This window comes from Vibrio panuliri (assembly GCF_009938205.1).
Classification (GTDB): domain Bacteria; phylum Pseudomonadota; class Gammaproteobacteria; order Enterobacterales; family Vibrionaceae; genus Vibrio; species Vibrio panuliri.
In genome coordinates, this window is sequence record NZ_AP019654.1 from 519,042 (window position 1) to 634,384 (window position 115,343).

The following is a 115,343-nucleotide window of genomic DNA, read 5'->3' on the forward strand; positions in this document are numbered from 1 at the left end:
CAATTGCGGAGCGTTGGCGTAACTCATCTTGAAGCTGTTGATTTTCCAGTCGTCGTTTTTCAGCTTGGCTTGCTGAGAGATGGACACGCATCCTAGCCGCAAGCTCTTGCTTATTAAAAGGTTTCGATAGGTAATCATTGGCACCAGAGTTAAACCCACGGATGCGGTCATCGGTTTGATTGAGCGCGGTTAACATGATGACAGGCAGCGAGATGCTATCGAACTGTTCACGGATCGCTTCACACACTTGATAGCCGCTAAGGCCCGGCATCATGACATCGAGTAATACCAGCTCCGGTTTTTCTTCTTCAATGGATTGCAGGGCCTCATAACCATCTTTAGCGGTACGAACTCGATAACCAGAGAGTTTTAAGAAACTATCCAGCACTCTCAGGTTTACCGGTTCATCATCCACCACGAGTAGCAACTCACCATCAGGGTTTTCAGGTAGGTTGGCCGCTTCACTTTCCTCTACTTCAAAGCTCTCAGGAGCCTTGAAATGCATGCTGTCATTATGACTGGCTAGTGCGATCTGCTCTTCTGTTGCCAGCGGTAAGGTAAAGCTAAATGTTGTGCCGACCATCGGTTGACTGCTGACATATAAGGAGCCTCCCATCAACTCGACAAGCTGGCGACTGATAGAGAGCCCAAGTCCAGCCCCTTGACGATAGCGGCTACTGTCATTACCTGCTTGAATCAGTGGTTCGAAAATATGTTCGAGTTGGTCTGCAGGGATTCCTTGGCCCGTATCGACCACTTGTACTCGCATTTTTGCGTCGACAATATTGGCGGAAATGACAATTTTTCCTTCACGGGTGTACTTAATCGCATTACCAACCAAATTATAGAGAACCTGCTCCACTCGTTGCGGATCAGCAGCAACCCATACAGGTTCAAGTGGAACTTGGTTGATGATACGTATTTGCTTACCGCCGAGTAGATGAGATGAGAGTTCGAGAACAAGGCGGGTTGCGCTCGATAAATCGACTGCGCTGGTATCAATATCCAGGTTGCCATAGCGCATTTTGTGATAGTCGAGTAAATCATCGACCAGTGTCGCTAAGCGTTGGCCGCTGCTGATAATAATATCTAATTGGTACTTATGCTCTGAACGGATTGGTCCATTGGCACCAGAAACTAAGGCTTCGGCAATACCTACCATACCATGCAGTGGTGTACGTAGTTCGTGAGAGGTAGTGGCAAGAAATTCATCTTTGAGTTTGTTCGCCAGTTGCAGTTCTTCGTTTTTGGTTTGAATCAGTTTGATGTTGCTTTCAAGCTCTTCATTCTGCTCTTTAATTAACTGCATTTTTTCTCTAATTGAACGCTGCATACGCTCAAAAGAAATCGCAAGACGACCAATTTCATCTTTACGCTCGGTATTGATTTCCGCATTTAGGTCACCGGCAGAGGCTTTCTCGGCTGACCAAGTCAATTTAAGTAATGGCGCGGTAATGAAGTTAGAAAGATAGTGGGAAGCGATCACCACCAACACTATCGCGAACAGCATGGCAAAGATAAATAGTGTTTCTAGTTGTTGAACGCGGGCAAAGGCTTCTTTCTCGGGAACTTCAACCACCAGTGCCCAATCCAAGCCTTTAGATTGGATATGACTATAGGCGGCAATGGTTTCTTCGCCCAAGGCATTGGTAAAGGTGCCAACCGCCGAAGTTTGCTTAAAGGCAGTATCGATTATGGATTGGTTGTTATCGACGTCTTGCTGCTGGTAAGAAAGAGTTCTGAGCTTGTTGTCAGTGCCGACTAACAGCGTTTTCATCGACCATAGGCCGTTATTGTCGGCAATTAAACGGGTAAGACTGTTGTTTGGCAATCGAAACATGGCGTAGCTGTGCAGATAGCCTTGCTGAATAATAGGAGCACCAATCCAAGCATAGCTTTTGCCGTTTTCAGACATAAAGTCAGAAAAAACCACAGGTGTATAGTCTGGGTTGTTTTTCTGATTGCGCGACACTTCGTCACGTAGTTTTTTAAACGCTAAACCAAGATTGCTATCTCGATATTTTCCATCAACTAAGTTTGTCCCAAAGTAGTCATGTTTAAAGATGGAATAAGTGACATTGCCATGAATGTCGACTAGCAAAATATCATCAAAATCAGAGCGTTTGAGTAGTTCCAAAAATGAACGATGGTAGCGGGTATGCAGCAATCGATAGCGCTCCGTACCATTAAAGATCGGTGATTCCGGCAATATTGATGTTTTGATTCTATCGCCAGAGCCTTGAATATAGCGCTTTTGTGCATATTCTCGAGCTTGATCGATGTCGAGCCCCAAACTCTGAAAGGCGTTAACTAATCCGTAGAAACGCCCACCGCTTGCATAGGCGAGTTCAGAGCGAACAAAGCCCATAACTTCTGACTCACGCGCATTGAGGTAGTCAGTGATTTGCTGGTGTTTACTATCTCGCACCGAAACGAGGTGTGAGGTACTTTGTTCCTGCAGGTCTTGACTATGAGAGTGCAAAAAGAAGAGTGCGATGACAGTCAATGGGGTGATACTAAGCGCTAAAAAAGCCGCCATTAAAGTATTTTGTAGACGCTTAAAGCGTTGTTTCCGATACAACTTAAACATAATAAGAGTACGACTTTCCATTAGTCTGGGCTTGATGCCGCTCAACGTTAAACTTGTATACCACTTATTGGAAGGCACTGAGTGAAAAGTGGGGTCACGTCAGTTTCAATTACTTGGGTATGGTTTTCCTAAAATGACAAAATTAACGAGTTTTTTTACTTTGACAAGTAAGTGCGACCTAAAGCGTGGTAGGCGACGCAGAATTTCGTTGTAGCAGGGAAGTATGCCCAGAAAAAAGGACTTTTCTGGGCAGGGTGATCAGTTTTTGGCGTAGTAAATAGCAAACTTGTTGGTCTTATTTAGCGTGTCGCATTTTCCAAAAGCTTGCTCAATAATTGGTGGGTACTGTAAAAAACTATTGGCAACAATCAGCAGTTCGCCATTTGGGGTTAGCTGTTTCGGCGCATCTCTTAGCAAGGTTTCTGTTGCACTATAGCTGGTGTCTAGTCCCGAATGGAAAGGGGGATTACTAATGATAAATTGGTAGTCATTGCTGCATGCTGAATAGACATCAGATGCAAACACTTTCCCTTGAAGATTATTGGCTGCCAGAGTCGCTTTTGATGATTCGATAGCGAGTGCACTAATGTCACACATTTCCAGTTCAATGGCTGGGTTAAGTGTTGCCATTACGCTGCCAATCACGCCAGCACCACAACCAAAATCCAAAACCTTATTGTTGAGTTGCGGCAATGTATCAAGCAGAAGTTTACTGCCAATATCAAATTCACCGTGGCTAAATACGCCTGGTAAGCTCTTGATAGTTAGAGTGTGTTCTTGGTAGTTGACTTGATAAGTTTTGAACCAATCTTGCAGGCTAAAAGGTTTCACTTCTTGGTGGCACTGCCCCCAATAGAAAGAGCAGCGACGGGCTGAATCGAATTTCTTGATCAAGCCATAAGGCTTAAACATTTTTTCAATACTTTTTACGCCTGAACGATTTTCTCCGACCACAACGATCTCGGTTCCTTGCCCTAGCTTTGCCATTAACATCGCCAGTAGATATTCCGCTTCCGCTTTCGCTTTTGGCCAATATAACAGCACCATATCGGCGTTAGTCTCTTGGCTAAATTCAGCCCCAAAACAAGATGAAATGCCGTTGCAACTTTGCAGTTGACGATGATAGCCATAGTTTGTCGTAAAGACTGTCACAGACTCGCAGTGTTTCGACAGCTCAACAGGAAACAGATCTTCGGCTTCGCCAGCAACTAGCACGTGTTTACCTTCGAAATAGGCAAGTTGACGTTCAGCAATTTGGCTAGGGGCAGTATAAGCAGACATGGGTTCGCTCAGTTAAAGAAAAAAGAGAGGCGATTTTCGCATAAAGCAACGCTGGGTGCTAACTTATCTATCCTTTCTTTGGCAAGGATGCGTCAGCGCTATGTCCTTTCGGTATTGGGGAAATAGCGTATCAGCAGCCTTGGCTTTTAATACCAAGGCTGCGGGGAGGTAGAAGCGTGTTAGCTATTATCTTGTTTGGAAAGGAAATCAGAAAACTCTTCTTCGTAGATGTTAAAGAGCACCATGGTCACAGCAAAAATGATTGGGCCATAAATTAGGCCAATCAGGCCAAATAGATGCAGACCCCCAAGTAGTGAGAAGAAAATCATCAAGGTATTCATTCCGGCACTGCCTTGCATTAACAGTGGACGCAGCAGATTATCGATGGAACCGACAATGGCAACGCTCCAAACTAGCAAGAAGATCGCCCAAGTCGTGTCACCGGTAATAAATAGATAGATAGTGGCTGGAATCCAAATTAGCGCCGTGCCAACGACAGGAATAAAGGACGCAAAGCCCATCATGGTGCCCCAAAATAGCCCAGGGAAACCAGCCAACCACATACCAAAGCCGCCTGCGAGACCTTGTGCAATCGCGGTCAAGAAAGAGCCCATTACCGCTGATTTCGCAACTTTTTCTACTTCATTGAGCAGCTTATCTTCTTGGCTGCGAGAAAGGGGCAAAATGTGGCGCATCGCCGAGATGATTTTGTCGTGATCGCGTAGCAAAAAGAACAACACAAACAACATTAAGAAGAAAGACATCAAAAAGTTGGTGGCATCGCCGAGAATTTTGGCACTAAAACCAACAATATTACTGCCAAATGCGGTCGCAAACTGTGCCACTCGCTGAGCGATTTCTTGCGGCTGAATTTCTTCAAATGGGAGATAGGTATTGACTACCGATAATCCTTTCACCACCCAAGGGTGAGCGAAGACTTCTTGAATTCCACCATGGGTCACCCAGTAATAGACATTTTGGGAAAACACCGTGCCTTGCTGAACAATAGCGGCAAACACGAACAATAGAGGAATCACGATAATAAAAGTGAGTACCACACAAGAGAGAAATGAAACGAGGTTTTTGTGTTGAGGGAGCTTGCTTTCAATCCACTCATGAATCGGAAACATAAGCAGTGACAGAATAAATGCCATCACAATAGAGTTAACATAGGGCTCGATCAACAAAAAGCAAGCAAAGGCAGACGCTAACAGAGCGGCGACCAAAACCCAGTGTCCTGACGTAATTTTAACTTTTTCTGTCACAGTAGTGTCCAATTTATAGTTCAGATATACAGTATAACAAGGTGCTTGGTTCAAATGATCTGAATCCTGCATCTTGAAGTCACTTGAGTATATAATGGCTTGATACCTAAGCGACTTCAAGATGCTGATTTGAGAGTTTGAGACTCTTTCTAAGTCATCTTAATACGATAGGTGAGCCCGCATTGAAAAGGATAGGGCATTTTTTGCCAGTTAGTGTCAATCTACTGTGCAGGTTAGGTCTTGGTTTGAATGGCGAGAGAGGCAAGTGATGGGATGTTGTAATAACGATAAATGCAGTGGTGAAAATGCAAAAGCGAGTAAAAAGCGCATTCCTTGGTTTGCGTTGCTGATCTCAGCTTTGGTGCTGCTCGTTGCTGTTTACTGGCAATAAAAAGGCTGCCTAAGCAGCCTTATCTTGAAGATGTGATTATTTAGCTTCTTGAGCAAGAATAGCAAAGCAACGATCTGCTGCGCTGAGCGTCGCTTCAATTTCTTTGCTGCCATGAGCCAGAGAAGTAAAGCTAGCCTCAAATGCTGATGGCGCAAGATAAACACCGTAATCAAGCATCAAGTGGAAGAAACGCTTGAAGCGCTCAACATCACACTTAGTCACATCTTCGTAGCAAGTTACCGTTTCTTGGTCAGTAAAGAAGAAACCAAACATACCGCCAACTTGGTTTACCACTAGTGGAACACCATGTTTATCTGCCAACTGTTTAAAGCCTTCCGCTAACTGTTTAGTGATGTAAGCTAAACGCTCTTCGTTGCCTTCCGCGCGCAGTACATTTAGACAAGCAAAGCCTGCCGCCATGGCCACAGGGTTACCTGAAAGCGTACCCGCTTGGTAAACTGGACCTGTTGGTGCAATGTATTGCATCACGTCACGACGACCACCAAATGCCCCTACAGGCATTCCACCACCAATCACTTTACCAAGTGTGGTTAGATCCGGTTTGATGTTGTAATGAGCTTGAGCGCCACCAAGTGCTACGCGGAAACCAGTCATTACCTCGTCGAAGATCAATAGTGCGCCTTCTTGGTCACAGATTTCGCGTAGGCCTTGGTGGAAACCGTCAACTGGAGGAATGCAGTTCATGTTGCCGGCTACAGGCTCAACGATAATACAAGCGATCTCGTCTTTGTTAGCCGCAAATAGTTCACGTACAGAGTCAAGGTCATTAAAGGTTGCCGTTAGTGTGTACTTCGCAAAATCAGCCGGTACGCCTGGAGAGCTTGGTTGACCGAGCGTTAACGCACCAGAACCTGCTTTTACCAATAGGCTATCAGCGTGACCATGGTAGCAACCTTCAAATTTGATGATTTTGTCACGGCCAGTAAAACCTCGAGCTAAGCGAATTGCGCTCATGGTTGCTTCTGTACCTGAGCTCACCATGCGAACTTGTTCCATCGACGGAACCAACTCGCTTACCAACTCTGCCATGTTGATTTCAAGTTCTGTTGGTGCTCCGAAGCTCAAACCACGTTGCGCTGCGGCAATAACAGCTTCGCGAATAGCGACATGGTTATGGCCAAGAATCATTGGTCCCCAAGAGCCGACGTAGTCAATGTAAGCTTTACCGTCTGCATCAAAAATTAGAGGGCCATCAGCACGTTCAACAAATACTGGTGCGCCACCAACGCCGTTAAAAGCTCGAACAGGGGAGTTTACGCCGCCTGGAATGGTTTTTTGCGCTTTTTCATATAGGTCTGCTGATTTGGTCATTGAAATATCCTCTTTTGATTGCTCGGACCAAGTAGGTGGGCATTGTACCCCTCCTCACGAGGATGAAAAACGTTTTCCAACAAAATCTGGGTAAATTAAGATCTAACTTACGGAATGCTAATTTATAGAATCATTACTTTACGCATTCAATTACTCAATCGGCGGTGAATACTTGAACGCTGCACTCAGGTATTAGATAATCACGCTATCAATAAAACAAAACTGCTGCACAAACTATGACCCGACTCAGGCGATTCATAAGCAGTAGAGACAAGTGAGAGAGGTCGGTGTGAGCGAAGCCAATATTCCCCTAACATTTTCTGATGCAGCCGCGAAGCGCGTAAACACTTTGATTGCTGAAGAAGAAAACCCAAATTTAAAGCTACGCGTTTACATCACTGGTGGTGGCTGTAGTGGTTTTCAGTATGGTTTTACCTTCGATGAAAATGTGAATGATGGTGATACCACGATTGTAAACAGCGGTGTGACGCTGGTGGTTGACCCTATGAGTCTACAGTACCTGATTGGTGGCGAAGTTGATTATACCGAAGGTCTGGAAGGATCGCGTTTCTTCGTCAACAACCCTAATGCCACGACGACTTGCGGTTGTGGTGCGTCATTTAGCGTTTAACGCCCAGCAAGACGTTAGAGTGAAAAGCTGCCAATGGCAGCTTTTATTTTACCTATTGCATAAATTGAACAAATAATGATCAGTGTCATATTTGTTGTCGTTATAGAAAAGAGAATATTTTGTAAACTTGTCATCTCAATCAAGCTTGTTATGCTAGCCAAGAAGAAAAGATTAATGTGGTCCTTTTTGAACAAAAAACTATAAAAAACAGTAAAAAGGAATCTTAAGCACGCTGGATGTCGCTTATGTAGTTTTAAGGATAGTTATGGCTAAGTTGTCTATATTTCGTTTTTTATCAGTCCGACCTGTTTTTATCTCGCTAATTTTAGTTGTTCTGCTAGGTATATGGTTGGCAATGGGCGTCAACTCACACTCTCAAGAAGTGACGCCATCCACTGCAGAGCAAGAGAGAGAAGTTCCTCTTGCCCGAGTCTCCTTCAATACGTTTAACGCCCAATCGACGCATAAAACGATTGACCTTTACGGGCGAACCGCACCCGATCGCGAAGCGAAATTAGGGGCGGAAATTGCAGGCAAAATCGTCAATCTTGTCGTCAATAAAGGTGACCGAGTCAAACGCAACCAAGTGATTGCGGTGATTGATAAAGGTGATCTGGCGATTCAACTCAAACGGGCTGAAGCGATGCTTACGGTTCGTGAGAAAGAGTTTAAAGCAGCGCAATCACTGAAAAGCAAAGGCTTGCAAGGTGAAGTTGCGTTTGCGAATGCACAAGCACTATTGGTCGAAGCCAAAGCAGTTGTGAGTAATGCCAAGTTGGCTCTACGTAATACTCAGGTCAAAGCACCGTTTGATGGCGTGGTTGATCACCTCTTTATCGAGCAAGGAGACTTTGTTGGCATCGGTGATCCGGTCGCGACCTTAATTGATCTGGATAAGATCGTGATTGAAGCTGATGTGAGTGAGCGGCATATCCAAGAGATCAAAATTAACCAACCTGCGACCGTTCGCTTTATTAATGGGCAAACCACTCAAGGTGTGGTGCGTTATATTGCGCGAGTCTCATCCTCTTCGACAAATACATTCCCAATTGAAGTGGAAGTCGAAAATCCACAACAACTTATTCCTGCAGGTGTGAGTACTGAGGTTGAGTTGAACCTTCAAGACCAATTGGCGGTCAAGATCACGCCAGCCATGTTAGCGCTAGATGAGGCGGGCAATCTTGGCGTAAAAACCTTGATTGAGCAAAATACGGTGAAGTTTATACCGATCCAGTTGGTCAAAGCAGAGCAAGATGGCGTGTGGCTGACAGGATTGGGTGAGCAAGTCGATATTATTACGACAGGACAAGGTTTTGTTCGCGATGGTGACCAAGTGATTGCGGTGCCAAGCACTGAGTCAAAAGCTCAATAGGGGGTCGCATGTTTAGTCTAATTGATGCGGCGCTTTCTCGTACGCGAACCATGATGGTGCTGTTGGTGTTTATTTTGATTGCTGGTGTGATCACTTATGTCACCATCCCCAAAGAGTCGAGTCCTGATATCACCATTCCCATTATTTATGTATCAGTAGGACACCAAGGTATTTCACCGGTTGATGCTGAACGTCTGTTGGTGCGCCCGATTGAGCAAGAATTGCGCTCAATTGAAGGGGTGAAAGAGATGACGGCAACGGCCTCTGAGGGACATGCCTCAGTTATGTTGGAGTTCTCCGTCGGCGTGGATCTCAACAAAGCCATGGCAGATGTGCGTGAAGCGGTTGACCTCGCTAAGCCCAAACTACCTGAAGATAGTGATGAGCCTACGGTTAATGAAGTGACTCTGGCGGCAGAAGAGCCCGTCTTGTCTTTGGTGCTCTATGGAACTGTGCCAGAGCGCACAATTGTCCAAATCGCCCGTCGATTGCAAGATAAGCTAGAAAGCTATCGCCAAGTGCTTGAAGTGGATATCGCGGGTGACCGTGAAGATATTGTCGAAATTATCGTTGATCCGCTTTTGATGGAAAGTTATGGCTTGGATCAAGCGGATATTTACAACCTGATTGCCCTCAATAACCGCGTGGTGGCAGCCGGATTTGTTGATACCGGATATGGACGCTTCTCGGTCAAAGTCCCTTCGGTATTTGATTCGATCAAAGATGTCCTAGAACTGCCAATTAAAGTCGATGGCAAGCAAGTGATTACTTTTGCTGATGTTGCGACCGTTCGACGCGCGTTTCGTGATCCGGAAAGCTATGCCCGTTTAGATGGTGAGTCAGCCGTTGTTCTTGACGTAAGTAAACGAGCTGGTGAAAACATTATTGAGACTGTGGCTCTGGTTAAAGCGGTATTAAGTGAGGCGCAAAAGAGCACTCAGTGGCCCGATAATTTATTGGTTAAATACACCTGGGATCAGTCAGACGATGTCAAAATGATGTTGAATGACCTGCAAAACAATATTTTGTCAGCGATCATCTTAGTGGTGATTGTGATCATCGCGATTCTAGGTATGCGAACCGCATTGTTGGTGGGTATATCTATACCGGGGTCTTTTCTTGCTGGCTTACTCGCGCTGTCAGTGTTTGGTGTCACCATTAATATTATCGTGTTGTTCTCCTTTATTATGGCGGTTGGCATGCTGGTTGATGGTGCGATTGTGGTCACGGAGTTTGCTGACAGGCGTATGCAAGAAGGGACACCGAGAAAACAAGCCTATCGTGATGCAGCAAAGCGGATGGCTTGGCCTATTACCGCCTCAACGGCCACAACGTTAGCGGCGTTTGCTCCACTGCTATTTTGGCCTGATATCACTGGCGAGTTTATGAAATTTCTCCCACTGACTTTGATTGCGACGCTGTTTGCCTCCTTGGTGATGGCCATGCTGTTCGTTCCGGTGCTTGGGGGGATGTTTGGCAAACCACAACATGTCACTCAGGTGAGCAGAGAGCGTATGGTTGCTCTGCATGACGGAGATTTTTCTCAGGCTACAGGGATTACTAAGCTTTATTATCAAACGCTTAATGTTGCTTTGAGCCATCCTGTCAAAATTCTATTGTTGGCGGTTGCATTAGCATTTGGGGTTGGTGCAGCTTATAACAAGGCCGGGCTTGGCGCCGAGTTTTTCCCTGAAGTTGACCCGCCATTTTTTACCGTAAAAGTGCGTTCATACGGTGATCTATCGATCAACGAAAAAGATAACATCATGCGCGATATTGAACAGATGATGTTGGGGCATGATGAGTTTGAAAGTGTCTACACTCGCACTGGCGGGGATGATGAAATCGGTCAGATCCAAATCACTCCCGTTGATTGGCAGTATCGTCGCAAAGTCAAAACCATCATTGAAGAACTTAAGCAACAAACTGACCAATATGCAGGTGTTGAGATTGAGTACAAATTCCCAGATGCGGGTCCACCTGTGGAAAGTGATTTGGTGATTGAAATGTCCGCTCTCAACTTAAATGATCTCGATAGCGCGGCAAAGCAAGTTCGTGAGTGGGCGAATAACTACGCTGCACTGACCAATATTAGTGACAACTCAAGCAAAGATGGGATTGATTGGCAGATTGATATTCGCCGTGATGATGCTTCTCGCTTTGCCGCCGATGCCACCCTAGTGGGTAATACGGTGCAGTTTGTTACCAATGGTTTGAAAATAGGCGATTACCTGCCAGACGATTCGAATGAAGAAGTCGATATCATTGTTCGTTATCCAGAAGATAAGCGTGATATCGGCAAGTTTGATGAGCTGCGAGTTAAGACGGCGATGGGGATGGTACCTCTGACTAACTTTGCGAGTATCGTACCAGACCATAAGCAAGATACGATTCATCGCGTCGATGGGCATCGCATCATAAGCATCAAGGCAGACATAAAAGAGGGCTACAACCTTGCCCTTGAGTTGCCCAAGATTGATGAGGCGCTGAGCCAAATTGATTTTGTTGATGGTGTGGAGTTTAAGTTGCGTGGGCAAAACGAAGAGCAAGAGAATTCATCCGCGTTTTTGCAGTCAGCCTTCTTAGTTGCATTAGTCGTGATGGCGCTGATCCTAATTACTCAGTTCAATAGTTTTTATCAAGCGTTCTTGATCTTAAGCGCAGTGTTATTCTCAACTGTTGGGGTTTTTGCAGGATTACTGATCTTCCAACGTCCTTTTGGGGTCGTGATGTCAGGGATCGGCGTGATTGCCCTTGCGGGGATCGTGGTCAACAACAATATTGTATTGATTGATACCTACAATCAGTTGCGTCGGCGCGGCCTAGAGAAGCGAGAAGCAATATTACGCACAGGTGTTCAACGTTTAAGACCCGTCTTGCTCACTACGGTGACCACGATTTTAGGGTTACTACCCATGGTGTTGGAGATGAACATCGATCTGATCAATCAGAAAGTGGAGTTTGGTGCGCCAAGTACTCAATGGTGGTCACAACTAGCGACAGCAGTGTCTGGTGGGTTGGCGTTTGCTACCTTGCTCACTCTGGTGCTGACGCCTTGTTTGTTGATGTTAGGGCGAAATCAATTACCACAAGAGGATGACTCGCCGGTCGCTGCTGAGCAACCGTAAAATACTCAAGTGACTCTCGTAGAACTAAAAATAAAAAGCGCTGAATGATCAGCGCTTTTTTTCTAATTGTATGCCAACAGTTCGCGGTAGCGTTCCAGTTTCTTTAAACGTAGGTCGGCGTTTGCCATAAAGGTTTGCTTCGCTTTCCCGGTGAGAGATTTTGATTGTGGCAATTTTACGGTGCGAGCATTTTTATGTACGCCATTAACCAAAAACTCGTAATGGAGATGAGGACCGGTTACACGCCCAGTGCCACCTAAGGTACCAATAGTTTGTCCTTGTTTTACCCGCTGACCAGTTTTGACCATCCGGCGTTGTAGGTGTAGGTATTTGGTGATGTAGGTATTGCTGTGTTTTATAAACACATAGTTACCGTTGAACTGGTTGTAACTTGATTTTTGCACAATACCATCGCCAGCAGCCCAGATTGGTGTACCTACAGGTGCGGCGTAATCCGTCCCTCGGTGCGCTCGGACTTTCCCTGTGACTGGATGGCGTCGAGTTGGATTAAAGTTAGAAGTCACACGACGAAAATCGAGCGGAGAGCGGAGAAACGCTTTCTTCATTGCTCGACCATTCTCATCAAAATAGTTACCGGTTTTATCATCCAAAATGGCTTTAAATGTATCGCCTTGGTTGGTAAAAATTGCGGCGATAATTTGACCGCGCTCTACCACTTCACCTTCAACAATCTTTTCTTGGTAAAGAATCTTAAAGCTATCTCCTGAGCGAATATCGAGCGCGAAGTCAATATCCCAACCGAAGATACCGGCTAGCTCCATGATCTGATTTGCGGTTAATCCTGCGGACTTTGCAGCATTCCAGAAGTTAGAAGTGATCGAGGCTTCTGCGTAGTTGTATTGATAGTTGACCTCTTTGCTCTCGATGCCGCCTTGGTAGCCATCCGCTGTTTGGGTGATGACATAAGCTTCATAAGTATTAATTGGGCGTCGGATCTGCACTAAGTCATTATTGGCATCAAAACCAAACTGTAATACGTCACCGGGACGTAGCTTGGTTAACTGCGCTTTAATTTCTTTTCCCGAATTCGTTAGGTTATACAGCAGTCGTGATGAGAGTCCGGCGCGTTGGAAGACAACTGCAGCACTTTCACCAGAACCGACAGTAAACTTTTTCCACTCAAGTTGAGCCAATGGAGAAGTTTGCGTCGCGAGCGTTAAATTGGCGCCTTCAATTTCCAATGGATAAATTTTACCCACGTCGTAAAAGCCTTTTTCTTGGCGCAAAGACTGAGGTTCGGGTAATGCGAGCGCAACACCGATCAAGGCAATAAATAGGATAATCAGCGCTCGATGAATCCTTGGTAATCGAGCAAAAAGAGACAACATCGTATGTCCGTACTAAAAATTCGACAAAAAAAGCTAACTGCCTAGTCTAACTGGTTTCAAAAAGCATCGCTATTCAAGTAAGATGTAAAATTATCGAATTTTTGCCAAATCTGTGGGAGTGAACAAGAATGGCGAGTATTGAAGCAGCACTGGCCGAGATTAAGCGCGGTGTAGAAGAACTGATCCCTGAAGATGAACTGATTGCGAAGCTGAAAGAGGGACGTCCTCTTCGCATTAAGCTAGGTGCCGATCCAACAGCACCAGATATCCATCTTGGTCATACGGTTATTTTTAACAAACTGCGCACGTTCCAAGAGCTTGGACACGAAGTTACCTTCCTAATTGGTGACTTTACTGCGATGGTTGGTGACCCATCAGGTAAAAATACTACCCGTCCACCGCTAAGCCGTGAACAGGTTCTACAAAATGCAGAAACGTATAAAGAGCAGGTGTTCAAGATTCTTGACCCAGCTAAAACGACGATTTCATTTAACTCTGAGTGGCTATCTGAACTAGGCGCTGAGGGTATGATCCGCCTTGCTTCGCACCAAACTGTGGCGCGTATGCTAGAACGTGATGATTTTAAAAAGCGTTATGCTGGTGGTCAGCCAATTGCTATTCATGAGTTTATGTATCCGCTGCTTCAAGGTTATGACTCAGTTGCAATGGAAACTGACGTAGAGCTAGGTGGTACTGACCAGAAGTTCAACCTGCTAATGGGTCGTGAACTGCAAAAAGCTAATGGTCAAAAACCGCAAGCAGTACTGATGATGCCTCTTCTTGTTGGCCTAGATGGCGAGAAGAAGATGTCTAAGTCAGCAAACAACTACATCGGTATCAGCGAAGCACCAAGCGAGATGTTTGGTAAGATCATGTCAATCTCTGACGATCTAATGTGGAGCTACTACGAGCTACTATCATTCCGCCCGCTGGGTGAGATTGTACAGTTCAAAGCGGATGTAGCTGAAGGCAAAAACCCACGCGACATCAAAATCTTGCTTGCGAAAGAGATCATCGCTCGCTTCCACACTGAAGCAGATGCAGACGCTGCAGAGCAAGAGTTCATCAACCGTTTTGCTAAAAACCAAATTCCTGAAGATATGCCAGAGTTTGAGTTTGCAGCAGAAACGCCAGTGGCTAACTTGCTAAAAGAAGCGGGTCTATGTGCTTCAACTTCTGATGCAATGCGCATGGTTAAGCAAGGCGCGGCGAAGATGGATGGTGAAAAAGTTGCTGATGCAAAACTAACACCAGCAGCGGGCACTTATGTATTCCAAGTGGGTAAACGTAAGTTTGCTCGTATTACGATTAAGTAATCATTTATCTATGATTAATAAAGCGCCGTTATCGGCGCTTTTTTTATGCTATTTATCGCGATTTTTGTCTGTAATTTCAGCACAGTTTTGCTATCATGCTCGCGCTGCGAGAAGTGCAGCGATTTTGGAGACTTTTATGAACAATACCGACCATCCCCCTAGTATGAGGGGAGAAAAATAACCCGCTTCGGTATTGGCGTTTCCTCGTCTCTACCCAACGGGTAGAGCATCTTTTTGATCCCTCTTTTATTTTTCTCCTCTCTTTTCTAGATTCCAATATAGCCTTAATCAGAGTTCACTGTGTTGAGTTGTCGCTCATCAGGGAGCTGGGTGTTTTTCTGTTTTTGTCGGCAGACATCAGTGGGTGGCTATATTTGATGGTCGTTACCTTAAGCTAATCGGGAGATTCGCCCATGACGGTAATGAATAACATCTACGTGGAAAACTCACCAAACTTTTCAGTTGAGGAAATTGGTGCTGCAAGGAATGCATTTTTAAAATATGACCAAGCGCAGCAAGTTGATCTTCTCAAGGTTATGCCATTAGAAGAAGCGGTCGCGATCTTGCAGCATTGCTCAGTGGGCTATGTACAGCGGCTGATCTCTGATTTGGCGTTGCAGGGTAAAGATAAGTTGGCACGCCACTACGCAAACCGATTGGGATTGATTTACTCAGAAGGTATGCCAAGTCAAAGTTACTTGACCACCTCAGTTGGACAGCACGTTAAACAACGCATCGGTTGGATCATTGGTCTAGCACTTATGGGGATCTTATCTGGGCTTATTATCGCTCAATATGAAGATACCTTAAGTCAACTGGTGCTATTGGCGGTTTACATGCCTGTTATCGCTGCGGCGGGGGGCAATACCGGTACTCAAGCTGCAACGATAGTAATTCGTGGTCTGGCAACAGGAGAGATACGTAAACGGCAGTGGTTGTCCGTGTTGTGGAAAGAGAGCCGTGTGGCGATTTGCTTAGCCGTTGCTGTCGCGCTAGTGATTGTTGGACGAGTATTGATCTTCAGTGATATCAACAGTGCCGGTGGTTTTGATATTTATAGGGTTGCTTTGGCGATTGCCGTTGCGCTGTTTGTTCAAGTCACACTATCGACTTCATTGGGTGGTTTACTGCCGATTCTAGCGCGAGTGTGTAAACTGGACCCAGCGGTGCTTGTGAGTCCAGTATTAGCGTCAGTTGTCGATATTTCAGGTATGTGGATTTACTTTAGCGTAGTCAATTACTTCTTAGGACTAAACTGACTGTATTTGAGCACATCCTGATAGAACATTTGTTCAAACTGAGTGATTGGGGCGATGGTAGGTTTATCATCGCCCTTTTTGTCTGGTAAGTAGTCGGCGACAAACTGTACAAACAGCGTTGTTGGTTGGCCTGATTTATCTAAGCCATAACCTGCCATATTATAGCTACCATAAACCGAACCACTTTTGGCGACTAATTGACCCTTGATTGGCGCATTCCGCATACTGCTGCGGTACTTCAGTGTTCCGTTCTCACCAGCGGTGGGCATCAAGTCGACCAATCCTAATGTTTTGTCATGTTGCCAGATATAGCGCAGCACTGCCGCCATATCTTCACTGGTAAAACGGTTATTTCGCGAGAGTCCCGAGCCATCGGTGATCTTATTACGTTCTAGGTTAATCCCCGTCTGCTCGAGAATGACTTGTTTGATGGTTTGTGTCCCATTGTTATAGCTACCCGCTTGAGAAAAGTATTTGGCACCTAATGCTTTGGTTAGGTTGTCAGCGATGAGGTTGTCTGATTTTCTCAGCATGGTACGCAGTAAATCAGGCAACTTAGCGGAGTTATGGGTGGCTAACGGCTGATAATGGTTTGATGGGGGGGAGCCAATACGAATATTGCCATCAAGTTTTATATCAAGCTCACTTAGTAAGCTATGCACAGTGCGTTGTGTATATAGTGCCGGGTCTTGGACCGCAAACTTAAGAGGCAGGGGCTTACTGCGTTCAACAAGGCACCCTTGCAGTTGATAATGATTATCTGGCGAGACTTGCAGCTCCAAATCACAGCGAGTTTGCTCCTGTTGTTGTTTTGAGACAGTGATTGCTGTTGAGCTGACATAGATCGGAAAATGCTCTGGGGTATAGACGCGCGTTGAACCATTTTTGTTGGTGTAAATGGAGGCATTAACACAGTTTTCATCTAAAGAGACTGCGGAAGAAGGGGCGCTGTAGCAAACACCGATAATGTCCCAAGGCCACCCAATGGCTCTTTCGTACCCACTAAAGGCGCTATTATCTAACCAGATATCACCACGAATACGGCTAATACCTTGTTGTTTGCCTAAAGCCAGTAACTGTTTAAGATCTTCGCGTTGTAGGGTTGGGTCGCCACTGAAACGAATCACCACATCTCTTTGATCGCTCGCCAGTTCAGTTTTGAACTGGAAATCATCGCCCAATGCCAATTTAGTGGCTAATGCCGTGACCACTTTAAGGGTACTGGCTGGCGGAAAGAACTGGCTACGATTGGATGTAGTGAGATAAGGAGTTTCACCGTTAAGCGGCTCTATTGCGATGGAAACTCGACTTCCTTGGGGTAAGTAGTCGAGTGGTGCATAAGCTATGCTGTTGGTGGCGAACAAGGCAATGCTGCTAGCAAGAAGCAGGTGACGAGAAAAAGACATAATCTGAGTTAGTAGCCCGTTTGACGAGTGATGGTTTGAGTATATAAAAAAAACGCCTGCTAGCGAGCAGGCGTTTGATGTTTGTGACTCAAAGTCAGCAATTAGAAGTCGTAACGTAGACCTAGTGCTAGTTCGTCTTCAGAATCTGCTTTACCGATTTTGTGACCGTCAACGTTCTTATCATCTGCTGATAGAAGGTTGAAGTTGTACGATACATAACCGCGGAAGTTTGGCTTGAAGTAGTAAGTTGCATCAATTGCGATGTTATCTACAGCATCCGCTTTTTGACCAGAAGTTTTGTCTTTCGCTTCTAGGTAGTTGTATGTAGTGGTAAACACTGCTTGGTTGTAAGTGTATGCCGCTGCAAATTCGTAACCAGTGTTATCAATTTTCTCGCCGTTTGCTTTGTCTTTATCTTGACCATCAACAAACGTACCTGCGAAGTAGAAATCGTTGATAGTGTAAGATGCCGCTAGCATATATTGGCTACGATCCAATAGCACATCGTAATTGCCGCTGTCTTTTACGCTTTCAAATGCTTGGTTGCCATCTGCGTAACCTGCACCTAGTTTTACGCCGCTCTCGCCTAGCGCGTAGATTGCTGATAGTGAGTAGCCATCTGCATCGTTGTCAGATAGGTCACCATTAGCTGCTTCAAGACGGTCAGCAAAGCGGTAGCTTGCTTTTACACCTAGGTCAGCAAATTGACCTTTGTATGAAATCATGTTGTCTGAACGGTCTGCTACAGCGATTTTGTATGCTGCAGAGTTACCGTGGTAAGCCATGATATCCGTAAAGTCAGTGATAACGCCTAGTGCACCGTCGTTTTTACCGTAAGTGATTTCACCAAATGCACCACCTAGACCAGCGTATGCGTAACGGTTAGTTAGGTCGTTTGCGTCAGTATCAGTCGCGCGGCCATCATCGTTAGTGTTGAATTCACCTTCGTAGAAACCTACACCGTATAGACCGTCAGTGATTTGCGCTTTACCTAGGAAGTTTAGACGTACACGAGTCTTGTCTTCAGCTTTGCCATCTTTAAGTGATAGACGCGCTTCAGCGCGACCACCCATAGCGATCGAGTTGCCGTCTTGGTTGTAGATTTCAGAAGCGTTAGCGCCAGTTGCCAATGCTGCTGCTGATACTGCTAGGGCAATCAGAGTTTTGTTCATCTTAGTAATCCTAATTTATTGTCCATAAATATTGTTATGTCGAAATGAAGCAGAATTGTCCGGTACGCTTCGATTTCTTGCTTGAGTGCCACGCATACGTTTGACGTTTGATAAATCAATGAGTTGATGCTGAGGCATTTCGTGAATCAAGTTGTACCGCCAAAGTTCCCTATCTCGTTAGTAAAACGATATAAATTTGGATTTTGAACGCTGTTTTATTTGCCTGTTGTTTGTCTATGTGTATGTTATATAAAGTTTATTTTTGAATTTTTTCTTGCTGTTAAATTAGGCGTTATTTTGTTTTTTTTAGTCTTTTTGATTTAGAGTGAGGCGTGAGTTTGCATGTTTAGAAGTCAGAAATGTGACCGAATGTAAGATCAACACAGAGACAAATGGATTTAAGATGATTTAGCCGACAAGTTTGTTTACACTAGACTAAATGAATATGTGTATCGACTACCTAGTTCCTTGGAGCTGGGTAGTTTTATTTTGTCCAAAGCGTGCTTTGGCATAGAGGTATATGATGGAAAAGGTTCCAATGACAGTTGCTGGCGAGCAAAAGCTGCGCCAAGAACTTGATAGATTATTAAAGCTTCGTCCAAAGATTTCTGAAGCAATTGCAGAAGCGCGTGAATTGGGCGACTTGAAAGAAAACGCTGAGTATCATGCTGCTCGTGAAGAGCAGGGTATCTGTGAAGCTCAAATTCGTGACATTGAATATAAGCTATCTGTCGCGCAAGTTATCGACGTAACTAAGATGGAAAACACTGGTAAGATTATCTTTGGTGCGACCGTTACGCTGATTGATTGCGATACAGAAGACGAAAAAACTTACCAAATCGTCGGTGACGATGAAGCGGACATTAAGAGTGGCCGTATTTCAGTAAGTTCACCAATTGCACGAGGCCTTATCGGTAAAATGGAAGGCGATGAAGTTGTTATCTCTACGCCTGGCGGTGAGCGCGACTTCGAAATTGATCGCGTTGAATACATTTAAATGTATTGATTGGTTCAAATGCAAAAAGGTCGCCTAGGCGACCTTTTTGTTGCGTTGTCATCGAGCAATTACTTACGTGGAAGCTCGATTTTGCGCTCTTCAGTTTGGCGGAAAAGAATCAGTGTCTTACCGATCACTTGTACTTTTTCTGCACCCGTTTCACGAACGATAGCATCAATAATCAAAACTTTTGTTTCGCGATCTTCAGATGCGATCTTCACTTTGATCAGTTCGTGGTGATTCAGTGCAATTTCAATTTCCGCTAGAACAGCTTCCGTTAGTCCGTTTGCGCCTAGAAGCACGACAGGTTTTAAGCTGTGCGCTAGGCCTTTTAGGTGCTGCTTTTGTTTGGTGCTTAGGTTCATTACGCGGCCAATTTTCTATAGAATAAGGGTTGAAAAAAGCTATTTTAACGCCATCTAATGGCAAAGACTATAATTTATTGAGCAATAGGCGTCGCCTATTACAACAATAGCTCCATATTTGTCCCTTGTTGAGATTAAAATGAGTAAACAGAAACACTCGGCCAGTTCCGGCCGTTGGTTGAAGGAACACTTCGACGACAAGTATGCCAACGAAGCTCGTAAAAAGGGCTACCGTTCTCGCGCTTACTTCAAGATTGAAGAGATCCAAGCAAAAGATAAATTGTTGAAATCTGGGATGACTGTCGTCGATTTGGGCGCTGCTCCAGGTGGTTGGTCTCAATATGCTGCTAAAATAGTAGGAGAGGAAGGTCAGATTATTGCATGTGACCTACTTCCAATGGACCCAATTGCTGGTGTGAGCTTCCTGCAAGGTGACTTTAGAGACGATGCTGTACTTGAAGCTCTGCTCGAAAGAATCCAACCAGCGATGGTGGACGTAGTAATGTCAGACATGGCACCCAATATTGCGGGTAATAACTCGGTAGACCAGCCACGCGCTATGTATTTAGTTGAACTTGCGTTGGATATGTGTCGACAAGTTCTAGCCACAAATGGTAGCTTTGTCGTAAAAGTCTTTCAGGGAGAAGGATTTGATCAATACGTGAAAGAAGTTCGTGAAATGTTTACAACGGTAAAAGTTCGTAAACCTGACTCTTCGAGAGCGCGCTCCCGAGAAGTCTTTATCGTAGCCACTGGTTACAAAGGTTAACTATTTGCTTATCTAAGCGGTCGTTAACACTATAGCTACAGTCTAAGAACTGTAGTACCCTACCTTTAATTACAATTAGTTATCGCGAGGCTGACACCTTGAGTGACATGGCAAAAAATTTAATTCTGTGGCTAGTAATCGCCGTAGTGTTGATGTCGGTTTTCCAGAGCTTCGGGCCAAGTGAAAATAGCGGCAGAGCGGTTGATTACACTACATTCGTACAGGAAGTTGGCCAAGGCCAGATTCAAGAAGCAACTTTTAAAGATGGCGAGATCTCTTTCGTTCGTCGTGGCGGCGGTGCTAAATACGTTACCTACATGCCGGTGTACGATCAGAAACTTCTTGATGACCTAATCAACCAAAATGTGAAAGTACAAGGCACTCCACCAGAAGAGCAAAGCCTTCTAGGTACTATCTTCATCTCATGGTTCCCAATGATCTTACTGATTGGTGTATGGATTTTCTTCATGCGTCAAATGCAAGGCGGCGGCGGTAAAGGCGCAATGTCCTTCGGTAAGAGTAAAGCTCGCATGATGAGTGAAGAGCAAATCAAAACAACATTTGCTGACGTTGCAGGTTGTGATGAAGCAAAAGAAGATGTGAAAGAGCTGGTCGATTACCTACGCGATCCAAGTCGCTTCCAAAAGTTGGGTGGTAAGATCCCAACAGGTGTGTTGATGGTCGGTCCTCCAGGTACGGGTAAAACACTATTGGCAAAAGCGATTGCTGGTGAAGCTAAGGTACCATTCTTTACTATCTCAGGTTCTGACTTCGTTGAAATGTTCGTCGGTGTAGGTGCATCTCGTGTACGTGACATGTTTGAACAAGCGAAGAAAGCCGCACCTTGTATCATCTTTATCGATGAGATCGATGCGGTAGGTCGTCAACGTGGCGCGGGTGTTGGTGGTGGTCATGATGAACGTGAACAAACACTAAACCAAATGCTAGTAGAGATGGATGGTTTCGAAGGTAACGAAGGTATTATCGTTATCGCGGCAACTAACCGTCCTGACGTACTTGACCCTGCACTACTTCGTCCTGGTCGTTTTGACCGTCAAGTTGTTGTAGGTCTACCAGACGTTCGTGGTCGTGAGCAGATCCTGAAAGTTCACATGCGTAAAGTACCGCTAGCGGGTGATGTAGAACCATCGCTAATCGCACGTGGTACTCCAGGCTTCTCGGGCGCAGACCTAGCTAACCTAGTTAACGAAGCGGCTCTATTTGCTGCGCGTGGTAACAAACGCAACGTTTCTATGGTTGAGTTTGAACTGGCGAAAGACAAGATCATGATGGGTGCAGAGCGTCGTTCAATGGTGCTTTCAGAAGAAACCAAAGAATCGACTGCCTACCACGAAGCGGGTCACGCTATCGTTGGTCGTCTAGTTCCTGAGCACGATCCTGTGTACAAAGTGTCTATCATTCCACGTGGTCGTGCGTTGGGTGTGACTATGTACCTACCAGAGCAAGATCGCGTAAGTATGTCTCGTCAGCATCTAGAATCGATGATCTCGAGCCTATACGGTGGTCGTCTAGCTGAAGAGCTGATTTACGGTGCCGATAAAGTTTCAACAGGTGCTTCGAACGATATCGAACGTGCCACTGATATCGCTCGTAAGATGGTGACTCAATGGGGCTTCTCTGAAAAACTGGGTCCGCTACTTTATGCAGAAGACGAAGGTGAAGTGTTCCTAGGTCGCAGCGTGACGCAAACTAAGCATGTATCAGACGATACGGCGAAGTTAATCGACGATGAAGTTCGTAAGATTATCGACCGCAACTATGACCGTGCGAAGAAGATCCTAGAAGAAAACATGGATATCATGCACGCGATGAAAGATGCGCTAGTGAAATACGAAACCATCGACGCGGGTCAAATTGATGACTTGATGGAACGTAAAACCGACATTCGTGAGCCTGCTGGTTGGGCAGACAGTCTGAGCAACAAATCTGATGATAAGCCTCAAGCAAAACCTGAGGTGAAAGAAGAAGCTCAAGAGAAACCACAGCAGCCTGAAGAAACGGCAGAGCAACCAACTTCTCAAGAAAGCACTTCAACTGAAGCGACTGAGAAAAAAGACTCTGAGTAACCCGTTACTTAGTATTAAACCCCGAGGAAACTCGGGGTTTTTGTATTTATACCCAAGTCTACGATGAAAATTACAGCCAATAACAAAACACTCGACCTTTCCACACCGCAAGTGATGGCAATACTCAATGTTACGCCAGATTCATTTTCCGACGGTGGCAAATTTAACACCATTGAGAACGCCCTACAGCAAGCCGAAAAAATGATTGCGGCTGGCGTGTCGATTATCGATATCGGTGGTGAGTCAACTCGTCCCGGAGCACCGGATGTCAGTTTAGAAGAAGAGCTGGCACGTGTGATTCCTGTAATTAAAGCGATTAGAGAAAAACATGATGTGTGGATCTCAATCGATACCAGTAAAGCGGAAGTTATGCGCCAAGCAATACTGGCAGGTGCTGACTTGATCAATGATGTTCGCGCACTCCAAGAGCCAGGTGCTATCGAAGTGGCAGCGCAATCCGGTTTACCGATTTGCCTAATGCATATGCAAGGACAACCTCGTACTATGCAAGCGAATCCTCACTACGATGATTTAATGGCTGATGTCTGCGATTTTTTGCACGCCAGAATTGCTGAGTGTGAAAAGGCGGGTATCAAACGTGATAATTTGATCCTTGATCCGGGTTTTGGCTTTGGCAAAACACTAGAACACAATTACCATATGCTGGCTAACTTAGAAGCGTTCCATCAGTTTGGCTTGCCTGTGTTAGCGGGTATGTCGCGTAAGTCTATGTTATTTAGGCTTTTGGATAAGGCTCCAGCAGAGTGTATGGCAGCGAGTGTTAGTTGCGCGACTATCGCTGCGATGAAGGGCGCTCAAATTATACGCGTACACGATTTTGAACAAACGCTTGATGCGATTAAAGTGGTGTGTGCCACTTTAGACAATCAATAATTAAAAACAAAGGAATCCCCATGTCTGACAAAAGACGTTATTTTGGTACCGACGGAGTTCGTGGCAAAGTTGGACAGTACCCTATCACTCCTGATTTTGTTCTAAAACTTGGCTGGGCTGCTGGTCGCGTGCTGGCAAAGCAAGGCACCAAACAAGTCATCATTGGCAAAGATACCCGAATCTCAGGTTATATGCTTGAATCAGCACTTGAAGCTGGTTTAGCGGCGGCGGGTTTAAAAGCAACATTCACTGGCCCAATGCCAACCCCAGCGGTTGCTTATCTTACCCAAACTTTCCGCGCAGAAGCGGGGATTGTTATTTCGGCTTCTCACAACCCTTATTACGATAACGGCATTAAATTCTTCTCTTCAGAAGGCACCAAATTACCGGATGAAGTTGAACTGGCAATTGAAGCTGAACTGGACAAAGACATCGAGTGCGTTGAATCTGCGATGTTAGGTAAAGCGAGCCGTTTAACTGATGCGGCGGGTCGTTATATCGAGTTCTGTAAAGGCACATTCCCATCTGAGCTACATTTAACCGGTTTAAAAATCGTGGTCGATTGTGCTCATGGTGCCACTTATCACATCGCACCAAATGTGTTTAAAGAGCTTGGCGCTGAAGTGATTGCGATGGGTGTTGAGCCAAATGGTACTAACATCAACGATGAAGTCGGTGCTACGGATGTGCGAGCACTGCAAGCGCGTGTTGTGGCTGAAGGTGCCGATCTTGGTTTGGCCTTTGATGGTGATGGTGACCGTATCATCATGGTCGATCATCTTGGTAATAAAGTTGATGGTGACCAAATTGCCTACATCATTGCCCGTGATGCGATGCGTCGTGGCGAACTCAAGGGCGGGGTAGTGGGTACCCTAATGACTAACCTTGGGATGGAAAATGGCCTTAAGCAACTGGGTATTCCGTTTATCCGTGCAGCCGTGGGTGACCGCTATGTGATGGAGAAATTGCTTGAGAAAGGCTGGAAGATTGGCGCTGAAAACTCAGGCCACGTGATCCTATTGGATAAAGTGACCACCGGTGATGCAATTGTTGCTGCACTGCAAGTACTGGCATCGGTTGTCGGTAGCAACCTGTCACTGCATGAGCTATCTCAAGGTATGACGCTTTACCCTCAAGTTCTCGAAAATGTACGCTTTAGTGGAGACTCAAACCCACTTGAAGCGCAGGCTGTGAAAGATTCAGTTGCGCAAGTTGAAGCGACACTTGGTGAAAAGGGACGCGTGCTACTGCGCAAGTCGGGCACTGAACCTTTGATCCGCGTGATGGTAGAAGGTGAAGATGCGCAGCTTGTACAGAGTTCAGCACTGAAAATTGCCGACGCTGTAAAAGCGAGCTTCTAACCCACAAAGCAGAAATAGAGAGAGAAGCAGAGCCTTCTCTCTTTGTTTTTTAGGGGAATAGTGTGAGATTGCCCCTTTTTTGACCGTTTGAATCTCAAGTTGTGCTTTTTTGTCAATTTTCTCTTGTCAGTACTCATAGGTTTCGCTAGTATTGCTCCGCCTTCATTAAGGAGGTCGCTAGCCTTGTTTTGGAAGATTGACCAAAGCGGCGCTGGCCTAACAATTTGGAACATAGGTGGACAACATGTTTTCAGTTCTACTTGTGATTTACCTGTTGGCAGCGGTTGGTGTAATCGGCCTCGTGTTGATTCAACAAGGTAAAGGCGCAGATATGGGAGCCTCGTTCGGTGCAGGCGCATCAAACACAGTGTTTGGCGCAAGCGGCTCAGGTAACTTCCTAACCCGAATGACTGCAATTTTTGCAACAGTATTTTTTGTCATCAGCCTAGTGCTTGGTAACATGTCAACTCATAAAACTGAATCTCAGTGGGTTGACCCGACACAAGGTCAAGTTATCGAACAAACAGCTGATGATGTAGCGAGTGATGTTCCAGCTCCAGTGAGCGAAGAAATCCCGCAATAAGCGATTACGCTGCCGAGATGGTGAAATTGGTAGACACGCTAGCATGAGGTGCTAGTGCCTTAGGTGTGAGGGTTCGAGTCCCTCTCTCGGCACCATTGATTACAAACTTGTAAAACCTTGAGTTGAGCGTATAATGCTCACCAAGTCGGACGCGGGGTGGAGCAGCTTGGTAGCTCGTCGGGCTCATAACCCGAAGGTCGTCGGTTCAAATCCGGCCCCCGCAACCAATCCTCTGGATTAGGCAAGTTTGCGCAGAACGCTTTGCTTTCGTTTTGCGAGTTAAACAGCTAATGTTTAACACATCAGGGTCCAGCAATAAAAAACCCCGACTTAATCGGGGTTTTTTATTATCTAAATTTTTGTAATAGAAAATTTAGGTCTTGCTTGGAATTTAAATTGGGCTCTATGCCCTTTTTTTGTTTCTGGAGTGGTTCAAATGACTGGTTTAGAAAGACAACTAACTGAAATGCTTGAAGCGCCTGTAGAGGCGATTGGCTACGAGTTGGTTGGATTAGAATTTATTCGTGCAGGTGAGCACTCAACACTGCGTATCTACATTGATCACGAAAATGGTATTAATGTTGACGCTTGTGCAGAAGTGAGCCATCAAGTAAGCGCTGTTCTCGATGTAGAAGATCCTATTTCAGTGGCTTATAACCTTGAGGTCTCCTCACCGGGTCTAGAAAGACCACTATTTAAAGCTGCCCACTATGAGCAATTTATTGGTCATGAAGTGAGCATCGTTTTGAAGATGGCTGTTGGTAACCGTCGTAAGTGGAAAGGTATTATTCACTCGATTGATGGTGAAACCATCTCTGTTACTGTTGAAGGTAACGAAGAGCAGTTTGCGTTAAGCAACATTTCCAAAGCTAACCTGATCCCTAAATTTTAGGTCCCTAAAAATTAAAGCTTAGAGGCTAAATAAATGAGTAAAGAAATTTTAGCGGTAGCAGAGGCAGTATCGAACGAGAAAGGTGTACCTCGTGAACGTATTTTCGAAGCACTAGAAATCGCTCTAGCTACTTCTACTAAGAAAAAACGTGAAATCGAGATCGACGTTCGCGTTGCTATTGACCGTAAAACAGGCGAATTTGAAACTTTCCGCCGTTGGTTAGTGGTTGAAGAAGTTGAGTTCCCAACAAAAGAGATCTCTCTAGAAGCGGCTCGTTTTGATGATGAAACTGTTGAACTGGGCGACTACGTTGAAGACGAAATCGAATCAGTAACATTCGACCGCATCACGACACAAACTGCTAAGCAAGTTATCGTACAAAAAGTACGTGAAGCTGAGCGTGCACAAATCGTTGAACAGTTCATCGACAATGAAGGTGAGCTAGTGACAGGCGTTGTTAAGAAAGTTAACCGCGAAACAATCGTGCTTGACCTAGGTAACAACGCTGAAGCGGTCATTCTACGTGATGACCAACTTCCACGTGAAAACTTCCGCCCAGGCGACCGTGTACGTGGTCTACTTTACAAAGTTGCCCCAGAAGCGCGCGGCTTCCAGCTATTCGTAACACGTTCTAAGCCTGAGATGCTACAAGAACTATTCCGTGTAGAAGTGCCTGAAATTGCTGAAGAGATCATTGAGCTGAAAGGCGCTGCTCGCGATCCAGGTTCTCGTGCTAAAATCGCAGTGAAAACCAACGACAAACGTATCGACCCAGTGGGTGCATGTGTTGGTATGCGTGGTGCACGTGTACAAGCAGTATCTGGCGAGCTTGGCGGTGAGCGTATCGATATCGTGCTTTGGGATGATAACCCAGCACAGTTCGTTATCAACGCAATGGCACCAGCAGATGTTGCTTCTATCATCGTTGATGAAGATGCACACGCAATGGACATCGCTGTTGAAGCTGATAACCTAGCACAAGCGATTGGTCGTAACGGTCAAAACGTACGTCTAGCGTCTCAACTAACTGGTTGGGAACTGAATGTGATGACAGTAGCGGATCTTCAGAAGAAACACGCTGAAGAGTCTCAAGCGTCTATCGAAAACTTCATGAAGTACCTAGATATCGAAGAAGACTTTGCTCAACTATTGGTTGAAGAAGGTTTCTCAACTCTAGAAGAGATTGCTTACGTACCAGTAAACGAGCTTCTAGAAATCGACGGTCTTAACGAAGAATTAATCGAAGAGCTGCGTAGCCGTGCAAAAGAAGCACTAACTACACTTGCTCTTGCTCAAGAAGAGTCTTTCGAAGGTCTGGAGCCGGCTGAAGATCTACTTGGCCTTGAAGGTCTAGAACGTGAAATGGCATTCAAACTGGCTGCTAAAGGTGTTGCAACACTTGAAGACCTAGCTGACCAGGGTATCGATGATCTAGAAGGAATCGAAGGACTAACAGAAGAGCGTGCTGGTGAACTAATTATGGCTGCACGTAACATTTGTTGGTTCGGAGACGAAGAATAATATTCAGCAAGGAGGAAGCGGAATGACACAACTTACAGTAAAAACTCTGAGTGAAGAGATTGGCACGCCAGTTGACCGCTTAATAGAACAACTTGCTGACGCTGGTATTAACAAATCTAGCGGTGATGCGATTTCAGAAGGCGAGAAGCAACAGCTTCTCAGCCATCTTAAAAAAGAACACGGCGATACGTCGGGTGATTCAGCGCCTACACGCCTTACATTACAACGTAAGACTCGTAGCACTCTGAGTGTCAACGCTGGTGGCGGCAAGAGTAAAGATGTTCAAGTTGAAGTGCGTAAGAAACGTACTTACGTGAAACGCAGTTCAATTGAAGATCAAGCTAAACGCGAAGCTGAAGAAGCAGCTATGCGTGAGGCAGAAGAAGCGGCTAAACGTGAAGCTGAAGAAGCAGCTAAACGTGAAGCTGAAGCAAAAGCACAACGCGAAGCTGAAGAAAAAGCTAAGCGTGAAGCGGAAGCACAACGTAAAGCAGAAGCAGAGAAAGCGAATGCTGAACGCAGTGCTGAAGAAAAAATTAAGCAAGAAGCAGCGCGAAAAGAGGCCGACGAGCTTAAGCGTCGTCAGGAAGAAGAAGCCAAGCGTAAGGCTGAAGAGGATAGTCAGCGCAAGCTTGAAGAAGCTCGCGAGATGGCTGAAAAGAACCAAGAGCGTTGGTCTGCTGCAGAAGAGAAAAAGGGTGATATGGAAAATACAGATTACCATGTAACGACTTCACGTTACGCACGTGAAGCCGAAGATGAAGCAGATCGTAAAGTAGAAGGCGCTAGCCGTCGTCGTAAGCAGAAGAAAATGTCTGCTAAGACTGATGAGCAAGAGCGTGGCGGTCGTAACCCTCGTGGTGGTAAAGGCGGTCGTCAAAAAGGTAAGTTGGCGAAACCAAGTTCAATGCAACAGGCTTTCGATAAGACTGCCGCAGTAGCGAAAGCTGACGTTGTGATCGGTGAAACGATCGTTCTGTCTGAACTTGCGAACAAGATGTCTGTTAAAGCAACAGAAGTTATCAAAGTGATGATGAAGATGGGCGCAATGGCGACCATCAACCAAGTGATCGACCAAGAAACTGCACAACTTGTTGCAGAAGAGATGGGTCACAAGGTAGTTCTTCGCAAAGAAAACGAACTTGAAGAAGCTGTACTAAGCGATCGTGATAACAACGCTGAAGCTGTGCCACGTGCACCTGTTGTTACTATCATGGGTCACGTTGACCACGGTAAAACGTCAACACTTGACTACATCCGTCGTACCCACGTTGCTTCTGGCGAAGCTGGTGGTATCACACAGCACATCGGTGCATACCACGTTGAAACTGAAAACGGTATGATCACTTTCCTTGATACTCCTGGACACGCGGCGTTTACTGCAATGCGTGCTCGTGGTGCTCAAGCGACAGATATCGTTGTACTAGTTGTGGCTGCGGACGATGGCGTAATGCCACAAACAGTGGAAGCGATCCAGCACGCGAAAGCGGCAGGCGTTCCTCTGATTGTTGCTGTAAACAAGATCGATAAAGAAGACGCGAACCCAGATAACGTTAAGAACGAGCTAGCTCAATACGACGTTATTCCTGAGGAGTGGGGCGGTGAGAACATGTTTGTTCACATCTCTGCGAAACAGGGTACAAACATCGAAGGTCTTCTAGAAGCAATCCTTCTACAATCAGAAGTTCTAGAACTTACAGCTGTTGCTGAAGGTATGGCATCTGGTGTGGTTGTTGAATCTCGTCTAGACAAAGGTCGTGGTCCTGTTGCTACTGTACTTGTTCAATCAGGTACTCTGCATAAAGGCGACATCGTACTATGTGGTCAAGAATACGGCCGTGTACGTGCAATGCGCGATGAGCTAGGTAAAGAGATCACTGAAGCTGGTCCTTCAATCCCTGTAGAGATTCTAGGTCTTTCAGGTGTACCTTCATCAGGTGACGAAGCGACAGTGGTTCGTGATGAGCGTAAAGCGCGTGAAGTTGCAAACTACCGTGCTGGTAAGTTCCGTGAAGTGAAACTTGCTCGTCAGCAGAAATCTAAACTAGAGAACATGTTCGCGAACATGGCTGCTGGTGAAGTTGCTGAACTGAACGTAGTACTAAAAGCTGACGTACAAGGTTCTGTAGAAGCAATCGCTGACTCACTACTGAAACTATCAACTGACGAAGTTAAAGTTAACATCGTAGGTTCTGGTGTAGGTGGTATCACTGAAACTGACGCAGTTCTAGCAGAAGCTTCAAACGCAATCATCCTTGGCTTTAACGTACGTGCTGACGCTTCTGCTCGCCGTGCTATTGAAGCAGCAAGTGTTGATCTACGTTACTACTCAATCATCTACCAGCTAATCGACGAAGTTAAACAAGCGATGGGTGGTATGCTTGCTCCAGAATTCAAGCAAGAGATCATTGGTCTTGCTGAAGTTCGTGACGTATTTAAGTCACCAAAACTGGGCGCAATCGCAGGTTGTATGGTAACCGAAGGTTTGATCAAGCGTAACGCGCCAATCCGTGTACTACGTGATAACGTAGTAATCTACGAAGGTGAGCTTGAGTCACTACGTCGCTTTAAAGACGACGTTGCTGAAGTTAAGAATGGCTACGAGTGTGGTATCGGCGTTAAGAACTACAATGACGTTCGCGCAGGTGACCAAATCGAAGTATTCGAAACAGTGGAAATCAAACGTACACTGGATTAATTGACTAAAATTGCTTTAATGCAATGACTGGTTGTTGAATACGCCATGGGGGGCTGGGTTAACCATCCCCCCATTCTTTCTATATAAGAGAAGAATTATGTCAAAAGAATTTAGCCGCACGCAGCGCGTAGCACAGCAGCTGCAAAAAGAACTTGCGATGATCCTGCAGCGCGAAGTTCGTGATTCACGTTTGGGTATGGTTACCATCTCAGACGTAGAAGTCTCTCGTGACCTTGCTTACGCGAAAGTATTTGTGACTTTCCTATGCGTGGGTGAGCAAACACCGGAATCATGCCTTGCTGCTCTGCGCGAGCATGAAGTTCACATCCGCATGATGCTAGGTAAGCGTATTCGTTTACGTCTAACACCTGAAATTCGTTTCCACTACGACAACACTTTAGTGGAAGGTATGCGTATGTCGAATCTTGTGACTGAAGTTGTCACTAACGACAAGCAGAAGCAAAAAGATGCGGGTCGTGAGGACGAAGAGTAATGGCTCGTCGTCGCAAAGGTCGTCCTATTGATGGCGTGATCCTATTGGATAAGCCAACCGGTATTTCATCAAACGATGCGCTACAAAAAGTAAAGCGTATCTACTTTGCAGAAAAAGCGGGTCATACTGGCGCTCTGGATCCTCTAGCAACGGGCATGCTGCCAATTTGCTTAGGTGAAGCGACCAAGTTTTCTCAGTTCCTATTGGACTCAGATAAACGCTACCGCGTTATTGCCAAGTTGGGTGAGCGCACGGATACCTCTGATTCTGATGGTGAAGTGGTTGAAACTCGCCCAGTCGACGTGGATCTGGCTAAGCTAGAAGCGTGCATCGATAAATTCCGTGGTGAATCTGATCAAGTACCATCTATGTTCTCTGCGCTTAAGTACCAAGGTAAACCTTTGTACGAATACGCACGTAAAGGCATTGAGGTACCACGTGAATCGCGCAAGATCACCGTATACGAAATAGTACTGCATCGTTTTGAAGGCGATGAAGTGGAGATGGAAGTGCACTGCTCGAAAGGTACTTACATCCGCACTATCGTTGACGATTTAGGTGAAATGCTGGGCTGCGGTGCTCACGTAACTATGCTGCGTCGCACTGGCGTTGCGAAGTATCCTTATGAACGTATGGTAACGCTAGAGCAGTTGAATGAATTGCTTGAGCAAGCACATCGTGAAGAGATTGCACCGCGCGAGTTACTTGATCCTCTGTTGTTGCCGATGGATACCGCTGTCGAAGACCTACCAGAAGTGAACATGAATGCCGAGTTAACGGATTTAGTTCAACATGGTATGCCTGTACAAGTTGCTGGTGCGCCAGCAGAAGGTACGGTGCGCATGACAAGTGGCAAAGAAAAGCTCTTTATCGGTGTCGCGCAAATAGATGACAATGGTCGCGTCGCTCCGAAACGCTTAGTGGTATTCCGCGAGCAAGAGTAATCATTGCTTCAAACGCAAGACGAAAAAAAACCTGCTCATCGAGCAGGTTTTTTTATGCTTTAAACTACTACTTTGCTGGCTTTAGACCGGCATTGATATCGAGAATATCTTGCTCATTCAAAGAGCCGACTGCTTGGCGCAGTTGCAGTACGCTTATGATGTAATCATAGCGAGCGTTAGATAGGTTTTTGTTCGCATCGTACAGGCGACGTGTTGAGTCTAATACGTCAACAATCGTACGTGTACCCACATCAAAACCAGCTTCTGTTGCTTCAAGTGCCGATTGTGCAGAGACCACGGTTTGCTCATACGCACGTAGTGCACCAATCGAAGCGCTGATGTTGTTGTTAAACGCACGCACATCTTTTACTACGCTACGGTAGGTTGCTTCAAGTTGCTGACTTGCGGCGACATAACCAAACTCGGCTTCTTTGGTTGCAGAGTTAACTTTACCACCTAGGTAAAGTGGCAACGATAGATTCAAACCAACATTGAAGTTGTCTGCGTCGTAATCATCGCTAGAGTTTGAAACATCGCTGATACCATACTTACCATCTAGGCTAAGTGTTGGTAGGTGACCAGAGCTTGCTAGTGAAATTTGCTCTTTGGCAATATCTTGCGCAATACGGCTAGACAGCAAGTTTAGGTTCTTTTGCTGCGCATCTTTTAACATCTGGTCAATACTCTCTGCGGTCTTACTTGCAGAGAAGCGGTTGGTATCCAGCACATCTAAGTTTGCGTGTTCTTGCCCCGTGATTTCGCGCAAGCCTTCATAGCTGTTAGTTAGGCTATTTTGGGCTAGAACTTCATCGGCCAATACTGCATCGTACTGCGCTTGTGCATCATGTACGTCAGTGATCGCTGATAGACCTACCTCAAAACGCTGTTTTGTTTGCTCTAATTGGCGGCCAACCGCGGCTTTTTCTGCTTGAACAAAAACTAAAGTGTCTTGAGCGCGTAAAACATCAAAGTAGGCTTGCGATACACGCAAGATTAGCGCTTGTTGAGACGCGGCATACGCGGAATCAAGCTGACGTGCAGACATTTCTGCGATATCGAGTGTTACCCAGCTTGAGCGATCGTAGATCTCTTGAGAAAATCCAATGCCGGCAGCAAATGTATTTTTATCGCCGTCTAACGTTCCACGGCTTGTTGTATCTTGCTCACCACGATCAAGATCATAGCTCGCGCTTAAGCTAATCTGCGGTAACAGATCTGCACGGCTTTGATTGATTGCTTCAAATGCAGCATCACGTTCTGCAGCTGCCTTGAGCAATGTTGGATCGTTTTCTTTTGCTTGGTTATAGATATCTGCCAGAGTATCAGCCCAAGCGGAAGTACTAAGGCTACCTAGTGCTGCACTGATAAAAAGTGGAAGCAGTTTTTTCATGGGTTAGATTCCTGCTAAATATAAAATTGGGTTCTGCTGTTCATGAGTGTAACTCAAATTGGCGCTAATTCATTCTAAACTTTGCAATCTTTTACAATTAATTGACCATCTGTGCAATAAAAAAGATGCAAACTTAAATATTTTTAGAAAAATTATACAAAAAGTTGAGCTGAGTCGATGGAACAACTTTAAGACTCTCAGTAAACTATATGATTCATTGACAGGGGTGTTAAATGCAACAGTTGAATAATGATTCACCAATATTTTCCACACAAGATGTCGAAATAATATCAAAAGAGACGCTTTTCCAAGGCTTCTTTAAGATGGTCAAGTACCGTTTTAAGCATCGATTGTTTGAAGGTGGTTGGAGTGAAGTCATTGAGCGTGAAATGTTTGAACGTGGACATGCTGCGGCGCTGCTTCCTTATGATCCCACGACAGATAGTGTCGTGTTGGTTGAGCAAATTCGCGTTGGAGCCTTAGAGCATGAGAACCCTTGGCAGTTGGAAATTGTTGCTGGCATTATCGATAAAGCAGAGAGTGCAGAAAACGTAGCACGTCGAGAGGCAACGGAAGAAGCAGGCATAGAAGTTGGCCGGTTAAGTAAGGTGACATCTTATTATCCTTCTTCTGGTGGTTGCTCTGAACGTTTAGATGTTTTCGTTGGTGAAGTTGATGCATCGACCGCGTATGGCGTTCATGGGTTAGACTATGAAGGTGAAGATATTCGTGTCCATGTTGTGACTCGCGAGCAGGCATATCAATGGGTAGAAAGCGGTCGGTTTGAAAACGGCGCCTCTATTATTGCGCTACAATGGTTGCAACTTAACTACCAACGTTTACAGGCAGAATGGCAAGAGTAATAAATAGAAAACCGTATCATGTTGATTTGGCTGAATTGATGCGGGTTTATGAGACCAATTACGCCAAGTTAAACGCTTTGTTGCCCACTCAACCGAGCGTCGGCGATGTACGCTGCTATCAAGCGGCCAGCATGTCGTACCAAATACAAGTGGGTGAAGTCACAAAGTACACAACTTTGGTCGATATTTGTCAAAGTGATGACGTTCCTATATTTCCATTGCCGAAAATGTCTGTCAGGCTTTACCACGATGCTCGAGTAGCAGAAGTGTGTAGCAGTGAATACTTAAGTCGAGTGAAAGCTCGATACGATTATCCGAATGATAAAATGGTTCAAAAAGACGAAAAAGCACAGTTGAACCGTTTTCTAGGCGATTGGCTGTCGTTTTGTTTACGGCATGGAATTAGCCGCACGCCTCTGAATATTTAGGTTTTAAATTTGAAAGTGACGTCGAACACCAAAGTGAAAGACACAATTAAATTACTGCAAATCACCGATACTCATCTGTTTGAAGCGGAAGACGGAAGTCTGCTTAGCGTTTGTACAAACGAGAGTTTTAAAGCGGTCGTGGAAGCCGTGACTGATGAGAGTTTCCAGTTTGACGCCATTTTGGCGACGGGGGATATTTCTCAAGATCACAGCGATGCTTCTTACCGCCGATTTGCCGAAGGTATCAAGCCATTAAAACAAGATTGCTTCTGGTTACCGGGCAACCATGACTATAAGCCAAGTATGAACTCGGTGATGCCATCGCAGCAGATTATGCAAGTTGAACATGCACTGCTTGGCGAGCACTGGCAAATGGTTCTGCTCGACTCTCAAGTTGAGGGTGTTCCTCACGGGCGTCTAAGTCAAAGCCAATTGGCGCTACTAGAGAGCAAACTTGCTCAATATCCTGAGCGTCATACGCTTGTGCTATTGCATCACCACCCACTGTTGGTTGGTAGCGCGTGGTTGGATCAACATACTTTAAAAGATGCTGAGCAGTTCTGGCAGGTTGTAGAACGCCATAGTAATGTGCGCGCTATTTTGTGTGGGCACGTACACCAAGACATGCAGAAGGTGCACAGTGGCGCGACTGTGATCGCAACGCCTTCAACTTGCGTCCAGTTTAAGCCGAATAGTGACGACTTTGCATTGGACTCGTGTTCGCCAGGTTGGCGTGAGTTAGAGCTTCACGCTGATGGTAGTTTTGATACGCGAGTGAAGCGTCTCGAAGATGGGCTATTTGCACCCAATTTTGACTCTAACGGGTATTAACCCGTTAGGGACCCCTCTGCTAAATGAGAATCAGCGATTTAGAGAGAACTAATCGCGAGAGAGTCGAAACCATGAAACCCTCCTTGTTACTGTATATCCATGGGTTTAACAGTTCACCGTTATCCCATAAAGCCAATGTGATGAAAGGGTATTGCGATACGTATCGCCCAGACATCAAAGTTGTGATTCCTCAATTGCCGTGCTTCCCTGAGCAAGCCGCACAAACCTTGCTAGAACTTATTGAGCAATACCATTCTGACTACCAAATAGGTTTAGTGGGCAGTTCGCTCGGTGGGTATATGTCGACGTGGCTAAACAGCCGTTTTGGTTTTAAAGCGGTGTTAGTCAATCCTGCAGTAAAGCCTTATGAGCTGTTGCTGGATTATCTTGGTGAACAAGAGAATCCTTATACCCATGAGCGCTACACTTTAGAACATCGTCATATTGATGAGCTTAAAGCCCTTGATGTAGAAACACTCAACAACCCAAGCGATTTTTGGTTGTTGCAACAAACGGAAGATGAAGTGCTTGATTATCGTCAAGCGGTGGCGAAGTTTGCCTTATCAAAGCAGACGGTTGAGCAAGGTGGCGATCATAGTTTCATCGACTTTGAAAGATACCCGCAACCGATCATCGAGTTTTTAGGCTTATAACTCGAGTGATGAATTTTCTCTCAATGATAGTTGCTCAAATTTTTGCCATTCATTGAGGGAAGAGTCATAAATTTACTCGTTACTTACGTATCCCACTTGACATAAACTAGTCTCTTCCAGACTATGTTCACCCTATACTATTGCAAGTGTAAGACGCTTAGATATTCAGCAGTTGTGTCATTTTTAAAGCAAAATCACCTTCTCATTTCCAGCGCTCTGCAAAGTAACCAATTCAATTTCCATAACGAATTTCCGTATTATGACTGAACAATATAATGCTGGAGCCATTGAGGTTCTTAATGGCTTGGAGCCAGTACGTCGCCGACCAGGGATGTATACGGATACAGCGCGCCCAAACCATTTGGGCCAAGAAGTCATCGACAACAGTGTCGATGAAGCGCTTGCCGGACATGCCTCCAAGGTACAAGTGATTCTGCATGCAGACCAATCATTGGAAGTCATTGATGATGGCCGTGGTATGCCGGTTGATATTCACCCTGAAGAGAAAGTTTCTGGGGTTGAGCTTATCCTTTGTAAACTCCACGCGGGTGGTAAGTTTTCTAATAAAAACTACCAGTTCTCAGGTGGTTTGCACGGGGTAGGTATTTCGGTAGTAAACGCGCTATCTAAACGTGTAGAGGTCACTGTAAGACGTGACGGTCAAGTGTATGAAATCGCTTTTGAACATGGTGATAAAGTTTCTGACCTAACGGTGACGGGCACTTGTGGTCGTCGTAACCGAGGGACCAGTGTGCACTTTTGGCCTGAAGCGAAGTACTTTGATTCAGCCAACTTCTCTGTGACACGCTTGGTTAATAACCTGCGTGCGAAAGCGGTGCTTTGTCCTGGTCTTGAAATTACCTTTAGCGATAAAGTGAATGGTAAAGACTACCAGTGGTTGTACGAAGACGGTCTGAAAGATTACCTCGCTGAAGGTGTCAAAGGCTACCCAGTGTTACCAGAAGAGCCATTTACTGGTGAGTTTTCTGGTGAAACGGAAGCGGCAAACTGGGCTGTGATCTGGCAACCGGAAGGCGGTGAGATGATCACCGAAAGCTATGTTAACTTGATCCCTACCGCACAGGGTGGTACCCATGTGAATGGTTTACGCCAAGGCTTGTTGGATGCGATGCGTGAATTCTGTGAATTCCGCAATCTACTGCCACGTGGTGTGAAGCTAACGGGTGATGACGTGTTTGATCGCTGTTCATACGTGTTATCGGTCAAGATGCAAGATCCGCAGTTCGCAGGCCAAACCAAAGAGCGTCTTTCTTCGCGTCAAACGGCAGCGTTTGTTTCTGGTGTGGTGAAAGATGTCTTCAGCTTGTGGCTCAATGAAAAGCCACAACTCGCCGAGCTACTGGCGGAAGTCTGTATTGCTAACGCACATCGCCGTATGCGCGCGAGCAAAAAAGTGGTGCGTAAGAAAGTGGCATCAGGCCCGGCGCTACCGGGTAAACTCACCGACTGTTCTGTACAAGATTTAAATCGTACTGAAATCTTCTTTGTGGAAGGGGACTCGGCGGGCGGCTCGGCGAAACAAGCTCGTGACCGTGAGTTCCAAGCGGTGATGCCATTACGTGGTAAAATCCTCAATACTTGGGAAGTCTCGGCAGATCAAGTGTTGGCTTCGCAAGAAGTACACGATATTTCGGTTGCGCTGGGTATCGACCCCGATAGCGACAATCTAGAGAGCTTGCGTTACGGTAAAATCTGTATCCTTGCCGATGCGGACTCAGACGGTCTGCACATTGCCACGCTGTTGTGCGCACTGTTTACCCGTCATTTCCGGGCGCTGGTAGAAGCGGGGCATATTTATGTTGCCATGCCACCGCTGTATCGAATCGACTGCGGTAAAGAAGTGTTCTACGCCCTTGATGATGATGAAAAAGAAGGCATCTTAGAGCGTCTGTCGAAGAAGAAAGCCAAAATCAACGTACAGCGATTTAAAGGTCTGGGTGAAATGAACCCACTTCAACTGCGTGAAACTACGATGGATCCAAACACTCGCCGCTTGGTACAGCTCACTATTGATGATAGCGATGCGACCATGGAGATGATGGACATGCTGCTGGGTAAAAAGCGCGCGGATGATCGCCGCTCATGGCTACAGAACAACGGCGATATGGCAGAGGTTTAACGGATGTCTACAGAAATTACTTATGATGGCGTTGAACAGTTGCCAATGCGCAAGTTCACCGAAGACGCTTATCTAAACTACTCAATGTACGTCATTATGGACCGTGCGTTGCCATATATTGGTGACGGTTTAAAACCGGTTCAACGTCGTATTATTTACGCGATGTCAGAGCTTGGTCTTTCGGCGTCGGCGAAATACAAAAAATCTGCTCGTACTGTTGGTGACGTGTTGGGTAAATACCACCCGCACGGTGACTCAGCGTGTTACGAAGCGATGGTACTGATGGCTCAGCCTTTCTCTTACCGCTACCCATTGGTTGATGGTCAAGGTAACTGGGGTGCGCCAGATGATCCGAAATCATTCGCGGCGATGCGTTATACCGAAGCCAAATTGTCTAAGTTTGCAGAGGTTCTGCTGGGTGAATTAGGTCAAGGTACCGTTGAATGGCAACCAAACTTTGATGGCACGATGAAAGAGCCACAAATGTTGCCAGCGCGTTTGCCCCATATCCTACTGAATGGGGTAACCGGTATTGCGGTAGGTATGGCTACCGACATTCCCCCACACAACGTGCGTGAAGTGGCGGAAGCGACGATTCATATGATCGACAACCCGAAAGCGGAGTTGGCGGATGTGATGCAGTTCGTTAAAGGCCCTGACTACCCAACAGAAGCCGAGATTACGTCGCCACAGGCAGAAATCGAGAAGATCTATCGTACTGGTCGTGGCAGCATCAAGATGCGTGCTGTATGGCATAAAGAGGGCTCTGATATTGTTATCACAGCTCTGCCACACCAAACCTCTGGCGCGAAACTGCTTGAGCAGATAGCTAACCAAATGCGCGCGAAGAAACTGCCAATGGTGGAAGACTTGCGTGATGAGTCGGATCACGAGAACCCAACGCGTATCGTAGTTGTGCCGCGCTCAAACCGTGTTGATTGCGATCAGTTGATGAACCACCTGTTTGCTTCGACCGATTTGGAAAAGAGCTTCCGTGTTAACTTGAATATGATTGGTCTAAACAATCGTCCGCAAGTTAAAGGCTTAGTACAAATTCTCTCTGAGTGGATTGAGTTCCGCCGCGGCACCGTGACTCGTCGTTTGCAATACCGCCTAGATAAAGTATTAGCACGCCTACATATCTTAGAAGGTTTGTTGGTTGCGTATTTAAACCTAGATGAAGTGATTGAAATCATCCGTACTGAAGATGATCCAAAAGCGGTGCTTATGGCGCGCTTTGGTATTACGGATATTCAAGCGGACGCAATTCTCGATACCAAACTTCGTCATCTTGCTAAATTGGAAGAGATGAAGATCCGTGGTGAGCAAGACGAGTTAGAAAAAGAACGCGAAAAACTAGAACAGCTATTGGGTTCTGAGCGCCGTCTAAACACCTTGCTGAAGAAAGAAATTAAGGCTGATGCTGAGAAGTATGGCGATGACCGCCGTTCTCCGCTGGTGGAACGTGCTGAAGCAAAAGCTCTCACTGAGCGCGATCTAGTACCAAGTGAGCCGATTACTGTGGTTCTTTCTGACAAAGGTTGGATCCGCCATGCGAAAGGTCATGATGTGGATGCTCAAGGTCTTAGCTACAAATCTGGCGATAGTTACCTCGCACATGCACGAGGTAAGAGTAACCAACAAGCGGTATTCTTGGGGAGTGACGGACGTAGTTATTCGCTTGAGTCTCACTCGTTACCTTCTGCCCGCAGTCAAGGTGAGCCAATTACGGGCCGCTTGAATATTGCGCCGGGGACCTCTGTACGCCAAGTGATCATGGGTGAAGAATCTCAATTATGGTTAATTGGTTCTGATGCTGGTTATGGGTTTGTTTGTAAAGGCAGCGATCTGTTGTCGAAGAATCGCAGTGGTAAGGCATTAGTCTCTCTACCGCAAAACTCGGAAGTGATGACACCACAGACAATACGCGATTTAGACAGTGATGAAATCTTAGCGATCACCAACCAAGGGCGTATGTTGCTATTCCCGATTAAGGAACTGCCGCAACTTGGTAAAGGTAAGGGTAACAAGATCATCAACATCCCTGCAGCCAAGGCAAAAGAGCGAGAAGAGATCGTTTCGCATCTTATCTCGATACCTAAAGAAAGCTCGATTACTCTCTATGCAGGTAAGCGTAAGTTAGGTTTGAAACCTTCTGATTTGGAAAACTTCCGCGGTGAGCGCGGTCGACGTGGTGCACTACTGCCTCGCGGCTTGCAGCGAGTCACACGTATTGAAATTGATACCGGTGACGACTCCAGTGAAGAGAGCGCTGACGAGTAATCCTCGGCAAAATAAAAACCAGCCTATTGGCTGGTTTTTTTATGCTTGTTGAGCGGGCTAGAGAAGGCTCTGCGACTATTCTCTTTTATCCTCAGCAACCGTGACAGGAACGGTCATCTCCTCACCTTTACGTAGTAGGACAATATCCACGGTTGTACCAGGGCGTAGCTCTGTGACAATCTCCATCACACTCTGACGACCGTTAATCTTTTGCCCATCAATCTTTAGGATAATATCTTGTGATTGAAAGCCTGCTTCTGCTGCCGGACCGTTAGGATCAACGCCTAAAACAATAATGCCACCAAGGTGTTCGTTACCGAGTAAACGAGCCGTAACAGAGGTGATATCTTGACCATCAACACCAATGTAGCCACGGATGACTCGCCCATCGGCAATGATCTTTCTCATGATAAGGTCGGCGAGTGAATAAGGAATGGCAAACGAAATACCGTAGGTTTCAAGATCCGTTGCTTGTTGAAACGAAGCGGTGTTAATGCCAACTAACTCACCACGAGTATTCACCAATGCACCACCGGAGTTTCCTTCATTAATCGCCGCATCGGTTTGAATAAAGGCTTGACGGCCTCCCGCACTGATTGACGAGCGACCAGTCGCGGAGATGATACCAAATGTAGTGGTTTGACCTAGGTTGTAAGGGTTACCAATCGCCAAAACAATATCACCCACTTTGGCTTTATAATCTGGGTTGAGTGGGATAACGGGTAGATTGGTTCCCTCAATACGCAGGATGGCGATGTCAGTGCGGCGGTCTTTACCCACTAACTGAGCGGCGGCAACACGACCATCTTGCAGTGCCACAATGATTTGATCGGCTTGAGCAACCACATGGTAGTTGGTAATGATATAGCCCTTGTCGCTGACGATAACACCAGAGCCTAAGCCTTGAGTCAGCAGTTTAGAGCGATCTTCTTCGGTATATTTTCGGCTATAGATGTTGACGACCGCTGGGGCTGCTTTACGCACCGCATCATTAAAGGAAACCTTTAAGGTCGCCATATCATTGATAGGGTGGGTAATGGTATCTGGCAGGACGTTGGTACGCAGTGATGGCACTGCTAAAAGCAGCAGTGCAGCAGTCGCGAGACCAATCCCCACTGAACGCAAAAGAAAACCGAGCATACCTTCCCCAAACAAATCACAGATAGAATAAAATCAGAAGGATAGCATTATATAAAAAAGACAGCGAATTTCTCCGCTGTCCTTGTTAGTTTAAAGCGTGTTTTGTCAAATTTAGCGCACGACGAGATAGATCGAACGGTCACCTCGATGAATATTCAGCGCTAATACACCTTTGTGTTTTTCCACAATCGCGCGAAACTCTGCAAGATTTTTCACTCTTTGGCGGTTCACGCCGATAATGATGTCATCTTTTTGCAATTGATAACCTTCAGCCGGTGAACCTTCGGCTACCGCTGTTACTTTAACCCCTTGCACTTTGTCACTGGCATTGGTGTTGGTTAACTCTGCACCCGCTAAACCATCATGAAGTTTGTCTGCGGTGGTTTTCACGTTAGTCTGCTCACCAAGTACCACGTCAAAGTTTTTCTCTTTGCCATCACGTAACACGCCGAGTTCAATCTCTTTGCCCGCACCAAGCGTACCAATTTTCGCACGCAGTTCGTGGAAGGTACTGATCGCTTTACCATTCACTGAAACGATAATATCGCCCGCTTTCAGTCCCGCTTTTTCTGCGGCACTATCCGGCATGATCTGGCTGACAAAGGCACCTTTACTTGACTCATACCCCAGAGCCTCTGCAAGTTCAGAGGTGACTTCGCCACCTTGAACCCCAAGCATGCCGCGTTTCACTTCACCAAACTCGAGAATTTGTTCTGCAAGATTTCGCATCATATTGGACGGAATGGCGAAGCCAATCCCAACGTTGCCGCCATTTGGCCCTAGGATTGCGGTGTTGATACCAATCAACTCACCGTTGAGATTGACCAGCGCGCCACCGGAGTTCCCGCTGTTAATGGCCGCGTCGGTTTGAATAAAGTTTTCAAAGTTCTCAATATTTAAACCACTGCGACCAAGTGCGGAGACAATCCCGGATGTTACGGTTTGACCAAGACCAAAAGGGTTACCGATAGCTACGGTAAAATCCCCAACTCGAAGTTGGTCTGAATCTGCGAGTTCTATTTGGGTAAGATTTTTCGCTTCTTCCAGTTTTAGCAATGCGATGTCAGCCATTTCGTCACCACCGATGAGTTCAGCATCGTATTCGCGACCATCATGTAGCTTGACCTGAATGGTTTCAGCGCCTTTGATTACGTGGAAGTTTGTAACGATATAGCCTTTCTTAGCATCAACAATCACGCCTGAGCCAAGCCCTCTAAATGGGCGCTCTTGTAACTGTTCGGCAGGGAAATCAGGACCAAAGAAAAAGCGGAACTGTTCAGGGATGCGTTGTCGAGAGACCTGTGTGCCTTCCACATCAATGCTGACCACTGCTGGGGTGACTTTCTCTAACATTGGGGCTAATGAGGGCAATTGCTCCCCGCCAACGGAAAGAGGTAATGCGGCTGAAGCAGGTAACGGTGTGATGATCGAACTTAAGCTTAGAGATAGCGCAGTTAAGACAAGCAAAGGCTTTTTCATCGAATAACTCCTATAAAGTGAGGACCTATTATGAGCCAACGAATGGAGGGCATCCGTTGGCTCTGTCGTGTTCGACTATTTACGTAATAAATAGCAGGACAATAGTTACTTATGGGAGATATGACTCGAAAAAAACAACTTAGTTCACAAGTTAAGCAATTTATTCTGTGACTAAGAAGCTTTTTTTCCGCTTTCACCATCTGGTGAATCTAAATACTCTTTCTTTTCTTCTCGTAGCAAACCAGTTGCGCCGTTAGCGTAATCTTTCGGTGCGTCTTCTAGTGACTGATCGGCACTATTTGAAGCGTTTTGCTGAGCGACTTTCTGCGCGAATGGGTTATCTTGCGCAGGAATGTTTGGTAAAAGCTCTGATGACGTCTTTGACATGTGTTGGTAGAGCTTGGTGTACTCTTTGCCGAGCGAATCGAGCATTTCAGCAGTTTGTGCAAAGTGGTCAGTCAGTTCTTGTTTTTGCTGTTCTAACTCAAACTTCGCGGTTTCTAAATCTTTGTAGAGGTTTTTCTGTTTCTTGTAATTAGGTGCTGTAAGACGAGAAATAGCAAATCCAATTACTGCGCCAACTAACAGGCCAGCAAGGGCATAGATCCAAGGCATAATTGCTCCTTATTATTTGTTTTACATGTTGTTTACCTAGTGGTTACACATGCTCATGTCACATGGTACTATGAGAAATTAAACCAATAAAGAAAAATGCGTGTGACCCTATCCAGCGAAACTGCGCAAAATTTATTATAGAGCAGCAAGAGTGGATAGCTAGGTATTGCACTGAAACGAAGGTCTAGCCCATGACACCCTTAGCAAAATATCAAGCTGATATTACGCTGCATAATTTTCAGCAAGACAGTGCTCAACTGCGAGCTGTCGAAGCGCTTGATGCGCTCTATCATCAATTTATTGATTATCAACAAACCCCTACGATTGCCATACCCAAATGGAAAAGTTGGCTAGGCAAAAAAGCACCAGCCCCGCAAGCGCCGAAAGGGCTCTATTTTTGGGGAGGCGTTGGACGAGGGAAAACCTATTTAATGGATACGTTTTTTGACGCCTTGCCCAGCGACAAGAAAATGCGTGTCCACTTCCACCGTTTTATGTTGCGGGTACATGACGAGCTGAATGCTCTTGCGGCAGAAACTGACCCACTTGAGAGTGTGGCGGATAAGTTTAAAGCTGAAGCAGACATCATCTGCTTTGATGAATTTTTTGTCTCGGATATTACCGATGCGATGATTCTTGGTACTCTGTTTCAAGCACTATTTGCCCGAGGGGTGATTCTAGTCGCGACCTCAAATATTCCACCACCAGAGTTGTATCGCAATGGTTTACAACGAGCGCGTTTTTTACCTGCGATAGCACTGATAGAGCAAAATTGTGACGTGATTAATGTCGACAGTGGGATTGATTACCGTCTGCGGACTTTGCAACAGGCTGAGATCTATCATTATCCACTGGACCAAACGGCGGCTGCCAACATGCAGCGTTATTATCAGCAACTTGCTGGGGAAGGAAAGCAAAGTCAAAAGCAGATTGAAATAAATCATCGCTTGATTGATGTTGAGCACGCAGCAGATGGTGTTTTGCATGCGACCTTTGCTCAGCTTTGTCAAACGGCCCGCAGCCAGAACGACTATATTGAGCTCTCTCGTATTTACCATAGCGTACTGCTGGCTAATGTAGTGCAAATGGATCGCACGCTTGATGATGCTGCTCGCCGTTTTATTGCATTAGTTGATGAGTTCTATGAGCGTAATGTGAAGTTAATCATTTCAGCTGAAGTGGATATGGCAGAGCTTTATACTCATGGTCAGCTTGAGTTTGAATTTAAGCGTTGTCTTTCGCGTTTAACTGAGATGCAAAGTCATGATTACCTCGCGCTAGAACATTTGGCGTAAGTAAACTGAAAATTAGCCTTTGCAGTAAAAAGTGAGATCTTTCTTAAAAAAAAGAGATGATTTTTTCAGCTCACTTCTCTATAATCCTGCGACCCACCGTTACTGCAGACCTGATATCGAAGTTATTTCGGAATGAGGTCGAGAGTGCCAACCGCTCGAAGGGGTGATGACTGGGCTCTTAGACAGTGTGGGAGTACATGGGTACTCCTGTAAAAGTTTAAATTTAAATTAACGGGTTATTATTAGCATGAAAACTTTCGTTGCTAAACCAGAAACTGTAAAACGCGACTGGTACGTTGTAGACGCTGAAGGTAAAACTCTTGGCCGTCTAGCAAGTGAAATTGCATCTCGCCTACGTGGCAAACACAAAGCTGAATACACTCCACACTGTGACGCTGGTGACTACATCATCGTTATCAATGCGGAGAAAGTTGCTGTAACTGGTAACAAAGCTAAGAACAAAGTTTACTACCGTCACTCAGAGTTCCCTGGTGGTCTTAAATCAATCACTTTTGAAAAGCTGATCGATCGTAAGCCAGAAATGGTTCTTGAACTAGCGGTTAAAGGTATGCTACCACGTGGTCCTCTAGGCCGTGCTATGTACCGTAAGCTGAAAGTTTACGCTGGCGCTGAGCACAACCATGCTGCTCAACAACCACAAGTACTAGACATCTAATCGGGGATTTCGAAAATGGCAGAGAATCAATACTACGGCACTGGCCGTCGCAAAAGCTCAGCTGCACGTGTTTTCATTAAACCAGGCAGCGGCAACATCGTAATCAACAAGCGTAGCCTTGATGAGTACTTCGGTCGTCCAACTTCTCGCATGGTTGTTAAGCAACCTCTTGAGCTAGTTGAACTAACTGAGAAACTAGACCTATACGTTACTGTTAAAGGTGGCGGTATTTCAGGTCAAGCTGGTGCGATCCGTCACGGTATCACACGTGCTCTAATGGAATACGATGAATCTTTCCGTCCTGCTCTACGTGCAGCTGGTTACGTTACTCGTGACGCTCGTTGCGTTGAACGTAAGAAAGTTGGTCTACGTAAAGCACGTCGTCGTCCACAGTTCTCTAAGCGTTAATCTTTTTACAAAGATTCGCTTTCCAGTTTTACTGGGATGTGGCTTCAAAGCCTGGCTTATGCCAGGCTTTTTGTTTTTTAGCGTAAAGAAAATCCTTTCCCCAATCTCACCTCTGGCATAGTTCTTTTCTTAATGTTCTGCTTTTGTGACGACTTTAGCGTTTGTATCCATAAATGTTGCAAAAAAGTAGCTTTACCTTGTCAAAAAGTAGGGTTTTAATTATCATTTGCCCTCAAATAAATACAACAAAACTCAATTTGTTAGCCATGCTCTTGGTAAGGAATAACAATAATCCATAAGGAGCAAATGGGAGAATGTTTGGATGAGCAATGCGCCTTTAAATAACGGTCGCAGACGCTTCTTAACTGCTACAACTGCGGTTGTTGGTGGTTTGGGAGCTGCAGCGGTTGCCGTGCCTTTTATTAAATCTTGGAACCCAAGTGAAAAAGCGAAAGCAGCAGGTGCCCCAGTTGAAGTTGATATCAGCAAGCTGGAAGAGGGGCAAATGGTGCGTGTGGAGTGGCGAGGAAAACCAGTATGGGTAGTTCGCCGTGCACAATCAGTCGTCGATACGTTAAAAGATCTTGATGGTCAGCTTCGTGACCCTGCATCCGGTGAAGAGCAGCAACCTGCTTATGCACAGAATGCGTTCCGTTCAATTAAACCAGAATACTTCGTTGCCGTTGGTATCTGTACTCACCTTGGGTGCTCTCCTACCTATTTGCCTGACAGTTTTAGTGAGCAAGTTCAAGGTGTGAAATCAGGCTTCTTCTGTCCTTGTCACGGTTCTAAGTTTGATATGGCTGGTCGCGTATTCCAAGGTGTACCAGCGCCATTAAACTTGGTTGTACCTAAGCATATGTACTTAAGCGATGCCAAGATCATGATCGGTGTTGACGAAGAAGGGGAGGCATAATGCAAGCTCTACTTGATTGGGTAGAAAAACGCTTACCCGCAATGAATGCGTATAAAAAGCACCTTTCTGAATATCCGATGCCAAAGAACTTTAACTTCTGGTATCTATTTGGATCGCTAGCCATGCTGGTGCTGGTTAACCAAATTCTCACTGGTATTTGGTTGACGATGAACTACGTGCCTTCTGGTGATGGCGCGTTTGCTTCGATTGAATACATCATGCGAGATGTTGAGTATGGTTGGTTGTTGCGTTATATGCACTCAACCGGCGCATCGGCATTTTTTGTGGTGGTTTACCTCCATATGTTCCGTGGTTTGATCTACGGTTCTTACCAAAAGCCTCGTGAGTTACTTTGGGTGTTCGGTATGCTTATCTTCCTTGTGTTGATGGCCGAAGCCTTTATGGGTTACTTATTGCCTTGGGGACAGATGTCTTACTGGGGGGCTCAGGTAATCATCTCGCTGTTTGGCGCTATTCCAGTGATTGGTGATGACTTAACCCTTTGGATTCGAGGTGACTACGTTATCTCTGGTGCGACACTTAACCGCTTCTTTGCTCTTCACGTAATCGCACTGCCGATTGTTCTGTTGCTCCTTATTGTGTTGCACGTGTTGGCGTTGCATGAGGTTGGCTCAAACAACCCTGACGGTATTGAGACCAAGTTACCGAAGGGAAGCATGGGTGAGGACTATCAGACACAATTTAAGTTCCATGATTACTACTCTAAGAAGTACGACATAATCGACTCAATTCCTTTCCACCCTTACGGTACGGTGAAAGATTTAGTTGGTGTGGCTGGCTTCCTATTCTTGTTCTGTTACGTGCTGTTCTTTAACCCTGAGATGGGCGGTTACTTCCTTGAGCCACCGAACTTTGAAGCGGCTAACCCACTCAAGACACCAGAACACATTGCCCCGGTTTGGTACTTCACTCCGTTCTACGCAATCTTACGTGCGGTTCCAGATAAACTGCTTGGGGTTATCGCCATGGGTGCGTCAATCGCGGTGTTGTTTATTTTGCCATGGCTAGATCGCTGTAAAGTGCGTTCTTACCGTTACCGTAGCAAGTTCCACTTGTTCAATATTATTCAGTTCACCATCTGCTTTGTTGCGTTGGGTGTCTTAGGTGCGCTGCCTGCAACGCCTCTATACACGCTACTGGCGCAAATCTTTAGCTTAGGTTATTTCATGTTCTTTGTGCTGCTGTATTTCTACAGTAAAAACGAAGCAACGAAACCATTACCAGAGAGGGTGACATTCAAATGAGAAAGTGGATTTTAGTGCTATTTGCAATGTTGCCGTCTTTGGCGATGGCAGCGGGTGCCAATGTACCGTTAGATAAAGCGAACAATGACTTGTCAGATCAAGCGTCATTGCAAAATGGTGCCAAGCTATTTATGAACTACTGCTTTGGTTGCCACTCTGCGCAATACCAACGTTATGAGCGTGTGGCTCGCGATATCGGTATTCCTGTTGAGTTGATGAAGGAGAACTTGATGTTTGATCCTTCAGCTAAAGTCGGTGACTTAATGGAAAATGCCATGCCTGAAGCACAAGCTGCGAAATGGTTTGGTGGTCCGGCACCTGATCTGACCTTAGTTGCTCGCGTTCGCGGCACCGATTGGCTTTACACTTACTTGCGCTCTTTTTATGAAGACCCAGCGCGCCCATTTGGTGTGAACAACGTTGTGTTCCCAAGTGTGGGTATGCCACATGTGCTAGAGGAACTGCAAGGTATTCCTACCCCTATTATGGGTACCAAAATGGTTGATGGTGCCGAGGTTGAAGTGGTGGTTGGCATTGAAACCGATGGTTCCGGTGAGCTCAATACAGAAGAGTACGATCAAGCGGTACGTGATTTGGTCAATTTCTTAGAGTACTCTGGTGACCCAGTTAAGCTTGAACGTCATACATTAGGCTGGTGGGTGATGGGCTTCCTTGTGATCTTTACCATTGTCGTGGTGTTGCTGAAGAAAGAGTATTGGCGTGATGTGCATTAATTGTGCTATCATACCGTGCTAATTACCATATTTGACTGTTTACAATGGAGGCTTAGCCTCCATTGTTTTTTATTTCTGTAAGTGTGCTGGAGGGCTCCATGGCTGTAGCTGCCAATAAACGTTCTGTGATGACTCTATTCTCAAGTGCATCTGATATGTATAGCCATCAGGTGCGCATTGTTCTCGCTGAAAAGGGCGTAAGCGTTGAGGTTGAGCTAGTTGATGAAGCAAACTTGCCTGCGGAATTGATTGAGTTAAACCCATACAAAACTGTTCCAACTCTAGTTGATCGCGAATTGGCGCTTTATGATTCAAAAATTATCATGGAGTACCTAGATGAGCGATTCCCTCATCCACCACTAATGCCTGTTTACCCTGTTGCTCGTGGTAACAGCCGTCTAATGATTTACCGTATCGAAAAGAACTGGTACTCACTAGCAGAGAAAGTGGTAAACGGTACTGCTGAAGAATCAGATGCTGCACGTAACAAACTGCGCAATGACCTACTGACTTTAGGTCCTGTTTTTGCTGAATTTGAGTACTTCATGAGTGAAGAGTTCAGCTTGATCGATTGCTACCTAGCACCGTTACTATGGCGTTTACCACAATTAGGTATCGAGCTAGTAGGCCCAGGTTCTAAAGAGCTTAAAATTTACATGAACCGCGTATTTGAGCGTGATTCATTCCTAGCTTCTCTGACTGAAGCTGAACGTGAAATGCGCCTAGTTCGTTAATTTCGCGCTAATGGATATTTCAAGCATGACCCCACGCCGCCCATATTTGCTTCGTGCATTTTATGAGTGGCTGGTGGACAACGATCTTACTCCTCATCTTGTTGTAGCTGCTACGTTACCTGGTGTTCGCGTTCCACAAGAATTTGTTCAAGATGGACAGATTATTCTTAACGTTGCGCCACGTGCGGTAGGTAATTTACAACTGGGCGATGACGAAATTACTTTCAACGCTCGCTTTAGTGGTCGTCCACATCTTGTGATTGTGCCTCTTTATGCGGTTCAAGCTATCTATGCTCGTGAAAATGGAGCAGGGACTATGTTTGACCCAGAAGAAGCCTACATGGAGCTGGAAGAAGCTGACGATGGTTACATCGAAGAGGTTGATGAAGGGTTATCTTTGGCTGAAGAAACTCAACCTGAGTCGTCAGACTCTGATGAGGAACCGCCAAGACCTAAAGGTCGTCCGAGTTTACGTGTCGTTAAGTAAACTGACTAAGTCGTATAAAAAAAGCAGCGTTGATACGCTGCTTTTTTTTGATCAATGTTTTTTTGGTTAATCACCGTATTGGAACGCTTTGACGACCTGCTTCACACCAGAGATATTGCGGGCGACTTCCGCCGCTTTGTCAGCGTGAGCGCGAGAAACATAACCAAGTAGGAACACTTCTCGATCTTCGGTGATCACGGTGATTTTGGTACCGCTTAGTTCATCATCAGTGACAAGCGATGATTTAACCTTGGTTGTGATCCAACTATCGTGACTAATTTCACCAAGCGATAATGGCTGTTTGATGCGAACTTGATTGTGTATCTGTGTCACACCAGACACTTTGCGTGCTTGCTGTTCAAACTCGTTCAGTAATTGCTCATTACTCGCTTGTCCCATCAGTACCACGATGCCTTTATAAGAGCTCGCAGTAACACGCACCGCGCCTTTGTATGGAGCTTTGTTGGTCAGTCCGGCAACTTCAAATTCGATGTTGCTGTCGTTCCAGATTTCTTTGGTGGTTCGCGTATCCGTAACGATATTCACGGTTGTGGCTGCGCCAGCTACAAACAAACCTGCACATCCGGTGCTTGAGAGTAGAACTAGGCAAACAAAAAGGGCTTTTACAAATTTCATCTCTTTACTCTTCATGAGCTGGGAATAGAACTTGATCTATCAAATCACATAAGCAGTGTAAGGTCACCATGTGAACCTCATGAATTCTTGCCGTTCTGTGAGAAGGTATGCGAATTTCAACATCGTGCTCACCAAGTAAGCCAGCCATTTCGCCGCCATCTTTACCAGTGAAGGCAATAATGGTCATATCGCGCGTTACTGCCGCTTCCATCGCTTTGATGACGTTCTTACTGTTACCACTGGTCGAAATAGCGAGCAGAATATCGCCCGGTTGACCAAAGGCACGAACCTGCTTAGAGAAAATTTGCTCGTAGTGATAGTCGTTCGCGACTGCTGTTAAAGTGGTGTTGTCTGAGGTTAGTGCCATCGCCGGTAGGCTAGGGCGCTCAGTTTCAAAACGGTTGAGTAAGCATGAGACGAACTGTTGTGCATTGGAAGAAGAACCGCCGTTACCACAGCAAAGAATCTTATTGCCATTGAGCAGGCTTGATACCATGGCTTGTGCTGCATGGGTAATGGCATCAGGCAGAGCTTCCGCTGCTGCGATTTGAATTTGAATGCTTTCGGTAAAGCTCTCTTTAATGCTGTCGAGCATCAGTTATCCTTGAATTGCATTTTTTATCCATTCTACTTGTTCGCCATTTTGATGAATAGCGACTAAGTCAAAACGAATAGCCGTTGAGTGAATAGACATGCCTTGCTTAAGTAGCCAAAGGTTGGCGGCTTTAATCAATCTTTGCTGTTTCACATAAGTAACAGTTTCAGCAGCATGCCCATATTGTTGATTGTTGCGGTAACGAACTTCTACAAAGACAGTGCATTGACCATCGCGCATAATGATGTCTATTTCGCCACCCTTTGCGCGAAAATTTCGTTCGATCAACTCAAGCCCACAAGCGGATAAATATTTTTCCGCTTGGGACTCAAAAAACAGACCTCTACTCAGCTTGCTCAGCAGTGCCATGTTCAGCCCAGCTTATTTCACGCTGTACTACACAGTTTTGGTCGATACTAAGCACACCGGTGTTACCTTGAACGGTTGCACCATGAATGATCTTCATTTGTGGCAGTTGCTCCATCAGTAGATAAGCATCCATACCCAAGGCTTGCAGGCGTTTCTCTGCATTAGAGCCTTTTGGCCACATTTGGTTCATTTGCGCTTCAATTGCTGAGTTTGGTTGAATCAACAGCGGAATATCACTGTACATCACCCCTGTAAGGTCTTCATATTGCTGACGACCGCTATTGCTGCGAGAGTTTGAAAACAGCTTAGGTGGATTGGTATCTGGGTTAATTGCCACCTCAATAAAAGGTTTGATAAGTGTCAACTCACTGCTACCAGCGACGATATAGACCGCGTCGATGTCTCGGCGGCTGCGAGGTTGACTCTCAAGGGAAATACCCAGCAATGATTCCATCTGCGCAATGTGCTGTTGGCTATCTTGTAGACCAAAAGCAGTGTTGATATTGCGTTGCAGTTGGCGTTTGTCGCTAAACAGGTTTACGGCCACTTTATTGTCGCTGTATTTCTTCCACTCTTGATCGAATGCTTCCACAACGCGCTGACCTAGCTTACCTTGTGGTGCAAGAATCAGTGGGTAGCGATAGCCTTGTTCAAACAGGTGCTTAGCCGCTTGGGCAACCTCTTGCTCTGGCGATAGCGCAAGATAACAGACGTTCGTCCCCGTCTGAATTTGGTCTGGAATATTTAGTGCCAGCATTGGAAGCGGCGCTCCAGTTGCCGTTTGCGCTTGCTGCAGTGCTTCGATGTTACCTTTAACCAACGGGCCAACAACAAAGTCGATGTTCTTTTCAATAAACATCTGTTGCAGTCGTGCTGGGTCAGAGTTATTGGTATCAATGACCGTTAGTGTGGCATTTGGGTCACGCTGCGAGTCGTTCATCATCTGCAAGATAAACCCATCGCGAATTAATTGGGCTTGTTTGGCGAATTTACCAGACAGTGGCAGTAACAGCGCGGTGTTGACTGGCTTGGTTACTTCCAAGGTCAAAATATCCTCAATCGATTGAGGTGTGTACAGCGCTGCTGGGTGGCTTGGGTTTTCAGCCAGCCATTGCTCTAAGGTGTTTTTGAGCTGCGGGATATTGTTCGCCAATGTGGCTTGGTAAATCGCCAGTTGCAACCAACCATCAAAAACTTCTTGATCAGGAGCGGCTGAAAATTGCGTGATTTGCGCTTCAGAGTAGTAGGACAAGTTTTCCCAAATGCTTTGCGCCAAATACGCTTGTTGAGATTTTGCTTCATACTCCGCTAACTGAGTTAACTCTTGAGCGGCAGCAAAATAGTTTTTCTGTTTGGCGAATGTGTCGGCACGCAGTTGGTGGTAATCCTTCCACTGTTCGTTGGCTAGGCGCCAAGTTGGGCGAAAGTTCAACAGCTCACTGACTTGGTCAAATTCTTGATTGTTGTACAGCAGTTGAGCTCGAGCTAGTTGCCACTCGGCCTGTTGCATGTCCGTCAATGGCTGACGAGATAAGCGATTGATCAGCAGTTGAGCCTGATTTCTATTGTTGGCTTCAACTGAGGCTTTTAATGCCATGATCAACCAGTCGCTCTGTACACTTCCTTCGCTGCTGTCAGCTCGCATCAGGTAATTGGTTACCGATTGAGTCGGATCACTGGTGATGTCGACAGACCGAGATGTCGATGAAGTAGACGAACACGCCGCTAAAACGACCGCGAGGGCTACAGGAGTCAGTAAGCGTGGTACACTTAATCGCTTTTGGTTATTTATGGCCATGAGTTCTTCGTAAATTCCGTATAAGATTGTGTCTATATTAATCGTTGAAGTGATGCTAAACAAATGACAGATAACAAAACCTTACCTGCACAGATCCCAACTCTCTTTATTGTACCGACTCCAATTGGCAATTTAGGTGATATTACCCAACGTGCGATTGAAGTTCTGAACAACGTGGATCTTATCGCAGCAGAGGATACACGTCATACAGGAAAGCTACTTGCTCACTTTAATATTTCGACCAAAACCTTTCCATTACATGATCATAACGAACAGCAAAAAGCACAAGTTTTGGTCGAAAAATTACTCGCAGGTCAATCTATTGCCTTGGTATCAGATGCGGGTACACCCCTTATTAGTGACCCAGGTTACCATCTTGTTTCGCAATGTCGTCAAGCGGGCGTAAAAGTTGTGCCATTACCTGGTGCTTGTGCGGTGATTACCGCCTTGAGTGCGTCAGGTTTACCATCGGACCGTTTTAGCTTCGAGGGCTTTTTACCACCAAAAAGCAAAGCAAGAAAAGATAAGTTGCTCGAAATTGCAAAAGTAGAGCGCACTTGCATCTTTTATGAGTCTCCTCACCGTATTTTAGACTCTTTAGATGACATGTTGGATATTCTTGGTCCTGAGCGTGAAGTGGTACTTGCGCGAGAGCTAACGAAAACCTTCGAAACTTTCCAAGGTTTACCGTTGGGAGAGTTGGTCGAGTGGGTGAAAGCCGACGACAACCAACAGCGTGGGGAGATGGTGTTACTTGTTCACGGACATCGTGAAGTTGCCGATGACACCTTGCCAGATGAAGCAACTCGCACACTGGCAATCTTAACCAAAGAGCTGCCATTGAAAAAAGCCGCTGCACTGGCTGCAGAAATCTATAACCTGAAAAAGAACGCTCTGTATAAGTGGGGGTTGGAGAATCTGGATTAAGGGAACCGGAACGCTGCGCTTCGGGACGTGGGAGCGGGTTTCGTCCTACGGAACACGGTGCTTCGTGACGCAGTAATGGGCGTTGCATTAGTTCGCGCTAATCTAAATTTGTCATTCCATAGAGCGCGTTAGCGCGAGTAGGGAATCTTGTTTTGTTGAGTGAAAGCGAGATCCCCAACTCGCTCGTCCCTCGCTCTTGAGGATGACAGGGGTATGCTTATGCTCTTGAGGATGACAAACATATAAAGTGCCTCGCCCTTGAGGGGCGTAAGGTTTGATGCCAACCCTCAATTACGAGAAACCATTGACTCACCCCGTTCTCTAAAAGGCAAAATATCCCGCATCCCGCATCCCGCATCCCGCATCCCGCATCCCGCATCCCGCATCCCGCATCGCCTACTTTCTAATCACTTAAACCGCTCATAACAGCATATTTGTGATCTCGCTAGACACATCACTCTGAACTCTATACAATCCGCCCTCGGAGTTGACTGGGTAGTCGCTGCTTTGTTGATGTCCTTCGGGAGACTGACGTTGAGGTCCTTTGGGAAACTGACGTTGACGTCCTTCGGGAGACTGACAAAGGGGAGGAAAGTCCGGGCTCCATAGAGCAGGGTGCCAGGTAACGCCTGGGGGGCGCAAGCCTACGACAAGTGCAGCAGAGAGAAGACCGCCGATGGCCCGTAAGGGATCAGGTAAGGGTGAAAGGGTGCGGTAAGAGCGCACCGGACGACTGGCAACAGTTCGTTGCAGGGTAAACTCCACCCGGAGCAAGACCAAATAGGCCTCCACATTGCGTTGCTCGCGTAAGGAGGCGGGTAGGTTGCTCGAGCCAGTGAGCGATTGCTGGCCTAGACGAATGGCTACCGCCGCGCAAGCGGAACAGAACCCGGCTTATGTGTCGGCTCCAATCTTCGGATTCACAAGGCCTCGCTTTATGCGGGGCCTTTGTGATCTTATCGCTAAAAAATCTCTTCATGCATCTTAGTTTTTTCGTTCCCATATCTAATCGGATGCGATAAATAACCTTGGCGAATATTTCCCGAACCAAGCGAGGTATGATAACCTCCTCGCCGCTTGAACTGCGTGGTTTATGGTTAAAAACCAACAAGCATTTTGAGCTTTACGTTTATATCTTTGCGAGTAGTGGTTTTTTGCTTTTTATTGACCAAAATTATTCCGTAAGCAATAAACTTAGCGCAATATCACGCGTTGCCTGCTAGATAAGGTGGCGCTGGATGATGAAATCAGTACACTGAGAACAAGCACGTATCAATACGCTAGCTAGATGAGATAACTATGTCAGAAGCATTTAAACACATATCGGTATTACTAAATGAATCAATTGATGGATTGGCAATCAAGCCTGATGGCACCTACATCGATGGTACGTTTGGTCGTGGCGGACACAGTCGCACAATCTTATCCAAGCTAGGGGAAAATGGTCGTCTTTTCAGTATCGACCGTGACCCACAAGCGATTGAAGAGGCGAAAAAAATTGACGATCCTCGCTTTACTATCGTACATGGTCCTTTTTCTGGCATCGCAACCTATGCTGAGCAACACAACCTCGTTGGTCAGGTTGATGGTGTGCTATTTGACTTAGGTGTTTCTTCTCCGCAATTAGATGATGCTGAGCGTGGCTTCAGTTTTATGAAGGATGGCCCGCTTGATATGCGTATGGACCCAACTTCTGGCATTCCAGTCTCACAATGGTTGGTCGAAGCTGATCTTGATGATATCACTTGGGTGATTCGCGAGTTTGGTGAAGATAAGCATGCTCGTCGCATTGCTAAAGCGATTGTGGCTTATCGTGAGAATGAAGAAAATGAACCACTGACTCGCACGGGCCAGTTGGCAAAACTGATTTCTGATGCTGCGCCAAAAAGCTTTAAAGAGAAAAAGCACCCAGCGACACGTGCATTCCAAGCGTTCCGAATTTATATCAACAGTGAGTTGGAAGAAATTGATACCGCACTGAAAGGAGCGGCAAGCATTTTGGCTCCTGAAGGTCGTCTATCGGTGATTAGCTTCCACTCTTTAGAAGATCGCATGGTGAAACGCTTTATTCGCAAAGAGAGCAAAGGGCCGGAAGTGCCACACGGTATTCCATTGACCGAAGAACAGATCAAAGCAATGGGTAGTGCGAATCTTAAAGCTGTCGGTAAAGCGATCAAGCCAAGCAAGCAAGAAATTGAGTTAAACGCGCGCTCTCGCAGCTCAGTGCTGCGCATTGCTGAAAAACTATAACAGTATTATGAAGAAAACCACGCCAAACCTTGCAAAACTGATTGGGCTCGACTTACTCACAGTCGGGCGTCTTCCTTTGATAACGTTAATGCTTATCTTTGCAAGTGCGATGGCGGTGGTTTTTACAACCCACCATACGCGAGCGGCTATCTCTGAAAAAGATCAAGCGCTGGTAGAGCGTGAACGTCTTGATGATGAGTGGCGCAACCTGCTGTTAGAAGAGACGGCTTTGGCAGAACATAGCCGAGTTCAAGCCGTTGCCAAAAAAGAATTGGATATGAAACGACCTGATTCTGATAAAGAAGTGGTGATTGATTTACCATGAGTTCTGCCAAAAAAGTCCAACCTGCGACCAAATCAACCCCTATTGAGCCGCCACAGCTAATTCGCTGGCGTTTCTATTTGGTTTTATTCTTTGTTTTTCTTATCTTCGCTGCGCTTGTTGCTCGTATCGGTTATATCCAAATCGTGGAACCGGACAACCTGATTAAGCAGGGTGATATGCGTTCTATACGCGCTCAGACCTTATATTCAGCACGTGGCATTATATCTGACCGAAATGGCGAACCATTAGCGGTGAGTGTGCCTGTTGAAGCGGTATGGGCTGATCCGGTGACCATCTTCAAACAGAAACAAGGCTTGGGTGATATTGACCGCTGGCACGCATTAGCCGATGTGCTAGGACTCGACCGCCAAGAAATGCTTGAGAAGATCAAACAGAACAAGTCTCGTCGCTTTATCTATCTTCAGCGTCAAGTGAGCCCTGCGATGGCGAACTATATTCGTGAGCTGAAATTGGCGGGGATCGGCTTGAAGAAAGAATCACGTCGTTATTACCCTGCTGGCGAAGTGAGTGCCCATGTTGTTGGTGTGACGGGGATTGACGGACATGGCCTTGAAGGGGTCGAAGTGAGTTACGACAAAGTGCTCACTGGTGAAGCGGGTAAGCGTATTATTCGTAAAGACCGTTATGGCCGTGTGGTAGAAAACATTGCGTTGGAAGAGCGTGAAGAAGGTAAGCCATTAACCTTAACCATCGATCAAAGACTACAAGCGATTGCCTACCGAGCGATTAAGCAAGCGGTAGCGGATTACCGTGCTACATCAGCTTCAGCCGTGGTGCTGGACGTAAAAACGGGCGCAGTGCTCGCGATGGTTAATGCGCCTTCCTACAACCCAAACAATCGCGCGGATTTGCAATCAGCAAAAATGCGTAACCGAGTCATTACCGACGCCTTTGAACCCGGTTCGACGGTGAAGCCTTTTGTCGTGCTGGCGGCATTGGAAAATGGCGTTGCAGATGAAAACACCGTGATTGATACTGGCAATGGCATTATGCAGGTGGGCGGAAGCCGTGTGCGTGATACATCAAAAGTCGGTAAAGCGGATTTAACCACCATCTTGAAGAAGTCGAGTAATATTGGTGTTGCCAAGTTAGCGCTGGAAATGCCATTGGAAGCTTTGCTTGGTATGTATAGCAGTGTCGGCTTTGGTGAGTCTTCCGGTTTGACACTGCGTGGTGAAAGTACGGGTATTTTCCCTGACCGACGTCGATGGTCACAGTTTGAAATTGCGACGCTGTCATTTGGTTATGGTTTGACGATTACTCCGTTACAACTGGCACACGCTTATGCCACGCTGGGTAACCACGGCGAGTACCAGCCTGTTCATATTATTGAAAACAACCAGCAAGACTTGTCGCGCCAAGTGATCGATGAGAAATACGCACGCATGGTGCTCGCTATGTTGGAAACCGTGACGCAACCGGGTGGTACTGCAACCAAAGCTGCTGTGCCGGGTTATCGTGTTGCTGCAAAAACCGGGACGTCACGTAAAGCCATTGCGGGCGGTTATGGCGATGAATACTTTGCTTATACCGCAGGTGTCGCGCCCGCGAGTGATCCACGCGTCGCTCTCGTTGTGATTGTTAACGAGCCGCAAGGTGACAACTACTACGGCGGTTCGGTTGCAGGTCCAGTTTTCTCTGAGATCTTAAAAGGGACGTTGCAGATCCTTAACATCGCCCCAGATGAAAATAAATTTAAGCAGGAATAGAGTGAGACCTTGGATATGTCGTTAAGCCTCACATTGAAAGAATTATTAGCACCGTGGTTCGATGTACCACAGGCTATCGCCAATACCGACGTTCGTCAGCTAGAACTGGATAGTCGACAGATAGCGCAAGGTGTTACCTTCGTGGCAATTAAAGGCCACGCGATTGATGGGCGTCAGTTTATCGCATCGGCTGTGAGCAAAGGGGCGAATGCTGTCATTGCTCAAGCGTGCGACAGCAAACCTCACGGTTTGGTGGAATACCAAAATGAAATTGCCATCGTTTATATTGCTGAACTGGGCAATATTCTCTCTGAGCTTGCTGGGCGCTTGTATGCGCAACACAACAATCAACTGATTGGTGTTACGGGCACGAATGGTAAAACGACGATCACTCAACTTATAGCGCAATGGTTAGGATTGGTTGAGCATCGCGCAGCGGTTATGGGTACAACCGGTAATGGCTTTCTTGAACAGCTACAACCTGCTGCCAATACAACCGGTAATGCAGTCGATGTGCAGCGTACGATTGCCCAACTTGGTGAACAAGGTGCTCAGTACACGGCGTTAGAGGTTTCTTCACATGGCCTAGTTCAGGGGCGTGTAAAAGCACTGCCATTTGTCGCTGGCGTATTTACTAACCTAAGTCGTGATCACCTTGATTATCACGGCACGATGGAAGAGTACGCAGAAGCTAAATTTACGCTCTTTACTCAGCATGAATGTCAACATGCAATCATCAATGTTGATGATGCAGTCGGCGCGCAATGGATTAAGCGTTTGGAGAATGCCATTGCGGTATCACTTGAGCCACAAGAGAGTGGCAACGCTGTTTGGGCAACGTCAGTGGGCTATTCAGAACAAGGCATTGATATTGCGTTTGACGGTATGTTCGGAGCGGGACATTTTCATGTGCCGTTAATTGGTGAATTTAATGCCAGCAATGTGATGTTGGCATTAACCACTCTGTTGGCATTAGGGATTGATAAGCAGCAATTGTTGGAGAGTGCCGCTCAATTAGTGCCGGTTTTGGGGCGAATGGAGCTGTTTGCCGCTCAAGGTCAGGCTAAAGTAGTCGTCGATTATGCTCACACTCCCGATGCGCTTGAAAAAGCATTAATGGCCCTGCGTGTTCATTGCCAAGGTAAGCTTTGGGCAATCTTTGGCTGTGGTGGTGACCGAGACAAAGGTAAGCGACCAATGATGGCTGAAATTGGCGAGCGGTTAGCCGATAAGGTTATTCTGTCTGATGATAATCCACGCAGTGAGAAGGCTGAGGAAATCGTCAAAGATATGCTGGCTGGTATGTGTCACCCAAGTGATGCCGTGGTTGAACATGACCGTTTTAAAGCACTGCAATATGCGCTTAATAACGCCAGTGCGCATGACATTATCCTCCTTGCGGGTAAAGGGCATGAAGATTACCAAGTGCTTGCCAATGAAACTATTCACTATTCAGACCGTGAGTCAGCGCAGCAACTTTTAGGACTTACATCATGATTCCACTCTCATTAAGCCATTTGGCTAGCGTCTTGAATGCCGAGTTAATTGGTGAAGATTGTACGATCACCCAAGTTTCTACCGATACTCGTAATATTGAATCTGGCGCCCTGTTTGTCGCGCTGGTTGGTGAACGCTTTGACGCTCATGATTTTGCTCATCAAGCGGTAGAGTCAGGCGCAGCCGCTCTACTGGTTTCTCGTCCTTTACAGTTAGACATCGCACAACTTGTGGTACCAGACAGTAAAATCGCTTTGGGCCAGTTGGCTGCTTATGTTCATCAGCAATGTACCACGCCAACCGTCGCTATCACCGGAAGTTGCGGAAAAACGACGGTCAAAGAGATGGTCGCGAGCATTATGTCGCTTAACGGTCAGGTGCTTTATACCGCTGGCAACTTTAACAATGATATCGGTGTTCCGTTGACGCTTTTGCGTTCTACGCCAAATGATGATTACGCAGTGATTGAGTTGGGAGCGAACCATATTGGTGAAATCGCTTATACATCGGCGTTAGTTACGCCAGATGTTGCCTTAGTGAACAACGTTGCTGCGGCGCACCTGGAAGGATTTGGTTCTATTGACGGAGTAAAACAGGCCAAAGGTGAGATTTACCAAGGTTTGAAATCTGGCGGTGTGGCTGTGGTCAATCTAGAAAGTCACGGTGGTGATTTTTGGCAAGCAGCACTAGCAGACAAGCAAGTTAAGACCTTCTCCACTCTGGATGCCAGCGCAGATTACTTCGCTGACAATATCGGAGTGAATGATGCAGGCGAAGCGCACTTTACTCTTCATACCCCGGTTGGCAGCCAAAATGTGCAGTTGGGCATCATTGGTCGACACAATGTTGCCAATGCCCTTGCAGCAACGGCACTCGCTCTGGAGTTAGGTGCAGACTTGACTCAAGTAGCGACGGGACTTGCTCATTTATCCAAAGTAAAAGGTCGCGTTGAAGTTGTCGCGCTCAATGAGCAACTTAAATTGATCGACGATAGCTACAACGCGAGTGTTCCTGCGATGAAAGCCGCGGCAGACCTATTAGCCGGATTTAATGGTACTCGCTGGCTTATTTTGGGGAATATGGCAGAGTTAGGTGATGAAAGTCTTGAACTTCACCGTCAAGTCGGGGAACATGCAGCCCCATTTAATTTCGAGCAAGTACTGACGTACGGTGCTGATACACGAGTGATCAGCGACGTTTGTCATGGAAAACACTTCGACTCACATGACCGCATGATTGAATTTATAGTACAGCAGTTGCCACATCATATCGGTCCTAATACTTTACTGGTCAAAGGCGCCAATAGCGCTGGAATGAGTAAAGTTGCAACTGCATTGAAGGAGATCTATTCATGATTATTTGGCTTGCAGAGCTGCTACAGCCATATTTTTCATTCTTCCGTCTGTTTGAATACCTATCGTTTCGCGCCATTGTAAGCGTGTTAACTGCATTAGGTCTTTCGTTATGGATGGGCCCTCATTTGATTCGTCGTTTGCAGATGTTGCAAATTGGTCAAGTGGTGCGCAATGAAGGTCCAGAATCTCACTTCAGTAAACGTGGCACACCAACAATGGGTGGTGTGATGATTCTTGCAGCCATTATCACCACTGTTTTGCTTTGGGCGGACTTGAGTAATCCCTACGTATGGGCGGTGATTTTTGTTCTCGGTGGCTATGGTGCGGTGGGTTTTGTCGACGACTATCGTAAAGTGGTGCGTAAGAACACTGATGGGCTTATTGCTCGTTGGAAGTACTTCTGGCAATCCGTGATCGCTTTGGTAGTGGCGTTTGCTCTTTATGCTCATGGACACGATACCAGCGCGACGCAGTTGGTGGTGCCTTTCTTTAAAGAAGTGATGCCACAATTAGGCTTGATGTACATTGTACTGACTTACTTTGTTATCGTCGGCACCAGTAATGCGGTAAACCTAACCGATGGTCTTGATGGCTTGGCGATTATGCCAACAGTGCTTGTTGCAGCGGGTTTTGCGGCAATTGCATGGGCAACCGGTAACGTTCAGTTTGCTAGCTACTTACATATTCCACATGTACCTTACGCCTCTGAACTCGTTGTGGTGTGTACGGCTATCGTGGGCGCGGGGCTAGGCTTCTTATGGTTTAACACCTATCCTGCACAAGTATTTATGGGTGATGTCGGCTCGTTAGCTTTAGGCGGTGCACTGGGTACCATTGCAGTGTTGGTTCGTCAGGAATTTGTTTTAGTCATCATGGGTGGGGTGTTTGTTATGGAAACCCTATCGGTGATACTGCAAGTGGGCTCGTACAAACTACGTGGACAACGTATTTTCCGTATGGCTCCGATTCACCATCACTATGAGTTGAAGGGTTGGCCTGAGCCACGCGTTATTGTGCGTTTTTGGATCATCTCTATTGTGCTGGTACTGATTGGTCTAGCGACACTTAAAGTTCGTTAAGGAAATTGACACCATGACCATGCAGCGTTGGCAAGGTATTGAAAAAGTTGTGGTTGTAGGGCTCGGTATCACCGGGCTCTCTGTTGTTAAGCATCTCATGCGTCTACCGATTGCCTTGCAAGTTAAGGTAATTGATACCCGCAGTACACCCCCAGGTCACGATGAACTACCGAGTGAAGTCGAACTGCATTCTGGCAGTTGGCGAACCGATTGGTTACTGGATGCTGATTTGGTGGTGACCAACCCAGGTATTGCCTTAGCAACGCCAGAGATTCAACAAGTGCTTACCGCAGGTATCCCTGTCGTTGGTGATATTGAGTTGTTCGCATGGCATGTCAACAAGCCAGTGATTGCCATTACTGGCTCAAACGGCAAAAGTACCGTGACGGATCTAACGGGTGTGGTGGCAAAAGCCTCTGGATTGGCCGTTGGGGTTGGCGGCAATATTGGCGTACCTGCACTGGATTTGCTTGAGCTTGATGCTGACCTGTATGTCCTTGAACTTTCAAGTTTTCAACTCGAGACAACGTCCAGTTTAGAGTTGGTAGCGGGTGCTTTTCTCAATCTTTCCGAAGATCACATGGATCGCTATCAAGGTATGGCGGACTATCGTCAAGCGAAATTGCGTATTTTTGACCATGCTCAAGCATGTATCGTCAATGCTGATGATCGAGAGACTTACCCCGCTGCGACGGAAAATTTGGTGACATTCTCGATTGAAACGTCAGCCGATGCCTGCGTGAGTCAGTTTGATGGATGCGAGTATCTAACTTGGCTTGGTGAGCGTATTTTACCGCTTGAGCAGCTTAGCCTAGTAGGCAGACACAATGTGGCTAATGCATTGGTGGTCATTGCTTTGCTCGCCAAAGCAGGGGTTGACTTCAAAGCTGGCCTACCAGCAATGAAATCTTACCAAGGTTTGACACATCGCTGCCAAGTTGTTGCGGATAATCAAGGTATTAAGTGGGTTAACGACTCTAAAGCGACCAATGTAGCGAGTACGTTAGCTGCGCTGTCTGGTTTAACTTTAGCAGGTAAGCTATATCTGCTGGTTGGCGGAAATGGTAAAGGTGCTGACTTTAGTGAATTAGCGCCAGTCCTAGCAAATTTAAACCTGCAACTTTGCTGCTTTGGTGCTGATGGTGATAAGTTTATGGCGCTGCACCCTTCGGCAAAGCGCTTTGATACCATGCAAGAAATCATTACGTGGGCAAAACCTCAACTCAGTGAGGGAGACATGGTGTTGCTATCACCAGCGTGCGCGAGTTTCGACCAATTTGATAACTTTATGGCGCGTGGTGATGCCTTTGCTGAATTGGCAAAGCAGTTTGCCTAACGATATAGTATAAGCACCGTGTCAGGCGGTGCGTTAAGCCACTAATGGATTAAGAGCTTGGCTAGAAATATAAGAGATAACTAAATACATGCCGTTGCGAGAACACGTCGCTAATTTTAAACAGTGGTTTACTCAACCAGCACCACAAGCACTTTTTGACCGTCAATTAGTGTGGATTGCGCTCGGGTTGATGTTGACTGGCTTGGTGATGGTGACATCGGCTTCTTTCCCTATTAGCTATCGTCTGACTGGGCAGCCTTTCCACTTTATGTTCCGTCATGCGGTATTCTTGTTGCTGGCGATTTCCACGGCTGCAGTCATACTGCAAGTGCAACTCAAACACTGGCTTAAGTTCAGTTCAATTCTGCTCGGGATCGCAATCGTATTATTGATTGTGGTGCTCGTTGGCGGTAAATCAGTAAACGGTGCCTCGCGCTGGATCCCGCTCGGGTTATTTAACCTGCAACCTGCAGAAGTTGCCAAGTTGTCACTATTTATCTTTATGGCGGGTTATCTCGTACGTAAACAAGATGAAGTTCGTGCGACGTTTTTTGGTGGCTTTATCAAGCCGATTCTCGTGTTTGGTGCTTTTGCGGTGCTACTGCTGTTTCAGCCAGATTTGGGTACGGTGATCGTAATGCTAGTGACCTTGTTCGGCATGTTGTTTATTGCCGGAGCGAAGCTGACCCAATTTCTTGCCTTAATGGTTGTCGGTATTGTCGCGGTAATTGCATTGATCGTTGCTGAGCCATATCGTATGAAGCGTGTGACGTCATTTCTCGACCCTTGGGAAAACCCATTTGGCAGTGGCTATCAGCTCACGCAATCATTAATGGCATTTGGCCGTGGTGATTGGTTTGGGCAAGGTCTAGGTAACTCCATTCAGAAACTGGCTTACTTGCCAGAAGCTCATACCGACTTCGTGTTCGCCGTGTTGGCGGAAGAGTTAGGTTTTGTTGGCGTCGTATTAGTGCTGATGCTGATTTTTAGCTTGGTACTTAAAGCAATATTCATTGGGCGACGAGCATTTGAGAGTGATGAGTTTTTTGGTGGTTACTTAGCCTTTGGTATTGGTATTTGGTTTGCGTTCCAAACATTGGTCAATGTAGGTGCGGCGGCGGGTATTGTGCCAACCAAAGGTTTAACCCTCCCACTGATCAGTTACGGTGGTTCGAGTTTAATTATTATGTCAGTCGCGGTTTCAATCTTATTGAGAATTGACCATGAGTGCCGTCTTAAAGCGCTGCAAATAGAAAAGAATACAGAAGATGAGCAATAATAAAAAACGTTTAATGGTAATGGCTGGTGGTACAGGCGGGCATGTTTTCCCGGGTCTCGCGGTCGCCAAAAAACTGCAACAACAAGGTTGGGAGATTCGTTGGTTAGGTACTGCGGATAGAATGGAAGCAGAGTTGGTACCGAAGCACGGTATTGATATCGACTTTATTAAAGTGAAAGGGCTACGTGGTCAAGGGATTGCGCGTCTTATTGCAGCGCCTTTTCAGATTGTTAACGCGATTTTGCAAGCTCGAGCACATATGAAGGCATGGCGCCCAGATGCAGTGCTCGGTATGGGTGGTTATGTCAGCGGTCCGGGCGGGATTGCGGCATGGTTGCTCGGTATCCCTGTTGTACTGCATGAGCAAAATGCAGTTGCGGGTTTAACCAACCAATGGTTGGCGAAAATTGCTAAGAAAGTATTCCAAGCCTTTCCTGGTGCATTTCCTGATGCGCAGGTGGTGGGCAACCCAGTACGTGAAGATGTCGTGGCTCTTGCTGAACCGCAAGTGCGTATGGCTGATCGTCAAGGTCCGATCCGCATTTTAGTGATGGGCGGAAGCCAAGGTGCACGTATTCTTAATCAAACGATGCCGGAAGTGATGGCCAAGCTCGGTGAGGGTTATCAAGTACGTCACCAAGCGGGTAAAAACAGTCAGCAAGACGTCGCACAGGCTTACCAACAACATCAAGTCACCCAAGCGGAGACGATGGAGTTTATTGATGATGTTGCCGATGCATACCAATGGGCCGATCTATTAGTATGCCGCTCAGGAGCGTTAACGGTTTCCGAAGTTGCTGCGGCTGGGGTGGGCGCTATTTTCATCCCATTTATGCACAAAGACAGACAGCAGGCCCTAAATGCTGACCATTTGGTTGAGTGCGGGGCGGCAAAAATGATTGAACAGCCAGAGCTGAGCGTCGATAAGTTGGTGAGTGAAATCCAGTCGTTGGATCGCTCTCACTTACAACAGATGGCTCTTAAAGCGAGAAGTGCTGCTATGTTAGAAGCGGACCGCGTTGTAGCGGATGCGATTATCGCGCTAACCAAATAACGAGATACACGATGACCGTAAAACACACACAAGATTTAGCTCAGATTCGAGCAATGGTTCCAGAGATGCGCCGCGTAAAATCGATCCACTTTATTGGTATCGGTGGGGCTGGTATGAGTGGTATTGCTGAAGTGCTACTCAATGAGGGTTACCAAATTACAGGTTCTGACATTGCAGAAAATGCGGTCACAGAGCGCCTAACTGAGAAAGGGGCGACAGTATATATTGGCCATCATGAGAGCAATGTTGCACAGGCCAGTGTGGTAGTGGTTTCAACGGCGATCAACGAAGCCAACCCAGAGATTAAAGCCGCGCGAGAAGCGCGTATCCCTGTGGTTCGTCGTGCAGAAATGCTGGCGGAGTTGATGCGTTTTCGTCACGGTATTGCGGTCGCGGGGACACATGGTAAAACCACGACAACCGCACTAGTTACACAAATCTATTCAGAAGCTGGTCTAGATCCAACGTTTGTTAATGGTGGTCTAGTGAAGAGCGCAGGAACTAACGCTCGTTTAGGCTCAAGCCGTATCTTGATTGCCGAAGCAGATGAAAGTGATGCATCATTCTTACACCTTCAGCCAATGGTGAGTATTGTTACCAATATTGAAGCTGACCATATGGACACTTATGGCGGTGATTTTGAAACGCTAAAGCAAACCTTTATCGACTTTCTGCATAACTTGCCTTTCTACGGTCAAGCGATCTTATGTATTGATGATCCAGTCGTTCGTGAGTTGATTCCTCGAGTGAGCCGCCAAGTGATCACCTACGGCTTCTCGGAAGATGCGGATGTGCGAATTGAGAATTATCGCCAAGAAGGTCAGCAAGGTAAGTTTACCGTAGTACGTCAAGGCCGTGCGAACCTTGATATCACGCTGAATATTCCAGGGCGACACAATGCCCTCAATGCTTCCGCTGCGATTGCGGTTGCAACCGAAGATGATATTTCTGACGAGGCGATTTTAAGCGCAATGCTTGGAACCCAAGGTACCGGGCGCCGTTTTGATCACCTCGGTGAGTTTGCGACCGGCAATGGTCAAGCGATGTTGGTTGACGATTATGGTCATCATCCAACAGAAGTCGGGGTGACGATTCAAGCGGCACGCAGTGGTTGGGCAGATAAACGCCTAGTGATGATTTTTCAACCACACCGTTATAGCCGTACTCGTGACCTTTATGATGATTTTGCTAACGTATTAGAGCAGGTCGATGTTCTGATCATGCTGGATGTCTATGCGGCGGGTGAAAAGCCGATTGCGGGAGCGGATGGGCGTTCGTTATGTCGTACTATTCGCAGTCGTGGCAAGATAGATCCGATCTTTGTGCCGGATAGCGAGACACTGCCAGCGGCGTTAGCGAACGTATTACAAGATGGTGACCTTGTTTTAACGCAAGGTGCTGGTGATGTGGGTAAAGTTGCTAAGCAATTAGCAGCACTTAAACTAAACATCGCGAAAATGCAGGCGTGAGATTGAGATTTTTGAAGATTTAGCGCAATTATTGCGTTAAAAAAACGATTTCTCACTTTCAAGGTTTGATACTTTTTACGACCCCAGTATAATCCGAGGGTTATAGTGAATGCTTTGGCCTATGCAAAGGGATAGGATTTAGAATTGCGAGCGTATAACAAGGGCAACGGACTTTGATTAGTACATCTTTTTCCCAAGACCGTCGTCTGAAAGACATCTCAAGCATTAAAAAGCACCTCGTGGGTGCTGGCTTTTTTGTTATGGTGATTGTCCTAATTGGCTCTCTACTCTTTTCTACCATTTCGTGGATGTGGGACGATCAACGTTTGCCGTTATCCAAACTTGTTCTTCAGGGCAAGTTGGAATACGTTACTGCGCTGGACGTACAGCGAGCGTTTTCTACGTTAGAGCACGTAGGGACGTTTATGTCGCAAGATGTCGACACATTGCAGGACGTGATCGAACAGATCCCTTGGGTCTCGCATGTCTCCATCCGCAAACAGTGGCCGGATACGATAAAAGTGTTTTTAACTGAGCATCACGCCAAAGCAATTTGGAACGGTGATGTTTTGTTAGATGACCATGGTCAGATCTTTAATGGTGATATTGGTAAGCTAAAAGGCGATAGAGTTAAGCTCTATGGTCCTAAAGGCTCAAACCTTGAGGTATTGGAAACTTGGCAAAGAATTAGCCAACTGTTTGAACCTCTAGGGTTAACCATTACCTCACTGGTTTTAAATGATCGACGCGCATGGCAAATTATTCTCGATAACGGTATTCGTTTGGAGTTAGGCAAAGAGTCTCTCGATGAGCGCATTAATCGTTTTGTTTCGTTGTATAGCAGCCTAGGTAGTGACGCTCAACGCGTGAGTTATATTGACCTTAGGTATGATACGGGAGCCGCGGTAGGCTGGTTCCCAGAACAAGAGTCACAACAAGAGAGCACAGATGACGAAGACCGCTGATGACAACATTATTGTTGGTCTAGATATAGGCACTGCAACCGTATCAGCATTGGTAGGTGAAATTCTACCTGACGGTCAAATCAACATCATTGGCGCCGGTACCAGTCCATCACGTGGTATGGACAAAGGTGGCGTAAACGATCTTGAGTCCGTGGTGAAATCGGTGCAGCGAGCTGTAGATCAAGCGGAACTGATGGCGGAATGTCAGATTCGCAACGTATTTATTTCCATCTCAGGTCGCCATATTGCGAGCCGCATTGAAAAAGGGATGGGAACTATTTCCGATGAAGAAGTCTCTCAAGAAGATATGGATCGTGCGATCCATACTGCAAAATCAATCAAAATTGGTGATGAACAGCGCATTCTTCATGTAATTCCGCAAGAATTTACCATTGATTACCAAGAGGGAATTAAAAACCCGCTAGGTTTATCTGGGGTGCGCATGGAAGTGAGTGTGCACTTGATCTCTTGTCACAATGATATGGCAAGAAACATTATTAAAGCTGTTGAACGTTGCGGTTTAACAGTGGAACACTTGGTCTATTCAGGTTTAGCGGCAAGTAATGCCGTGATTACTGAAGATGAACGTGAGTTGGGCGTGTGCGTGGTAGATATCGGTGCGGGTACAATGGACGTTTCTATCTGGACAGGTGGTGCGCTAAGACATACCGAAGTATTCTCTTATGCGGGCAATGCGGTAACAAGTGATATCGCGTTCGCTTTTGGCACCCCAGTTAGTGATGCTGAAGAGATAAAAGTGAAATATGGCTGTGCTCTTAGTGAGCTAGTCAGCAAAGATGACACGGTTAACGTTCCGAGTGTTGGTGGTCGTCCTTCGCGTAGTTTGCAACGACAAACTTTGTCTGAAGTGATTGAACCGAGATATACTGAACTTATGGGACTCGTTAACCAAACTATCGATACTGTTCAAGAGAAGTTGCGTGAAGATGGTATTAAACACCATTTAGCTGCTGGTGTAGTACTCACTGGTGGTGCCGCGCGAATTGAAGGTTTGGTAGAATGTGCGGAACGCGTTTTCCGCAACCAAGTTAGAGTTGGCAAGCCTCTTGAGGTGAGTGGTCTAACTGATTATGTAAAAGAGCCGTATCATTCTACGGCAGTTGGTTTACTTCATTACGCACGAGACAGTCAGATTAACGAAGATACTGAATATAACGAGCCAAAGCGTCAGCCAGTAAGTTCGTTATTTGATCGCTTGCGTAATTGGATACAAAAAGAGTTTTAACCTGAGCAGCAGGAAAAACGGAGATAACACATGTTTGAACCGATGATGGAAATGTCTGACGATGCGGTAATTAAAGTCGTTGGGGTTGGTGGCGGTGGCGGTAATGCCGTTGAACACATGGTACGTGAGTCCATTGAAGGTGTTGAATTCATCAGCATCAACACTGATGCTCAAGCACTGCGTAAGACAAGCGTAAACAGCGTCATCCAAATTGGTGGCGACATGACAAAGGGTCTTGGTGCGGGTGCAAACCCACAAGTGGGACGTGACGCTGCTCTCGAAGATCGCGATAGAATTAAAGAATCTATCTTTGGCGCCGATATGGTGTTTATCGCAGCTGGTATGGGTGGTGGCACAGGTACAGGTGCGGCACCAGTTATCGCTGAAGTTGCAAAAGAGTTAGGTATCCTAACGGTTGCAGTAGTGACAAAACCATTTAGCTTCGAAGGTAAGAAGCGTATGGCGTTTGCGGAACAAGGTATCGAAGAGCTGTCAAAGCATGTTGACTCTCTTATTACTATTCCAAACGAAAAGCTACTTAAAGTTCTTGGTCGTGGCATTACACTGCTAGAAGCTTTTGCAAGTGCAAACGATGTGTTGAAGAACGCGGTGCAAGGTATCGCGGAACTGATCACTCGCCCAGGCATGATCAACGTCGACTTTGCTGACGTACGCACAGTAATGTCAGAAATGGGTCACGCAATGATGGGTAGCGGCGTTGCGAAAGGTGAAGACCGAGCGGAAGAAGCGGCAGAGATGGCTATCTCAAGCCCACTTCTAGAAGACATCGATCTTGCCGGCGCACGTGGTGTACTTGTCAATATCACAGCAGGTCTTGATATGCGTCTTGATGAGTTTGAAACTGTCGGTAACACAGTGAAAGCTTTCGCATCAGACAACGCAACCGTGGTTATTGGTACGTCACTTGACCCTGACATGGCGGATGAAATTCGTGTTACAGTGGTAGCAACAGGTATTGGTAACGAGAAGAAACCTGACATTACGTTAGTAGCAGGCGGAAAAGCGAAAGTTGCACCAGTGGCGCAACCTCAGTCACCAGTTGCAACACAACAACCAGCAGCGGTAAAAGTAGAAGAGAAACCGGCACAAACATTGCAAGAGAAACCACAAGTCGCTTCTCAACCGGCAACTCAATCTACATCAGCAAGCAATGGTTCAGGCCAAAGCACGGCACCGAAAGTAGAAAAAGATGGCTATCTAGACATCCCTGCCTTCTTACGTCGTCAAGCTGATTAATTGTGTCAAAATTTGACACGGATCGAAAATGTGATACGATGCGCGACCGATGATTATATCGTCCGCGATTTGTAGCACCATTACTGAGGCAAGTAGATGATCAGACAACGTACTCTGAAAGAAATAGTGAAAACGACCGGTGTAGGCTTACACTCAGGGCGTAAAGTAACTTTGACTCTTCGCCCAGCTGCTGCAAACACCGGTGTGATTTACCGTCGAACAGACGTGAATCCACCTGTGGATTTTCCTGCGGATCCAGAATCTGTTCGCGATACCATGCTGTGTACCGCACTTGTGAACGACCAAGGTATTCGTATCTCAACAGTAGAGCATTTGAATGCAGCTCTTGCTGGCATGGGTATCGACAACGTGATTATCGAAGTTGATGCACCTGAAATTCCAATTATGGATGGCAGTGCTAGCCCTTTTGTCTTCTTGCTACAACAAGCAGGCATCGAAGAGCAAAATGCAGCAAAACGCTTTATTCGTATTAAGAAACCAGTTCGCTTTGAAGATGGCGATAAATGGGCCGAGTTTGTGCCTTTCAATGGTTTCCGTATGGACTTTGAGATTGAGTTTAATCATCCTGCTATTGAGTCGGATGAACAGCGTTTGGTGTTTGACTTCTCGTCTAAAGGTTTCGTTAAAGAGATTTCACGTGCGCGTACTTTCGGCTTTATGCGTGATATCGAGTACTTACAATCGCAAAACCTAGTGTTGGGTGGTAGTTTTGACAATGCAATCGTGTTGGATGATTACCGTATTCTCAACGAAGAAGGTCTGCGTTTTGAAAATGAGTTCGTTACTCACAAAGTACTGGATGCGATTGGCGATCTTTATATGTGTGGCCACCCAATTATTGGTGAATTCCGTGCTTTTAAATCCGGTCACGGTTTGAACAACCAACTACTTCGTGCAGTGCTTGCTGATCAAGAAGCGTGGGAGTGGGTAACGTTCGAACAAGAAGAAGTCTCTCCAGTCGCATTTGCAGAACCAAACATGGTTTTAGCATAAGCAGCTTAGATGAGAAAAAACCAGGCTAACAGCCTGGTTTTTTTATGCCTTTTTTTTGTCTGCCATTTGCGCCAAACTCTCTAAGCGAGCTTTGACTTTGGGCGAAGCGCCGTGAGAAATCGCTTTTAAATATTCCGCAGCGGTATTAGAAATAGGGTCGCGTCGCTTGGCTGGTTGTGATTTTTCGCTGGCCTTGGTTCGATAAAGATCGGGATTGATCTGCACTTCAACCGCAATTAATCGAGCGAATCCTTGCCCACGAAGTTGGTTAAGAATGTTCAAGCGATCGTAGTTGATCTTCATCATCAGAGCGGCACTGGCCACTTCGATAACCAGATGATTGTCACGCAAGTTTGCCACGCGGCAATGATCCGCCGTATTTTTCGGTAGGATCGTTTTCAGCAGCTTATTGATCGTCATGATCTCTTCTGCATGCTGTTGTAATTTCGCAAAGCGGGAGTCTGAGATAATCTCATTTCCCAACGTTGGGCGATGGTCGCGCATGACTAACCCTTGGTTTGTTTATTCACCTTATATTTTAGCTAAGCGCTTTGGCGACGAATAGTCTTTTAGCGGATAAACTTGCGTCGGTCGTCGACAAAAAATCACAAATGCTTCAAACAATTCAATAAGAGATTGGTTGTTGAGGGCAAAAGACCTTACACTACTCCGTTATTAATATGATTTAACGCCTTGAAAATCTAAGTTCTCACCACAATATCTGTGATTAATGATTTAACACAGTATTCTTAGTTCAAAACTGAAAGAGACTGAAGGCATTAAGTAGAGATCGTGCCGATCGATTGATAGAGAGATTCACACAAGATGATAACTAAGCTACTGACAAAGATTATTGGCAGTCGCAACGACAGAACACTGCGTCGCCTGAGAAAAATTGTAAAAGAAATCAATAACTATGAGCCAACGTTTGAAGCTCTATCTGACGAAGAACTAAAAGCAAAAACGGTCGAGTTCCGCCAACGCTTAGAACAAGGTGAAGACTTAGATAAGTTGCTGCCTGAAGCATTTGCAACCGTACGTGAAGCATCGAAGCGTGTATATGGTATGCGTCACTTCGATGTACAGCTTATCGGTGGTATGGTACTTAACGCGGGTCAAATCGCAGAGATGCGTACTGGTGAAGGTAAAACCCTGACCGCAACATTGCCAGCATACTTAAACGCGCTGCCAGGCAAAGGGGTTCACATCGTTACGGTGAACGACTATCTTGCCAAGCGTGACGCGGAAACAAACCGCCCACTCTTTGAATTCCTAGGTATGACTGTTGGCGTAAACGTGCCAAACATGCCGCCTCAAGAGAAAAAAGAAGCTTACCAAGCTGATATTCTTTACGGTACAAACAACGAATTTGGTTTTGACTACCTACGTGACAACATGGCATTCCGTGTTGAAGACCGCGTACAACGTGAACGCTTCTTTGCGGTAGTCGATGAAGTGGACTCGATTCTAATCGATGAAGCTCGTACACCACTTATCATTTCTGGTCCTGCAGAGGATAGCTCAGAGCTATACACTCGCATCAACACTCTAATCCCACATCTGCAAAAACAAGATCAGGAAGACTCAGAAGAGTACCGTGGTGATGGTCACTACACGGTTGATGAGAAATCTAAGCAAGTGCATCTTACTGAAACAGGCCAAGAGTTTGTTGAAGAGTTGATGATTAAGAACGGCTTGATGGAAGAGGGTGATACTCTTTACTCACCAGCGAATATCAGCCTGTTACATCACGTTAATGCTGCGCTACGTGCCCACGTCTTGTTTGAAATTAACGTTGACTACATCGTTAACGAACAAGGTGAAGTGGTCATTGTTGATGAACACACGGGTCGTACAATGCCGGGTCGTCGTTGGTCTGAAGGTCTTCACCAAGCGGTGGAAGCCAAAGAAGGCGTTAAGATCCAAAATGAAAACCAAACACTGGCATCGATTACCTTCCAGAACTACTTCCGTCTTTACGAAAAACTGTCAGGTATGACAGGTACAGCGGATACAGAAGCATTCGAATTCCAATCTATCTACGGTTTGGAAACAGTGGTTATCCCAACCAACAAACCAATGATTCGCGACGATATGCCAGATGTGGTGTACCGTACTGAGCAAGAAAAATTTGCCGCAATTATTGAAGATATCAAAGAGCGCGTTGCTAAAGGTCAACCATCGCTAGTGGGTACCGTGTCGATTGAAAAGTCTGAGCTACTTTCCAATGCACTGAAAAAGGCCAACATTAAGCACAACGTATTGAACGCGAAATTCCACGAGAAAGAAGCGGAAATCGTAGCAGAAGCAGGTACACCTGGTGCAGTCACTATCGCTACTAACATGGCGGGTCGTGGTACCGATATCGTGCTTGGTGGTAGCTGGCAAGCGAAGGTTGAACAGCTAAGCAACCCAACGCAAGAGCAAATTGATACCATCAAAGCAGAATGGCGCGTAGTACATGACCAAGTGCTTGAGTCTGGTGGTCTACACATCATCGGTACTGAACGTCATGAATCTCGTCGTATCGATAACCAGCTTCGTGGTCGTTCTGGTCGTCAAGGTGACGCAGGTTCTTCACGTTTCTACCTATCAATGGAAGATGCGCTGCTACGTATCTTTACTTCTGATCGTATGGCTAGCCTTATCCAAAGTGGTATGGAAGAAGGTGAAGCAATCGAATCGAAGATGCTTTCTCGCTCAATTGAAAAAGCACAGCGTAAAGTAGAAGGTCGTAACTTTGATATTCGTAAACAGCTACTTGAGTACGATGACGTTGCAAATGATCAGCGTAAAGTAGTTTATGAGTTGCGTGATGAGCTAATGAGCGTTGAAGACATTAGCGAGATGATTGAGCAAAACCGTTTTGATGTGATCAACGCAATTATTGACGAATATATCCCGCCACAATCTCTTGAAGAAATGTGGGATGTACAAGGTCTGCAAGATCGTCTGAAAAATGACTTCGATCTTGATGCGCCAGTGAAAGAGTGGCTAGAAGCGGACGACAAGCTATACGAAGAAGCGCTGCGCGAGAAGATCGTCAATCAAGCGATTGAAGTATACAACGCTAAAGAAGAAGTGGTTGGTGCACAAGTACTACGCAACTTCGAAAAATCAGTCATGCTGCAAACGCTTGATACACTGTGGAAAGAGCACCTAGCGGCGATGGACCACCTACGCCAAGGTATCCATCTACGTGGTTACGCACAGAAAAACCCGAAACAAGAGTACAAGCGTGAGTCGTTTGAACTGTTTGAAGGTCTGCTAGACTCGCTGAAAACGGATGTTATTACAGTGCTTTCGCGCGTTCGAGTTCAACAGCAAGAAGAAGTTGAACGTATGGAAGAGCAACGTCGTGCACAAGCTGAAGCGGCAGCTCGCCATGCTCAAGCACAGCACGCAACAGCTGAAAACCAACTTGCTGATGGCGAAGATAATGCTGAAGCAGGTGCTCAACAGCCAGTGGTACGTGATGAGCGTAAAGTAGGCCGTAATGAGCCATGTCCATGTGGTAGCGGCAAAAAATACAAGCAGTGCCACGGCAAGATTAATTAAAGCGTTACTGTAACGGCTGATTACAGCGTTAGCGATGCTCATTTACAGATGTAAACTGCGCGTCGCTGCCTTGTTCTAAGCCATTACAGCTTAAGCTTAATCAATCTTAGTATTTGGTTAGCTTCAAGAAACTTAGGTATTGTATGAAGAGTCGCTTAGGGCGGCTCTTTTTTTAGGTAAAATTTGTGCTTGGCTATTGGTAGTGTGTCTTGTAGCGAAGTCACTATTTATGTCATTGCTTGTCGTGAAGTGACTACCCGCGTCATTCCCTATAGCGAGGAATGAAGTCACTATTTGTCATTCCCTAAAGCGAAGAATGAGCGTAGTAGGGAATCTGGTTTTACGTGCAAGCGTGCTGTTGTCTTTGCGTCTTCATGAGGATGCATGGCCAGTTAAGCATTCTAATTTGGGGAATTTTCACATGAAGCGTATTCATATCGTAGCGGCAGTGATATTTAATCAGGATAAGTCGCAGATTTTTATCACTAAGCGCCCTGATGATAAACATAAGGGCGGGTACTGGGAGTTTCCTGGCGGCAAAGTTGAGCTGGGGGAAACGATTGAGCAAGCGATGGTGCGTGAGCTTGATGAAGAGATTGGTATCTTAGTGACTGAGCAATCGCTGTTTGAGCATTTAGAGTATGACTACCCGGATAAGTCACTTAAGTTTGATTTTATTTTAGTCACTGATTTTTCAGGTGAGCCTTTTGGTCGAGAGGGACAAGTGGGAGAATGGGTAACAATCAATCAGCTTGATAACTATCAGTTTCCAGAGGCAAACGTGCCAATTTTACAGCGTGTCATAAAAGAATTTTCATGATCAATGTCGCAAAAAACTAGCCAGCACAACCGTTTATTGGTAATTTAGATACGAAGATCTTTTATACAAGATGAGGATCATCTCATCTTGTTACTTAGCATGGAGAAATCTCGCAATGGTTAGAATTGCAGTTGCAGGAGCAGCCGGCCGCATGGGCCGCAATTTGGTTAAAGCAACCCAGCTAAACCCAGAGTCTCAATTAGGCGCGGGTTCTGAACGTCCTGAATCATCGCTTGTTGGTGTCGACATTGGTGAATTATGTGGCGAAGGGAAGCTAGACATTGTCCTAACTGATAACCTAGCCAAAGCCGTTGATCACTTCGACGTCATTATCGATTTCACTTCCCCTGCCAGCACATTGGCAAACCTAGAGCTATGTAAAGCTCATGGGAAAAGCATTGTGATTGGTACGACAGGTTTTACTGACCAAGAGCGTCAGCTTATTGATGAAATGGCGAAAGCAGTACCCGTCGTGATGGCACCTAACTATTCTGTTGGTGTTAACCTAGTTTTCAAACTGTTAGAAAAAGCGGCCAAGGTGATGGGGGACTACTGCGATGTAGAAATCGTCGAAGCACACCACCGTCATAAAGTGGATGCGCCATCTGGTACAGCGATTGGTATGGGTGAGGCGATTGCGGGAGCAATGGGTAATAAGCTCAGCGATGTCGCCGTCTATGCTCGCGAGGGTATTACAGGTGAACGTACTAAAGATGAAATTGGTTTTGCCACTATTCGCGCTGGTGATATCGTCGGTGAGCATACCGCGATGTTTGCCGACATTGGTGAGCGTGTCGAAATCACTCACAAAGCGACGGACCGTATGACCTTTGCAAACGGCGCGGTAAAAGCGGCGGTGTGGTTAAATAATAAACAGTCAGGCTTCTATACTATGACTGATGTGCTTGGATTAAACGATATTTAGTCATCAAATTGCACATTGAGGGTATGAACTCTTCTCTCATTCTAAAATAAATAATTATGCGTCAGCCAAGGCTGGCGCTTTCTTTATCTAGCGATCAATGCTCCTCGCTTTAATCTCATTTCACTGTCGAAAAATCATTACTTTTATTGTCTCATAACTAGCTTATGCTGATTAAATTGGGTTAAAGGCTTAAAAAAGTAGCTTATCTTTCTTGCGTAACGTTTGCTTTCGTTCATTTACTTTGTTAGTCAATTTTATGCGGCGTTTTTGGGGTGAATTGAAAAATGTTGGCAAAATCACACTAACAATGCGCGATAAAGTTATTATTTTAGCTAGTTTGGCTTCATTTCTTGTGAATCTTTCTAAAACTGCATTTTATTTTATTATCAATGTTGACACTGGTCACAACCATCTTTAGAATTACGCCAATTTGTCTGTAATACCAAAAAACGCGTTTTTATTGCGAAATGGAAGGCAAAGTTGCAAATTAATTTATTATTTATGCATTTTTATTCTGGAGGTTGTCTTGAGTAAATTAGCACTGTTAGTCCTAGAAGATGGGACAGTGTTCCGCGGAGTGTCCATTGGTTCGGATGGTATTTCCGTTGGTGAAGTCGTTTTTAATACCTCGATGACGGGGTACCAAGAAATCCTCACTGATCCTTCCTATTCCCAGCAAATCGTTACTCTTACTTATCCTCACATTGGCAATACCGGAACCACTTCCGAAGACGAAGAATCCTCTTCAATCCACGCTCAAGGCCTTGTGATTCGCGATCTCCCTCTTATCGCTTCTAACTTCCGTAACGAACAGTCCCTTTCTGATTACCTCAAATCGCAAAATATCGTCGGCATCGCTGATATTGATACCCGTAAGCTCACTCGTATTCTGCGTGAAAAAGGCGCACAAAATGGTTGTATCGTTGCAGGTAACAACCTAGACGAAGCGTTGGCGCTGGCAAAAGCGAAAGAATTCCCTGGCTTGAAAGGTATGGACCTTGCGAAAGAAGTTACAACACAAGAAGCGTATCAATGGAAACAAGGTTCGTGGACGCTCGAGGGTGGTCTTCCAGAAGCGAAAGATGACAGCGAGTTGCCATACCACGTTGTGGCTTACGACTTCGGCGCCAAGCGCAATATCCTACGAATGTTGGTTGACCGCGGCTGCCGCCTAACAGTGGTTCCTGCTGAAACATCAGCAGAGGAAGTGTTAGCACTGAATCCAGATGGCGTTTTCCTTTCAAATGGCCCTGGCGACCCAGCTCCATGTACTTACGCGATTGAAGCAACCAAAGTATTCCTAGAGAAAGGTTTACCAATTTTCGGTATCTGTCTTGGTCACCAAATTCTTGCGCTAGCGTCTGGAGCACAAACAGTAAAAATGAAGTTTGGCCACCATGGTGCTAACCACCCAGTTAAAGACCTAGACCGTAACGTTGTAATGATTACGTCGCAGAACCACGGTTTTGCTGCTGATGAAAATACGTTACCAGCTAATTTACGTGCTACTCACGTATCGCTATTTGATGGCTCGCTGCAAGGTATCCACCGCACAGATAAGCCAGCATTTAGCTTCCAAGGTCACCCTGAAGCGAGCCCAGGCCCACATGATGCGGCACCGCTTTTTGACCACTTTATCGAACTAATTAAAAAACACAGCGCTTAATTCGGAGTAGTAGATAATGCCAAAACGTACTGACATTCAAAGTATTCTTATTCTAGGTGCTGGTCCGATCGTTATCGGTCAGGCATGTGAGTTTGACTACTCTGGCGCACAAGCATGTAAAGCACTGCGTGAAGAAGGTTACCGAGTTATCCTTGTGAACTCGAACCCTGCGACTATCATGACGGACCCAGAGATGGCGGATGCCACTTACATTGAGCCAATTCAATGGGAAGTGGTACGCAAGATCATTGAGAAAGAGCGTCCAGATGCAGTACTGCCAACCATGGGTGGTCAGACAGCTCTAAACTGTGCTTTAGACCTTGAGAAGCATGGTGTTTTAGCTGAGTTCGGCGTAGAGATGATCGGTGCGACGGCTGACGCGATTGATAAAGCGGAAGACCGTTCTCGTTTCGACAAAGCCATGAAGTCTATCGGTCTTGAGTGTCCGCGTGCAGATACAGCGAAAACCATGGAAGAAGCCTATAAAGTGCTCGATATGGTTGGCTTCCCATGTATCATCCGTCCGTCATTTACCATGGGTGGTACTGGTGGTGGTATCGCTTACAACAAAGAAGAATTTGAAGAAATCTGTCGCCGTGGTTTGGACTTGTCGCCAACGAATGAGCTATTGATTGATGAATCTTTGATCGGTTGGAAAGAGTACGAGATGGAAGTGGTTCGCGATAAGGCGGACAACTGTATCATCGTATGTTCAATCGAGAACTTCGACCCAATGGGTATCCACACTGGTGACTCAATTACCGTGGCGCCTGCGCAGACGCTAACCGATAAAGAGTACCAGTTGATGCGTAATGCATCGCTAGCGGTACTACGTGAAATCGGTGTAGAAACTGGTGGTTCAAACGTACAGTTTGGTATTAACCCGAAAGATGGCCGTATGGTTATCATCGAGATGAACCCACGTGTATCTCGTTCATCTGCGCTTGCATCAAAAGCAACAGGTTTCCCAATCGCGAAGATTGCAGCGAAACTGGCGGTGGGCTTTACGCTAGATGAGCTACAAAACGACATCACAGGTGGTGCGACGCCAGCGTCATTCGAACCGACTATCGACTACGTTGTGACTAAGATTCCTCGCTTTAACTTCGAGAAATTTGCCGGTGCAAACGACCGTCTAACCACACAGATGAAGTCGGTGGGTGAAGTTATGGCGATTGGTCGTAACCAGCAGGAATCACTACAAAAAGCACTACGTGGCTTAGAAGTAGGTGCCAATGGTTTCGATGAAATGGTTGACCTAGATTCACCAGATGCACTGACTAAAATCCGTCATGAGCTGAAAGAAGCGGGCGCTGAGCGTATTTGGTATATCGCTGATGCATTCCGTGCGGGCATGTCAGTAGATGGCGTGTTCAACTTGACCCAAATTGACCGCTGGTTCCTTGTGCAAATTGAAGAGCTAGTGAAACTGGAAGAGCAAGTGAAAGCGGGCGGTTTTGCTGGCTTAACGGAAGCGGTTCTACGTCAGATGAAACGCAAAGGCTTTGCTGATGCGCGTCTATCTAAACTGCTTGGTGTGTCGGAAAGCGAAATTCGTCGCCTACGTGACCAGTTTGGCATCCACCCTGTGTACAAACGCGTTGATACTTGCGCAGCAGAGTTCTCATCAGATACTGCATACATGTACTCATCTTACGATGAAGAGTGTGAAGCAAACCCAAGCGACAAAGAGAAGATCATGGTATTGGGCGGTGGTCCAAACCGTATCGGTCAAGGTATCGAGTTCGATTACTGCTGTGTACACGCATCACTAGCACTGCGTGAAGACGGTTATGAAACCATTATGGTTAACTGTAACCCAGAGACAGTATCAACTGACTACGATACATCAGACCGTCTATATTTCGAGCCAGTAACGCTTGAAGATGTGCTTTCAATCGTACGCGTTGAAAAGCCAAAAGGTGTGATTGTTCAGTACGGTGGTCAAACGCCTCTGAAACTGGCACGTGCACTAGAAGCGGCAGGTGTGCCAATTATCGGTACTAGCCCAGATGCTATCGACCGTGCGGAAGACCGTGAGCGTTTCCAAGCTGCAGTAGAGCGTTTAGGTCTACTACAACCAGAAAACGCAACAGTAACGACGATGGAACAAGCGGTTGAGAAGTCGAAAGAAATTGGTTTCCCACTGGTGGTACGTCCTTCCTACGTACTGGGTGGTCGTGCGATGGAAATCGTCTACGATGAAGCGGACCTGCGTCGCTACTTCAATGAAGCGGTAAGCGTATCGAACGAATCGCCAGTCCTACTTGACCGTTTCCTAGATGACGCAACAGAAGTGGATATCGATGCTATCTGTGACGGCGAGCGCGTCGTGATTGGCGGCATCATGGAGCACATTGAGCAGGCAGGTGTTCACTCTGGTGACTCAGCATGTTCGCTACCGGCATACACGCTAAGCCAAGAGATCCAAGACAAGATGCGTGAGCAAGTTGAGAAGCTCGCATTTGAATTGGGTGTACGTGGTCTAATGAACACGCAGTTCGCAGTGAAAGACAACGAAGTTTACCTCATCGAAGTTAACCCTCGCGCTGCACGTACGGTTCCATTCGTATCAAAAGCAACCGGCGCACCACTAGCGAAAATCGCTGCACGTGTAATGGCGGGTCAATCTCTTGAGTCGCAAGGCTTTACTAAAGAGATTATTCCACCTTACTACTCAGTGAAAGAAGTGGTACTACCGTTCAACAAATTCCCTGGCGTTGACCCACTATTGGGCCCTGAAATGCGCTCTACGGGTGAAGTTATGGGTGTGGGTGCAACGTTTGCTGAAGCATACGCGAAAGCAGAACTAGGTTGTGGCAGTGTTTACCCTGAAGGTGGTCGTGCGCTGCTGTCAGTTCGTGAAGAAGACAAGCAACGTGTCGTTGACCTAGCGTCTAAGCTAGTTAAGCTGGGTTACCAACTTGATGCGACTCACGGTACTGCGGTTATTCTTGGTGAAGCGGGCATCAACCCTCGTCTAGTGAACAAGGTACATGAAGGTCGTCCTCATATTCTTGACCGCATCAAGAACAATGAATACACCTACATTGTTAACACGGCAGCAGGTCGCCAAGCGATTGAAGACTCTAAAGTACTTCGTCGTGGCGCACTCGCAGAGAAGGTGAACTACACTACAACGCTAAACGCAGCGTTTGCAACGTGTATGGCACACACTGCGGATGCGAAGAGCTCAGTAACATCAGTGCAAGAGCTACACGCTAAAGTAAAAGCTAGCCAAGCTTAACGAGTAAAAAAGATAATCAATAGCCCACTCAACTGAGTGGGCTTTTTTTTAACTTGATACCAGTAAGAGTGGTTCAGTAGCGATTCTAGTCGGCATTGAATTGTTGAAAATTAGGAATAGGTTGTAATCGAACCTTTCGCTAACTCGATTGAATAAGAAATGATAACGTTAGCTTCAGACAACAGACTTAGTGATTGAGCCATAAATGGAAATGACATTCGAAATTCTTGCGATGCTTGCGTTAGTTGCCACAGCGGCGGGCTTTATTGATGCGATGGCTGGTGGCGGCGGCTTATTAACGTTACCCGCGTTACTTGCAGCAGGCGTGCCTCCTACTCAAGCGCTCGCCACCAATAAATTGCAAAGCTCATTTGGTAGCTTTTCTGCCAGTTGGTATTTTGTGCGCAACGGCATTGTTAATCTAAAAGAAATGCGCTTAGCCATTGCTTGCACTTTTATTGGTTCAGCAATAGGTGCTGAAGCGGTGCAGTATATTGATGCGGGTGTACTAACTAGCTTAATCCCGCTCTTGTTGATTGCGATTTCACTCTACTTTTTGCTTGCCCCGACAACGAAGGCCGAACAGGGCGAGAGCAAGTTACCTGAAGCGGTATTCGCCCTTTGTGTTGGTGGTGGTGTCGGTTTTTATGACGGCTTTTTTGGCCCTGGTACCGGCTCCATTTTTACTGTCTGCTTTGTCGCGATCGCACAATATTCTCTGGTCGATGCGACAGCACGGACCAAAGTGCTGAACTTTACCTCCAACATTGCAGCATTGCTGTTTTTTATCTTGGCTGGTTTGCCAATTTGGGAACTGGGACTGGTCATGGCGGTCGGCGGATTTATTGGCGCGCAACTTGGCGCCCGCGTTGTGGTCACCAAAGGACAGCGTTGGATTCGACCTTTGGTTATCACTATGTCTATGCTGATGGCAAGTAAGCTGCTTTGGGAGCAGCATCAACAATGGTTGCTATCAATGTTTTAATGCGCTCATTGCGATAAGTTGAAGGACGTAGACAAATATTGATTGGTCGCGAAAGTGGTCGTAGCTGATCAAAATGATGACAGTGCTGCTGGCCGATCTGCAATGTTTTAATTACAGAAAGCGGAACTAAGGCAGGAGCAATACCGCTTAAGGCTAATTGTGCTGCGGCCATGTAAGAGTCCATTTGCATGATCGGAGTGACATTGAGCTGAGTTAGAATAGCGTATTGGTAAGTATTCGCTGGATTACTCAAATCATTCGTAATAATGGTTTCTGGGAGTGAGGTTAAACGCGGTTTGGATACGATGTAAAAAGGTTCATCAAACAGCGCAAAGGTCATCAACTGGTGTTGAGAGGGGAGGTAGCCCGCACAAATACCAATATGCGCTTTACCTGACTGCACATTCTCAACGATCCGCGGCGTATGGTTGGTTGTCAGCGTGATATAAGGCTCTTGGCTAAAATAGCCACCTAAAATGTCAGCTAGATATCCTGCCACTAACGTTTCTGAGCAATCGAGCCTAATCATGCTTGATTCAACCATGCTCTGCTGTTCGTAAATCAGCCCCCTGAGCTCATTAAATGTTGGGCCGATGTTTGCGATAAGATTAAGCGCATCATCAGTTAACTGGACATTTCTGCCATCGGGGACGATCAGTTTTTTACCCAACTTCTTTTCGAGGTTAGAAATCCGCTTGCTGACGGCTGACTGGCTAATATAGAGCAGGCTGCCTGCTCGACTCATGGTTTTGGCTTTGCTAAGCGTGATGAGCGTCTCGATGCCTTCCAGTAACATAACAATTAATGACAAAGTGGAATGATTGTATCAATCTAACCAAAGGATCTTCGCTTGTATACAAAAACGACACCCGTGGTGAGTGTCGTTTTTTGTTGCGGGCTCTTTTCATCGGCTTTGGCTCGATAAAAAGAAAAAAGCAGGCTTGCGCCTGCTTTTCGAATTTAGTGTCTAATTTTTAGTGCCGAGTGGCAGTTGAAATTATAGAGACTCAGTAAAAGTACGAGCGATAACGTCGCGTTGTTGCTCTGGAGTTAGAGAGTTAAAACGCACAGCGTAGCCTGATACACGGATAGTTAGCTGTGGGTAGTTCTCTGGGTGAGCAACTGCGTCTTCTAGAGTTTCACGACGTAGTACGTTTACGTTCAGGTGTTGGCCACCTTCGATTTTTGGTGCAGCTTCGATGGCAACTTCACGGCTTTCGTATTCACCTAGCTCGCTGATTGCAACAACTTGGTCCGCTTCGTAGCCAGCAGATGCAGCAACACAACGTGCTTCATTCTTTTCGCTGTCTAGTAGCCAGATTGAGTTTAGTAGATCGTCGTTAGCTGCTTTAGTAATTTGAATACCTTGAATCATCACTCTCTCCTATTCCACAATATAGTGGCTTTTATTGGTGTTAATTTTCAATTATTTGTTGAGCTAAGTATTATATAGCTAATATCCATTATAATAATATTGATTTAGGTCAAATTACAACTAAAAACCTTAATTTTTTGAAGGTGAATTTGTTGAGTTAAATCAATAAAGTCTTTAAAAACTGTCAATTACAAAATATTTTATAAATTAAAAAATAGTTAAATGGTTATTTTGTTGTAAATTTACTACAAAATACCGTTTTTGATGGTTATGAATTAAGCTAACTACCTGTATTTTGGTAGCCAAACTGAAAGAGTAAAGTGGTTAAATGACAATGAGATCAAAGTCACAAATTAAGTATATTGGTGCCCATGTTTCTGCGGCAGGTGGTGTCGATCAAGCACCACTCCGAGCACGTGAGATTGGAGCGAATGCATTTGCACTGTTTACTAAAAATCAGCGCCAGTGGGTGGCTAAGCCTTTAGAGCCAAAAACCATCAGTGCCTTCAAAGCGAATTGCAAAATGCTAGGGTTTTCCGCAGAGCAGATTTTGCCGCACGATTCCTACTTGATTAACTTAGGTGCACCAGAGGAAGAAAAGCTGGAGAAATCTCGTGCCGCATTTATTGATGAGATGGCGCGTTGTCAGCAACTGGGGTTAACCTTGCTTAACTTTCATCCGGGGAGTCACCTCAATAAGATCTCCGAGCAAGAATGCTTGAGCAAAATAGCAGAGTCGATCAACTTAGCGCATCAGGCGGTACCAAACGTTATCGCGGTGATAGAAAACACTGCAGGTCAAGGCTCGAACTTAGGATGGAAGTTTGAGCACCTTGCCGAGATCATCGAGCAGGTAGAAGACAAAAGTCGTGTTGGGGTGTGTATTGATACCTGTCACACGTTTGCTGCGGGATACGACCTCTCAACACCTGAAGCGTGTGAAGCGACCTTTGCAGAGTTTGACCGCATTGTTGGGATGCATTATTTGCGTGCAATGCACATCAATGATTCAAAGTCAGCCCTAGGGAGTCGCGTTGATAGACACCATGCACTGGGTAAAGGCGAGATTGGTTGGCACTGCTTTGAATACATCGCCAAGGACCCTCGTTTTAATGCTATCCCTCTGATATTAGAAACAATAGAGCCCGAACTTTGGCAACAAGAGATAGAGCAACTGCGAACTTTTCATCAGTTAGCGGTAAGTGAATAGGGCGCATTAGTCACGCGTCTGATTAAAGTGGCATCAATTTTTCATAGTAGCTTTAAACCTTAAAGGAGGCCGCTATGTATACAATGACTTTGCCAGCACGCTCTCAACTCGTGCGTCGACCGGTACCCAATCGTCATATTACTGGTCAGGGACACTTTCGAACGCCACAACGTAAGGTGTCCCGCTAATCACTGATAGTAAGGTTTTGTTCCGTCACTGCTTTTTTGCGACAATAGATGTCCTCATTTCAGTAGAAGGAACAAATCATGACCTCGACACTCACTTGGCATGACGTAATTGGTGATCAAAAGCAGCAAGACTACTTTCAACAAACGATGAACTATGTTGAACAAGAACGTGCGAACGGTAAGACGATCTTTCCTCCTACTGCTGATGTGTTCAATGCATTTAAAGCGACTGAGTTTAACCAAGTAAAAGTAGTCATTTTGGGACAAGACCCTTACCACGGTCCTAATCAGGCGCATGGTTTGTGCTTCTCTGTGCTGCCGGGGGTGAAAACGCCGCCGTCATTAGTCAATATGTACAAAGAGTTAGCGCAAGATATTGAAGGGTTTGAAATCCCTTCCCATGGTTATCTACAAAGTTGGGCTGAGCAGGGAGTTTTGCTACTCAATACTGTGCTAACCGTTGAACAGGGTAAAGCGCACTCTCATGCTAAGACTACGGGCTGGGAGACGTTTACCGATCATGTCATTGAGGCGATCAATCAGCATAACTCGGGAGTGGTGTTTTTGTTGTGGGGAGCACATGCCCAGAAAAAAGGCCGCTTTATTGATCGCAACAAGCACCATGTATTAGCAGCGCCTCACCCATCTCCGCTCTCTGCTCACCGTGGGTTTCTTGGCTGCAAACACTTTTCACAGACCAATCAACTATTGATGCAACAAAACTTGCAGCCGATCGATTGGAGGTTGCCATTAACCATTGGTTAATGGCGGCTTTAAGCGGACTAATTTGAGAGTGTTCAATAACTCTTGTCTATTTCTTGAACACTCTCGAAGCGTTGTCGCGGATTCTTTTATACACTTACAAAGAGTGTGTGTTTAAGGAGAGGCACGATGATGATTGAAAAAATCAGGCGCGAGCATGGGTACATGATACGATTATTGGCGATTCTGGCTGATAAAGTGGAGCGCTTGAAGCAAGAAATGCCAGTTAACTACAGCTTGATTAAGGAAGTCGTTGATTATCTATCAGAACATTCTGAAAACTCTCACCATCCGAAGGAAGATATTCTTTACCACTATTATCTAGAACACTACGGTGATAAAGATGAGATGGAGAACTTAGAGTTTGAGCACAAGCTGCTTGAGTGTAAAACACGTTCCTTTCAGAATACGGTTGAGATGATTTTGCAAGACGCCGTGGTTCCTCATCAAATCTTTATCGAGCAATTGGAAGAGTTTATGAAGGCGCAACGGGATCATTTGGAGTTTGAGGAACGGCAAATTCTACCGATGATCTGCGAGCGATTCTCGGTTCAAGACTGGCAAGAGGTCGAGTTGCAGTTTGCTAGTGATGACGATGACCCGGTATTTGGCCACACAATAGCAGAGCAATATGCCCAATTAGCCCAACGTGTGCGTGAGACAGACAGCGAGATTACATAAAACAAAAAAGAGGCATAACGCCTCTTTTTTTACAGTTCTAAATCATCAATGCTATCGAGCCCGATATCCATATCGCGCAATTCTTTTTCCAAACGGCGTCGATCATTAATCGCTTCAATTTCTCGCCATTTTCGTTTTACTGGTTTGTTTCTTGCTGAGCGCCCTTTAGAAAAATCCATCTCCATCATATCGTCAAAGTTTAAGCCATCCATATGCTACCTCTGTTCTATATTGTTATTTGCTGATTAATACCATTGAGGAAAAAGCCTATCTATGATTGATTTCTCATTTGTTGCGATTCAATGAATTTTTTGATTTTTTTGTGCTCTGGTTAGCTTTTTAAGGGTGACAAGAGGGTAAAAAATGAGCGATTAGCCGTGTCAATTTGTGCAAAATTAGCTATTTTTGATGTTAACCGCCTGTTCTAAACGGCTAGTTGCGCGGCGTGAAATGAATTGAAGGGCGCAGATTACCGAAAGTACGCCGCAGATAGAATTAATTTAGCTACACGAAGCCACTAACTACCAGATTTGACAAGGGGTTACACCCTATCGATAAACATATCTGTAGTACACGTTTGCTTTCGTCTGAATGTTGTTAAAACTTGGCGTTATTGTTTTTGTTTGGTAATTAACTTGCGCTTGCATGTGTTAATCGATGGTGAGTTTATAGTAAAAAATAACATATCAATGCATTTGGTTGCATATTGATTTTTGCTAGGCTTCCCTGCATTATCCGCTCCGTCAAAAAATACGTCGATACGTAAAAGGGAAGCATGAAGCGAGTTTTACATATCTCAGCTGTAAAAGAATAAATCATAAATACTGGGCATAACTTGACACTCAGTACGCAGCTAGATGGAAGGCAGGGACGCAAGGATTGGCGAAACTCACTTTGAGGATGTTATGACAGACTTAATTAATTTAATGAATGACCTGCTTTGGGGTTCTATTCTAGTTTATCTTTTGGTCGGTGTGGGCGTTTACTTTACTATCCGCCTTGGTTTTATTCAATTTCGCCATTTTGGCCACATGTTCTCAGTTCTAAAGAACAGTCGAAAAGCAGACAACGCTGGTATATCTTCTTTCCAAGCCCTTTGTACAAGTCTTGCTGCACGTGTTGGTACAGGTAATATGGCGGGCGTCGCAGTTGCTTTAACCGCTGGCGGTCCGGGTGCTATTTTCTGGATGTGGTTGATTGCCATGTTGGGTATGGCAACCGCTTTTGCAGAAAGCACACTAGCACAGCTATACAAAACCAAAGACGACGATGGCAACTATCGTGGTGGTCCAGCTTACTACATGGAAAAAGGTCTTGGCATGCGCTGGATGGGCGTATTGTTCTCGATTTTCCTAATTATTGCGTTTGGCTTGGTGTTCAACGCAGTACAAGCTAACTCGATCGCGAATGCGATGCATACCGCGTTCGGATGGGAAGATAAGTACGTTGGTATTGCGGTTGTGGTACTTTCTGCGGTGATTATTTTCGGCGGTATCAAGCGTATTGCTCGCGTGGCAGAACTTATTGTGCCAGTTATGGCATTGGCCTACCTTGTGCTTGCACTGTTTGTGATGTTCTCAAACATTGAGAAACTACCAGCAATCTTGACTTTGATTGTAAAGAGCGCGTTTGGTTTCCAAGAGGCTGCGGCTGGTGGTGTAGGTTATGCGATTGCACAAGCCATGATTAATGGTATCAAGCGCGGTCTATTCTCGAACGAAGCGGGTATGGGTTCTGCACCAAACGCAGCAGCATCCGCGACTCCGTATCCACCGCATCCTGCATCACAAGGTTATGTGCAAATGCTGGGTGTATTTATGGATACTATCGTGATTTGTTCAGCGACCGTAGCGATTATCCTGATGTCTGGCGAGTTTGTGCCAGGTGGCGCTGTAACAGGTATTGAACTGACACAGGCTGCATTGAGCTCACAAGTAGGTGAATGGGGCGGTATTTTTGTTGCCGTTGCGATCTTCTTCTTTGCTTTTACATCCATTATTGCCAACTACTCGTACGCAGAAACCAACTTATTGTTCCTAGAGCATAACCATAAAGCGGGTTTAGGACTTTTCCGTTTGGTTGTACTTGGTATGGTGATGTTCGGTGCACTCGCATCTTTGCCAGTGGTTTGGTCACTTGCAGACGTGTCGATGGGTTTGATGGCGATTGTTAACTTAGTCGCGATTATCTTATTGTCTGGTACGGTTATTAAACTGGCGAAAGACTACAACCGTCAGTTGAAAGAAGGCAAGTTACCAACGTTTGATGCCAACGATTACCCTGAGCTCAAGTCACAACTTGAAGAAGGTATTTGGGACAATCCAAAGAAAGATATCTAGTCATAGCTAAAAGCTATTGAACTAATCAATCAAGCCATGCAGACAATGCATGGCTTTTTTTGTACTCTATCTAACAAGTCAAACCCATATGTTGCATCTAGTTAGGGCGGTATATTTGGGTATAACAATAGTGAATATGGATAGAGTAAAGTTATGCTGATTGTTGTTTCTCCTGCCAAGACTCTTGATTATGAGTCGCCGCTTGCCACAGAAAAATATACCCAACCTGAGTTGATTGAATACTCTAAGCAGCTAATTGACGTATGCCGTCAGCTGACACCAGCCGATGTTGCTAGCCTGATGAAGGTAAGCGACAAGATTGCCGATCTTAACGTTGGACGTTTTCAAGAATGGAGTGAGACATTTACTCCTGAGAATTCACGTCAGGCGATTTTGGCGTTTAAAGGTGATGTCTACACAGGACTTGAAGCGGAAACATTAACCGACGATGATTTCGACTATGCACAACAGCACCTGCGTATGCTGTCTGGTTTGTATGGTTTACTGAAGCCGCTTGATTTGATGCAGCCATACCGCTTGGAAATGGGCACTAAATTGGCGAATGATAAGGGCAGCAACCTCTATCAGTTTTGGGGCAATACGATTACCGACAAGCTTAACCAAGCGATTTCAGCGCAAGGTGACAATGTGTTGGTCAACCTTGCGTCCAATGAGTACTTTAAAGCAGTTAAACCTAAATCTCTTGATGCTCAAGTGATTACGCCAATCTTTAAAGATTGTAAGAATGGTCAGTACAAGGTAATTAGCTTTTATGCCAAAAAAGCGCGCGGCATGATGGCACGTTATATCATCGAAAACCGCATCAGTAGTGTTGCCGAGCTCACTAAGTTTGATGTGGCGGGTTACTACTTTGTTGAGGAAGAATCTTCGCCGACAGAGTTGGTGTTTAAGCGCGAAGAGCAGTGATCATGTGAGACGAGAGGGGTTGATATGTGGCAGTGGTTCAAACGTTTGATTACTCGATATGATGCGTGGTGTCATTCAATGGGATTAACCCCTGAGCATAAGCGAAGCTGCGTACCTTATCGCTCTGACTCGTCATCAGAGACTGAAGATAAAGAGCAAAAACAAAGGGAGTGATGCATCACTCCCTTTTTCAATATTCGTCTTTACGCTTACTCGCGCTCTTTACTGTAAGGGACACCAATCGCCTTCGGTGCAATAGCCTTACCGATAAAGCCCGCTAGTAAGAATACCGTTAGAATATATGGTATTGCTTCGATAGCTTGTACAGGGATTGGGAAGTCACCAATAGTGACACCTTGCATGCGAATCGCTAGAGCATCAAGGAAACCGAACAGCAGACATGCCCCCATGGCGGTGAACGGACGCCACTTACCAAAGATCAAAGCTGCCAGCGCCATATAGCCTTTACCGGCACTCATGTTAGGGATGAACTGCGCAGTTTGAGCCACTGACAGATAAACCCCACCGATACCAACCAAGATGCCACAGATAATTACCGCAGAGTAACGCACTTTGGCCACAGAAATACCTGCAGTGTCGACCGCTGATGGTGACTCACCTACCGCGCGTAAACGCAAACCAAAGCGTGTCTTAAATAACAAGTACCAAGTAGCGGGAACAATTGCGATGAGTAGGTACACCAGAATCGAGTGACCACTGATCAACTCCGAATAAAGCAAACCAATCACAGGAACATCAGCTAGTGCATCAGCGCCAGGCAAGGTAATCGGAGCGAAGCGAGCATCGCCAGACAAGGCTGGTGTTTGACCACCTTGATTAAACCAGTGGCGACCTAGGGTAATGGTTAAACCTGTCGCTAGGATATTGATTGCCATACCACTGACGACTTGATCACCACGGTGTGTGATCGAGGCAAAGCCGTGAAGCAATGACAGTAGTATCGAGATACCGATGCCCGCGCCAAGCCCTAACCATGCCGAGCCAGTCACGTGGGCCGTTGCGGCGCCGGTGAAAGCCGCGGCAAGCAGCTTACCTTCTAATGCAATGTTAACGATACCTGCACGTTCACAGAACATCCCCGCAAGGGCTGCCAGAATAAGAGGAGTCGCAACACGCAGTGTTGCATCCAACATTAAGATAATGGTTTCAAACACGCTTAGGCTCCTTGCTCAGTTGGTTGCTGGTGTTTCTTAGCCGCAAACTTGAGGTATGCACGTTCTAAGTGAGGTCTAAACATATGTTCTAAGGCGCCAGAGAAGAGAATCACCAAACCTTGCAACACAACAACGATGTTACGGTCAACGCCGTACTCAAAACTTAGCTCCGCACCACCTTGGTAGAGGAAACCAAACAGCAAACTCGCTAGTAAAACGCCAATTGGGTGATTACGCCCCATTAACGCGACAGCGATACCGGTAAAACCAAAGCCTTCAACGAAGTTGAGCTTGATTTGGTGCAGTTCCCCTTGCAGTACGTTGAGGCCAAAAAAACCTGCCAACATACCAGAGATCACCATGGTCAGCACAATCACTTTGACGTACTTAATGCCCGCATAGCCAGCTGCGGTAGGGTTGGCTCCGACCGCTCGGATTTCGTAACCCCAGCGAGAGTTCCACATTAGCAACCAAACAAATACACAGCAGAGTAAAGCGAAGATAAAGCTTAAGTTAAGTGGACTTGGCGCAGTTTCAATACCGAATACCGCCAAGATTTCGTGCATCTTCGGCAGCCAACTACTTGCAGCAAACACTCGGCTTTCTGTCGCCATGGTGTTCTCTGGTTTTAAAATATCCACCAGTAAGTAGGCCATAAGTGAAGAGGCGATAAAGTTAAACATGATGGTTGTGATTACGATGTGTGAACCGCGTTTTGCTTGCAGATAAGCAGGGATAAAAGCCCATGCCGCACCAAAAGCACCACCAACAATGAGCGCGACAGGGAAGACAACCCACCAAGGAGCGACTTCACCTAGCGTCAGACAGATAAGACCGATGCCTAAACCACCAATATACGCTTGCCCTTCACCACCAATGTTAAATAGACCAGCATGGAAGGCAACGGCAACTGCAAGGCCGGTAAAGACAAAACCAGTGGCATAGTACAAGGTATAACCGAGACCTTCGGCATAGCCAAAAGCGCCGGTCCACATAACTTTTGCCGCATCGACTGGGTTGATATCAATGTAGATAAATAGCAATGCAGAAACTAAAAACGCCACCAACACATTAATTGCAGGCAGTAGCGCCATGGTTACCCAAGCAGGTACTTTTGCTTGACTCATTATTGCGCTCCTTGCGTTTCAGGTTGCTGAAGATGCTCAGGCAGAATGTTTGCCATCATCAAACCAAGGGTTTTTTCATCGGCTTGTGAAGCCGCGACTTCGCCAACGATGGTGCCATCAAATACTACTAGGATGCGATCTGCGAGTGCGAGAATTTCATCTAATTCGACTGAAACCAATAACACCGCTTTGTTGGCATCGCGTGCGGCAATGACCTGTTGATGGATATACTCAATCGCGCCGATGTCGACCCCACGAGTTGGTTGTCCAATAAGAATGACATCTGGATCTTGCTCCATCTCACGAGCGATCACGAGTTTCTGTTGGTTGCCACCTGAGAAGTTGGCGGTTTTCAACGATGGATCATTTGGGCGTACGTCCCACTTATCCATGCTGGTTTGACATGCTTTTTCAATCGCATTCTTATCTTGTAGGAAGCCTTGGTTATATTGACTTAAATGTTGGTGACCCAAGATAAAGGCTTCTTTGGCTGAAAACTTATTGATCAACCCTTGCTTGTGTCGATCTTCTGGGATGTGACTAACACCGATCGCTCGTACTTGTTGAGGGTCGAGTGGGGTAGCTGCGGTTAGCTCGCTGCCGTTAAGCAGGATAGAACCTGAACTTGGTGTGATAATCCCGGACAGCAGACTCAGGATCTCTGATTGGCCATTACCGGAAACACCAGCAATACCGACAACTTCTCCCTGGCGTACCGAGAAGCTGACCTTTTTCACGCGTTCGACACCAGAGTGGTCGAAGTATTGTAGATCTTTAACCGTGATCAGCTCTTTTTTAGGATCTGCAGGTTGCTTATCGACCTTTAGGCGTACTTTACGTCCGACCATCAGTTCGGCTAGTTGCTCTTTATTCGTTTCTGCGGTAACAACATGTGACACCATTGCACCTTGACGCATGACCGAGATGTTATCGGTAATCGCAAGTACTTCACGCAGTTTGTGCGTGATGATCATGATCGTCGTACCTTGTTCGCGCAGTTTATCAAGGATACGGAAAAGGTGATCCGCTTCTTGTGGGGTGAGTACTCCTGTTGGCTCATCGAGGATCAGTATCTTTGCACCGCGGTAAAGCGCTTTCAGTATTTCTACTCGTTGCTGCAGACCAACCGGTAGTTGACCAACAGGCGTGTCTAACGGTACATCGAGTCCGTAATCTTTCGCCAATGCTTCAAGCTTTTGACGAGCTTTAGATAGGGTGTCGTCTAGCTTCCAGCCTTCTTCCGCCCCTAAGATAATATTTTCTAATACTGAAAATGTATCAACCAACATAAAGTGTTGGTGCACCATTCCAATCCCGGCACGAATAGCATCTTGAGAGTTATTTGGTTTATATGGAGCGCCATTGACTGACATTGAGCCAGAATCAGCGTGATAGAAGCCGTAAATAATACTCATCAGAGTCGATTTGCCCGCGCCGTTCTCGCCAATAATGCCATGGATAGTTCCAGCAGGGACTTTCAAATCGATTTCACGGTTTGCATGTACTGAACCAAATCGCTTGTCGATACGATTGAGTTCTATCGCAATAGTTTGTGTCACAGGATAAAGCCTTTTTAGATAACAGTACGCCGCTACTACGTCAGCAGCGGCGTTTATCGTATTGCTAGGCTGACCTCAATGAGGACCAGCTTTAAGCGTTACAAATCGGTTTAGATGTCACATGAGTTGTTAGACATGTAATCATGGACAGCAACTTTACCGCTCACGATGTCTGCTTGGATTTGCTCTAGGTAAGCACGGTCTTCAGCAGAAACGAGATCTTTGTTGTAATCATCGTATGCCCACTCTACGGCACCTTCTTTAAGACCGAGAACTTTAACGCCTGGTGTCCAAGTCCCTTTTTCTGCTTGATCCCAAGAGTTGTACGCTGCAACACCCACTTTCTTAACCATTGACGTTAGCATCGTGCCTGGTTGTAGGTGGTTTTGGTTAGAGTCAACACCGATAGCGAACTTGCCGGCATCTTTCGCTGCCTGGTAAACGCCCATGCCTGTACCGCCTGCTGCAGCGTAAATAACGTCAACACCTTTAGAGAACTGAGATTTAGCCAACTCAGAGCCTTTTGCTGGATCGGCAAATGCAGCTGGCGTAGAACCAGTCATGTTTAGGAATGTCTCAACATTAGGGTTTGCATAATGTGCACCTTGACGGTAACCACACTCAAACTTACGAATTAGAGGGATATCCATACCGCCAACAAAACCGACTTTGCCCGTTGCTGATGCTCGAGCTGCCAGTGCGCCAACTAAGAAAGAACCTTCGTGCTCTTTGAACACGATAGATTGCACGTTTGGCTTATCAACTACAGAGTCGATGATGGTGAATTGAATATCTGGGTACTCGGTTGCCACTTTCTCAACGGCAGATGACATGTTGAAGCCAACCGCGACGATTGGTGTGAAACCACGACTTGCAAGACGACGTAGACCTTGTTCGCGTTGCGCTTCGTTTTGCGGTTCAAACTCACGTACAGTGACGCCTTTGTCGGCGTTGAAAACTTTCACACCGTTTTGGAAAACCGCTTCATTAAATGATTTATCAAACTTGCCGGCTGTATCATAAACAACAGCGGGCTTAGCTGCGAAAACACTGAATGACGACATAGCAAGTGCTAGAGTAGAGAGTTTCAGAATTGGGTTTTTCACTATCAGATCCTTAGTAGTGCAAATTCGATATGAAAGTAGCTGCTCTCTGTTTTCACAATTAACCAACAATTATGAAATCAATGTTTCGCTACATAGAGTAAATAGGGTCAACTTTGTGTCCATTGGACAAAGGGCGAGGCGATAACAGCTCCGACCATTAACTAGCCATTTTATCGTTTGCTTGGTTTATTTAAAACCAGTTAAGAATACAAAATCGTGATGGATATCAATAGAAAACGTTATCGTGGATAATCTATTACTCATAATTGTGATGTACGCATTTGTTGCAAAAAGGATGATTTTTTGTGTTGAGGGGAAATTGCTGATGAACTTGATGGATACCCACTGTCATTTGGACCTAATGGTGCAAAAAGGCATCAATCTTGAACAGGCTCTCGTTGAGGCTACTCAGGCTGGTGTTGCGAAAATCATCGTTCCTGGGATTGATGCCAGTAATTGGGCGACGATTAAACAGTATGCCAAGAACCATGCAATGGTGGAGTGGGCGATCGGCATTCATCCGATGTTTGTCTCCGAAACAAGTGCCGATCAGTTGGTCGTAATGCGTGAGCGTTTAGAACAAGGAGAAACGTGCGTCGCGATTGGCGAATGTGGACTAGATTTTTACCATGGCCGCAATGACGAAGAACGGCAAACTTATGTGTTGATAGAGCAATTAAAGTTGGCGCAGCAATATCAATTACCAGTATTGCTGCATGTGAGAAAAGCGCACCAAGAGTTACTCAAACTGCTGAAAAAGTACCCATTAACTCGCGGCGGCATTGTGCACGGGTTTACGGGAAGCTATGAGCTTGGCATGCAGTATATACAGCAAGGGTTGTGTCTTGGAGTTGGAGGGTCAATTACATACCAACGGGCGCAAAAAACACGCGATGCGTTCGCTCGTTTCCCGCTTGAACGTCTTGTTTTTGAAACAGATGCGCCAGATATGCCACTTTATGGCTATCAAGGAGAGGTAAATCAGCCCAAATTTGCCAAAGATGTTCTATCTTCTTTTATATTGCTTCGAAATGAAACTGAGCAAACGATTACCCAAAAAACAGCAAAATCGGCCCGGAAAATGTTTGAAATTGGCTAATTTTTTATTAAGCAAATGCTAAATTAGCCATTTAAACGGTTGCGTTTTGTGATTGTTGTCTCAGTTGTTAATGTACATGTCGTGTTGTGTGGTAAAAAATGCGACTTGAGTACTATTTTTACTGGGCTTGATAAGTATAATCCACGACGCTTTTGAGCTCCACTTTGTAACACGCCAACAAATAACATAAGGAAGTCATAAACTATGAGCCTGTTTATGAGCCTAGTCGGTATGGTAGTGCTTCTTGCTATTGCATTTGCATTCTCATCTAACCGTAAAGCTATCAACTTAAGAACAGTGGGTGGCGCATTCGCTATCCAATTCGCACTTGGTGCATTTGTTCTTTACGTACCTTGGGGTCGCGACCTTTTAAACGGTTTCTCTCAAGGTGTATCTAACGTTATCAACTACGGTAACGATGGTATCTCTTTCCTATTCGGTGGTCTTGTTTCTGACAAGATGTTCGAAGTATTTGGTGGCGGCGGCTTTATCTTCGCGTTCCGTGTACTTCCAACACTGATTTTCTTCTCAGCACTTATTTCAGTTCTGTACTACCTAGGCGTTATGCAATGGGTTATCAAGATCCTTGGTGGCGGCTTGCAAAAAGCACTAGGTACATCACGCGCTGAATCTATGTCTGCAGCAGCTAACATTTTCGTAGGTCAAACAGAAGCACCACTTGTGGTTCGTCCGTTCGTACCTAAGATGACACAATCTGAGCTATTTGCAGTAATGTGTGGTGGTCTAGCATCAGTAGCTGGTGGTGTTCTAGCAGGTTACGCATCAATGGGTGTGCCACTAGAGTACCTAGTAGCAGCGTCATTTATGGCGGCACCAGGTGGTCTACTATTCGCGAAGATCCTTCACCCTGAAACTGACAAGCCTGAAGAAGATATTGAAGCGGCAATGGACGGTGGTGACGACAAGCCAACCAACGTTATCGACGCAGCAGCAGGCGGTGCGGCATCAGGTCTACAACTTGCACTTAACGTTGGTGCAATGCTAATTGCATTCGTTGGCCTAATCGCACTTGTGAACGGCATGCTAGGTGGTATTGGTGGCTGGTTCGGTATGCCTGAACTGACACTAGAACTTATCCTAGGTTACGCGTTCTCTCCACTAGCATTCCTAATCGGTGTGCCATGGGATGAAGCGATCGTTGCTGGTTCATTTATCGGTCAAAAACTGGTTATCAACGAGTTCGTAGCTTACTTGAACTTCACTCCATACATTGGTGAAACTGCTCAAGTTGTTGCTGAAACGGGCCAAGTAATGTCTCAGAAGACAGTTGCTATTATCTCGTTTGCTCTTTGTGGCTTTGCTAACCTATCGTCTATCGCGATTCTACTAGGTGGTCTAGGTAGCTTGGCTCCAAACCGTCGTGGTGATATCGCACGCATGGGTATGAAAGCGGTTCTTGCTGGTACATTATCTAACTTAATGGCAGCAACAATTGCAGGCTTCTGTCTAAGCCTTGCAGCTCTGTAATTAGAGTTAGCTTAATATAGACGCCATTTGAAATTATGCCCTGTAGCACTGATATGCTGCGGGGCATTTTTCGTTTTTAACCAGTATTCGTTTTTGCTTGAATGTCAGGTGTGAACTGCGATGAATACAGGGTTAAAGAATTTTGAGATACAAACCGTTTGCGCTCTATTTGCTACTACAGTTTTGCGCGGTTTCTTTATAAGGTAAGCGTCATTGATAGAATTTGGATTAAATTGCGTTCAAGTTAGCAATGAATTCTCACTAGCAGGTAAATGATTTACCTGACCCAGCATATAGAACAAGCCAATTGTGGCTTTATATGCTATTAAAGACACCGCAATCATAGATTGTTGTGCCATAGGCCAAACTGGTACTGTGCGGTGACAAGGATAGCAATTGGGGCAAATTCGCTATTTGCCGCCGAGTCTTCAAGGAACCAAGTCCGTTCATCAATAACTGTTTCTCTGCCTATACTCAGAGAGCAACAGAGACAGTCACATTTTTGAATATTGATCGGAGATAGAAATGAGCGATTTAAAAGCGGCAGCGTTACGTGCACTTAAACTAATGGACCTAACGACGCTAAATGACGACGACACAGATGCGAAAGTTATTTCACTTTGTCATGATGCGAAGACAGCAGTAGGTAACACAGCTGCTATCTGTATTTACCCTCGCTTTATTCCTATTGCTAAGAAGACACTTCGTGAGCAAGGTACGCCAGAAGTACGTATTGCTACTGTAACTAACTTCCCTCACGGTAACGACGATATCGAAATCGCAGTAGCGGAAACCAAAGCAGCAGTCGCATACGGTGCAGACGAAGTCGACGTAGTATTCCCTTACCGTGCTCTAATCGCAGGTAATGAAGAAGTTGGCTTTGAGCTAGTTAAGCAATGTAAAGCCGCTTGTGGTGACAGCGTTCTGCTTAAAGTCATCATCGAAACGGGTGAACTAAAAGAAGAAGCTCTAATTAAGAAAGCATCGCAAATCTGTATTGAAGCGGGTGCAGACTTTATTAAAACTTCAACGGGTAAAGTGCCAGTCAACGCAACACCAGAATACGCACGTATGATGCTAGAAGTTATTCGTGACATGAACGTAGCTGAAACTGTTGGTTTTAAACCAGCGGGTGGTGTACGTACAGCTGAAGATGCGCAAGCTTACCTAGCAATGGCTGATGAAATCCTAGGTGACAACTGGGTTGATGCTCGTCACTACCGTTTCGGTGCATCGAGCCTACTGACTAACCTTCTTAATACATTAGAAGTAACAGACGAGAAAGCGGATCCAGCCGCTTACTAATATACCCGTCATATTTGACGCTGCAGCGTTGTTGACTTCGTAAGTTCATCCTAATCACATAGTTATCTATGCTCATAGGAATGAACTTACTTGTCGCCTAGCTGCAACGCCAACTATTTAGGGTATGACTGACCAAATCAGTTTATGTCTGAATAAGATAGGTCGGCAGACGGCCGCCTTGTCTTGACCTCTTTACCTTACAACCTTACTCGCACGAGTATGGGAGGACCTAATGTATTTACCTCAAGAGATCATTCGTAAAAAGCGTGATGGCGAAGTACTCACCGCTGACGAAATTAACTTTTTTATCCAAGGTGTGGCTAACAATACCGTATCAGAAGGTCAAATTGCCGCATTCGCGATGACGATTTTCTTCAATGAAATGACGATGCCTGAGCGTATTGCTTTGACATGTGCGATGCGTGATTCTGGCATGGTGATTGATTGGAGCCATATGAACTTTGGCGGCCCGATTGTTGATAAACATTCAACGGGTGGTGTGGGCGATGTGACTTCACTGATGCTTGGCCCTATGGTGGCAGCATGTGGCGGCTTTGTACCAATGATTTCTGGACGTGGTCTAGGGCACACCGGCGGTACGCTTGATAAGCTTGAGTCGATCCCAGGCTACAACATTACCCCGACTAACGAAGTGTTTGGTCAGGTAACCAAAGACGCAGGTGTCGCGATTATCGGTCAAACCGGCGATCTTGCGCCAGCGGACAAACGTGTATACGCAACGCGTGATATTACTGCCACGGTAGACAACATCTCTCTGATTACAGCGTCAATTCTATCGAAGAAATTGGCGGCGGGGCTTGAATCACTCGTGATGGATGTAAAAGTAGGTTCTGGTGCATTTATGCCAACTTATGAAGCATCTGAAGAGCTTGCGAAATCGATCGTAGCCGTGGCAAATGGTGCTGGCACTAAGACGACTGCAATCCTAACTGATATGAACCAAGTATTGGCTTCTTCAGCGGGTAATGCAGTAGAAGTGCGTGAAGCTGTACGCTTCTTAACGGGTGAATACCGTAACCCACGCCTACTTGAAGTGACCTTGGCATCGTGTGCGGAAATGCTAGTTCTTGGTAAGCTGGCTGAAAACACAGAAGCGGCGAATGCTAAGTTGATGGAAGTATTAGACAACGGTAAAGCAGCTGAATGTTTCGGCAAGATGGTCGCGGGTCTTGGCGGTCCAGCTGATTTCGTTGAAAACTATGACAACTACCTAGAAAAAGCCGAAATTATTAAGCCAGTATTTGCTGAGCAGAGTGGTGTGGTTTCTGCCATGGATACTCGCGCGATCGGTATGGCTGTGGTTTCTATGGGTGGTGGTCGCCGCGTAGCGACAGACGCAATTGATTATGCAGTTGGTTTTGATGGCTTTATTCGTCTTGGCGAGATCGCGGATGACACTAAACCTCTCGCTGTTATTCACGCCCGTAATGAGCAGCAGTGGCAAGAAGCGGCGAACGCATTACGCAACGCGATCGTTATCGGTGGTGAGTACATGCCAACCCCTAACGTATACTGTCAAATCCGCGCTGAAGACGTGTAATTTTAACAAGGCCTGCTTTCATAATAACGATATCCAAGTGGGCCTGAGGAACGAGCAATGAAAAGAGCATTTATTTTAGTCCTAGACTCATTTGGTATCGGTGCGACTGCTGATGCTGATAAATTTGGTGATGTGGGTTCTGACACACTTGGTCATATTGCGGAGCAGTGTGATAAAGGACTTGCTGACAATGACCAACGCAGTGGTATGTTGAAACTGCCTAACCTGTCAAAACTTGGTTTGGCAATGGCGCACAAAGAATCAACTGGGCATTTCGCTCCAGGTTTGGACGCTGACGCTGAGATCATCGGTGCTTACGGTCATGCGGCAGAGCTTTCTTCTGGTAAAGATACTCCATCAGGCCACTGGGAAATTGCGGGTGTACCTGTGTTGTTTGATTGGGGGTACTTCACTGACAAATCGAACAGCTTCCCTAAAGAGCTTACCGATCGCATTCTTGCTCGTGCAGGTCTTGATGGTTTCCTAGGTAACTGCCACGCATCAGGAACACAAGTTCTGGATGATCTTGGTGAAGAACATATGCAAACAGGTCTGCCTATCTTCTATACTTCAGCAGACTCAGTTTTCCAAATCGCATGTCATGAAGAGACATTCGGTTTAGATCGCTTACTGGAATTGTGCCAAATCGCGCGCGAAGAGCTAGCCGACTACAACATTGGTCGAGTGATTGCGCGTCCATTTATTGGTGCTGGTAAAGGTCAGTTTGAGCGTACGGGTAACCGCCGCGACCTATCGGTTGAGCCGCCAGCTGCTACCGTGCTGCAAAAGCTAGCAGATGAGAAGCAGGGTGAAGTGGTATCGATCGGTAAGATTGCAGATATCTATGCGAACTGTGGCATCACTAAGAAAGTGAAAGCGACGGGTATTCCGGCGCTGTTTGAAGCGACGCTTGAGCAAATTAAAGCAGCAGGCGATAACACGATTGTGTTTACTAACTTTGTTGACTTTGATTCTGCCTACGGTCACCGCCGTGATGTGGCAGGCTATGCTGCGGCACTAGAATATTTCGATGGTCGCATCAACGAAGTACTAGAATTGATGCAAGAAGACGACATTCTGATCCTAACCGCTGACCACGGTTGTGATCCAACATGGCAAGGCACTGACCATACTCGTGAGCACATCCCGGTATTGGTTTACGGTCAAAAGATCCCAGCAGGTTCGCTTGGCCGTCGTGACTCTTTTGCGGATATTGGTCAGACGCTAGCAGAATATTTTGCTACATCACCAATGGATTACGGCAAGAGCTTCTTGTAAATTATGACAACCAAGTAGTCTTAACTACTGAGTCAATTGGTTATTTGGCGTCAATGCCGTTCATTTGGCGCCTTCTTCTATTTTGAAAAGGAAAATACGATGGCAACTCCACATATTAATGCTGAAATGGGCGCTTTTGCTGATGTAGTACTGATGCCGGGTGACCCGCTACGTGCTAAATACATTGCGGAAACCTTCCTAGAAGACGTTGTACAAGTATGTGATGTTCGTAATATGTTCGGTTACACAGGTACTTACAAAGGTCGTAAGATCTCTGTAATGGGTCACGGTATGGGTATTCCTTCATGCTCGATCTACGTGACTGAACTGATCAAAGACTTTGGTGTTAAGAAAGTGATTCGCGTGGGCAGCTGTGGTGCTGTAAACGAAGACATTAAAGTGCGCGATGTTGTGATCGGTATGGGTGCGTGTACTGACTCTAAAGTAAACCGTATTCGTTTCAAAGGTCATGACTTTGCAGCTATCGCGGATTACAAAATGGTTCGTGCAGCAGAAGAAGCAGCGAAAGCTCGTGGTATCGATGTAAAAGTGGGTAACCTATTCTCTGCAGAACTGTTCTACACACCAGATCCTGAAATGTTCGACGTAATGGACAAATACGGCATCGTGGGTGTTGAGATGGAAGCGGCGGGTATCTACGGCGTTGCTGCTGAATACGGCGCAAAAGCACTGACTATCTGTACTGTGTCTGACCACATCAAAACGGGTGAGCAAACCACTTCTGAAGAGCGTCAAAACACGTTCAACGAGATGATGCTTATCGCGCTAGACTCAGTACTACTTGGTGACGAAGAGTAATTGCCGATAAGAGCGCTGTGCAAAGAGAGCGGCGAGGTAAGAACGCTTTGCTGTGAGCGTTGATAGCGCTTTCATTGAGATTTGAAAAGGTTGGCTTAATCGCCAACCTTTTTTATACGCATACATATTGTTCAGCTGTCATTGTTGATATGAGTAGGTTTACGAAAAATTTGCCATTGTCGATATGAACAGCCCTATTAAAAAGTTGTCATTCTCGAGAGCGTAGCGAGTCGGGAATCTGGTTTTAGTTTGTCGGCGTAGTTGCTGAGAAAAGCAGATTCCCTGTCACGTGCTAACGCACGGCATAGAATGACAAAGTTAAGTTGAGGCGCTGTGTGGTAGGGCAGCTTTAACCCATACACTTTAATTGCCACTGTCGATATGAGTAGGTTTACGAAAAATTTGCCATTGTCGATATGAACAGCCCTATTAAAAAGTTGTCATTCTCGAGAGCGTAGCGAGTCGGGAATCTGGTTTTAGTTTGTCGGCGTAGTTGCTGAGAAAAGCAGATTCCCTGTCACGTGCTAACGCACGGCATGGAATGACAAAATTAAGTTGAAGCGCAGTGTGGAATGTCAGCGTTTCCGAATAGTCCAGCAATAAAAAAACCGGCTTGCGCCGGCTTTTCATTAACTCATCTCTTTTAGCAGTAAGTTCTCGCCTTTTACTTGTGGCTTGCGGCGAAGAATAAACGCCAATAAGAAACCGGCAATAAAGCTGACGCCAACCATCGAGTACATATAACGGTCACTCTTGCGGTAGTAGTGATCGGAAAACGCGGTTAACTGACCTGTTTCAAAGGTCATACGGATAAAGCCCACGATCACATTGTCATGCATAATCGGTTCAACTAACTGTTGGCGACCGATTCGTGCGGTCTCAAGCGGGGTATCCAGCCCTAATATTTCACGTACCGACTTAGCTTGATCACTGGAGGCTAAACGGATCCCTTCGGCATCGTAAATTGTGGCGTCAAACACCAACTTATCTTCAGCCAACTGGTTAGTGAGGTTAAGCAAACGTTCTTGGTCGGCATCGGCAATCATTGCGCCAGCGGAAAGAGATGCTTGTGAGATCAGCACCTTAGTTAATGTTTCCAACTGGTTTGCTTGGATTTGCTCATTACCCTTGGTAATTTTTACGCTGTTGATCGCAATCATGATGCCGCCAGCAATCAAAAATAAGATCACCAGTGCGCGAATCGCCATGCGAAATGAAAACAGAGAAGAGTCCATACGTTACCTTTCAAAGCTCACTACTCTATAGTTTGATGGTAGTGATATTTGGGCAAAAATCTATAGTTAATGTCTACACTGCGCATATTGAGACTTGCGCAACCAAATTGCAATAGGGTAACTTGGTTGGACATTTGAACGGAATCTTTTACATGGATATGTTGAAAAAATTGGCGATCAAACGCCGCACGACACTCTTAAATCGACTGCCGGAAGCCCAAGCGTCGACCAACTTTGACCGCACAAAGGCGGGCTGGATAGTGTTTGGTCATTATCTGCAACCACAACAATTCGAAGATATCGACTTTTTCACCGGAGACTACAACGCCATTGTTGATGTTTGGCAGGTGGGTGAGTATGAAGTGGCGTTGATGGCCGGAGAGTTGAATGGTGAGTTGGAGCAAATTCTCCAAGCGCTTGAGCTTGATTATGCCTCTTTGCGTGAGTTTCCTGATCTCACTAAGCCGGGATTGATGGTATTTGATATGGACTCCACTGCGATTCAGATTGAGTGTATTGATGAAATCGCCAAACTTGCGGGAGTGGGTGAAGAGGTCGCCGAAGTCACAGAGCGAGCAATGCAGGGTGAGTTGGACTTTGAGCAGAGTTTACGCCAGCGAGTTGGTAAGCTTGCAGGTGCTGATGCTGCCATTCTTGAACAAGTGAGACAGAGCCTGCCATTGATGCCAGACTTCCCAGAGCTTATCTATACGCTACAACAGTTTGGTTGGAAAACGGCGATCGCTTCTGGTGGCTTTACCTATTTTTCTGACTATCTGCAGCAGACATTGAGATTGGATTATGCGCAGTCTAATCAACTGGAGATTATCGACGGCAAGTTAACCGGACAGGTGCTGGGAGAGGTTGTTAGCGCGCAAACCAAAGCGGAAATTTTAGTTCACCTCGCCGATCAGTATGAGATTGAGCTGCACAACACTGTCGCGGTTGGTGATGGCGCGAATGATTTGGTGATGATGAGTGCTGCTGGGTTAGGTGTCGCCTACCATGCAAAACCTAAAGTAGAACAGCAGGCACAAGCGGCAGTGCGGTACGTCGGTTTAGGTGGGGTCTTGTGTATCTTGTCGGCTCAACTGCTTAAACAACAGAAGGTGAGCTTTAAGCCGCTACCTTAAACGTGAAGCGAGCGGTTAGTCGCTCGCTTCACGTTTGTCTTTATTGAGTTAGCTCGAGACGTATTAGGACTTCTTCCGTGACATCAATGTACTCACTGTAACCGACAATCGTGCAGATCTCTTTTTCTAAGCTTCGAGCTTGGTGCATGCTAATGGTGCTAAGCTCTTCCAAATCTTTGCGCAGTAACGCCGTAATGGGGTCGAAGACTGGTGCCGCACAAATTCGCAGAGCATGAAACTCGCCCATGTTCTGACTGTTCTTAATAAACTCAATACGCTCCTTGGTCGATTCAAACTCCGAGCACAGTTTCGCTTGCAGTGTTTGTAGGCGTGTGCCGAACTTAATGGCTGAGATATAAAGCTCTTGGGCTTGCGGTTTCGCGCCTTCAATTCGCTTCATTGGGGCGGCCAATAAGGTGGTGGTACGTCCTTTGTAAATGGTTTCGAGCGACAGGCGATTGTTTTTCCCAACTTTAGCAAAGAGTGCTAAGTGCGCAGGCAAAGGGTAGTTAACGCCAATCACTTTAGGTTTAAGGCTGTTACCTTTCTTTTCGACAAACAGAGGCGTACTGATCATTCGATCTAAGAGAATATTGTGCAAGTTCTCTAGCATCTCATGGCTTGGCAATGTCTCTTGAGTGGCGGTCAGTTTGGTTTGGTTGTGTTCGATAAGCTTGCCAAAAAACGCCATGGTTTTAATGGTCTGTACATTATCTTCAATCACTAACTGGACTCGCTTTCCGCCCGGACTGATACGAATGACTTTGTAAGGTACGTTATCCAGCGGCAAAGATTTGTCATACAGTTGCAACTCATTAAAGTTGATGCGACAGGTATCTCCAGCTTTTAGTTCGATGGGCGTGCTTAACGCTATATATAAACCATGTTTTGAGATATCCAGAGTGACGCCTGCCGCTTGTTGCTCGCCTGAGCTAATAAACAGCGGGGAGCGAAACTGATAACGTGGCTCTTTTCGACGGTTCTGCGCATCAAAGTAGAGGCTTACTGGCACATGGCTACAGTTACGTTTGTGGCGGAACTGGTTGAGTTCAGAGGTGCTCAGGCGAGGTTTCTCACTCAATAAGTAATCTTGTCCTGAGCAGGCATCGGAGATCTCTTGCAACATCGCAAAGTGAGTTAAACCTTGCGTGAGTTCGCTCGACTCTTGTGGTAAATCATCGAACAGCGCCCGTTCTTCATTACTTAACTCAAAAACAGAAATGCGGAAAACCTTCCAACTCTCTCGATGAGCACCAACGTGCCAAAACAATTGGCGTAACTCACGGCTTGCTTCGGGAATCATCATCGAGAAAAACAGATCTTTGCCAGCGTGCTGATGTTTAAAGGTGTAGAGCACGCTATTGCTCCCTCGCATACCCGGCTTGGTCATAAGTTCCATCCTTTCCGGACTGAACAAATTGCTTAGCGTCAGTTGGTTGCGTTCGTCATTCCAATATTGCCAAATGCTGTGGTTGTTCTCGGTCATCAGAACCAGTTTTAGTTCATGACCGCTAAAAAATATCGGTAAGTTGCAGGTATGTTTGAGGTAGTTGTGTTCATAACCTCTCGAACGAGCTCGAATCACTTTATCTTGATTGTCATGACGTGCCCGTTGGGTATCGTTTTGCAGACAATGCGTCATGATATCGTTGACCAACTCAACATCATCGACTTTGAGCACGCGCAGAAAGTTGACCGCGTCGTTTTCAAAAGACTCATCAATACCAACGATTCGGTAACTGACGTGTTGGCTTATGCCGGGGATCTTGCTGGTTCTTGCCAACTCAACAAAATGAATGGTGATCACTTCGCCCAGTTTATAGTCAAACGCTGACGGGACTTTGAACTTACCGCCAGAAGGAGAAATATCAACAGTAACCCCATGAACTAGTTGGTCACTTGATAGGTGAATAACGATTTGGGTTGCAAGCTTGAGGCGGTTTTCTTTACGTTTGAGATCGTACCCCATCACGATGGGTTCCGCGTTGAAGGTGATAGCGGTGTTGGTTAGGTCAGAACCTTGAGGTTTGCCTTTTTGGTTCATCACCTTAAAGCTATTACGTGTGTTACTTAAGGCTTCAAACACACCTTCGGTATAGCCATTAAACTTACGAACATTCTTGTGGTAGGTGTTAAACGCAACGTCATCTAACCAATGGATAATTCCGTCAAGTTCATACTCGCGACATTCACCTTTGACTCGACCACGAAGGTCAATAGAGCGATAGCAGGGGGTCATCAGTCGCTTTAATTCCATCTTAACCAAGATTTTAAGCGAAGGAGGCTCGCCATCCGTAACTTTGGACAGTAAGAGTTCAAAATCATCCGTTTTGTAGACCGGAATGAGTTTTTCTGCGATGGAGAGGACTTCAGTTTGCTGCATGCGATCCTAGCGAATGTTCCTTATCAAAAATGATATCGACCTTGATAAATAGATCTTTAGTGATATGTTACTGCGAATCAAGCCCATATCATGGCTTATTAGATAGCAACCATCACAAAATTCAATTGAGGTCACATGGCAAAAGCAAAACGCGCATACGTTTGTAATGATTGCGGCGCAGATTTCCCCCGCTGGCAAGGACAATGCAATGCTTGTGGAGCATGGAACACCATCAGTGAAGTTAGACTTGCAGCTTCACCGGCGGCTGCGCGAAATGAACGCCTAACCGGTTACGCTGGCGCTGTCACGGAGAGTCAAGTTCAGACCCTATCTGAGATTGATTTGCAGGAAGTACCACGCTTTACCAGCGGCTTTAAAGAGCTTGACCGTGTGCTCGGTGGTGGCGTTGTGCCGGGGGCGGCGATCTTGATTGGTGGTAGCCCAGGTGCTGGTAAATCGACGCTACTGCTACAAACGATGTGTTATTTGTCTGCCCAGATGCCAACACTGTATGTCACCGGTGAAGAATCCTTGCAACAAGTCGCGATGCGCGCCTCACGCTTAGGCTTACCCAAAGACAACCTGAAAATGCTGTCAGAAACGAATGTGGATCGCATTTGTCAGATTGCAGAGAAAGAGCAGCCAAAAATTATGGTGATCGACTCGATTCAGGTGATGCATGTGGCTGATGTTCAATCCTCGCCGGGTAGCGTGGCACAGGTGAGAGAATCGGCGACGGCACTCACTCGCTACGCCAAGCAGAATAATGTTGCGGTGTTTATCGTCGGTCATGTGACCAAAGATGGTACTTTGGCTGGCCCGAAAGTGCTTGAGCACATTATTGACTGTTCGGTACTACTTGATGGTGGAACAGACAGTCGATTTAGAACCTTACGTAGCCACAAAAACCGTTTTGGTGCGGTGAATGAACTGGGTGTGTTTGCCATGACAGGGCAAGGACTGCGTGAAGTGAGCAATCCGTCTGCGATTTTCCTCTCTCGAGGAGAAGAAGAGACCTCCGGCAGTTCGGTGATGGTTGTCTGGGAAGGAACGCGCCCGCTATTGGTCGAAATTCAAGCGCTGGTGGACTACTCACAGTTGGCGAATCCGCGTCGTGTTGCGGTGGGTCTTGAGCAAAACCGTCTGTCATTATTGCTAGCTGTTTTACACAAGCATGGCGGTCTACAAATGGCGGACCAAGATGTATTCGTCAACGTTGTTGGTGGGGTAAAAGTTACAGAGACCAGTGCCGACCTTGCACTTGTGATGGCACTATTATCTAGCTTTAGAGACCGACCGTTACCTAAAGATGTAGTGGTATTTGGTGAAGTGGGACTTGCCGGAGAGATTCGCCCTGTGCCAAGCGGACAAGAGCGCTTAAATGAGGCGTTTAAACATGGCTTTAAGAAAGCGATAGTTCCAGCCGCCAATATGCCAAAAGGCGGTATTGAAGGGATGCAAATACATGGGGTGAAGAAGCTATCTGAGGCTATTCAGGCTTTTGATGAGTTATAAAACTTAGATGTGACTCGTATTTTTGGTTAAACTTGCTGCAATTTTGTACGAATGCAAGCTGTTAATGCATAATGAGCCCCGTTGTTAACGGATGCGGTGCAAAGGGATATGTGGTTGCGTTGTTGGCTTGCTTTCGTGTTACTTTTCTCAAATGTGGCATATGGACACTTAGTTCCTCAGTATACTGTGGAGCAACCTGCTGCATGGTATCGAGGCGAGGCATGGACGTCAGAGCACTCTTTAGCTTCTTACCTTCAATCGCTCTCCCCACAAAAGAGTTTTGAACTGACGGGCGGCGAGCAGATCAGTGTGGTGAAGTTTCATGTATTGACCGCAGGTGACTTCGTGATTGATTTTCGCAACTCGGCGTTGATCGGCGAATATAAGCACCTGCTGTTTGACCAATTTGATAGTTTAGTTACGGTGCGACAGGGTGGAATCTGGCGCGATGATGTAAGTGACTATTTTCTCCGAAATGGTCAAAACATCTATCTTCGTCATGGTCACTATACGCTGATCACCTATCAACAATCCCAGTTTAATATTGCACCGCCTACGCCATTCGTGATCGATAAACATCATTATATTGAGCAGGTTAGGGTTGGTAATACCATCACATTAGTGGGGTTGGGGATTCTGATTGCGCTGTTTTTCTATTACTTAGTGCTTTCATTGGCTCGCTCGAACTTGGTGGATTTGATGTATGCCTTGTTTATACTGGGTAACTTAATCTTTAACGCGACTTCGTTATTAGCCGCCTCCCATTTACTTGGGAGTCGGTGGTTTGGCGGCGCTAGCTGGCCGATTTTATTCTCGAATATCGCTTATATCGTCTTTGTTCTTGCCTTATTGAAAGTGAGTAATCAGCGTAACCCGATACTTTGGAAGGTCGGCTGTTTGATCATCTCGCTGTTCTCTTTATTCATTGTTCTTTCATTTTGGCTACCCCATTATCAGAATGAGTTTAATCGTTTCTCTGTCGGAATCTTTCTCGCGTTCGGTATCTTGGTGGGCATACGACGAAGCTTGCAAGGTAACGTTATTGCTCGCCTTTACTTGTTAGCAAACTTAGGATTTGTTGTGCTCGGCGCGATTGCGATCTCTCAGGAGGAGATTCAAGGATTCCAGACTATTTACATGTCTCATATCGGTTTGCTGGCGGTTGCTTGTGAAGTTCTGTTGCTCTCCTTTGTTATTGCCTATCAAATGGTGCTGCTTGAAGCCGATAAAACTCGAGCACTCAAACAGGCGCAGGAGATGTTAACGATCGCTCAAACGGATCCGCTCACTCGCTTACCCAACCGCTATGCGATGGAAAAGCATCTGCTGACGGTCGGTAGAGAGTGCAGCTTTATTTATATTGATCTCGATGGTTTGAAATCCTGTAACGACCGTTATGGTCACGATATGGGTGACCGTTTGCTGATTGAGTTCAGCAAAAAGTTAACGCTCAATTTGCCACATTCATCGCGCCTATATCGAATTTCCGGGGATGAGTTTGGCATTATTTTCAGTAGCAACCTGACCGAGGAAGTTGAGGCTGCGATTGAGAGTGTTGAAGCGGATCTTAAACGCCAGTTTACGGCGAAAGTTGGTGTGAGTTTTGGTCGTGCGCAGTTTGCCGAGCACGCTCATTATCAAAAAGTAATTCAAGCCGCCGACGAGAATATGTATAGTAATAAAAAGCGCAAACAGAGTGCGACCGAATTATAACTGCTTGAGACTGAAATTAGCTCTTAGCGGAAGCAAGCGATTGGCAAGCCGACAGTTCCTTTGCTATTGCTGGTGGTTCTCATCTCGCTATCAAAGACCTCTTTCGGGGTAATTTGTCCATTTTGATAGCATTTACTGTGACAAGAAAAGTCTAAAAACGAAGAAATAATTGTCTCAAACGAGCGTTATTTTGACGGCAGAATAGTGAAACTTAGCTATTATTTGACAGAGTCATAGTGGCCTAAATATTTTTTTTCATCCAACTGCACGCAAGGGTATCAGTCTTGACAGAATGTGATATACTCTGCGCGCACTTTATACCTTATTAACAGAGTAAGACAATGACTGATTTATCAAAATACAGAAACATTGGTATTTTTGCTCACGTAGACGCGGGTAAAACTACCTCTACAGAGCGTATCCTTAAGCTAACTGGTAAAATCCACAAGATCGGTGACACACACGACGGTTCAACTACTACTGACTTCATGGAGCAGGAAGCTGAACGTGGTATCACAATCCAGTCTGCAGCTACTACTTGTTTCTGGAACGATCACCGCCTAAATATCATCGATACTCCTGGACACGTTGACTTCACAATCGAAGTTTACCGTTCTCTAAAAGTACTAGACGGTGGTATCGGTGTATTCTGTGGTTCAGGTGGTGTTGAGCCTCAGTCTGAAACTAACTGGCGTTACGCTGACGAATCTCACGTATCTCGTCTAATCTTCGTAAACAAACTAGACCGTATGGGTGCTGACTTCTACAAAGTTGTAGATCAAGTACAAAACGTTCTAGGTGCTACTCCACTAGTAATGACTCTACCTATCGGTATCGAAGACGACTTCTGTGGTGTTGTAGACGTACTAAGCCAAAAAGCTTACATTTGGGATGACTCAGGTCTTCCAGAGAACTACTCAGTTGAAGATATCCCAGCTGACCTAGTAGAAAAAGCGGCTGAATACCGTGAAATGCTAATCGAAACTGCAGTTGAGCAAGACGACGACCTAATGATGGCTTACATGGACGGCGAAGAGCCTTCTCTAGAAGACATCAAACGTTGTATCCGTAAAGGTACTCGTGACCTAGCGTTCTTCCCAACTTACTGTGGTTCAGCGTACAAGAACAAAGGTATCCAACTTGTTCTTGACGCAGTAGTTGATTACCTACCTTCTCCAACAGAAGTAGATCCTCAACCACTAACTAACCCAGAAACTGGTGAGCCAACTGGCGAATTCGCTACTGTATCTGCAGATGAGCCACTAAAAGCGCTTGCGTTCAAGATCATGGACGACCGCTTTGGTGCACTAACGTTCATCCGTATCTACGCTGGTAAGATGAAGAAGGGTGACACTATCCTTAACTCAGCTACTGGTAAGACTGAGCGTATCGGCCGTATGGTTGAGATGCACGCTAACGACCGTAACGAGATCGATTCAGCACAAGCTGGTGACATCATCGCGGTTGTTGGTATGAAGAACGTGAAGACTGGTCACACTCTATGTGATCCTAAGCACGAAGTTACTCTTGAGCCAATGATCTTCCCAGAACCAGTAATCTCTATCGCTGTTAAGCCTAAAGATAAGAACGGTTCTGAGAAAATGGGTATCGCGATCGGTAAAATGGTTGCAGAAGATCCATCATTCCAAGTTGAAACTGACGAAGATTCAGGCGAAACCATCCTTAAAGGTATGGGCGAACTTCACCTAGACATCAAAGTTGACATCCTGAAGCGTACTTACGGCGTTGAGCTAGAAGTAGGTGCTCCACAGGTAGCTTACCGTGAAACTATCACTCAAGCAGTTGAAGATAGCTACACGCATAAGAAACAGTCTGGTGGTTCAGGTCAGTTCGGTAAGATCGACTACCGCATCCGTCCAGGGGAACAAGGTTCAGGCTTCAAGTTCACTTCAACAGTTGTTGGTGGTAACGTTCCTAAAGAATTCTGGCCTGCAGTTGAGAAAGGTTTTGCTAGCATGATGGACCACGGTGTTCTAGCTGGCTTCCCAACTCTAGACGTAGAAGTTGAACTATTCGACGGTGGTTTCCACGCAGTTGACTCTTCAGCTATCGCTTACGAAATCGCTGCTAAAGGCGCATTCCGTCAGTCTATGCCTAAAGCTGGCGCGCAACTTCTTGAGCCAATCATGAAAGTTGACGTGTTCACTCCAGAAGACCACGTTGGTGACGTAATCGGTGACCTTAACCGTCGTCGCGGTATGATCAAAGATCAACAAGCTGGTACTACTGGCGTACGTATCAAGGGTGATGTACCTCTATCAGAAATGTTTGGTTACATCGGTACTCTACGTACTATGACTTCTGGCCGTGGTCAGTTCTCTATGGAATTCTCTCACTACAACCCATGTCCAAACAACGTGGCGGAGCAAGTGATTGCAGAAGTTAAAGAGCGTAACGCTAAGAAGTAATTCTTAAGTTAATTGCTTGAATTGAAAAGCCTCGCATTTGCGAGGCTTTTTTATTTGCCTGAATTAGGGGACGCTGGAGAATTTAAGGGCTTTATCAGGGTGTTCGAGTTATGCCTATTTCTGTTTGATCTCGTGTTTTAACCAAGTGGTAAACGCGTTGATGCGTTGTTTTCTGGCTGAATCTCGCAAGGTGAACAGATGAAACCGGATTCCCGGAGAGAGCGGCAAATCAAAAGGCTTCACTAATAACCCTCGCTCAATAAAATCCCCCGCTAGAGAGTCACTGGCTAAACAGGCTCCATGCCCTGCAACGACGGCGCTCATCGCCATATCAAACGTTCCCACTTCCATCCACTGTACCGTTTGTTTATCCATTGTGACATCGGCCTGAGCAAACCATTTGCTCCAGTCGATTTCAGAGTTATCAAAATGAATTAGCCAACAATCAAGTAGTTGTTTTGGTTCGATAAATGATGTTGATTGTGCGAGCATTGGCGAGCAAAAAGGGTAGATCGCTTCCTCAAGCAATAACTCTTGTTCAAGTCCCTCTAAAGCGGAGCAGGCATCTCCCTGCCAGATTGCCACGTCTACTTCACCGTGTTGAACATCCAAAGATTCACATGTGGTGATGATTCGAATTGGAATCCCCGGATGCTCAATAGAGAACTTCCACAACCTTGGTAAAAGCCAGCGAGAAGCAAAAGAAGGTGGGGCGCTAACTTTTAATACGCCTTCAAGCGGTTCTTGCTGGATTTTGTTTAACCCGCTTAGGATTTGCTCAAAGCCAGTTGAAACATGGCTAAGTAGCATTTCACCTTTTGCGGTGAGGAGCATGCTACGTCCCTTACGCACAAAGAGTTTACAGCTTAGTTCTTCTTCTAAGCGACGTATGGTTTGACTCACCGCGGCTTGGCTAACGCAGAGTTCATTTGCGGCTTTACTGTAGCTTTGTTGACGAGCGGCGACTTCAAAATAGCGCAGCGCGGCAAGATAACGTAATCGCTTATCCATCAATCTCACTTTTATCGTTAGTCAGCAGCGTCGGTTGACTCAATCATGGCTTGGTTTTCTATCATACTGAGCAAGATAGAGAAGAGGAAGGTGATGCGATAGGTTGCGAG

General features: G+C 45.9%; 93 protein-coding genes, 2 tRNA genes, 1 other RNA gene and 1 pseudogene (1 of these 97 only partly in view). 70 read left to right on the top strand and 27 right to left on the bottom strand.

Annotated elements, in window-relative coordinates; genetic code table 11:
- The 4 genes from GZK95_RS02440 to hemL form a co-directional block, all read right to left on the bottom strand.
- On the bottom strand, positions 1 to 2,590 hold the 5' portion of the coding sequence (locus GZK95_RS02440) for a response regulator (RefSeq protein WP_075715574.1). Its footprint begins 794 nt before the window's first position; the window shows 2,590 of its 3,384 coding nt (coding positions 1-2,590); its start codon is at positions 2,588 to 2,590; the stop codon falls past the left edge of the window.
- Positions 2,591 to 2,848: 258 nt separating this feature from the next.
- Positions 2,849 to 3,871, bottom strand: a complete 1,023-nt coding sequence (gene rsmC, locus GZK95_RS02445; RefSeq protein ID WP_075715573.1) for a 16S rRNA (guanine(1207)-N(2))-methyltransferase RsmC — start codon at positions 3,869 to 3,871, stop codon at positions 2,849 to 2,851.
- Positions 3,872 to 4,050: 179 nt separating this feature from the next.
- Positions 4,051 to 5,136, bottom strand: coding sequence for an AI-2E family transporter (locus GZK95_RS02450; RefSeq protein ID WP_075709875.1), 1,086 nt, complete (start codon positions 5,134 to 5,136; stop codon positions 4,051 to 4,053).
- Positions 5,137 to 5,563: 427 nt separating this feature from the next.
- Positions 5,564 to 6,859, bottom strand: a complete 1,296-nt coding sequence (gene hemL / locus GZK95_RS02455) for a glutamate-1-semialdehyde 2,1-aminomutase (RefSeq protein WP_075709876.1) — start codon at positions 6,857 to 6,859, stop codon at positions 5,564 to 5,566.
- 289 nt (positions 6,860 to 7,148) lie between these two features.
- Here hemL and erpA point away from each other — a divergent pair, with 289 nt between their 5' ends.
- The 3 genes from erpA to GZK95_RS02470 all read left to right on the top strand — a co-directional run bounded on the left by erpA (position 7,149) and on the right by GZK95_RS02470 (position 11,990).
- Positions 7,149 to 7,490, top strand: coding sequence for an iron-sulfur cluster insertion protein ErpA (erpA, locus tag GZK95_RS02460; RefSeq protein ID WP_075649336.1), 342 nt, complete (start codon positions 7,149 to 7,151; stop codon positions 7,488 to 7,490).
- A gap of 265 nt (positions 7,491 to 7,755) precedes the next feature.
- Complete coding sequence (locus GZK95_RS02465) at positions 7,756 to 8,862, top strand: efflux RND transporter periplasmic adaptor subunit (protein ID WP_075715572.1); 1,107 nt, start codon at positions 7,756 to 7,758, stop codon at positions 8,860 to 8,862.
- Between the two features lie 8 nt (positions 8,863 to 8,870).
- Positions 8,871 to 11,990: an efflux RND transporter permease subunit gene (locus GZK95_RS02470; RefSeq protein WP_075709878.1), complete on the top strand. Its 3,120-nt coding sequence runs from the start codon at positions 8,871 to 8,873 to the stop codon at positions 11,988 to 11,990.
- Positions 11,991 to 12,052: 62 nt separating this feature from the next.
- Here the strand turns inward: GZK95_RS02470 and GZK95_RS22465 are convergent.
- A pseudogene (locus GZK95_RS22465) lies at positions 12,053 to 12,871 on the bottom strand (peptidoglycan DD-metalloendopeptidase family protein); the annotation flags it as partial.
- A 596-nt stretch (positions 12,872 to 13,467) separates the two neighbouring features.
- On the opposite strand from GZK95_RS22465, the gene tyrS reads away from it, so the two are divergent.
- Together tyrS and GZK95_RS02485 are read left to right on the top strand one after the other, a co-directional pair.
- The gene (tyrS, locus tag GZK95_RS02480; protein WP_075715570.1) at positions 13,468 to 14,655 is read left to right on the top strand and encodes a tyrosine--tRNA ligase; all 1,188 of its coding nucleotides are present in this window, start codon (positions 13,468 to 13,470) and stop codon (positions 14,653 to 14,655) included.
- 413 nt (positions 14,656 to 15,068) lie between these two features.
- Positions 15,069 to 15,914 carry a magnesium transporter gene (locus GZK95_RS02485; RefSeq protein WP_075715569.1) on the top strand — a complete coding sequence of 282 codons (846 nt, stop codon included), beginning with the start codon at positions 15,069 to 15,071 and terminating at the stop codon, positions 15,912 to 15,914.
- On the opposite strand, the gene dacB is transcribed toward GZK95_RS02485, so the two are convergent.
- The gene (gene dacB, locus GZK95_RS02490) at positions 15,893 to 17,320 is read right to left on the bottom strand and encodes a serine-type D-Ala-D-Ala carboxypeptidase (protein ID WP_075715568.1); all 1,428 of its coding nucleotides are present in this window, start codon (positions 17,318 to 17,320) and stop codon (positions 15,893 to 15,895) included. The two genes, GZK95_RS02485 and dacB, sit on opposite strands and share 22 nt — an antisense overlap.
- A gap of 101 nt (positions 17,321 to 17,421) precedes the next feature.
- A complete protein-coding gene (locus tag GZK95_RS02495) occupies positions 17,422 to 18,492 on the bottom strand; it encodes a porin (protein ID WP_075715567.1) in 1,071 nt (356 codons plus the stop codon).
- Positions 18,493 to 19,015: 523 nt separating this feature from the next.
- Between GZK95_RS02495 and greA the strand changes: the two genes are divergently transcribed.
- The gene (gene greA / locus GZK95_RS02500) at positions 19,016 to 19,489 is read left to right on the top strand and encodes a transcription elongation factor GreA (protein WP_075709884.1); all 474 of its coding nucleotides are present in this window, start codon (positions 19,016 to 19,018) and stop codon (positions 19,487 to 19,489) included.
- A gap of 68 nt (positions 19,490 to 19,557) precedes the next feature.
- Here greA and yhbY read toward each other — a convergent pair whose 3' ends face one another.
- Complete coding sequence (yhbY, locus tag GZK95_RS02505) at positions 19,558 to 19,854, bottom strand: ribosome assembly RNA-binding protein YhbY (protein WP_075709885.1); 297 nt, start codon at positions 19,852 to 19,854, stop codon at positions 19,558 to 19,560.
- A 139-nt stretch (positions 19,855 to 19,993) separates the two neighbouring features.
- Between yhbY and rlmE the strand changes: the two genes are divergently transcribed.
- The 12 genes from rlmE to truB all read left to right on the top strand — a co-directional run bounded on the left by rlmE (position 19,994) and on the right by truB (position 32,096).
- Positions 19,994 to 20,623: a 23S rRNA (uridine(2552)-2'-O)-methyltransferase RlmE gene (rlmE, locus tag GZK95_RS02510; RefSeq protein ID WP_075709886.1), complete on the top strand. Its 630-nt coding sequence runs from the start codon at positions 19,994 to 19,996 to the stop codon at positions 20,621 to 20,623.
- A 107-nt stretch (positions 20,624 to 20,730) separates the two neighbouring features.
- Positions 20,731 to 22,710 (top strand): ATP-dependent zinc metalloprotease FtsH, encoded by a 1,980-nt coding sequence (gene ftsH / locus GZK95_RS02515; RefSeq protein WP_075713690.1) that lies wholly within the window; start codon positions 20,731 to 20,733, stop codon positions 22,708 to 22,710.
- Positions 22,711 to 22,773: 63 nt separating this feature from the next.
- Entirely contained in the window at positions 22,774 to 23,604 is an 831-nt protein-coding gene (folP, locus tag GZK95_RS02520) for a dihydropteroate synthase (protein WP_075713688.1), read from the top strand.
- A 20-nt stretch (positions 23,605 to 23,624) separates the two neighbouring features.
- Entirely contained in the window at positions 23,625 to 24,965 is a 1,341-nt protein-coding gene (gene glmM / locus GZK95_RS02525) for a phosphoglucosamine mutase (RefSeq protein WP_075709889.1), read from the top strand.
- 244 nt (positions 24,966 to 25,209) lie between these two features.
- Positions 25,210 to 25,548, top strand: coding sequence for a preprotein translocase subunit SecG (gene secG, locus GZK95_RS02530; RefSeq protein WP_075713692.1), 339 nt, complete (start codon positions 25,210 to 25,212; stop codon positions 25,546 to 25,548).
- Positions 25,549 to 25,559: 11 nt separating this feature from the next.
- Positions 25,560 to 25,643, top strand: a tRNA-Leu gene (locus GZK95_RS02535).
- A gap of 55 nt (positions 25,644 to 25,698) precedes the next feature.
- A tRNA-Met gene (locus GZK95_RS02540) sits at positions 25,699 to 25,775 on the top strand.
- A gap of 209 nt (positions 25,776 to 25,984) precedes the next feature.
- Positions 25,985 to 26,440 (top strand): ribosome maturation factor RimP, encoded by a 456-nt coding sequence (gene rimP / locus GZK95_RS02545; RefSeq protein WP_075709891.1) that lies wholly within the window; start codon positions 25,985 to 25,987, stop codon positions 26,438 to 26,440.
- Between the two features lie 33 nt (positions 26,441 to 26,473).
- On the top strand, positions 26,474 to 27,961 hold the full coding sequence (gene nusA / locus GZK95_RS02550; protein ID WP_075709892.1) for a transcription termination factor NusA: 1,488 nt from the start codon (positions 26,474 to 26,476) through the stop codon (positions 27,959 to 27,961).
- Between the two features lie 22 nt (positions 27,962 to 27,983).
- The gene (gene infB / locus GZK95_RS02555; RefSeq protein WP_075709893.1) at positions 27,984 to 30,659 is read left to right on the top strand and encodes a translation initiation factor IF-2; all 2,676 of its coding nucleotides are present in this window, start codon (positions 27,984 to 27,986) and stop codon (positions 30,657 to 30,659) included.
- 97 nt (positions 30,660 to 30,756) lie between these two features.
- Positions 30,757 to 31,152, top strand: a complete 396-nt coding sequence (gene rbfA / locus GZK95_RS02560; RefSeq protein ID WP_075709894.1) for a 30S ribosome-binding factor RbfA — start codon at positions 30,757 to 30,759, stop codon at positions 31,150 to 31,152.
- Complete coding sequence (truB, locus tag GZK95_RS02565) at positions 31,152 to 32,096, top strand: tRNA pseudouridine(55) synthase TruB (RefSeq protein ID WP_075713686.1); 945 nt, start codon at positions 31,152 to 31,154, stop codon at positions 32,094 to 32,096. The genes rbfA and truB overlap by 1 nt, the downstream gene beginning before the upstream one ends.
- A gap of 67 nt (positions 32,097 to 32,163) precedes the next feature.
- Here truB and tolC read toward each other — a convergent pair whose 3' ends face one another.
- Positions 32,164 to 33,486, bottom strand: coding sequence for an outer membrane channel protein TolC (gene tolC / locus GZK95_RS02570; protein WP_075713684.1), 1,323 nt, complete (start codon positions 33,484 to 33,486; stop codon positions 32,164 to 32,166).
- Positions 33,487 to 33,719: 233 nt separating this feature from the next.
- Here tolC and nudF point away from each other — a divergent pair, with 233 nt between their 5' ends.
- From nudF to parC, 6 genes are all read left to right on the top strand, one after another.
- The gene (gene nudF / locus GZK95_RS02575; RefSeq protein ID WP_075713682.1) at positions 33,720 to 34,349 is read left to right on the top strand and encodes an ADP-ribose diphosphatase; all 630 of its coding nucleotides are present in this window, start codon (positions 33,720 to 33,722) and stop codon (positions 34,347 to 34,349) included.
- Positions 34,337 to 34,777 (top strand): DUF1249 family protein, encoded by a 441-nt coding sequence (locus GZK95_RS02580; protein ID WP_075709898.1) that lies wholly within the window; start codon positions 34,337 to 34,339, stop codon positions 34,775 to 34,777. Before nudF ends, GZK95_RS02580 begins: the two co-directional genes overlap by 13 nt.
- 9 nt (positions 34,778 to 34,786) lie before the next feature.
- Positions 34,787 to 35,608, top strand: coding sequence for a 3',5'-cyclic-AMP phosphodiesterase (gene cpdA, locus GZK95_RS02585; protein WP_075709899.1), 822 nt, complete (start codon positions 34,787 to 34,789; stop codon positions 35,606 to 35,608).
- A 71-nt stretch (positions 35,609 to 35,679) separates the two neighbouring features.
- Entirely contained in the window at positions 35,680 to 36,261 is a 582-nt protein-coding gene (gene yqiA / locus GZK95_RS02590; protein WP_075709900.1) for an esterase YqiA, read from the top strand.
- Between the two features lie 259 nt (positions 36,262 to 36,520).
- On the top strand, positions 36,521 to 38,401 hold the full coding sequence (parE, locus tag GZK95_RS02595; protein WP_075709901.1) for a DNA topoisomerase IV subunit B: 1,881 nt from the start codon (positions 36,521 to 36,523) through the stop codon (positions 38,399 to 38,401).
- Positions 38,402 to 38,404: 3 nt separating this feature from the next.
- Positions 38,405 to 40,684 carry a DNA topoisomerase IV subunit A gene (gene parC / locus GZK95_RS02600; protein ID WP_075709902.1) on the top strand — a complete coding sequence of 760 codons (2,280 nt, stop codon included), beginning with the start codon at positions 38,405 to 38,407 and terminating at the stop codon, positions 40,682 to 40,684.
- Between the two features lie 75 nt (positions 40,685 to 40,759).
- On the opposite strand, the gene degS is transcribed toward parC, so the two are convergent.
- The 3 genes from degS to zapG form a co-directional block, all read right to left on the bottom strand.
- The gene (gene degS / locus GZK95_RS02605; RefSeq protein WP_075709903.1) at positions 40,760 to 41,824 is read right to left on the bottom strand and encodes an outer membrane-stress sensor serine endopeptidase DegS; all 1,065 of its coding nucleotides are present in this window, start codon (positions 41,822 to 41,824) and stop codon (positions 40,760 to 40,762) included.
- 111 nt (positions 41,825 to 41,935) lie between these two features.
- Complete coding sequence (locus GZK95_RS02610; protein ID WP_075713677.1) at positions 41,936 to 43,303, bottom strand: DegQ family serine endoprotease; 1,368 nt, start codon at positions 43,301 to 43,303, stop codon at positions 41,936 to 41,938.
- A 171-nt stretch (positions 43,304 to 43,474) separates the two neighbouring features.
- Entirely contained in the window at positions 43,475 to 43,918 is a 444-nt protein-coding gene (zapG, locus tag GZK95_RS02615) for a Z-ring associated protein ZapG (protein WP_075713675.1), read from the bottom strand.
- A 191-nt stretch (positions 43,919 to 44,109) separates the two neighbouring features.
- Here zapG and zapE point away from each other — a divergent pair, with 191 nt between their 5' ends.
- The 8 genes from zapE to sspB all read left to right on the top strand — a co-directional run bounded on the left by zapE (position 44,110) and on the right by sspB (position 50,433).
- Positions 44,110 to 45,213 carry a cell division protein ZapE gene (zapE, locus tag GZK95_RS02620; RefSeq protein ID WP_075713673.1) on the top strand — a complete coding sequence of 368 codons (1,104 nt, stop codon included), beginning with the start codon at positions 44,110 to 44,112 and terminating at the stop codon, positions 45,211 to 45,213.
- A gap of 247 nt (positions 45,214 to 45,460) precedes the next feature.
- On the top strand, positions 45,461 to 45,889 hold the full coding sequence (gene rplM, locus GZK95_RS02625) for a 50S ribosomal protein L13 (protein WP_075649306.1): 429 nt from the start codon (positions 45,461 to 45,463) through the stop codon (positions 45,887 to 45,889).
- Positions 45,890 to 45,904: 15 nt separating this feature from the next.
- On the top strand, positions 45,905 to 46,297 hold the full coding sequence (gene rpsI / locus GZK95_RS02630; protein ID WP_038866232.1) for a 30S ribosomal protein S9: 393 nt from the start codon (positions 45,905 to 45,907) through the stop codon (positions 46,295 to 46,297).
- A 322-nt stretch (positions 46,298 to 46,619) separates the two neighbouring features.
- Entirely contained in the window at positions 46,620 to 47,213 is a 594-nt protein-coding gene (petA, locus tag GZK95_RS02635) for a ubiquinol-cytochrome c reductase iron-sulfur subunit (RefSeq protein WP_075709907.1), read from the top strand.
- Positions 47,213 to 48,478 (top strand): cytochrome b, encoded by a 1,266-nt coding sequence (locus GZK95_RS02640; RefSeq protein ID WP_075709908.1) that lies wholly within the window; start codon positions 47,213 to 47,215, stop codon positions 48,476 to 48,478. Before petA ends, GZK95_RS02640 begins: the two co-directional genes overlap by 1 nt.
- Positions 48,475 to 49,212 carry a cytochrome c1 gene (locus GZK95_RS02645; RefSeq protein WP_075713669.1) on the top strand — a complete coding sequence of 246 codons (738 nt, stop codon included), beginning with the start codon at positions 48,475 to 48,477 and terminating at the stop codon, positions 49,210 to 49,212. The genes GZK95_RS02640 and GZK95_RS02645 overlap by 4 nt, the downstream gene beginning before the upstream one ends.
- A gap of 98 nt (positions 49,213 to 49,310) precedes the next feature.
- Entirely contained in the window at positions 49,311 to 49,946 is a 636-nt protein-coding gene (sspA, locus tag GZK95_RS02650; protein WP_075709910.1) for a stringent starvation protein SspA, read from the top strand.
- 10 nt (positions 49,947 to 49,956) lie between these two features.
- Complete coding sequence (gene sspB, locus GZK95_RS02655; protein WP_075709911.1) at positions 49,957 to 50,433, top strand: ClpXP protease specificity-enhancing factor; 477 nt, start codon at positions 49,957 to 49,959, stop codon at positions 50,431 to 50,433.
- Between the two features lie 66 nt (positions 50,434 to 50,499).
- Here the strand turns inward: sspB and GZK95_RS02660 are convergent, their stop codons facing one another.
- The 4 genes from GZK95_RS02660 to GZK95_RS02675 are packed head-to-tail and all read right to left on the bottom strand — an operon-like array spanning position 50,500 to position 53,831.
- Entirely contained in the window at positions 50,500 to 51,084 is a 585-nt protein-coding gene (locus GZK95_RS02660; RefSeq protein ID WP_404817693.1) for a BON domain-containing protein, read from the bottom strand.
- A complete protein-coding gene (locus GZK95_RS02665; protein ID WP_075713667.1) occupies positions 51,074 to 51,664 on the bottom strand; it encodes a phosphoheptose isomerase in 591 nt (196 codons plus the stop codon). The genes GZK95_RS02660 and GZK95_RS02665 overlap by 11 nt, the downstream gene beginning before the upstream one ends.
- Before the next feature lie 3 nt (positions 51,665 to 51,667).
- Positions 51,668 to 52,033: a YraN family protein gene (locus GZK95_RS02670; RefSeq protein ID WP_075709914.1), complete on the bottom strand. Its 366-nt coding sequence runs from the start codon at positions 52,031 to 52,033 to the stop codon at positions 51,668 to 51,670.
- Positions 52,008 to 53,831, bottom strand: coding sequence for a penicillin-binding protein activator (locus GZK95_RS02675; RefSeq protein ID WP_075713665.1), 1,824 nt, complete (start codon positions 53,829 to 53,831; stop codon positions 52,008 to 52,010). The genes GZK95_RS02670 and GZK95_RS02675 overlap by 26 nt, the downstream gene beginning before the upstream one ends.
- A 63-nt stretch (positions 53,832 to 53,894) precedes the next feature.
- On the opposite strand from GZK95_RS02675, the gene rsmI reads away from it, so the two are divergent.
- The 16 genes from rsmI to lpxC all read left to right on the top strand — a co-directional run bounded on the left by rsmI (position 53,895) and on the right by lpxC (position 72,614).
- Positions 53,895 to 54,758: a 16S rRNA (cytidine(1402)-2'-O)-methyltransferase gene (rsmI, locus tag GZK95_RS02680; protein WP_075709916.1), complete on the top strand. Its 864-nt coding sequence runs from the start codon at positions 53,895 to 53,897 to the stop codon at positions 54,756 to 54,758.
- A 483-nt stretch (positions 54,759 to 55,241) separates the two neighbouring features.
- An RNA gene (gene rnpB, locus GZK95_RS02685) (RNase P RNA component class A) lies at positions 55,242 to 55,671 on the top strand.
- Positions 55,672 to 56,057: 386 nt separating this feature from the next.
- A complete protein-coding gene (gene rsmH, locus GZK95_RS02690; protein ID WP_075709917.1) occupies positions 56,058 to 57,008 on the top strand; it encodes a 16S rRNA (cytosine(1402)-N(4))-methyltransferase RsmH in 951 nt (316 codons plus the stop codon).
- A 7-nt stretch (positions 57,009 to 57,015) separates the two neighbouring features.
- Positions 57,016 to 57,333 (top strand): cell division protein FtsL, encoded by a 318-nt coding sequence (gene ftsL / locus GZK95_RS02695; RefSeq protein ID WP_075710097.1) that lies wholly within the window; start codon positions 57,016 to 57,018, stop codon positions 57,331 to 57,333.
- A complete protein-coding gene (locus tag GZK95_RS02700) occupies positions 57,330 to 59,063 on the top strand; it encodes a penicillin-binding transpeptidase domain-containing protein (protein ID WP_075709918.1) in 1,734 nt (577 codons plus the stop codon). Before ftsL ends, GZK95_RS02700 begins: the two co-directional genes overlap by 4 nt.
- Before the next feature lie 15 nt (positions 59,064 to 59,078).
- A complete protein-coding gene (gene murE, locus GZK95_RS02705; RefSeq protein WP_075713663.1) occupies positions 59,079 to 60,560 on the top strand; it encodes a UDP-N-acetylmuramoyl-L-alanyl-D-glutamate--2,6-diaminopimelate ligase in 1,482 nt (493 codons plus the stop codon).
- Positions 60,557 to 61,915 (top strand): UDP-N-acetylmuramoyl-tripeptide--D-alanyl-D-alanine ligase, encoded by a 1,359-nt coding sequence (gene murF / locus GZK95_RS02710; protein WP_075713661.1) that lies wholly within the window; start codon positions 60,557 to 60,559, stop codon positions 61,913 to 61,915. Before murE ends, murF begins: the two co-directional genes overlap by 4 nt.
- On the top strand, positions 61,912 to 62,994 hold the full coding sequence (gene mraY / locus GZK95_RS02715; RefSeq protein ID WP_075713659.1) for a phospho-N-acetylmuramoyl-pentapeptide-transferase: 1,083 nt from the start codon (positions 61,912 to 61,914) through the stop codon (positions 62,992 to 62,994). The genes murF and mraY overlap by 4 nt, the downstream gene beginning before the upstream one ends.
- 13 nt (positions 62,995 to 63,007) lie before the next feature.
- Entirely contained in the window at positions 63,008 to 64,330 is a 1,323-nt protein-coding gene (murD, locus tag GZK95_RS02720) for a UDP-N-acetylmuramoyl-L-alanine--D-glutamate ligase (protein ID WP_075713657.1), read from the top strand.
- Between the two features lie 88 nt (positions 64,331 to 64,418).
- The gene (gene ftsW, locus GZK95_RS02725; RefSeq protein ID WP_075713655.1) at positions 64,419 to 65,609 is read left to right on the top strand and encodes a cell division protein FtsW; all 1,191 of its coding nucleotides are present in this window, start codon (positions 64,419 to 64,421) and stop codon (positions 65,607 to 65,609) included.
- Positions 65,610 to 65,622: 13 nt separating this feature from the next.
- Positions 65,623 to 66,663 (top strand): undecaprenyldiphospho-muramoylpentapeptide beta-N-acetylglucosaminyltransferase, encoded by a 1,041-nt coding sequence (murG, locus tag GZK95_RS02730; protein ID WP_232061572.1) that lies wholly within the window; start codon positions 65,623 to 65,625, stop codon positions 66,661 to 66,663.
- 11 nt (positions 66,664 to 66,674) lie between these two features.
- Entirely contained in the window at positions 66,675 to 68,132 is a 1,458-nt protein-coding gene (murC, locus tag GZK95_RS02735; protein ID WP_075709924.1) for a UDP-N-acetylmuramate--L-alanine ligase, read from the top strand.
- Positions 68,133 to 68,305: 173 nt separating this feature from the next.
- On the top strand, positions 68,306 to 69,097 hold the full coding sequence (locus GZK95_RS02740) for a cell division protein FtsQ/DivIB (RefSeq protein WP_075709925.1): 792 nt from the start codon (positions 68,306 to 68,308) through the stop codon (positions 69,095 to 69,097).
- Positions 69,081 to 70,343 (top strand): cell division protein FtsA, encoded by a 1,263-nt coding sequence (gene ftsA / locus GZK95_RS02745; protein ID WP_075709926.1) that lies wholly within the window; start codon positions 69,081 to 69,083, stop codon positions 70,341 to 70,343. Before GZK95_RS02740 ends, ftsA begins: the two co-directional genes overlap by 17 nt.
- Positions 70,344 to 70,373: 30 nt before the next feature.
- The gene (gene ftsZ, locus GZK95_RS02750; protein ID WP_075709927.1) at positions 70,374 to 71,600 is read left to right on the top strand and encodes a cell division protein FtsZ; all 1,227 of its coding nucleotides are present in this window, start codon (positions 70,374 to 70,376) and stop codon (positions 71,598 to 71,600) included.
- 96 nt (positions 71,601 to 71,696) lie between these two features.
- Entirely contained in the window at positions 71,697 to 72,614 is a 918-nt protein-coding gene (gene lpxC / locus GZK95_RS02755) for a UDP-3-O-acyl-N-acetylglucosamine deacetylase (protein ID WP_075709929.1), read from the top strand.
- 42 nt (positions 72,615 to 72,656) lie between these two features.
- On the opposite strand, the gene GZK95_RS02760 is transcribed toward lpxC, so the two are convergent.
- On the bottom strand, positions 72,657 to 73,118 hold the full coding sequence (locus tag GZK95_RS02760) for a DUF721 domain-containing protein (RefSeq protein WP_075709931.1): 462 nt from the start codon (positions 73,116 to 73,118) through the stop codon (positions 72,657 to 72,659).
- 321 nt (positions 73,119 to 73,439) lie between these two features.
- Between GZK95_RS02760 and secA the strand changes: the two genes are divergently transcribed.
- From secA to GZK95_RS02790, 6 genes are all read left to right on the top strand, one after another.
- Entirely contained in the window at positions 73,440 to 76,172 is a 2,733-nt protein-coding gene (gene secA, locus GZK95_RS02765; RefSeq protein WP_075713651.1) for a preprotein translocase subunit SecA, read from the top strand.
- A 421-nt stretch (positions 76,173 to 76,593) separates the two neighbouring features.
- Positions 76,594 to 76,992 carry an 8-oxo-dGTP diphosphatase MutT gene (mutT, locus tag GZK95_RS02770; RefSeq protein WP_075709935.1) on the top strand — a complete coding sequence of 133 codons (399 nt, stop codon included), beginning with the start codon at positions 76,594 to 76,596 and terminating at the stop codon, positions 76,990 to 76,992.
- 115 nt (positions 76,993 to 77,107) lie between these two features.
- Positions 77,108 to 77,917, top strand: coding sequence for a 4-hydroxy-tetrahydrodipicolinate reductase (gene dapB, locus GZK95_RS02775; protein ID WP_075713649.1), 810 nt, complete (start codon positions 77,108 to 77,110; stop codon positions 77,915 to 77,917).
- 526 nt (positions 77,918 to 78,443) lie between these two features.
- Positions 78,444 to 79,583 (top strand): glutamine-hydrolyzing carbamoyl-phosphate synthase small subunit, encoded by a 1,140-nt coding sequence (gene carA / locus GZK95_RS02780; RefSeq protein ID WP_075709939.1) that lies wholly within the window; start codon positions 78,444 to 78,446, stop codon positions 79,581 to 79,583.
- A gap of 16 nt (positions 79,584 to 79,599) precedes the next feature.
- On the top strand, positions 79,600 to 82,830 hold the full coding sequence (gene carB, locus GZK95_RS02785) for a carbamoyl-phosphate synthase large subunit (protein ID WP_075709941.1): 3,231 nt from the start codon (positions 79,600 to 79,602) through the stop codon (positions 82,828 to 82,830).
- Between the two features lie 205 nt (positions 82,831 to 83,035).
- Positions 83,036 to 83,815, top strand: a complete 780-nt coding sequence (locus GZK95_RS02790) for a TSUP family transporter (protein ID WP_075709943.1) — start codon at positions 83,036 to 83,038, stop codon at positions 83,813 to 83,815.
- Here GZK95_RS02790 and GZK95_RS02795 read toward each other — a convergent pair.
- Together GZK95_RS02795 and grcA are read right to left on the bottom strand one after the other, a co-directional pair.
- Complete coding sequence (locus tag GZK95_RS02795; RefSeq protein WP_075713647.1) at positions 83,751 to 84,611, bottom strand: LysR family transcriptional regulator; 861 nt, start codon at positions 84,609 to 84,611, stop codon at positions 83,751 to 83,753. The genes GZK95_RS02790 and GZK95_RS02795 overlap by 65 nt on opposite strands.
- 201 nt (positions 84,612 to 84,812) lie before the next feature.
- A complete protein-coding gene (gene grcA / locus GZK95_RS02800) occupies positions 84,813 to 85,190 on the bottom strand; it encodes an autonomous glycyl radical cofactor GrcA (RefSeq protein ID WP_075709947.1) in 378 nt (125 codons plus the stop codon).
- Between the two features lie 328 nt (positions 85,191 to 85,518).
- On the opposite strand from grcA, the gene nfo reads away from it, so the two are divergent.
- The 3 genes from nfo (at position 85,519) to GZK95_RS02815 (ending at position 88,031) form a co-directional block, all read left to right on the top strand.
- Positions 85,519 to 86,400: a deoxyribonuclease IV gene (gene nfo / locus GZK95_RS02805; RefSeq protein ID WP_075715317.1), complete on the top strand. Its 882-nt coding sequence runs from the start codon at positions 85,519 to 85,521 to the stop codon at positions 86,398 to 86,400.
- 266 nt (positions 86,401 to 86,666) lie between these two features.
- Complete coding sequence (gene ung / locus GZK95_RS02810) at positions 86,667 to 87,353, top strand: uracil-DNA glycosylase (protein ID WP_075709951.1); 687 nt, start codon at positions 86,667 to 86,669, stop codon at positions 87,351 to 87,353.
- A 126-nt stretch (positions 87,354 to 87,479) separates the two neighbouring features.
- Complete coding sequence (locus tag GZK95_RS02815) at positions 87,480 to 88,031, top strand: hemerythrin domain-containing protein (RefSeq protein ID WP_075709953.1); 552 nt, start codon at positions 87,480 to 87,482, stop codon at positions 88,029 to 88,031.
- Positions 88,032 to 88,060: 29 nt separating this feature from the next.
- On the opposite strand, the gene GZK95_RS02820 is transcribed toward GZK95_RS02815, so the two are convergent.
- Positions 88,061 to 88,243, bottom strand: coding sequence for a DUF3545 family protein (locus GZK95_RS02820; RefSeq protein ID WP_075709955.1), 183 nt, complete (start codon positions 88,241 to 88,243; stop codon positions 88,061 to 88,063).
- Positions 88,244 to 88,936: 693 nt separating this feature from the next.
- On the opposite strand from GZK95_RS02820, the gene GZK95_RS02825 reads away from it, so the two are divergent.
- The 3 genes from GZK95_RS02825 to GZK95_RS02835 all read left to right on the top strand — a co-directional run bounded on the left by GZK95_RS02825 (position 88,937) and on the right by GZK95_RS02835 (position 91,471).
- Positions 88,937 to 90,370 (top strand): alanine/glycine:cation symporter family protein, encoded by a 1,434-nt coding sequence (locus tag GZK95_RS02825; RefSeq protein WP_075709957.1) that lies wholly within the window; start codon positions 88,937 to 88,939, stop codon positions 90,368 to 90,370.
- A 153-nt stretch (positions 90,371 to 90,523) separates the two neighbouring features.
- Positions 90,524 to 91,297 carry a peroxide stress protein YaaA gene (gene yaaA / locus GZK95_RS02830; protein WP_075709959.1) on the top strand — a complete coding sequence of 258 codons (774 nt, stop codon included), beginning with the start codon at positions 90,524 to 90,526 and terminating at the stop codon, positions 91,295 to 91,297.
- Between the two features lie 24 nt (positions 91,298 to 91,321).
- Entirely contained in the window at positions 91,322 to 91,471 is a 150-nt protein-coding gene (locus tag GZK95_RS02835) for a DUF5363 family protein (protein WP_161987192.1), read from the top strand.
- 35 nt (positions 91,472 to 91,506) lie between these two features.
- On the opposite strand, the gene GZK95_RS02840 is transcribed toward GZK95_RS02835, so the two are convergent.
- The 4 genes from GZK95_RS02840 to GZK95_RS02855 form a co-directional block, all read right to left on the bottom strand.
- Entirely contained in the window at positions 91,507 to 92,472 is a 966-nt protein-coding gene (locus tag GZK95_RS02840) for an ABC transporter permease (RefSeq protein WP_075709961.1), read from the bottom strand.
- A 2-nt stretch (positions 92,473 to 92,474) separates the two neighbouring features.
- Positions 92,475 to 93,599: an ABC transporter permease gene (locus GZK95_RS02845; RefSeq protein ID WP_075709963.1), complete on the bottom strand. Its 1,125-nt coding sequence runs from the start codon at positions 93,597 to 93,599 to the stop codon at positions 92,475 to 92,477.
- Complete coding sequence (locus GZK95_RS02850; RefSeq protein ID WP_075709965.1) at positions 93,599 to 95,158, bottom strand: ABC transporter ATP-binding protein; 1,560 nt, start codon at positions 95,156 to 95,158, stop codon at positions 93,599 to 93,601. The genes GZK95_RS02845 and GZK95_RS02850 overlap by 1 nt, the downstream gene beginning before the upstream one ends.
- A 110-nt stretch (positions 95,159 to 95,268) precedes the next feature.
- Positions 95,269 to 96,264, bottom strand: coding sequence for a BMP family lipoprotein (locus GZK95_RS02855; protein WP_225624003.1), 996 nt, complete (start codon positions 96,262 to 96,264; stop codon positions 95,269 to 95,271).
- Between the two features lie 325 nt (positions 96,265 to 96,589).
- Between GZK95_RS02855 and GZK95_RS02860 the strand changes: the two genes are divergently transcribed.
- The 6 genes from GZK95_RS02860 to deoD all read left to right on the top strand — a co-directional run bounded on the left by GZK95_RS02860 (position 96,590) and on the right by deoD (position 103,814).
- A complete protein-coding gene (locus tag GZK95_RS02860; RefSeq protein WP_075715316.1) occupies positions 96,590 to 97,363 on the top strand; it encodes a TatD family hydrolase in 774 nt (257 codons plus the stop codon).
- A gap of 204 nt (positions 97,364 to 97,567) precedes the next feature.
- Positions 97,568 to 98,851: a NupC/NupG family nucleoside CNT transporter gene (locus GZK95_RS02865; protein WP_075709969.1), complete on the top strand. Its 1,284-nt coding sequence runs from the start codon at positions 97,568 to 97,570 to the stop codon at positions 98,849 to 98,851.
- 525 nt (positions 98,852 to 99,376) lie between these two features.
- The gene (gene deoC / locus GZK95_RS02870; RefSeq protein ID WP_075709971.1) at positions 99,377 to 100,156 is read left to right on the top strand and encodes a deoxyribose-phosphate aldolase; all 780 of its coding nucleotides are present in this window, start codon (positions 99,377 to 99,379) and stop codon (positions 100,154 to 100,156) included.
- 232 nt (positions 100,157 to 100,388) lie between these two features.
- Entirely contained in the window at positions 100,389 to 101,717 is a 1,329-nt protein-coding gene (deoA, locus tag GZK95_RS02875; RefSeq protein WP_075715314.1) for a thymidine phosphorylase, read from the top strand.
- Between the two features lie 57 nt (positions 101,718 to 101,774).
- On the top strand, positions 101,775 to 102,995 hold the full coding sequence (locus GZK95_RS02880; RefSeq protein ID WP_075715313.1) for a phosphopentomutase: 1,221 nt from the start codon (positions 101,775 to 101,777) through the stop codon (positions 102,993 to 102,995).
- 99 nt (positions 102,996 to 103,094) lie between these two features.
- On the top strand, positions 103,095 to 103,814 hold the full coding sequence (gene deoD / locus GZK95_RS02885; protein ID WP_075651285.1) for a purine-nucleoside phosphorylase: 720 nt from the start codon (positions 103,095 to 103,097) through the stop codon (positions 103,812 to 103,814).
- A gap of 629 nt (positions 103,815 to 104,443) precedes the next feature.
- On the opposite strand, the gene GZK95_RS02890 is transcribed toward deoD, so the two are convergent.
- Positions 104,444 to 105,049 (bottom strand): YtjB family periplasmic protein, encoded by a 606-nt coding sequence (locus tag GZK95_RS02890; RefSeq protein ID WP_075709977.1) that lies wholly within the window; start codon positions 105,047 to 105,049, stop codon positions 104,444 to 104,446.
- 152 nt (positions 105,050 to 105,201) lie between these two features.
- On the opposite strand from GZK95_RS02890, the gene serB reads away from it, so the two are divergent.
- Positions 105,202 to 106,182 (top strand): phosphoserine phosphatase, encoded by a 981-nt coding sequence (serB, locus tag GZK95_RS02895; protein WP_075715311.1) that lies wholly within the window; start codon positions 105,202 to 105,204, stop codon positions 106,180 to 106,182.
- Positions 106,183 to 106,222: 40 nt separating this feature from the next.
- Here the strand turns inward: serB and GZK95_RS02900 are convergent, their stop codons facing one another.
- Positions 106,223 to 108,565 (bottom strand): PilZ domain-containing protein, encoded by a 2,343-nt coding sequence (locus GZK95_RS02900; protein ID WP_075715310.1) that lies wholly within the window; start codon positions 108,563 to 108,565, stop codon positions 106,223 to 106,225.
- 135 nt (positions 108,566 to 108,700) lie between these two features.
- On the opposite strand from GZK95_RS02900, the gene radA reads away from it, so the two are divergent.
- From radA to fusA, 3 genes are all read left to right on the top strand, one after another.
- Positions 108,701 to 110,080, top strand: a complete 1,380-nt coding sequence (gene radA, locus GZK95_RS02905; protein WP_075709983.1) for a DNA repair protein RadA — start codon at positions 108,701 to 108,703, stop codon at positions 110,078 to 110,080.
- A gap of 108 nt (positions 110,081 to 110,188) precedes the next feature.
- Positions 110,189 to 111,793 (top strand): GGDEF domain-containing protein, encoded by a 1,605-nt coding sequence (locus GZK95_RS02910; RefSeq protein WP_083626236.1) that lies wholly within the window; start codon positions 110,189 to 110,191, stop codon positions 111,791 to 111,793.
- 341 nt (positions 111,794 to 112,134) lie between these two features.
- Positions 112,135 to 114,222, top strand: a complete 2,088-nt coding sequence (gene fusA, locus GZK95_RS02915) for an elongation factor G (RefSeq protein WP_075715309.1) — start codon at positions 112,135 to 112,137, stop codon at positions 114,220 to 114,222.
- 114 nt (positions 114,223 to 114,336) lie between these two features.
- Here the strand turns inward: fusA and GZK95_RS02920 are convergent, their stop codons facing one another.
- The gene (locus GZK95_RS02920; RefSeq protein WP_075715308.1) at positions 114,337 to 115,233 is read right to left on the bottom strand and encodes a LysR substrate-binding domain-containing protein; all 897 of its coding nucleotides are present in this window, start codon (positions 115,231 to 115,233) and stop codon (positions 114,337 to 114,339) included.
- Positions 115,234 to 115,343: the final 110 nt, after the last annotated feature.

What these genes read in the sequence shown, in the direction of transcription:
- rsmC (WP_075715573.1), bottom strand. Translation starts at nt 3,871, where the DNA reads ATGTCTGCTTATACTGCCCCTAGCCAAATTGCTGAACGTCAACTTGCC.
- hemL (WP_075709876.1), bottom strand. Translation starts at nt 6,859, where the DNA reads ATGACCAAATCAGCAGACCTATATGAAAAAGCGCAAAAAACCATTCCA.
- GZK95_RS02465 (WP_075715572.1), top strand. Translation starts at nt 7,756, where the DNA reads ATGGCTAAGTTGTCTATATTTCGTTTTTTATCAGTCCGACCTGTTTTT.
- GZK95_RS02470 (WP_075709878.1), top strand. Translation starts at nt 8,871, where the DNA reads ATGTTTAGTCTAATTGATGCGGCGCTTTCTCGTACGCGAACCATGATG.
- tyrS (WP_075715570.1), top strand. Translation starts at nt 13,468, where the DNA reads ATGGCGAGTATTGAAGCAGCACTGGCCGAGATTAAGCGCGGTGTAGAA.
- GZK95_RS02485 (WP_075715569.1), top strand. Translation starts at nt 15,069, where the DNA reads ATGACGGTAATGAATAACATCTACGTGGAAAACTCACCAAACTTTTCA.
- dacB (WP_075715568.1), bottom strand. Translation starts at nt 17,320, where the DNA reads ATGTCTTTTTCTCGTCACCTGCTTCTTGCTAGCAGCATTGCCTTGTTC.
- GZK95_RS02495 (WP_075715567.1), bottom strand. Translation starts at nt 18,492, where the DNA reads ATGAACAAAACTCTGATTGCCCTAGCAGTATCAGCAGCAGCATTGGCA.
- greA (WP_075709884.1), top strand. Translation starts at nt 19,016, where the DNA reads ATGGAAAAGGTTCCAATGACAGTTGCTGGCGAGCAAAAGCTGCGCCAA.
- yhbY (WP_075709885.1), bottom strand. Translation starts at nt 19,854, where the DNA reads ATGAACCTAAGCACCAAACAAAAGCAGCACCTAAAAGGCCTAGCGCAC.
- rlmE (WP_075709886.1), top strand. Translation starts at nt 19,994, where the DNA reads ATGAGTAAACAGAAACACTCGGCCAGTTCCGGCCGTTGGTTGAAGGAA.
- ftsH (WP_075713690.1), top strand. Translation starts at nt 20,731, where the DNA reads ATGGCAAAAAATTTAATTCTGTGGCTAGTAATCGCCGTAGTGTTGATG.
- folP (WP_075713688.1), top strand. Translation starts at nt 22,774, where the DNA reads ATGAAAATTACAGCCAATAACAAAACACTCGACCTTTCCACACCGCAA.
- glmM (WP_075709889.1), top strand. Translation starts at nt 23,625, where the DNA reads ATGTCTGACAAAAGACGTTATTTTGGTACCGACGGAGTTCGTGGCAAA.
- secG (WP_075713692.1), top strand. Translation starts at nt 25,210, where the DNA reads ATGTTTTCAGTTCTACTTGTGATTTACCTGTTGGCAGCGGTTGGTGTA.
- rimP (WP_075709891.1), top strand. Translation starts at nt 25,985, where the DNA reads ATGACTGGTTTAGAAAGACAACTAACTGAAATGCTTGAAGCGCCTGTA.
- nusA (WP_075709892.1), top strand. Translation starts at nt 26,474, where the DNA reads ATGAGTAAAGAAATTTTAGCGGTAGCAGAGGCAGTATCGAACGAGAAA.
- infB (WP_075709893.1), top strand. Translation starts at nt 27,984, where the DNA reads ATGACACAACTTACAGTAAAAACTCTGAGTGAAGAGATTGGCACGCCA.
- rbfA (WP_075709894.1), top strand. Translation starts at nt 30,757, where the DNA reads ATGTCAAAAGAATTTAGCCGCACGCAGCGCGTAGCACAGCAGCTGCAA.
- truB (WP_075713686.1), top strand. Translation starts at nt 31,152, where the DNA reads ATGGCTCGTCGTCGCAAAGGTCGTCCTATTGATGGCGTGATCCTATTG.
- tolC (WP_075713684.1), bottom strand. Translation starts at nt 33,486, where the DNA reads ATGAAAAAACTGCTTCCACTTTTTATCAGTGCAGCACTAGGTAGCCTT.
- nudF (WP_075713682.1), top strand. Translation starts at nt 33,720, where the DNA reads ATGCAACAGTTGAATAATGATTCACCAATATTTTCCACACAAGATGTC.
- GZK95_RS02580 (WP_075709898.1), top strand. Translation starts at nt 34,337, where the DNA reads ATGGCAAGAGTAATAAATAGAAAACCGTATCATGTTGATTTGGCTGAA.
- yqiA (WP_075709900.1), top strand. Translation starts at nt 35,680, where the DNA reads ATGAAACCCTCCTTGTTACTGTATATCCATGGGTTTAACAGTTCACCG.
- parE (WP_075709901.1), top strand. Translation starts at nt 36,521, where the DNA reads ATGACTGAACAATATAATGCTGGAGCCATTGAGGTTCTTAATGGCTTG.
- parC (WP_075709902.1), top strand. Translation starts at nt 38,405, where the DNA reads ATGTCTACAGAAATTACTTATGATGGCGTTGAACAGTTGCCAATGCGC.
- degS (WP_075709903.1), bottom strand. Translation starts at nt 41,824, where the DNA reads ATGCTCGGTTTTCTTTTGCGTTCAGTGGGGATTGGTCTCGCGACTGCT.
- GZK95_RS02610 (WP_075713677.1), bottom strand. Translation starts at nt 43,303, where the DNA reads ATGAAAAAGCCTTTGCTTGTCTTAACTGCGCTATCTCTAAGCTTAAGT.
- zapG (WP_075713675.1), bottom strand. Translation starts at nt 43,918, where the DNA reads ATGCCTTGGATCTATGCCCTTGCTGGCCTGTTAGTTGGCGCAGTAATT.
- zapE (WP_075713673.1), top strand. Translation starts at nt 44,110, where the DNA reads ATGACACCCTTAGCAAAATATCAAGCTGATATTACGCTGCATAATTTT.
- rplM (WP_075649306.1), top strand. Translation starts at nt 45,461, where the DNA reads ATGAAAACTTTCGTTGCTAAACCAGAAACTGTAAAACGCGACTGGTAC.
- rpsI (WP_038866232.1), top strand. Translation starts at nt 45,905, where the DNA reads ATGGCAGAGAATCAATACTACGGCACTGGCCGTCGCAAAAGCTCAGCT.
- petA (WP_075709907.1), top strand. Translation starts at nt 46,620, where the DNA reads ATGAGCAATGCGCCTTTAAATAACGGTCGCAGACGCTTCTTAACTGCT.
- GZK95_RS02640 (WP_075709908.1), top strand. Translation starts at nt 47,213, where the DNA reads ATGCAAGCTCTACTTGATTGGGTAGAAAAACGCTTACCCGCAATGAAT.
- GZK95_RS02645 (WP_075713669.1), top strand. Translation starts at nt 48,475, where the DNA reads ATGAGAAAGTGGATTTTAGTGCTATTTGCAATGTTGCCGTCTTTGGCG.
- sspA (WP_075709910.1), top strand. Translation starts at nt 49,311, where the DNA reads ATGGCTGTAGCTGCCAATAAACGTTCTGTGATGACTCTATTCTCAAGT.
- sspB (WP_075709911.1), top strand. Translation starts at nt 49,957, where the DNA reads ATGGATATTTCAAGCATGACCCCACGCCGCCCATATTTGCTTCGTGCA.
- GZK95_RS02660 (WP_404817693.1), bottom strand. Translation starts at nt 51,084, where the DNA reads ATGAAGAGTAAAGAGATGAAATTTGTAAAAGCCCTTTTTGTTTGCCTA.
- GZK95_RS02665 (WP_075713667.1), bottom strand. Translation starts at nt 51,664, where the DNA reads ATGCTCGACAGCATTAAAGAGAGCTTTACCGAAAGCATTCAAATTCAA.
- GZK95_RS02670 (WP_075709914.1), bottom strand. Translation starts at nt 52,033, where the DNA reads ATGGCACTGCTGAGCAAGCTGAGTAGAGGTCTGTTTTTTGAGTCCCAA.
- GZK95_RS02675 (WP_075713665.1), bottom strand. Translation starts at nt 53,831, where the DNA reads ATGGCCATAAATAACCAAAAGCGATTAAGTGTACCACGCTTACTGACT.
- rsmI (WP_075709916.1), top strand. Translation starts at nt 53,895, where the DNA reads ATGACAGATAACAAAACCTTACCTGCACAGATCCCAACTCTCTTTATT.
- rsmH (WP_075709917.1), top strand. Translation starts at nt 56,058, where the DNA reads ATGTCAGAAGCATTTAAACACATATCGGTATTACTAAATGAATCAATT.
- ftsL (WP_075710097.1), top strand. Translation starts at nt 57,016, where the DNA reads ATGAAGAAAACCACGCCAAACCTTGCAAAACTGATTGGGCTCGACTTA.
- GZK95_RS02700 (WP_075709918.1), top strand. Translation starts at nt 57,330, where the DNA reads ATGAGTTCTGCCAAAAAAGTCCAACCTGCGACCAAATCAACCCCTATT.
- murE (WP_075713663.1), top strand. Translation starts at nt 59,079, where the DNA reads ATGTCGTTAAGCCTCACATTGAAAGAATTATTAGCACCGTGGTTCGAT.
- murF (WP_075713661.1), top strand. Translation starts at nt 60,557, where the DNA reads ATGATTCCACTCTCATTAAGCCATTTGGCTAGCGTCTTGAATGCCGAG.
- mraY (WP_075713659.1), top strand. Translation starts at nt 61,912, where the DNA reads ATGATTATTTGGCTTGCAGAGCTGCTACAGCCATATTTTTCATTCTTC.
- murD (WP_075713657.1), top strand. Translation starts at nt 63,008, where the DNA reads ATGACCATGCAGCGTTGGCAAGGTATTGAAAAAGTTGTGGTTGTAGGG.
- ftsW (WP_075713655.1), top strand. Translation starts at nt 64,419, where the DNA reads ATGCCGTTGCGAGAACACGTCGCTAATTTTAAACAGTGGTTTACTCAA.
- murG (WP_232061572.1), top strand. Translation starts at nt 65,623, where the DNA reads ATGGTAATGGCTGGTGGTACAGGCGGGCATGTTTTCCCGGGTCTCGCG.
- murC (WP_075709924.1), top strand. Translation starts at nt 66,675, where the DNA reads ATGACCGTAAAACACACACAAGATTTAGCTCAGATTCGAGCAATGGTT.
- ftsA (WP_075709926.1), top strand. Translation starts at nt 69,081, where the DNA reads ATGACGAAGACCGCTGATGACAACATTATTGTTGGTCTAGATATAGGC.
- ftsZ (WP_075709927.1), top strand. Translation starts at nt 70,374, where the DNA reads ATGTTTGAACCGATGATGGAAATGTCTGACGATGCGGTAATTAAAGTC.
- lpxC (WP_075709929.1), top strand. Translation starts at nt 71,697, where the DNA reads ATGATCAGACAACGTACTCTGAAAGAAATAGTGAAAACGACCGGTGTA.
- GZK95_RS02760 (WP_075709931.1), bottom strand. Translation starts at nt 73,118, where the DNA reads ATGCGCGACCATCGCCCAACGTTGGGAAATGAGATTATCTCAGACTCC.
- secA (WP_075713651.1), top strand. Translation starts at nt 73,440, where the DNA reads ATGATAACTAAGCTACTGACAAAGATTATTGGCAGTCGCAACGACAGA.
- mutT (WP_075709935.1), top strand. Translation starts at nt 76,594, where the DNA reads ATGAAGCGTATTCATATCGTAGCGGCAGTGATATTTAATCAGGATAAG.
- dapB (WP_075713649.1), top strand. Translation starts at nt 77,108, where the DNA reads ATGGTTAGAATTGCAGTTGCAGGAGCAGCCGGCCGCATGGGCCGCAAT.
- carB (WP_075709941.1), top strand. Translation starts at nt 79,600, where the DNA reads ATGCCAAAACGTACTGACATTCAAAGTATTCTTATTCTAGGTGCTGGT.
- GZK95_RS02790 (WP_075709943.1), top strand. Translation starts at nt 83,036, where the DNA reads ATGGAAATGACATTCGAAATTCTTGCGATGCTTGCGTTAGTTGCCACA.
- GZK95_RS02795 (WP_075713647.1), bottom strand. Translation starts at nt 84,611, where the DNA reads ATGTTACTGGAAGGCATCGAGACGCTCATCACGCTTAGCAAAGCCAAA.
- grcA (WP_075709947.1), bottom strand. Translation starts at nt 85,190, where the DNA reads ATGATTCAAGGTATTCAAATTACTAAAGCAGCTAACGACGATCTACTA.
- nfo (WP_075715317.1), top strand. Translation starts at nt 85,519, where the DNA reads ATGACAATGAGATCAAAGTCACAAATTAAGTATATTGGTGCCCATGTT.
- ung (WP_075709951.1), top strand. Translation starts at nt 86,667, where the DNA reads ATGACCTCGACACTCACTTGGCATGACGTAATTGGTGATCAAAAGCAG.
- GZK95_RS02815 (WP_075709953.1), top strand. Translation starts at nt 87,480, where the DNA reads ATGATGATTGAAAAAATCAGGCGCGAGCATGGGTACATGATACGATTA.
- GZK95_RS02820 (WP_075709955.1), bottom strand. Translation starts at nt 88,243, where the DNA reads ATGGATGGCTTAAACTTTGACGATATGATGGAGATGGATTTTTCTAAA.
- GZK95_RS02825 (WP_075709957.1), top strand. Translation starts at nt 88,937, where the DNA reads ATGACAGACTTAATTAATTTAATGAATGACCTGCTTTGGGGTTCTATT.
- yaaA (WP_075709959.1), top strand. Translation starts at nt 90,524, where the DNA reads ATGCTGATTGTTGTTTCTCCTGCCAAGACTCTTGATTATGAGTCGCCG.
- GZK95_RS02835 (WP_161987192.1), top strand. Translation starts at nt 91,322, where the DNA reads ATGTGGCAGTGGTTCAAACGTTTGATTACTCGATATGATGCGTGGTGT.
- GZK95_RS02845 (WP_075709963.1), bottom strand. Translation starts at nt 93,599, where the DNA reads ATGAGTCAAGCAAAAGTACCTGCTTGGGTAACCATGGCGCTACTGCCT.
- GZK95_RS02860 (WP_075715316.1), top strand. Translation starts at nt 96,590, where the DNA reads ATGAACTTGATGGATACCCACTGTCATTTGGACCTAATGGTGCAAAAA.
- GZK95_RS02865 (WP_075709969.1), top strand. Translation starts at nt 97,568, where the DNA reads ATGAGCCTGTTTATGAGCCTAGTCGGTATGGTAGTGCTTCTTGCTATT.
- deoC (WP_075709971.1), top strand. Translation starts at nt 99,377, where the DNA reads ATGAGCGATTTAAAAGCGGCAGCGTTACGTGCACTTAAACTAATGGAC.
- deoA (WP_075715314.1), top strand. Translation starts at nt 100,389, where the DNA reads ATGTATTTACCTCAAGAGATCATTCGTAAAAAGCGTGATGGCGAAGTA.
- GZK95_RS02880 (WP_075715313.1), top strand. Translation starts at nt 101,775, where the DNA reads ATGAAAAGAGCATTTATTTTAGTCCTAGACTCATTTGGTATCGGTGCG.
- deoD (WP_075651285.1), top strand. Translation starts at nt 103,095, where the DNA reads ATGGCAACTCCACATATTAATGCTGAAATGGGCGCTTTTGCTGATGTA.
- GZK95_RS02890 (WP_075709977.1), bottom strand. Translation starts at nt 105,049, where the DNA reads ATGGACTCTTCTCTGTTTTCATTTCGCATGGCGATTCGCGCACTGGTG.
- serB (WP_075715311.1), top strand. Translation starts at nt 105,202, where the DNA reads ATGGATATGTTGAAAAAATTGGCGATCAAACGCCGCACGACACTCTTA.
- GZK95_RS02900 (WP_075715310.1), bottom strand. Translation starts at nt 108,565, where the DNA reads ATGCAGCAAACTGAAGTCCTCTCCATCGCAGAAAAACTCATTCCGGTC.
- radA (WP_075709983.1), top strand. Translation starts at nt 108,701, where the DNA reads ATGGCAAAAGCAAAACGCGCATACGTTTGTAATGATTGCGGCGCAGAT.
- GZK95_RS02910 (WP_083626236.1), top strand. Translation starts at nt 110,189, where the DNA reads ATGTGGTTGCGTTGTTGGCTTGCTTTCGTGTTACTTTTCTCAAATGTG.
- fusA (WP_075715309.1), top strand. Translation starts at nt 112,135, where the DNA reads ATGACTGATTTATCAAAATACAGAAACATTGGTATTTTTGCTCACGTA.
- GZK95_RS02920 (WP_075715308.1), bottom strand. Translation starts at nt 115,233, where the DNA reads ATGGATAAGCGATTACGTTATCTTGCCGCGCTGCGCTATTTTGAAGTC.